Raw genomic sequence first — 115,343 nt, 5'->3', positions numbered from 1 at the left:
GCGTCGGTCGCGTGCGCGATGTGCAGGTAGCTGTTCGCGTCAAAGCGGTCTACGAACTTTTTGCCCTGGTAGCGCAGGTAGCTTTCGATGGGCAGGTTTAGGTCGAACGGCGTGGAATACGTGACGGCGTGGCTCTTGTTTTCTTGTGCCTGCGCACGCTTGAACTTCTGTTCCATGCCGATGGCGCTGAGGTAGGTGATGTGCGCGAGCTTGCGTGCGTTCGCGAGGCCCACGTCGGGTTTTGCGACACCTTCACCGTAGAAGTCGCCGTTGTTGTAGTTCGGGTCCTGCGTAATCACGTCGCGGGCCACGACTTCGAATCCGAGCGCCTGGCTCGAGAAGCGCGGGGAACTCGCGATAATCACGATGCGTTTCACCTGCTCGGGGTAGTAGATGGCCCACTTCATCGCCTGGAAGCCGCCCATCGAGCCGCCCATGACGCAGTAGAATTCCTTGATGCCAAGGCCGTCGGCGAGTTCTTTCTGGGCGTGCACCATGTCACCTATCGTAATGGTGGGGAAGGTGCTCCCGTAGGGCTTGCCCGTACGCGGGTTCACGCTTGCGGGGCCCGTAGTGCCCTTGCAGCCGCCCAGGATGTTGCTGCAGACCACGAAGAAGCGGTCCGTGTCGATTGCCTTGCCGGGGCCGATGAGTTCATCCCACCAGCCGGGCTTCTTGTCGCTTTCGGTGTACCAGCCGGCAGCGTGTGCGTCGGCGGTCAAGGGCGAGCAGACCCAAACCGCGTTGTCGGCGGCGGCGTTCAGCTTGCCGTATGTCTCGTAACGGATGTTGAGCGCGGGGAGCGTCTTTCCGTTTTCCAGCACAAAACCGGCCTCGCCATAGTCCTTGACGAAGTCCTTCGGCTCTACGGGGCCGATGCTGGATTTATGCAAATATTCACTCATATGCATAAATATAGCAATTTGTGGACGAACGGTGGCCGCCGCACTTCTAGAAGGCGTTTTTTGGCCGGCGAGGGTAAGTTTTATGGCTGGTGCGGGCGAATTTTGGGGCTGATTTGCCATCGGGGCGTATAAATTCCCCCTTTTTTGCTGGATCTATACGCCCTTTATTAGTTTGTGCGTGACAAAACGGATGCGGTTGTGCGCCTATGTGCGTGTGAGGGGCATATAAATTGCCCTCGTTGGCCTGCTTTATATGCCCCAGGGCAAAAATGGCGTGCTTTTTTTAAAGGCAAAAGAAACATTAAGGAGGAAAAATGCGCTTTATGAAAAACTTGTTCGTTCTGCTTGTGTTCGTGATGCTTGTCGCCTGCAGTGACGATGAAAGCGATTTGATTTCGCGCCCGGACACGAAGGAAATTTCATCCAGCGTTTTATCGTCGTCGATAGAGTCTAGCTGTTCTGCGAATTCTTCTTCCAGCGTTACGCCGAAGTCGAGTAGCAGTCAAGGAGATGGCGGCTCCCATTCATCAAGCTCGGGGCAGGCTCCGGCCGCCATGACAAGCAGCAGCGTGAAATCTAGTAGCAGTCTTTCCGAGGGATACATAGACCCATCGACTGTAATTGAGGGAACCTTGATCGATTCTCGCGATGGCCAGTCTTACAAGACGGTAAAGATTGGTAATCAGTGGTGGATGGCAGAGAACCTGAATTACGCATTCGTTGGCGTTCCTTATAGCGATGGGGACTACACCTCCGATTCCACGAGCTGGTGCTATAACGATTCTGCAGAATATTGCGACAAGTACGGTCGCCTTTATACGTGGGCGGCTGCGATGGACAGCGCTGGTTTGTGGAGCACGAATGGCATGGGCTGCGGCTATGGAAAAATATGCTTCCAGAAATACCCGGTGCGTGGTATTTGCCCTGAGGGTTGGCATCTGCCCGACACGACGGAATTTCGCACGCTATTCAATGATGTTGGAGGCTCATCTTCCGCAGGCGATATGCTCAAATCTGTAAGCGGTTGGAACGACGATGGAAATGGCTCGGATTCCTATTCGTTTGCAGCGTTGCCTGCTGGCGTGTATGGCGAGGGGAGTTTTAAAAGTGAGGGCATCTCCATGGCCTTCTGGAGTTCTAACAATCGTCTTACCGAGCAGACGTTCACTGCGTATTTGAATAATGCAAACACTAGTGTAGCGCTGCTCATTTTGAGGCCGAATTTCGGGTTCTCGGTCCGCTGTTTGAAGGACTGAGTGGTGCACCGATTCATGCTATGATCTAGAAATCTTTGCTGTAAATAAGGTTCAGCGAGGCCTTGGCTCCGAACGATTCCTTGAATTTGAACAGGGGAAGATTCAGGTATTCGCCGCAATCTTCGGTCGAGATTCCCCACGAAAATTTCTTGATCCCGTCTTTCGCGGCTTCGCGCATGACGCTTATGTAAATGGCGGTCGAGGGCTGGAAGTCACGGATTTCTACGTTCGGGGCGATATACTGCGCATGTCGGACGTTAGTTTGCTTGAAATCAAACATCATCATTCCCGCGACAAACGTCCCGCCTTTCCATAGCGCACGGAACTTGATTTCGTTTGCGATGCGGTTGTGCTTGAGGTCGAGAAGCTCGTCGAGCGTGTGGACGGGCTTCACGTTGAACTTCGCTTTCGAAATGCAGAGGTGCCTGTAGAATTCGGGCAGTTCCGCGTCTGTCACTTCTCGGTATTCGAGGTTGTGCGGAAGCGACTTGCGGAATACCGAGCGGCAGGAATCCTTGCAGCTTTCGAACGGGTCCTTGTCCGGGGCCAGCGTGCAGAAGGCGCTGAGTTCCGTCTGGCGCCTGTAGCCGCGGTGCTCCAGGGTGTATTCCAGGAGGGCTGTCGAATCCAGGGCGAAGAGGCTCGATGTCGGGCGCATCCGGACACTTTTGCAGATGCCTTTCAGATAATTTTCCGCAAATTCGACGATGCTTGCGATGCGTTCCGCGGTGTAGTAATGCTTCGAGATGATTGGGCCGCCGAAGGTGGAACCCTGGTGCGAAATCCATTCTCCCGCATCCGTCAGGTTGCCGGGGAAGGCTGCGACGATGATGCCGCTCGATTCCAGCATGAACGATGCGTCTTTGAATCGCCCTTGCGGATGGTAGTTCAGGAATCGCCTTGTCTGCAAAAAAGTGCCGTTTACCGATTCGTTCATCACGAACCGGTCCCAACGCGCCTCGAGGTGCGAATCGTACGGCAAAACACTGAACATGCCTTAAAGATACAAATCTACCGCCTGCAGAACATAAAAAATTGTATATTACTTTCATAATATGCCGAATTTTGAAGAAAAAGCGCAAATCATCCAGTTGCCCAAGTTCCTCGACGAACGCGGGAACTTGAGCTTTTTGGAATCGGGGAAGCATGTCCCGTTCGAAATCCGGCGCACCTACTGGATTTACGACGTGCCGGGCGGTTGCCTGCGCGGGAGCCATGCTTTCAGGACGGAGATGGAATTCCTCGTCGCGCTTTCGGGCAGCTTCGATGTGGTGGTGCACGACGGTGTAGAAGAAAAGCGCTATTCCCTTTCGCGCTCGTACTACGGGCTCTACCTGCCCCCGATGCACTGGCGCACCCTCGACAATTTCTCGACCAATTCGCTTGCGCTAGTCGTTTCTTCGGCGGATTTTTCCGAGGAGGATTACATCCGTGATTTTGACGAGTTTATCCGCGAGGTACGCAAATGAACGAGCAGGATTTGAAGAAAGCCCGCATCGACATGTGCTCGCTCATTGAACTCCCGAGGATAAGCGAGCGTTCGGGTAGCCTTACGCCTATCCAGAATTCGAAGGAGATACCCTTCGATATCAAGCGAGTTTTTTACCTGTACGATATTCCCGGCGGCGTGACGCGCGGTGGACACGCGCATAAGGAATGCCACCAGCTGCTGGTCGCGGCGAGCGGCGCTTTCGATATCAAGGTTTCCGACGGCGAGAACGAGAAGGTCTACCGCCTTGACCGTCCGTATTTCGGGCTGCACATTCCGCCCGGAGTGTGGGCCGAGGAACTCGGGTTCTCTTCGGGCTCCATTTGCCTGGTGCTCACTTCGCACGAGTTTGACGAGAGCGACTACTGGCGCGATTACGGCGAATACCTCAAGTTCAAGAAGGAGCGGTAATGAAGATTCCTTTCCTTGACCTGAAACAGGTGAATGCTCCCTACATGGACGCTTTGAAGGACGCTGCCTCGGCGGTCGTGGAATCGGGCTGGTATATCCGCGGATCCTATTGCGATCGCTTCGAGAAGGAATTTGCCGCCTACTCCGGCTTTGCGCACGGGGTGGGTGTCGGGAACGGGCTCGATGCCCTCACGCTCATGCTTCGGGCATCCGTCGAACTTGGCCGCCTGGCTCCGGGTAGCGAAATCCTTGTGCCCGCGGATACCTACATCGCGACGGTACTTGCGGTGAATGCGGCAGGGCTTGTGCCCGTGCTCGTGGAGCCCGATGAGAATACTTTCAACATCGACCCGCAACGGCTTGCGGATGCCTGCACGGAAAAGACGCGCGGGATTCTCGCGGTGCACCTGTATGGGCGCTTGGCCGACATGAAGGCAATTAGCGAATTTGCCAAGACGCGCAATCTCCTTGTTTTTGAGGACGCGGCGCAGTCGCATGGTGCACGGCTTGGTTCGGACGCTACGTCCGCCGGTTCAAAAAGCGCCGCGGTCGCTTACAGTTTCTACCCGACGAAAAATCTCGGGGCGCTCGGCGATGCGGGCTTGGTTTTGACCGACGATGCCGAACTCGCCCGCGTGGTGCGGATGCTCGGCAATTACGGTTCCGAACAGAAGTATGTGAACGAGTATCGCGGCGTCAATTCCCGCCTCGACGAAATTCAGGCTGCCTTCTTGCTCGCGAAACTCCCGCATCTTGATGCTTTGAACGCACGCCGCCGCGAAATTGCGGCCCGCTACGTGCGCGAAATCAGGAACCCGCTGGTGCGATTGCCCGAAATTCCGGCAGACCCGCGGGAGCATGTGTGGCATGTGTTTACGGTACGCACGCCTGACCGGGCGACCCGCGATGCCTTGCAGGGACATCTCGAGGCCCGCGGTATCGGGACGCTTATCTTTTACCCGATTCCTCCGCATTTGCAGCAGGCCTACGCGGCCGGGCCGGAGGGTGAAAACTTCTTGCTTCCCGCGAATCCGAAATTCCCGATTGCGGAGAAGATTGCCGAGACCGTGTTGAGCATCCCCGTGTCGCAGGTCCTTACGGACGGCGAAGTTTCCGAAATTATTGGAGCGATGAATGAATTTGTTCGTTAGAATCATCCGCAAGCTGTTGCGGACTTCGTGGGTGCTCTTTTTCAGGAGCATTTCGACAGCGAAGCCCGAAGGCGAGTTCCGCTCCATTGCTCCCGTACTTTGCGAAGGCAAGGGCCGTATCGTCGTGGGGGAGGGAACCTCGTTCGGGTTTATCGAGGATGCGGATTACTGGACATCTTACGAGTTCTTGAACGTGCGCAACAAGGATTCAAAAATCGTAATCGGCAGGAACTGCCAGATTTGCAACCACTTTACCGCCGTTTCCGAAGGCGAGGGAATCGAAATCGGCGACAATGTGCTCATTGGATCTTCGGTGACCTTGATGGATAGCGACTTTCACGAAATCGACCCGTCGAGACGCATCGGAGGGAATCCCAAGATGGGCAAGGTGACGCTCGCGGACAATGTGTGGATTGGCGACCGCGTGACCATTCTCAAGGGAACGTCGATTGGTGAAAATTCTGTTGTCGCGGCGGGTGCGGTCGTTTCGGGCGAGTTCCCGGCGAACGTCGTCATCGGTGGTGTCCCCGCGCGTGTCATTCGCGAAATAGACAGCGTGCAGTCTCCAAAAAAAGTAGGCGGCTGACGGTGGACCATTCCTCTAAAATATGGAAACTGTTCTTCGGCTCGGGTTCGGTGACGCTATTCAATACGCTCCGTGCCTTTGTCATCAACAAGCTTTTGGCCGTGTTCTTGCCGCCTGCCGCATTCGCGTGTGTCGGGCAGTTCATGAACTGGATGAGCATCGGGCAGGCGACATCGAGCCTTGCGATGCAGAACGGCTGGGTGAGCCTTACCGCACAGAACAAGGATAACCTCAGAAACCTGCACGGCATTTGGCGTGGCGGATTCCGGCTCACGACCTTTGCAACGATTTTTACATGCGTCGTCGCCGTCATCTTCTGCTTCGTGGCCCCGCTTGAATCGTTGCTGCCGGGGGTGCATCCGCGCCTTGCGCAGGCGGCCATCCTCTTTGCGCTTCCAGGAATGCTTGCTACCAACATGGTCGCGATATGCTCTGCGGTGATGAACGGCCTTGGGCTCGTGAAGCGCTGGGCGCTCATCCAGATAGTCGCGTCGCTTTTCCAGATGCTCTGGGTCGCGTTCTTCCTCTATTCCGGTCGCCTTTCTGTGCTTTCCATCATCGCGACGCAGTCGATTGTCGCAGGAATTTTTGCCGCCCGCGTGGCGGCACGTGCAGGATTCAACATCAAGACCTTCAGGGAATCGGTTCTGGATGTTCGCAAGCCCTGGTGGTCGTATGCCATGATGGGACTTGTGCCGATGATTGTCGCGCCGCTCGTCCTTATGGTTGTGCGTTCGCTCGTGGGTTCTGAACTCGGCTGGAATGCCGCTGGCATCTGGCAGGGCGTCTACAAGATATCGGACTTCTTTGCGTCCATCTTCTCGGCAATCCTCGGGGTGCTTGTCTTGCCGCGTATTAGCCGTAACATGACGCATGATGCATTCCGCAGGGAATTCTATCCGATTTTCCTGCGCATGATGGGCTTTACGCTCCTGTTCTGCATCGCGCTTTACTTTGGACGTAGCCTTGTCGTCGCGATTCTCCTTTCGGGAGCGTATGCGCCTGCGGCGGATTTTATGCCGATTCAGTTGCTGGGCGACCTGTTCCGTTCGGGAGGCTGGTGCTTTGGCATGGTGCTAGTAGCTCGCCGCGAAACGAAGGCTTTCCTCGTTATCGAGGTGGGGGCGAACCTTCTCTTTGCCGTGGGAACCTTCGTTGGAATCAGGTTGTTTGAACTGCAAGGCCCGATGCTTGCCTATGCGCTCGAAAACTTTGTGACGCTGGTCGTTCTCGCCATAACGGTCGGGAGGCTCAAATGGAATACTCCATAACGAACATGTTTGCCGAAAAGATAGACGAAAACGTTTACGTGAAGGCTTTTGTGCAGGGCGCCGAAACGGAACAACGCGAAATGCCGCCGCTCGTGTCGGTGCTGATGGCCTGCTACAACCACGAAAAGTACGTGGAGGCTTCGGTGCGCTCCGTGATGGCGCAGAAGGGCGTGCCGTTTGAACTCATTGTCATTGACGACGGCAGTTCTGACAGGTCTCCCGAAATTCTCGAACGCCTGCAGGCCGAACTCAAGTTTACCTACGTAAACCGTCCGAACAAGGGCCTTGTCCCGACCATGAACGAACTCTTGTCCATGGCGCGAGGCAAGTATTTTTGCAGCTTTGCTTCCGACGACATCATGCCTCCGGACCGTCTCAGGCTCCAGAGCGACTACCTGGAATCGCATCCCGGCAAGCCCATCTGCTTTGGCCAGGTCATCAATATGGATGCCGATGGCAAGCTCGAATCGGCTCCGGATCCGCGATACACTTCGGGAATTCCCGAGGTGACGTTCGCCGAGGTGTTTCTCGGGAAAAAGGAACTCCACGGCTGTTCGGAAATGATTGACTGCAGGGTGTTCCGCGACCTGGGCGGCTACAATGCGGAATTCGTCATCGAGGATTTCCAGATGATGCTGAAGTTCCTTTCGCTATACGAACCCGTCCCTGTTCTCGATACAATCTGTTGCTACTATCGAATCCATTCGACGAATATTTCGGGCAAGAAGAACTGGCTGTACGAAAATACGCTCAAGGTCATCGACAAGTATTCTTCGCATCCGCTGTACCGGCAGGCCGTGAACACCTGGAAGTCGCACTGGTTTTCGATGCTTGCCTATTGCGACAAGAAGGAGGCCCTTCGCAGGCTACCGCAGCTCTGGTCGTTCTCGCTCCCGTTCTTCAAGCGCTTCCCCAAGCTCTTCATTCCGCGCTTTTTGCTAAAGCGGTAATCTGAAAATCTTTTTGAGAGTCCCGCGCACCCCGAGGGTCGCGAGGTTCGTCCACAGCGAAAGCGGAAGGGAAAGCGCTTTTGCAATAGGGCGGGGAAAGGTGGCGAACAGCTTTTGCCTGCGCCGAATCCCCTTGCGGACCGATTCCGGTCGCCATGCGCTGTCGAAATGGTGGATGCAGTAGGTGTCGCCGGTCGTGCGGATTTTCCCGTCGATGTAGCTCTTGGGCGAAAACGCGCTTTCGGGCAGGATTTCGGTATTGGGGAATTTCTCAAATGCGTCCGCCAAAATTTTCGGGAGCACCATGTCGTCTACGCCCGATTCGCGGTATTCGAAGTGCGTGTGGTGGTAGAATTCGAGAGCAGCCTTTATCGGTTCGCATCCCGCCTCGCATCCCATGGCCGCCGCCTCGATGCGCCTGGAACCGTTTTCGTAGCCGAAAGCATTCGGGCGGTTCAGCAGCGGGTCGAGTGGACGCAAAACTTCCACGTCGGTATCGAGGTAGAAACCGCCTTCGTTGTAGAGGGCGTAGAGCCGAACGGCATCGGCCGCGAATGCCCATTTCTTTTGTCCGAGCGCCTCCAGCACCCAGGGGATGCCTGTGGCTTGCGCTTTTTCTGCATTCCACTTGATGAACTCGAAATCGGGCAGGAACTTCTGCCAGCTTTCAAGACAACGTTGTGCGCTTTCGGGGTAGGGGTCGCCGGAAAACCAGCAGAAATGAATCTTCTTCGGAATCATCCGTGCCTCCGTAGTGCCCTTACGAGCGTCGTCTTTCCGGCAAAAGAAATCAGCGCAGCGGCCTTGTTGCGGAGCCGGGTTCTCGGGTTGAACAATGTTCCCATCCGCAAATCCTTGATGTGATTCCATGCGCGTTCGCGGTAGTCGGCGAATTCGGGCGTGTCTTCCGTGCGCATCAGGATGCTGCAGCTTGCGCTGAAGAGGTTGCTCCTTGCTGCTCTTTCGAGCCTCGCTCCCTTGCCTTTGACCTGGCTGCATACCGCCTCCGCGATATCCAGGAGCTCCGCCTTTTTTCGGTTGTAAGAGGAGGCGAGGATGCTTGAGGAATGTCTGCGGTTGTGATAGAGGGGATCAGGCACGAATGCGACAAGTCTTGCATCCAGAAGGACCTGTGGGATTGTAGCCATGTCTTCGAAGAATTTTCCTGGCGGAAACCGTCGGCCTTTCCAGAGGCTGGCCGCATAAAGTTTGTTCCATGCGGAATAGTCGGGGCGGTCGTTCTGGTACAATGCATTTGCAAGCGCCCTCGTGGGGGAGAGCCGGATGCAGTTCCCGGAGTGGGGACTGAATCCGTAATGCGCCCGTAGCGTCGAAATTGAGCCCGCTTTCTGCGGGATATCCCCGAAATGGAGTTTGCCGCTGCAGGCGATGTCCGCACCGGTTTGCATGATTGCATCGAAGAGAGCCTGCAGAAAGTTCGGGGCGAGCATGTCGTCGCTGTCCACGAAGGTTATCCAGTCGCCCTGCGCGGCTTCGATTCCTGCGTTGCGCGCTTCCGAGAGCCCCTTGTTTTCCTGTGTGACGATGCGGAAGCGTAAGTCTTTTTCGGCGATAGCCTTGGCTATGGATGCGCTCCCGTCCGTGGAACCGTCGTCGACTACGATCGCTTCGAAATTCCGGAACGTCTGCCCGTATATGCTCGCTAGGCAGTTCGCGAGGAAGGGCTCCGTATTGAAAACCGGGATGATGACGCTTATCGCAGGCATGGGCGGGCCCGAATCCTATTTTGGGAGATTCTGCACGACTTCGCCCCAGCCCATCTGCACGATGGCTCCGGCCCGGACCAAGTCCCCCTGTTGCTTCTCGTAGGTCTTCAGGAGGGTGTTGTAGTCGCGCGTGTCACGGACCAGCTTTGCCTGCTTGCGAATTTTCTTGTAGAGCATGTCCTGCTTCCACTGTGCGATGTCGGCAAGCCCCTTGCAGCTTTCATCGAGACTTTTGAGATAGGCGGGTACGGCGTCAAGGAAGACTTTTTCGAAAGGCTTGGACTTTTCCTTGGCTTCGATGACGAGGTTCTGTTGCGCGATGATGTTCTTGCGGATTTCGCTCATCAGGCGTACGATGCGCTCGAAGTCCACCTGCGGCCAGATACGGTTGAACGGCCACATCTTTTTCCAGTGGAACTTGAAGATGGATTCGTGGGCGGCGTTCTTTGCCCGGAGGAGTTCCTTCAGGTTTTCAAAAATGATCTGCGACGGCAGTTTTTTTGTTTCGTTGCTTTCTGTCATTCTGGGAAAAATATACAAAAAAGTGCGTTCCTTGCCTTATTTCGCCTTTTGGGGTGCAAATTTTTCTATAAATTTGCTTGCTTTTTTCAAATTAAGTATTATTTTCTTATTAATCATATTAAATCAATTCTAATTCGAAGGATTATCTATGAATAAGCAAAAGTTCAAGATTCTGGCCATTGTCGATGGTGTGCTCATCGTGGCCCTCGTGGTCGTGATGTTCGTGTTCAAGGGTCAGCTCAACGAGCAGGCACAGACAACGGTCAAGGAACAGGTCGGTGCCTACAAGGCGGCCGTGAATACGACACTCCAGGAACAGTGGAAATCGATGGACCAGTACGGCATGGCTTGGAAGCTTGTCTACGCGACTATCGCGGGTGCGAATACCGAGACGGCATTCGATGCCAACGTGAAGAAAATTTTTGAGGATACGGGTGCCCGCGTGAAGCAGCTCTCGTACATGTACACGGCGGCAAGCATTCCGGATAAGGTCCAGAGCGACATCAGCGCGGTCGGCCTTGCCGAACAGTTCCTCCTGAAGGACGAAGGCGGCGTGAAGGAAGTTGCCTGTGGCAAGAACTGCGTCGTCAAGTTTACGTTTGTCAAGGGCAAGCTCAAGGAGAGCGACTACAAGGCCCTCGTCGAATACAATTTTGCTGAAAACTTCACGGTTGCGAAAGCGGCCCCCTACCATTTCGAATAAGGAGAGTATAGGATGAATAGTAAGAACATTGCCATTGTTTTGTCCATCCTGGTTGTCGCTGTCGCGGCGCTGGTCCTTATGCAGAAAGGCAACTATGTAGGCCAGGCGACCGAACACTATAATACGACAACGAAGGCGAACTACGACGCTGCCACTGAAATCTTGAGCCGCGTGAACAATTCTGCCGACGTGAACAAGCTTGTGTGGGCGTTGGCCAGCGAAGCGAAGCAGACGGTGAAGACTTCCCAGGATATGGCGAAGCTCGAAGCCAAGTACTTCCCGACCACGAAGGGTGCCAACAGCATCGCGAACAAGACTCGCCGTTTCGAGGCCACGAGCGCCTACTTCATCATCTCCAGTTTTGACAAGGTCGATGTCGACAAGAAGACTGAACTCAAGACCCTTTCGGGCCTCAATTCTATCGACGTGAGCGCGCTTTACGGTGAATTCGTTGCCGCTCAGGAAGAAGAAGTGGAAGGCGAGGAAGAAGAGGGCGACGAAGCTGTCGAAGAAGCCCCGGCTCCCGCAAAGCCTGCAAAGGCCGACAAGGGCAAGAAAGGCAAGAAGGGTAAAAAACGCTAATCGCTTGACACTTAATAAGATACGGAAAAATGAAACACGACTCTAAAAAGGGTCGTGTTATTTTTTATGGAAGATAATAAAGCGTTGGCCAAGGAAGGGGAGGGTGCAGGGAGGGGACCGTGCGGCCTTCGCAACTCCGAGCTGGGTCCCCTCCCGCATGTTTTTTCTAAATTTACGGCGTAAAATTTAAACCGAGGTTTATAATGCTCATTTTACGTGGTACGCCGGCTCTGTCGGATTTCCGTCTCCAGAAACTTTCTTCCGATTTCAAGGCTGCGGGGCTCTCTGTCGCTTCCGTTTACGCTGAATTCCTGCACGTGGTGGACCTGTCCGCCGAACTTTCCGATGCAGAAACTGAAACGCTCAAGAAGGTGCTGCACTACGGTCCGGCCCGCGAACCCAAGGCTCTCGAAGGCGAACTCTTTGTGGTGTGCCCGCGTCCGGGTACTATTAGCCCGTGGAGCTCGAAGGCTACCGATATCGCTCACATTTGCGGCCTCCCGGCCATCAAGCGCATCGAACGCGCTATTGCATACTATGTAAAGTTTGAAGGTGCAGCACCGGCTGGCGCCCGCGAAAAGATTTCCGCCAAGATTCACGACCGCATGACGCAGGCCGTGTTTGCCGACACCGCATCCCTCGAAGTCTTGTTCAGCAAGGAAGAACCGCGTCCGCTGAATGTGATTCCGGTGCTCGACCAGGGCCGCGACGCCCTCGTGAAGGCCGACAAGGAAATGGGCCTCGCGCTCTCTCCGGATGAAATCGATTACCTGGTGAAGAACTTCACCGAGCTCAAGCGCAACCCGACCGACGTGGAACTCTACATGTTCGCTCAGGCCAACTCGGAACACTGCCGCCACAAGGTGTTCGGTGCCGAATGGACCATCGACGGCGTCAAACAGGACAAGTCCCTGTTCCAGATGATCAAGAACACCTACCAGCTCCACAACTCTAACATCTTCAGCGCCTACAAGGACAACGCCGCCGTGATGAAGGGCGCTGTCGCTGGCCGCTTCTACGCTGACCCGCGCAACAACAAGTACGACTTCCACCACGAAGAAGTCGACATCTTGATGAAGGTCGAAACCCACAACCACCCGACGGCTATTTCTCCGTTCCCGGGTGCCGCTACCGGTAGTGGTGGCGAAATCCGTGACGAAGGTGCCACGGGTAAGGGTTCCAAGCCGAAGGCCGGTCTCACGGGCTTCAGCGTTTCGAACTTGAAACTGCCGGGTGCAGTCCAGCCTTGGGAAAAGGACTTCGGAAGCCCGTCCCGCATTGCGTCGGCCCTCGACATCATGATCGAAGGCCCGCTCGGTGGCGCTGCGTTCAACAACGAATACGGCCGTCCGAACATCCTCGGTTACTTCCGTACTTTCGAACAGGAAGTCGATGCCCAGAACGGCAAGGAAGTCCGCGGTTACCACAAGCCGATTATGTTGGCCGGTGGTCTCGGCAACATCAAGCACCAGCATATCGAGAAGGGCCACATCGACCCGGGTGACCACCTGATTGTGCTCGGCGGTCCGGCAATGCTTATCGGCCTCGGTGGCGGTGCTGCCAGCTCCGTGCAGAACGGTGCCGGTAACGAATCTCTCGACTTTGCCTCCGTGCAGCGCGAAAACCCCGAAATGGAACGCCGCTGCCAGGAAGTCATCGACCGCTGCTGGGCGATGGACGAAGAAAACCCGATTACGTTCATTCACGACGTGGGTGCAGGTGGACTTTCGAACGCCTTCCCGGAACTCGTGAACGATGGCGGCCTCGGCGGTAAGTTTGAACTCCGTAACGTGCCGAACGATGAACCGGGTATGAGCCCGTTCGAAATCTGGAGTAACGAATCCCAGGAACGCTATGTGATTGCAATCGCCGGCGACAAACTCGATGTGTTCGACGCGATTTGTAAGCGTGAACGTTGCCCGTATGCCGTGGTGGGCGAGGCCATCCCCGAAAAGCACTTGACGCTTACCGACAAACACTTCGGCACGACTCCGATTGACATGCCGCTGGGCGTGCTCCTCGGTAAGCCGCCCCGCATGATCCGTAACGAAAAGAGCCAGAAGCGTCCGCTGAACTCCACGGTGGTTCCGGCTGACGTTTCCATTAAGGATGTGGCACACCGCGTGCTTGCAAACCCGACCGTCGCCGACAAGACGTTCCTCATTTCTATCGGTGACCGTAGCGTGACGGGTATGATTTGCCGCGACCAGATGGTTGGTCCGTGGCAGGTGCCTGTCGCCGACTGCGCCGTGACAAGCGCAACGCTCGACTCGTACGAAGGTGAAGTGATGAGTATGGGCGAACGCGCTCCGGTTGCCTTGATTTCTCCGGCTGCCGCTGCCCGCATGACGGTGGCGGAATCCCTCACGAACATGGCTGCCGCTTGCGTACCTGATATGGGTCGCGTGAACTTGTCCGCAAACTGGATGGCCACGCCGAACTACGAAGGCGACGGCGCCGACCTCTACGAAGCCGTGAAGTCTATCGGTATGGAACTCTGTCCGGATCTCGGCATTACGATTCCGGTGGGTAAGGACTCCATGAGCATGAGCACCGTGTGGTCTGACGCTCAGGGTAGCCACCGCGTGACCGCTCCGATTTCGCTCGTTATCAGTGCGTTTGCTCCGTGTGCTGACGTGCGCAAGACGCTCACCCCGCAGCTCTTGCAAGATAAGGATTCTACGCTCGTTCTCGTGGACCTCGCTCGCGGTAAGAACCGCATGGGCGCTTCCATCGCAGCCCAGGTTTACTGCAACCTCGGCGATAAGGCTCCGGATGTCGATAGCGCTAAGGAACTCCGTGCCTTCTTCGAAACCATCCAGAAGCTCAATGCGGCAGGCAAGATTATGGCCTACCACGACAAGAGCGATGGTGGCCTCTACACGACGCTTGCCGAAATGGCGTTCGCCGGCCATGTGGGCGTGACGGTGAAGGCCGAAGCCCTCAAGGGAAACCTCATCGACGCCCTCTTCAACGAAGAACTGGGTGCCGTGCTCCAGGTGAAGAATGCCGACCTTGCGGCTGTGCGCGACGCATTTGCTGCCGCTGGTCTCGGCGATACGGTTTCTGAAATTGCAACGCTCAACGATTCTTACAACTTGGTCATCGGCGACTACGCCGAAGGCCTCTCGGATCTGCGCGCCATCTGGAGCGACACGACCCGCCGCATCGCGGCCCTCCGCGATAACCCGGATTGTGCCGAAAGCGAATACAAGCTCAAGCTGGAACAGGACAATCCGGGTATCACGCCGAAGGTCACCTTCGACGTGGCGGCGGGTGCGAAGGTCGTGAAGGACTACGCAAGCCGCCCGAAGATGGCTATCCTCCGTGAACAGGGCGTGAACGGCGAACTTGAAATGGCTGCCGCCTTCCAGAAGGCCGGCTTCGAATCCATCGACGTTCACATGACTGACATTCTCGAAGGCCGCGTAAGCCTCAAGGACTTCAACGGTCTCGTGGCTTGCGGTGGCTTCAGCTACGGTGACGTTCTCGGTGCTGGCGAAGGCTGGGCGAAGAGCATCCTCTTCAACCCGAAGGCCCGTGCCGAATTCGAAGCTTACTTCAACCGCAAGGACACCTTCACGCTCGGTGTTTGCAACGGCTGCCAGATGGTCTCTAACCTCAAGGACTTGATTCCGGGCGCTAAGCATTGGCCGCGCTTTGTGCAGAACCTCTCCGAACGCTTCGAGGCCCGCTTCTGCACGCTCAAGGTCGAAGACACTCCGGCTGTGCTCCTCAAGGGCATGGCAGGCTCCGTGCTCCCGATTGCGGTCGCACACGGCGAAGGCCGCGCGGAATTCGCTAGCCGCGAAGCCGCCGAAGCCTGCCTGAAGACCGGTCTCGTGGCGCTGCGTTACGTGGACGGCAAGCACGAATACACCGAACGCTACCCGCTGAACCCCAATGGCTCTCCGTTCGGCATCAACGGCCTCTGCTCCGAAGACGGTCGCGCCCTCGTGATGATGCCGCACCCCGAACGCGTGTTCCGTACCTGCCAGTACTCCTGGCACCCGGCGGACTGGGGCGAAGACGGCCCGTGGATGCAGTTGTTCCGCAACGGCCGTATCTTTGTTGGGTAATTCTTCGGGGAAGCATGTCCCGCTTGAAAGCTATAGCCTTTTTTGTCATGCTGTCGGCTTTTGGCGCTTCTGCGTCATTTGACAGCAATGACAATCCGTGGGAAAAATCCCCATTCCAAAAGGCTAGCGATGCGAAAGTTCCGAAAAAGGACAGCGTGGAGAGCGCCGCACCCAAAGCAAGCAAATGGGAACGTTATTTTACGGATAAGCGCGACGGCCGGAAATACGAGATTGCCGTTATCAACAAGAAGGCCTGGATGGCGGAGAACTTGAGGTACCGCAGTCCCGATAGCGAATGTTTCAACGGTGAAGAATTAAACTGCAAGGAAGAAGGCGGTCGCTTCTATACATGGGCGTCTGCGATGGGCGTTGAATCGAAATGCAACATTTCGGAATGCAAATTGTTGGCCAAGCCCTATATTCGTGGTGTCTGTCCCGAAGGCTGGCATATCCCAAGCGATGCCGAATGGAAGGAAATGCTCTATTATGTCAAAAGCAAGGCTGGCTCGCTTGCAACCCGGGCCTTAAAATCGACCTACGGATGGAAAAGGGAAAACGGGACGAACGAATCGCATTTTAATATATATCCGTCGGGTTTCAGGTTCATGAGCGGAAACTTCCTGGATCGCGGGGTGACTGCGAAATTCTGGAGCACCTCGCAGTTGAATGCCAGGTCTGCAAGGAGCTACGTCCTTAGGGAATACTATAGGGACACCTCGTATATGTACCCCGATGAAGAATACAAGGAAAACGAGCTCAATGTCCGCTGTGTCGCGGACGAATAACCGCTACGGAAAAAAACAAACCGCAGAAGGTATAGTCCTGCGGCTGGTGTAATTTGTTGCTGGAATTCTAGAAGCTGAATCCCGCGACGATGTTGTTGCTCAGGAACGGCAGGAATCCGAGCGCTACGACGGCGATGCTGAGTGCCACGATGACTGCGCGTTGACGACGCGTGAGGCGTAGCGGTGTAAGGTGTCCGTCGGGCTCGTCGACCCAGGCGCTCTTGATAAGCTGTATGTAGTAGAACAGAGCGAGAACGTTGTTCAAGACGGCGAAGGCGACCAGCATGTAGTGGCCGGTAGAGGCTCCGCTGTAGAACAGGTGAAATTTGCCGAAGAATCCCGCAAGCGGCGGAATGCCGGCGAGGCTGAACATCGAAATCGCAAGCGAGATGGCGAGGCTCGGGTTCTGCTTCGAAAGACCGCGCAACGAAGCGAAAGTCTCTTCGCGGTGGTGCCCGATGATGCCGAACACGAAGAATGCGAGGTAGTTCGAGACCGCGTAGACGAACAGGTAGTAGATGATGGCCGTTTTTGCCGTGGCGGCAGGGCCGAGGAGGGCGACCATGATGTAGCCCGCCTGTGCAATGGAACTGTAGGCCATGAACCTGCGGAGTCTGCTCTGCTTCAGGGCGCCAAGGTTACCCACGAAGAGCGTGGTGCCGGCTAGGAGCGCAATGAGTGGTGCTATCTGTTCCTGGATGGGGGCGAGGGGGCCGAAAACGAGCACCACGAGGAATGCGATGGCGGTTGCCTTCGAGGTGACGGAAAGGACTGCTGTGACGGGAGTCGGCGCGCCTTCGTAGACGTCCGGGGCCCAGGTGTAGAAGGGGAACAGCGTGAGCTTGAATCCGATTCCGCAGAAGAGGAAGAGTACGGCAACCCAAAGGAGCGGGCTTGTGCCAGATGCCACGGCGGTCTGGATTTCGCTAAAGTGGAGAGAGCCTGCGAAACCGTAGAGGTAGCTGAATCCGAACAGTTCGAAAGCGGTGGCGACGGAACCCATCAGGATATACTTGGTGGCCGCTTCGCTTCCGAGCTGGTCCTTCTTGTTCCAGGCGGTGAGCGCATACATCGGGATGGTCGCGATTTCGAGGCCGAGGAAGAAGGTGAGCATGTCGCATGCCGAAACGACGGTCACGCCGCCGAAGGTCGCGAATGCGATGGCTCCGATGAATTCTGCAATCTGGTGCATCTGCGGTTTGCCGTCGGCTCCGTGCTCGAAGTAGTCCTTTGCAAACCACATGCCGAGAATGGCGCTCACGAGGAGCACCTCGCGCATGAGTACGCCGAAGTCGTCGATACGCCAGTTGCTGATGAAGAACCGGCCTTCGCCGCTAGCAAGCGGGATGAAGTTCAGCAAGATGAAAATGGCGATGAAACCGAAATTTGCGATACGCCAGGGCATCTTGGATTGCGCGTTGCAGAAGAGGCGGCTCCCGATGACGATGAACGGGAAAATCAGCAACAGCAGGTCGGGAATAAGAAAGTGTGACGTTGAAAAATCGAACATGGTTTAACCTCCAATCCCGCCGATGACGGGCTGGGTGGCTGCAGAAATCTTTGCAAATATCGGGGCGATACTCCAGTCGAGCATGTCGGAAATCCAGCCGGGGCAAATGCCGATGAACAGGAGGCATGCGACAAGCACGACGATGACGAGCTTTTCGCGGAAGCATCCGTCGGTGAGACTCTCGTATTTTTGCGGGAGCGGGCCGTGGAGCATGCGGTTAGCCGTCTGCAGGATGTAGACAGCGGTCGTCGTAATGGAGAGGATAGCGAGAATCGTGACGATGCGCGTGAGGGTCGAATCCTGTTGGAAGGCGCCGATGAAGATAGTGCTTTCGGCGATAAACCCGCTGAATCCCGGCAGTCCGAGGCCCGCAAAGCCTGCGAGTACGAAACCGACGCCGAGGAAGGGCATCTTGCGCATGATGCCGCCCATCTGCGTGATGTCGCGGGTGTGCGTGCGTTCGTAGATCATGCCGATGGTCGCGAAGAAGAGGCCCGTGAGGAATCCGTGCGAAATCATCTGGAGGCTGGCGCCGCGCAGGCCGACCGGCGTAAGTGCCGCAAGGCCCAAGAAGATGAGGCCCAGGTGGCTGATGGAACTGTAGGCGGTGATGTACTTGAGATCCTTGTGGCGGAGCGCGATGAAGGGGCCGAGAACCACGTTGAAGATGAGGAGCGCCACCACGTAGGGGAGCCAAATCTTTGCCGCTTCGGGCATGAGGAACATGGCGACGCGGAGACATCCGTAGGCTCCCATCTTCATCATCACGCCGGCGGCGAGCATGGAGACGGCCGTCGGGGCGGCGGAGTGGCCGTCCGGACTCCAGAAGTGGAATGGGAACAGGGAACTCGATACGGCGAATCCCATGAACATGAGCGGGAAGGCCCACATCTGGAATTCCATCGGGAGTGTCACCTTGGAAAGCTCCATGATACTCCAGCTGTTTACGCCGCCTTCGAAGTAGAGTCCGAAGAGGGTCGCGAGAATCATGGAAGATCCGAATGCGAGCGTCAAGGTGAGCTTCTTGCCACCGTAGTCGCGCTTGCCGCTGCCGTAGCAGGCGATCATCAGGTACATGCAGAGCGCTTCCATCTCGTAGAATACGAAGAACAGCACGAGGTCGAAGCTCATGTATACGCCGTAGACACTCGTTGCAAGAATCTGGATGAGCGCGAAGAATACCTTCTGGTTGCCCTTGATCCTGTAGCTTACGAGGACTCCTGCCCATACGATGAACGCGGTGAGCGCGAGCAGCAGCATGTTGAGGCCGTCGGCCCCCACTATATAGTGGGCATTGAACATCGAAAGCCAGGGAATGTCAGTAAAGAACCGAAGCAGGAGCGGTGCCGCGACTTCGTTTGCGGAAACGCTTCCTATGGCGTAGACGCGGAAGGTGAGGTAGCAGACGATGCCGAGAACGAGGGTCGCGGAGGCGGTGTGGATTCCGCGGAGCAACCTTTCGCGAGCCGCCGGAATGGGAATGCAGGCGAGAACCGTGACGAGCGGGATGACCCAGATGAGGTTAAAAAGTATTGTATCCATATTGCACCTACAGGGGAAGCTGGCCGAAGAAACGCCAGAGGAGAACGCCCACAATCAGTGTGCCGAGGTAGAAGGGGAGATAGCCCGCCTGTGCCGTGCGCACAAGGTCGCCCAGCTTGTGGATGAACCAGACAGAAAATGCGAGCAGGCCTTCGATGACGTAATCGTTGAAGGCGCGTGCCACCCGTGCGATGCCGCCGAAAATGAACTGGCGCACGACGGTGTAGTACATCTCGTCGAAATAGAACTTGTGGTAGATGACCTTGTAGATGCCGCTTCGGTTCGTCTCGTCGAGCGCGCGTTCTATTTTCGCCTTCGGACTTGCATAGAGGAACCAGGCGATAAGGAGTGCGATAATGGCGACTGCTACGGCGACAAACGGTATCCACTCCGCATGGGCGAGCTTGAGCATCACGGGAACGTGCAGATTTCCCGGCGTGAAGTACTTTTCGAAGAGTCCCTTGCCGAGGAGACCGCTCAGGAGTGCGGGAACGGCCAATACGACAATGGGGAGCGTCATTGCAAAATCTTCGTGCACATGGCCTGCGCGAACGCCCTCATGGCGCGGTTCTCCGTGGAAGGCGAGGAAGAACAGGCGGAACATGTAGAACGTGGTGAGACCGCTCGTAAGGAGGGCGAGCGCAAATACCGCATAATGTTGGCCCTGGAAGGCGGCAAGGATGATTTCGTCCTTCGAGAAGAAACCGGAGAACGGCGGAATTCCCGAAATCGCGAGCACGGAAATGAGGGTGCAGATGTAGGTGACTGGCATCTTCTTGCGGAGTCCACCCATCGCATCGAGGTCGTTCGTATGCACCTGGTGGATGAGGCTGCCCGCGATAAGGAACAGGCTGCACTTGAAGAAGGCGTGCGTGAAGATGTGGAAGGTCGATGCCGTCCAGCCCGTGGTGAACACGGCCTGGCCGATCTTGCATGCTCCGAGAGCGAACATCATGTAGCCGAGCTGCGATAGCGTGGAGTAGGCGAGGATTCGCTTGATATCCTTTTGCGTGCAGGCTATGACGGCGGCAAACACCATCGTGAAGGCGCCTACCCACATGATGAGCGTGAGTGAATCCCCGCATGCAGCGAAGAACGGGAAGAGTCGGGCGACCAGGTATACGCCCGCGACTACCATCGTTGCGCTGTGGATGATGGAAGAGACGGGTGTCGGGCCTTCCATCGCGTTCGGGAGCCAGATGTGCATCGGGAACATGGCCGACTTGCCCCAGCCGCCGGTAAAGATGAGGATTGAACCGAGGACGAGCGCGCTTGCCTGCGACATCTCGATGAGCCCGAGGTTGATTGTTCCCGAGCGGAAGTCGGAGAGTGAAAGGGAGTTGATGGTCGAGAAATCGAAACTCCCGATTACGTAGCTTACGAGCACGATGCCGAGCAGGAAGAAGCTGTCGGCAAATCGCGTGAGGATGAACGCCTGCTTGGAGGCGCTTACCGCGGAGGGCTTGTGGTACCAGAAACCGATGAGCAGGTAGCTGGAAACGCCCACGAGCTCCCAGAAGATGAACATCTGGAAGAGGTTGGTCGCAACGACGAGCCCGAGCATGCTGAAGCTGAACAGCGAAAGCAGGGCGAAGAATCTGCCCATCGCGCGGTCCTCTCGCATGTAGCCCAGACTGTAGATGTTCACCATGAAGCTGATGAACGTGACGACCACGAGCATCATCACCGAGAGCGGATCCACAAGCATCCCGATTTTTGCGACGAGGTCGCCTGCGAACGGGAGGAAGTTGAACTCGAAGAGCGTTGCCTTCTGCGGGGCGTATGTCGAGGTGAAGTAGTGGATGGCGACCGTGATGGCCGATGCCGCGGCAATGCCGTTGCATGCGATGGCGAATGCGGCCGCGGCCTTCGCGTTTCGGTTGCCGAGGAAAAGCCCGTTTACGACAAATGTCAGAAGCGGGAGTAGGAAAATGAGGTAGGAGAGGGTGATGTCGTTAATCATGGAGGTCCCTCAACTGGTCGGCGTCAAGGCTCTTGTGGCGACGGTACATGGTGACGATGATAGCAAGCGCGATTGCCATTTCGCAGGCCGTCACGGCGATGACGAAAATGCTGAAGAGCGCACCAGCCGTTGCGTCGTGCGCGGTAAAGTAGGCAAAACTGATAAAGTTGATGTTTGCTGCGTTCAGCATGAGCTCGATGGAAATGAGCATGCCGATGAGGTGACGCCTGCGCATGAGGCCCCAGACTCCGATACCGAACAGCAGGAAGGCAAGAATCAGGCAGTTCATCAAGTTCATTGTTGCACCGCCTTTTCTTTTTCGACTTCGTCCTTGCTCTTGCGTGCGACAGTGATGGCGCAGATGAGCGTCATTAGAAGAAGGATGCTCACCACCTCGAACGGGATAATGAATCCGTCGGGTCCGTAACCGAGAAGCCTCATCGCGATGGGTTCAAGCCCGGAGTAGTTTTCCGGGGAACTGACGGCGCCGCTTGCAAGTTCGGGCGTCGGCAAGATGCACTTGACCATCACGAGTACAAAAGCGATGGAAAGCGCGAATGCGGCAAATACGCGCGGGATTTTTGTGGCGAAGGCGTCTTCGCCCAAGTGGCTTGTCAACAGGATGGTGAACACCACGAAGATGACGACACCACCCACGTAGACCATCACCTGCGCAAGTGCGATGAATTCCGCATGCAAGAGCAGGTAGAGGATGGCTGTCGCGACAAAGCTGAAAATCAGGAACACGGCGCTCTGCAGAATATTCTTCACGGCGACGGTGCAGATGGCGGTAAAGAGCATTACGGCTGCGACCACGTAGAACGCGATGTCCATGCCTCCCATGGGGAAGGCTAGCGGAAGGTCCGGCAACTGCAGGCCGGGCAAATTCAGGTTCGGGAACATTAGCCTTGTCCCTCCTTCTTGTTCAAGATCATTTCGAGAGTATTCGGGTCCGTCGTTGCGACCTCGAAATCCTGGTTCATTCGGATGGCGCCGAACGGACAGGCTTCGACGCAGAGCCCGCACTGGGTGCAGCTCGCGAAGTGGTACACGTAGCGGCCCAGCACCTTCTTGCCCGCGATATTCTTGGTCGAGAGCACGTTGATGGATGCGTTCGGGCAGGCGCGTTCGCACATGCCGCAGGCGGTACAATGGTTGTTCCCGTCTGCATCCTCGATCATTTCGAGGCGTCCGCGGTAGCGCGGATGCATCCGAAGAGTCTTCCTGTTCTCGGGGTACTGTTCGGTGACGATGCGCCTCGGGTCGAAGAAATACTTGAGCGAAACGGAAAGCCCGCACATGAGGCTCCACGGCCCCGTGATGCAACGCTTGAAGTAGCGCTTGAAATATTGTAGTAAGGTAATATTCTCTTGCATAGCAAACTCCCGCCTAACCACAGACCACGATGTATGCCGCGCCGGCAATGAGCAGCACGAGGTTCACGGGCAACAAAAACTTCCATTCGAAATCCATGAGCTGGTCGACGCGCGGACGCACGAACGTCCAGCGGACCATCATGTAGCACCAGATCATGAAGAAGACTTTCGCGAAGAACCACACGACGCCGGGGACCATGTTGAGATAGTTGTCCACGAACGCGACTCCGATGCAGGGCGGTAAAAATCCGCCGAGGAAGCACGTGGTGGCAAGAGCCGAGTTCGTGACGAGCGCGATGTATTCGGCGAGGTAGAACATGGCGAACGGCGTGCCGTTGTATTCCGTGTGGTATCCGCCTGTGAGTTCCTGCTCCGCTTCGGCGATATCAAAGGGCGCGCGGTTCATCTCGGCGGTCGAAGAAATGAAGAAGAGGATGAAGGCGATGATGCCGAGGACGGGAATCTTGAAGATCCACCAGTCGGAAATGGTGCCTTCTTGGCCGAGCGTGATGCTCATGAGGTTCGTGGAACCCGAAATCATTACGACGAACAGGAGGATCATCGTGAACGAGATTTCGTAGCTGATCATCTGGGCGCCGCTGCGGAGGGCGCCGAGCAGGGAGTACTTGTTGTTGCTGCTCCAGCCGCCGAGCAAGATACCCAACACGCCGAATCCGTTCACCGCGATGATGAGCGGGATTCCCATCGAGACGTCCGCAACGACGAGGTCGCGACCGAAGGGGATGAGCGCGCATACGATGAAGGGGGCGATAAGGACGATGAGCGGGGCGAGGTAGAACATCAATTTGTCTGCACCGCTCGGGGCATACACTTCCTTGAAGAGCATCTTGAGCACGTCGGCGATGGTCTGGATGGTTCCGTGCCAGCCGAGACGCATGGGGCCGAGGCGGCATTGCACGTGGGCGCACACCTTGCGTTCCATGTAGATGAGGATCGGGGCAGAACCGATGTTTACCGCGCAGACGGCGATGACGCAGATGAGCGCATTCACCAGGAAGGCGACGATGCTGTTGAGCGTATCGCTCTGGATGCTAGCGGGCAGGTATTCCGCGAGCCTGGGGACCATTTCGCGGACAAAGTCGCCGACGGGGTTTGTAATGGAGGGAACGAACATAAACTACCTGTCAATTTCGGGAATCACGGGGTCGAGGGTCGCCATGATGGTAACGAGGTCCGAAACCTTGTGGCCTTGCACCATCTTGTTGAGCGCGGCGATATGCGGGAAACTGGGCCCTCGCGTGTGGATGCGGTAGGGCTTCTCGCCGGTGGTGGCTGCGACCACGTAGGTCGCATAGAGTCCCTTTGCCGTCTCGATTTCGCTGTAGTAGCGGCCCACGGGGAGTCGCACCGGCTTTTCCTTGGATCTCCACGGACCGTCTTTCGGGAACTTGTCGATGCACTGCCTCAGGATCTTCATGGATTCGTGGATTTCGGCAATGCGGATTTTGTAGCGGTCGTAGCAGTCCCCGTTATGGAACACGGGAATGTCGAAGTCGAACTGGTCGTAGATGCTGTAGGGGTTTGCGCGGCGGACGTCGAATTCGACTCCGCTTGCACGCAGTACCGGCCCCGAGCATCCGTAGGCGATGGCGTCTTCCTTGGAGAGGACTCCGATGCCGATGCTTCTTTCGAGCACGATGATGTTTTTCGAGAGGAAGCGCTCGTAGTCGCGCATGGCGTCTTCGAGATGGTCGAGGAAGGCTTTTACGCGCGGAATGAACGTGTCGGGCACGTCGTAACGGCTTCCGCCCGGCCTGAAGAAGTTTGTAGTGAGGCGCGATCCTGTCACTTCTTCCAGGATGTCGTGAATCATCTCGCGTTCCTTGAACCCGAAGAGGAGGCATGTCTGTCCGCCGAGGTCGCCGCCGAAGCAGCCGTAGAACACGAGGTGAGATGCGATGCGGCCCAGTTCCTGTAGCATCACGCGGATGTATTCTCCCTTTTCGGGGACGCCCACGTTCATGCCCTTTTCGAGCGCGATGACGACACCCAGGTTGTTCTGGATGGCGGTGAGGTAGTCCTGGCGGTCGGAAAGCGCGATGTACTGTAGGTAGCTCATCGATTCCGCCTGCTTTTCCATGCCGCGGTGGATGTAACCGAAATGCGGTACAAGTTCAACGATGGTTTCGCCGTCCATGCGTAGCGCAAGGCGGAGTGCGCCGTGCGTACTCGGGTGCTGCGGCCCCATGTTGATAAAGAATTCTTCGGTATTGGTTTCGCGCTGGATGCGGAATCCGGGAGGCAAGTTCGAGAAACGTGGCTGGATCATACGGGCCTCCTGATCATTTCCGGGTGCGTAAAGTCCTTGCGCAGGGGGAACCCGACAAAATCCTTGTCAAGGAATATGCGGCGCTGGTCGGGGTGGCCTTCGAAGTTGATTCCGAACATGTCGTAGACTTCGCGTTCCTTGAATTCTGCGGCGGGATAGAGATGGCTTACTGTAGGCACGCTCGCCAGGAGCGATGTCGCGCGCTTTTCTTCCGGAATGCTGAAGTCCTTTTTCAGCTGCACGCAGAGGAATATCTTGTGTCCGATTTGTAGGCTCCGGAGCTGTGTCACCAGGTCGAAATGGTCGTCGTAGTCGATGGCTGTCACGTCAATCAGGAAGTCCATCTTGAATTCAGGATCGTTTTTCACGAATTCGGTCACGGCTACATAGTCCTCGGGTTCCACCATCACTTCGAGCGGCCTGTCGGCGGGCGCGTTTGCAAGCACCGTCTCGATGGGATCTTCGCTGTGGGTGTGGAAGGTGATGCCGGGGAACTTGTCGTGCAGTTTTTGGTAGAGCTCGAGCTGCGTGAGGCCCACCCTGCGGAACGGCTTGCGTTCCACTTCGGGAAAGTCTTCTTTCTTCACGCGGATGGGCTTGAAGCTCGACTTGTAATCGGGATTCTCTTCCTTGAACTTCGCACGGGCCTCGGCCATCTCCTCGTCCTTCATCTCTTCGAGGGCGGCCCATGTCTTCGCGGCCTCGCGGTAGCGGTCCATGGTGGAGACGTCTTTCGGCTGGCCTTCGTGCCAGGGGTTGCGGCAGGTCTCCTTCAAAATCTTTTCGCGTAGGGTGAGTAGCCCGTGGAAAAGCGCTTCGGGACGCGGCGGGCATCCGGGAACGAACACGTCGACCGGAATCAGGTTCTGCGCTCCGCGGACGACGGCGTAGTTGTCATAGATGAACGGTCCGCCGCTGATAGTGCATGCGCCCATCGCGATGGCGTACTTGGGGCCGGGAATCTGTTCCCAGAGCATCTGGATGGCGGGGGCCATGCGGCGGGTGATTGTACCTGCCAGAATGAAGAGGTCTGCCTGGCGCGGCGATGCGCGGAACACTTCGGAACCGAAACGCGCGATGTCGTAGCGGGCCATGGAACTCGACATCATCTCGATGGCGCAGCAGCTCGTGCCGTAGGTGAGGGGCCAAATAGAATTTGCCCGTGCCCAGTTGACAACGTAGTCGATAGCGTTCACGACATACTTGCCGCCGGGAATCGGGTCGAGTATCTTGGGTGCGAAATTGATTATTCCCATTTGAGGATTCCTTTTTTCCAGGCGTATGCGAGGCCCGAAACGAGGATAGCCATGAAAATGGCGAGGTCGGCGATGACAATCACCGGTGAAAGCGCTGTGTGGCCAGCCATGATTTCCCTGAAGTTCATCATCACGGGGAAGAGAAACAGGGCTTCGATGTCAAAGACCAGGAAGAGGAGCGCGAAGAGGTAGTAGCCCACCTTGAACTGGATGCGGGCGTTTCCGATGGTCTCCATGCCGCATTCGTAGGGGGCCATCTTGTTTTTCGTATTCTTCGTGCGGTAGCCTAGCAGGAGACCGACGACAGTCGCCGCGGCCGCGATAAACGCACCAAGAAAAAGGAAAATGGAGAGTATTATGTATTCAGACATGGGTTGTCCTTAATAGAAATTCTGCAGTTCCTGCACGGTCCCGAAAAGCTGGTTGCCGATCTGGAAACGGTCGATGATATGCTTGAAGAGGTCCTTGAACTCGTCGATGGTCGCCTCCGACATGGCGGTAAGCTTTTCCTGGATGGAACTCACGAATCCGGAGCTCATGGGCTTCGCCTTCATGTCCTGCATGGAACCGCTCCAGCGCTGCAACATGTGGTCGGTTTCGAGACGCGCGATGATATAGCGCGTGGTGGAAAGCAGTTCCTGCAAGAAGTGCACGAGGAAGATTTCTTCTTGCAGAATGCCCCAGCGCTTGTCCTTGGAGTAGAGTGTCGCGATGTCCGCCTTGCCGTAGAATACGGCTGCCTGCGAATATTCGAGACATGTCATGAGCACGTGGTCGAGTCTCTTGATTTCCTGAGCGAGGTTCTTGAACCATTCGGCGTTCATGGCCGACCCGTCGATGTTTCCCTTCGAGTCGAGCGGCATCACTGCTCGGAACGCATAGTAGACTTCCTCGTAGTAGCGGTTGCGCATGCGGCAGCTGAAGGCGCGGTTCTTGAGCGTGTAGTCGCTATGGTGCAGCGGGGTAATCATGTCTTGGACACCTCCCGGACTCCCGAAATCTGTTTAATCTTCGTGACGATGGCGTCGACCTGCTCCTTGCGGAACGCCTTGAATTCCATGCGGATGCGTCCGGAGGATTGCGCGCTTGCAACGCTCATGCGGTCGAGCGAGAGGTCGGAATATTTCAGTTCCTGCAAAATGTCTAGTGTGATGTTCTTGCGGTTGTCCGTGTCGATGGTGAGGTGCGTGGTGAACGGCTGCGTCACGTCGGCGCTCCATTCCACCGCGATCTGCTGGTCGCTCGGCAGGTCCTTGAGGCACGGGCAGGTGATGTTGTGGACTTCGATACCCATCTGCGGCCTGAGGACGCCCACGATCTTGTCGCCCGGGATAGGGGCGCAGCAGTCGGCGAAGTGGATGACGAGGCTTGTTTCCTGGCCAATCTGGAGCGGCATCTCGTCGCGGACGTCGTTTTTCTTGTCTTTCCCGAAGGTGGGGAAGAACCGGAGCGCCATTTCCTTGGGAAGCGACGAACCGCCCGTGATGAACCGGTGGATGTCCTGGAGTGGGAGTTCGCCCTGGCCGATGCGTTCGAAGAAGTCGTCGAGGTTGAAAGTGCCGAAGTACTTGCAGATGTCCATCTCGGAAGGTCGCTTGTCCTTCTCGATTTTTGCAAGGCGCAGTTCGCGTGTCCAAATTTCCTTGCCGAGGCTTCGAGCCTGCTTGGTGATGCTGGTCTTCATCCAGCGGCGCAGTTCCTGCTTCGCCTTTACGGTCTTTACGATGTCGAGCCATTCGGGGCTTGGTTCCTGGCTCGGGCTCTTGAGCACCTGGATGGTGGCCCCGTGCGTCACCACGTGGTCGAGGCTGACCACCTCTTCGTTGATGCGGGCGCCGATGCAATGGAGTCCGAGCTCCGTGTGGACGGCGAACGCGAAGTCGAGGACGATGGCGCCTTCGGGAAGCTCGATGGAGTTGCCCTTCGGGGTAAACACCGTCATGCCCTCGGGCTTAAGGTCGACCTTAAGGAAGTCGAGGTATTCCTTGGAGTCCGAAATTTCAGACTGCAACTTCACCATGTGGTTGAGCCAGGCGAGTTCTTCGCCCTCGTGTTGCGTTTCGAGCTTGTAGGCCCAGTGCGCGGCGAAACCTTTCTCGGCGGTCAAGTCCATGTCCTTCGTGCGTATCTGGACTTCAACCATCTTGTTCTCGGGTCCGATGACCGTGGTGTGGATGCTCTGGTAGAGGTTCGGCTTCGGGGTCGCGATGTAGTCCTTGAAGCGGCTCTGGAGCGGGGTCCACAGGTTATGGACGTAGCCGAGTGCGAGGTAGCATTCGGGGATGGTTTCCACGATGATGCGGATCGCGAAGATGTCGAAGATGTCCTCGAACTGGCAGTCGCGACTGATCATCTTGTTGTAGATGCTGTAGATATTCTTGGTGCGGCCCTGGATGGTGCAGTCGAAATCCTCGAGCGCCATCTTGATTTGCAGAGGCCCGATGACGGACTGCACGTACTTTTCTCGCTTGGCCTTGTTCTCGATAAGGGCGTCGACAATCTTCTGGTATTCGTCGGGATTTACGTACTTGAAGCTCAGGTCCTCGAGCTCGGTTTTCAGCTTGTAGAGACCGAACCTGTGGGTGAGGGGCACGTAGATGTCCAAGGTCTCTTGCGCGATGGCCCTGCGCTTCTCGGGCTTCATGTAGCGCATCGTCCGCATGTTGTGGATGCGGTCTGCGATCTTGATCATGATGACGCGCGGGTCTTTCGCCATCGCGGTGATAAGCTTGCGGTAGGTCTCCGCCTTCTGCGCGGTCTTGTTTTCTTCCTGTGCCGCGGTAATCTTGGTGACTGCGTCCACCATGAACGCCGTGTCGTCGCCGAATTCCGCCGCGATTTCTGCAAGCGTGTGCGGCGTGTCTTCCACCACGTCGTGCAACAGGCCTGCAAGGACCGTCGGCTGGTCCTGCTGCAGTTCGGCGAGGATCTTCGCGACCTCGAACGGGTGCTCGGTGTAGGGCATTCCGCTCTTGCGGTACTGCCCGTCGTGCGCGTCGGCGATGAAGGCAATAGCTTTACGCAGGATGCTCTCGTCGAGCTTCCCGTTCTTCTTGAGGAGCACCTGGATGATGTGTTCCTCGTTGGGAGTAAAGTTTGCCTTGTTCATCGCTTACAATTTATTATATAATGGGGCCCAAAAACGGAAATTAGCGGAAAATAAGCCAAAAATAACGTTGCATTTCCGAGAACGGGCGCAAGGCGATTGCTGTCGGCTCGCCTATATTCTCCATTGTAATATTTTTTTTAAGTGCGACCCCTTGCCAAAAAAACATGGTTGTGACTATGATCCGCGTCACGATTTTGTTGTAAATGCGAACAACGCTTTATGAAAAAAAACGGAACTTTTTTACCCGAGGGGAATTTATTTTATTAGAGCCCGGATAAAGTCGAATGGGCGACTTTAAACTTTGGGGATGGTTATGAAAAAGTGGAAATATATGTTCCCGTTTGCGCTCGTCGCATTCGGAATTTGGGCCTGCGGGGAAGACACTTCGCCCGTGGAATGTACAACTCCGGAATGTCTTGGGGATCAGGGAGGCCTCTCGTCTGCGGGGGATTCCCTTTTGGGGTCTTCTTCTTCGCGTTCAGTCCTTGAAATAAGCCACGAAACCTTCGAAGATGGGGATACCGTCGAGGTCTCGCCGCTTTCGAGCGCGGGGCTTTTGCCGCCGACCGAAAGTTCGTCGTCCGCGGCGCTTCCGCCGCCGTCTTCGGCTGTCGTGGTTTCTTCCAGCTCTTCGCATCATCATTTCTTTAGTTCTTCGGCAGAACTTGTGGTGTCGAGCAGCAGCTCGGCCGCACAGCCGGAATCGCCTTCCTTCGTGGAAGACCACCGCAGCGAATGCCAGATTGGCAACATCCCGACGAGTGTGAACAACGCGAAGCTGCCCGACCCGTTCATGGGTCTCGATGGCAAGCGCATTTCTACGAAGGACGAATGGAAGTGCCGCCGCGAAGAAATCGGCGCGATGCTTGAAAAGCTCATGTTCGGCCAAAAACCGCGCAATCCCGAAAAGGTCGAAGGCTCCTACTCCGGCGGAAAGCTCACCATCAAGGTGACCGACAAGGGCAAGTCCGGCAGCTTCTCTGTAAGCATTTCAAATGCGGGCACCAAGGACAAGCCGAAGCCGGCTCTCATCGGGTTTGGCGGCGGCATGATGGGTGGATGCGGAAGCCTCGGCAATGCAACGAACGGCCTCGATATCGCCATGATTACGTTCAATCCGGATAACGTCGCTCCTGAAAGCGGTGGCGGTATGTTCTTCAACATCTATGGCGGCAATACGGACAAGTACGGCACCATCATCGCATGGGCCTGGGGCGTAAGCCGAATCATCGACGCTCTCGAAAAGACTCCTGAAGCCGGTATCGACGTGCACCACCTCGCCATGACGGGTTGCTCCCGCTGGGGTAAGGGTACGCTTGCCGTGGGTGCTTTCGATGAACGTATCGCTCTTACCATCCCGCAGGAATCCGGTTCCGGTGGCGCTTCCCTCTGGCGTGTGGGCGCCCAGGTCAACAGGCAGAAGGGCAAGCAGTTCGTGCAGGGCCTGAACAGCGCTGGTTCCGAAGGCAAGTGGATGATTTCCTCCTTCAAGAACTACGACGGCAGGGAAAATACGCTCCCGTTCGACCAGCACATGCTCGTGAGCATGGTCGCCCCGCGTCCGCTCCTCATCCTCGATAACGCGGGCCAGGAATGGCTGGGCGAAGTGCCGTCGAACTACTGCGGCCAGGCTTCTCTCGAAACCTACAAGGCTCTCGGCGTGACGGAAAATTACACCTATAGCCAGGAAGGCGGCCACGCGCACTGTTCGCTCCCGAACGGACAGTTCGACGAAGTCAAGGACTTTATGAACAAGTTCCTGCTCGGCAAGGACGCCAAGACGGGTAAGATTGACTACAGCAAGAACACCCAGACCATCAACTTCAACAAGTCTGAATGGATTGACTGGGAAACTCCTGCTTTGAGGTAGTTCTTCTGTTCTTTTTATCAAAATACTCCTGATAAAATCGAGCGGGGCTGGGTGACTGGCTCCGCTTTTTTCTATATTTGGGCCGTACAAATCAAGGAGTAGCTAAATGCTCAAATCTACACTGCAACAGACCGATCCGGAAATCTACAACATCATCCAGGAAGAAGCCGAACGCCAGGAATATGGCATCGAACTCATCGCTTCCGAAAACTACACCTCCAAGGCCGTCATGGAAGCCATGGGTTCCGTGCTGACCAACAAGTACAGCGAAGGCTACGTGGGCAAGCGCTACTACGGTGGTAACGAAGTGATCGACAAGATGGAAGCGCTCGCCATCGAACGTTGCAAGAAGCTCTTTGGTTGCGACCACGTGAACATCCAGCCGCTGTCCGGTTCTCCGGCCAACGCCGCCGTGTACTTCGCCGTCCTCAAACCGGGCGACAAGGTCCTCGGCCTCAAGCTCGACCACGGTGGACACCTTTCTCACGGTCATCCGGTGAACTTCTCCGGCATGCTCTACAACTTCGTGCAGTACGAAGTCGACAAGGAAACGGGCCGCATCGACATGGACAAGGTTCGCGAAATCGCTCTCCGCGAAAAGCCGAAGATGATCCTCGCCGGTTTCTCTGCCTACAGCCGCAACCTCGACTGGAAGCGTTTCAAGGAAATTGCCGACGAAGTGGGCGCTCTCACTATGGCTGACATTTCTCACATTGCCGGTCTCATTGCCGGTAAGGCTATCGAATCTCCGGTGCCGTATTTCGACATCGTGACGACCACGACCCACAAGACTCTCCGTGGCCCGCGTTCCGCTATCATCATGTGCAAGGACCGCACCATCCAGAAGATGGTGAAGGGCGAACTCAAGGAAGTCTCCCTCGCCAAGGAAATCGACAAGGGCGTGTTCCCGGGCATGCAGGGTGGTCCGCACGACCACATCAACGCCGGTAAGGCCGTTGCATTCCTCGAAGCTCTGCAGCCGGAATTCCAGACCTACGCGAAGAACGTTATCAAGAACGCTCAGGCCATGGCCGACGAAATGATGAAGCTGGGCTACAAGGTCATCAGCGACGGTACCGACAACCACCTCATCGTGGTGGACATGACCTCCAAGGGCGTTTCCGGTAAGGAAGCCGAAGTCGCGATGGAAAAGGTCGGCATCTCCTGCAGCCGTTCTACAATCCCGTTCGATCCGCGCAAGCCGATGGATCCGTCCGGAGTGCGTCTCGGTACTGCTGCTATCACGACCCGTGGCTTTGACGAAGAAGATACCCGCGAAGTGACCCGCATCATCGACCGCTGCATCAAAGCCAAGGACGACGATGCCGCTCTCGCCAAGATCCGCGAAGAAATCGTGGCTCTCTGCAAGAAGCATCCGCTTTACAAGTAAAGTGTAGCGGGGCAAACGCTCCGCGTGTTGCGTCATCCTGAGCGTAGCGAAGGATCCAGACTCGCATTATGTCATCCCCGACTTGTTCGGGGATCTTTTTGTATATAGAAAAAGCACAAAATTGCCAAAGTGGCGGTGAACCAGCCAAAAAAATGTATAATTATAGAATTCATGAGGCTTTCTATGAATCGTACTTTTGCCATTCTTGCTTTGCTTGCGTTGTCATTTGCGATAAACGCTTGTGACTCCAATTCTGAGATTGGAACGATGACGGATTCCCGCGATGGTCAAACCTACAAGACAGTGAAAATCGGCAATCAGGTTTGGATGGCGGAGAACCTCTATTTCAAAACGGATAGCAGTTGGTGCTTTAAAGACGAAGAGTCAAACTGCCAGAAATACGGAAGGCTTTATTCGTGGAATGCGGCAAGAAGTGCATGCCCCACCGATTGGCACCTTCCCAGCAAGGCTGAGTTCGAGACCCTGTTTAGGGCCGTGGGCGGAACACAGGATAAGGAAAATGAAAAAAAATGGATGGGAGCAGGCACCAAGCTCAAGTCCACTAGCGGATGGAAAAGCAGTGCGAAAGGCTTGGCCTTTGGCTTGGCCTTAGCGATGCCTGCACACATCAAGTCCAAAGATGGATTGAAAAACTTGAGTGACTTGAGTATAAGCAGCAACGGAACGGATGATTATTCCTTTACTGCGTTGCCTGCGGGCATCAAGGAAGTGTATTACAACTACGAAGGCTTCTATGCGGAGTTCTGGAGCTCTACTGAGGTCAATAGCGAGTTCGCCAATAACGCTGAAGCGTACAAATTGCTCTTGGTCAGCCCCACTAAGACTGCGGTCCTGAACGGAACCTTCAAGGAATTCGGGTTGTCTGTCCGTTGTGTGAAAGATTGAGTGTCGCCTTTGACCTCAAACCTCACTGATCTTCCCTCAAAGCCCGCTACAGCGGGCGATCTCATACCTCACACCTCATAGCTATTATTATCTTTGTTTCGATAACACGAGGTTTTATGCAGTCTTGGACCGAAATAAAGAATATTGAGAACCCCACAGAAGAACAACAGCTTGAAGCTATTAAGCTGAACTGGTACGCTATTAGCTTAATTCAGAATCCGACTGAAACGGTGCAGAAGGCTGCATTCGAAAAGAACGTGCAGGCGATTCTCTACATCAAGAACGGCCTTTGCGAAGATTTGAAGGAGTCGCTCAACGCCCTTGACGAGCCCGCGCTCCTTGCCGCGGTAAACGGCGACCCGAATATTCTCAAGTTCGTGACGAACCCCGACCTGCTCAAGGCAGCGGTGCGTAGCGACTGGAAAATCGTGAAGAAGATTGACAACGCGGGCGAAGACCTGTGGGCCGAGGCGGTGCGCGCGAGTGCCGAAGCCGTAAAGGCTGTGCCCTTCATGGGCGAAAAGATCCAGGCGGCGCTCGTGGAACGCGACTGGCATGCCCTGCAAGATATCGTGCGCCCGTCGGCAGCCATCGTGATTGCCGCGGTGAAGCAGGACTACCATGCTTTTGAGTTCGTGAGCATCAAGGACCGTACAGAGCCGGTGCAGCTTGCCGCCGTGCGTACGGACTGGCGTTGCATCCAGTACCTGCAGCGTGCATCCGAGAAGGTGCAGATGGAGGCGGTGCGCCAGACGAAGGACGCTTTCGCGCTCATCAAGAACCCGGCCGAGGCGGTCAAGGAATTCTGCAAGTAGTTTTGCGGGGCGCGCGATGGAAAACCCGCTGGTAAAAGTCGAGAATGTCTCGTTCCGTTACCCGAAATCGGGCGTGGACGCGCTTTCGGGCGTGTCGCTCGAAATCCCGCGGGGGAGTTTCTTTGCGCTGCTGGGCCCGAATGGGGCGGGGAAGACTACATTACTCCGCCTGCTGTGCGGGCGTTTCGCGAAATTCTCGGGCACGATTGAACTTGCTGGCGACGTGCGCGGGTCTAATACGCATTCTGGCGCGAAGGGGGTTGCAGGTTCGGGTTCGCGAGGTTCGTTCCTCGACCCGCTCGCCTGCGGTATGCTGCTCGAGAATCCGGGCATCTACCCGAAACTTTCGATAAACGAGTACGTGGACTATTTCGTGGGGTTCTACGCGGCCCGTATCCCGACGTGGAATGAGACCGAGGCCCGCGAACGCATTGCCCGCATCGCGAAGAGCCTGGAACTCCCGTCGCTCGATACCCGCATGGGCAAGCTTTCACTCGGGAACCGCCAGAAGGTGCAGTTGCTGCGTGCGATGGCACCTGCGCCGCGCCTTTTGATTCTGGACGAGCCGGTGGCGAATCTCGACCCGATGTCGCGCGAGACGGTGTGGAAACTCATTGCGGACTGGCGCAGGCAGGAAGGCGGTACGGCCATCGTGTGCTCGCATATCTTAGCCGAGATGGAAGAGGAGGCGACCGACTTCGCGATTATTGACCGCGGGCACGTCTTGAAGAGCGGGCGGGTCGCCGACATCGCGAGCGAAACCGCGACGTTCAAGGTAGAGGTCCGCGGCAATACTCTGACACCTGAAAAAATTCGCGACATTCTTGCAGCCGCCGGAATCGAAGCCGAAGTTGCTCCCGCGCAGTCGAGTCTCTCTCGCCTCTACCGCGAAACCGTCTGATTGCATAAAATTCTAGAACGTCTGCGATAGGTCGAACGCGAACCTGCCCCAGGCGAAGTTTTCCATGTTCCAGTTGTCCAGGTTCTTCTTGAACGCGTAATCCAGGCGGAACGTGAGGAACTGCCAGCGATAACGGAGCCCGAGTCCGAGCGATTCGCTTGTCTTGGATGGAAACTGTTCGCTGTCCTGGTCCATGATGCGCGTCCAGTCGTAGAACTGTACGATTTGCCAGTGGCTCCAGCTTTTCCACGGGAACGACCAGCGGATTTCTTCGTTTATTCGAAGATACATCGGCGTAAGTCCCGTGTTGATGATTTCGTTCCCTTCGTCATCGGTGCTAGTGTAGCTGGTATAGATGCTGCGGAAGCGGTAACCACGCACCGAACGGCTGCCACCCTGGTAAAATACGCGCGCATCGTCTTCGAGCGCCTTCTCGAAGAACTTGCCCGCGCTTCCGCTCAATGCTCCGTAGAATGTCCAGAACAGCGGACGGTAGAGGTTGACAGTCGCTTCGCCATAGGTGTAGGGGTTCCCTATCACAGTCAGCTTTTCCAGGTTGGCGTTCAGGTTGGTGCCTGCACCGACCGTGGGCGCGATACGTATGCCCTTCGTGGGGTTGAAATAGTCATCGGTGTAGTCGAAGGTGAGTGCGATTTCTCCCTTCACCTTGTACATGTCCTCGCCATTCTTGCTCACGAATCGGGTATCGATGGTGCCACGGAAACGGATGTGGTCGGTAATGCCGAAGGTCAAGTCTCCGCGGTTGATGATTTCGTAACGTTCTTCAATGCTGTCGGGGTAGGCGGGGGGGGCAATCTTTTCGTGGTTGAAGCTCAAACGGTCTTCCAGTCGGATAGCTGTCGGGATGAACGTGAACGATGTCCCGAACAAGAGCGGGTTCGCGTAGCCGAGAGAAATTTCCTGCTTGTTCTGCGCTATCTGGAAGGAGGTCGAGAATTCGTTGAACGTTCCGAAGAAGTTCTTGTGCTTTGCATACGCGATGGCGCCGAACCCGTACATTTCTTCGAAGAATACTCCGTATCTCGCTTCTCCGGGAATGCGCTCGGTCACGTCGAGGTGCACATCCGAAAGTCCGTCGGCTCTCAGGGAGTCGTTCAGCTTGATTTGCGTGAATAGCTGTGTCGAAAGCAACTTGCTCTTGAACGAGTTGAACTTGTTACCATCGATGATTTCTCCCTGTGGCGTTTTCCACAAGGACGATAGCCACGCCGTGTCGGAAAGTCCGGCTTCCTTGCTGCGGTTCGTCTTGTCGGTGACCTTCTGGGTCGTACTGATCATGTTGCCCATGATGACCTTCGCTCCAGGGTTTACGCTCACTTCGACGATGATGCACTTCCTGACGGTGTCGATGAGTTCGGCCGGGCTCACGTAGGTGTGCAGGTAGCCCGCCTTGCGGTAGGTCTGCTGGATAAGCTGGATGTCTTCGGCGATGTCGTCATGGTTGAAAAGTCGTTCCTTGTTGTTGGTCCGCAGGGCGCTCTTGTCGATTTCGATTTTTGAACTGTCCGGGACAAGGATGGTTGTCCCGCCGAAATGGTAGCGTTCGCCTTCGCGCAACGAAATGATGTAGCCGCGCTGCACGCTGTCAGGGCGGATGAATTCGCGCTGGATTTCGAGTTTGAGGTCGAGGCTGAAGAACCCGCGTGAATAGTAGAGGGCCTTGATGTTCTCTATCGCAAGTCCCATCATGAAGTCTTGCTTGATGGTGTCGAGCTGTCCGAATTCTTCGGGAATCTCGAGCTGCTCCTGCAACTGGAAATTCGAGAAGGTCGAGTTGCCGTCGAGGGTCACGTACCAGGGATGCTTGTCGCCTTCTTCGGCGAAAAGGTATGTAGCACATAGCAAAAGGATGCCTAGAAAGAATCTCATTTCTTGTCCTCCTGCTTGCTCTCGAGCGGTTTGTTGCGTTCGCCCGGCGATACCGTCTCGCAATGGCCGATGCCGAGGAGGCACGGGTTCCAGAACTTGTAGCCGTAGTTGAGACCGATGTTCTTCTCAAGCCGGTTTTCGTTTCCGCCCGTACCTGTATTGGTAAGGTATTGCTTCGAGATGAGCTGGCCGTTCAGGTTGAGCGAAGGTGCGATATGGTTCTTGTGCGAGTAGGTAGAATCCTTGAATACGGGCAGTTTGTAGCTCACGCCGAATTGGAGCGCCTGGTCGTAGGTCGGGTTCTCGCTCTGGTCCTGCGTGTAGCCGAAGATGAGGCTCAGGTCCTTGACCCAGCGGTCGAGCGAGATGGGCAACTTGAAGTAGCTCGAGTCCTTGTCGCTTGTGGTGTTGTTGTTGAACAGCATCACCTTCATGTCGATGTCGCCGATGTATTCGCCGCCGAGGGTCTTGTTCGCCGTCGAAGACAGCACCTTGCCGATGGCCTTGCCTGCAATCTTGTTCCAGTCGGTCGATTCGTCGTTGTTGTCGGCGATGCATCCGAGAATGATGTTGTAGTAGGTGGCCGCCGCACTAGCCTCGGTTCCGCAGTTGGAACTGGGGGTCGGCTGCGGGTTGGTAATGGTTCCCGTAATGTCGAAATTGATGGGGCACGTCTCTCCTTCGCGGTTGCCGGTGTCGTCGCAGTAGGGGAGGTTCTGCGCACTCGATACGTCGACTTCGCCATGTTGCCACGGGACGTCCATCCATGAAATTCTGAAGGCGTTGAGTTCGAACTCGTAGAGTTCCTGGACGCCGATGAATCCGGTGTTCGCGTTGATGACATCGCCGCGCAATAGCGGACGGTTCGTGTTGCCGAGCACCCAGATGTCGAAGGTGAAGGGGAAGGTCGCGAACGGGGTCACGATTTCGACGGAGTCCCTCTGGGAGTCGTTCACGTGAATCATGAGGTTGATGGGACTTGCCGTCGAAAGCTTTGTTTCCTGGATTTCCGATTTACGCAACTTGGCGATGAAGTTGTTGAACATGTTGAGAATGCGGTCGAGCGAAGCCGGCGTAATCTGGAATTCGAGCGCCTTGTGGTAGACCATCTTGTCAACGACGAGCTTGCCTGCGATGGTGTTGTTCTGCAGCCTGTCTCCCTTGGAGTGGGGCATGATGAAGTCGAGGTTGCTCTGAGCTTGGATTTCGCCATCGCCGAACGTCTCGTCGTAGAAGTTGTACTGGATGTAGGGAAGGTTCACGGAGATGGTCATCTCGTTATCGAAGTCGTCGACGGTTCCGGACACGTCCCTCACGATGATGGAATGAGGGCCGGATCTCAGGCTGAACTGTTCGGACGATATGTTGAACCGCTCGATGGTCATGCTGTCGAGGTTGTAGGCTGCGGAAACGTTGATGGTTTCCTGTTCGTGGTTGTGCGTCGAAAGTTCGCTTATCTCGACAAGCCCGTTCTCGAGCGAGCCCCGCAACTTGATGGGGACGAGCCTTGTCATCTTGGGAGGCTGGAAGAATGTCGAGTCGCTGTAGATTTTTGCCGAGATTCCCTTTAGCCCTTCCTTGATGTTTGCCGTGATGTCAGCCTGCAGGTCTGTCTTCTTGATTTCGCTTGTGGTGCCGGGAATGAACCAGGAACCTGCGACGGCCGCCTTTCCCGTGAATACGAAGGCGGAGTCGATGTCGCCTTCGACGTTCAGGTCGCCGCCGGTGTCTGTGCTGTAGTCTACGGTCACGTGGCGTTTGTCCTGGAAAATGTTGTTGATGATAATCTGCGATTTGCCAGCCCATCCGCCCTTGCCGATGTTTACGTAGGAATTGACTTCGACCTTGTCGCCTTCGGCGAATATGTTCAACTTGTTGATGTCGATCAGGTCCTTCGATATCTTGCGCAGTTCGATGTTCGTGATGTCGATGTTCCCGAGCATGCCGTGGCTGTCTTCGTATGCGATGTCGCCGGTGATCATGCCGCTGGAGAGTGTGGAGTCGTTCATTGCTTCGAGCAGGATGGGAATGCTGAAGTTCTTTGCCGCCGCCCATGCGTGCTGCACCTGCACTGGCAGATAGCCGGTAGGCTTGAAGTCCGGGTTCGAATCGTTCGGAAGGACGAATGTCGCTTCGGCTTCCACCATGTTCTTGTCCTGGATGGCGTGGAAGTTGTCGATGAAGATGGTGTCGCCGTTCTGTCGCGCCTGGATTCGCCCTTGCAGGTCAAACGGTTCGTAACGGCCTTCGGCGAATACGTCCAGAAATCCGACATTGTCCGTCAGGTTGTGGTGCCAGCGTCCGGAAACTTCGCCGTAGATGTCTCCGTTGATGGAGAAATCGGCGAAGGGAATGGTCGTGATATCGACGGAGTCCGCATTTGCCTGGATGGTGATGGAATCGGTCCATGTGATGTAGGCGAAAGCGTGTCCTCCGTGGCGCTGCGTGACGTCCCACGACGTGTGCGGTTCTTCGTGCGTCCACATCACGTCGCCGAAGAAGTCGAATGTCTCTTTTTCCGTGTAGATGATGCCGTTAGTGAACTCGATGCCGTTCTTGTCGAGGTCGAGTTCCACTTCGAGCGAATCGGCTTTCATGTGGTAGGCGTAGGCGACATTTGGAATCTTTGCTTTCACGTGTAGCTTGCTGCCGTTGAATGACCCTACGAGGTTGAACCGGTTCTTGAGGGTGAGGTTCCCGAAGTTCCAGTCCAGCGCCCACGGTTCGTAGGGGGACATGTCTCCGGTGAAGCTGATGCTCGGGGGGCCGCTTAGGTCAATCGTCGCCTCGATGGCCGAACCCTGCCTTGTCTCGATGACCGCATCCACGATATCGCCCTGCTTGTGGAGCGAATGGATGACCATGTCGAGCGGCATCATCTGTGGCCCGAAGACGGAACTCATGTATTCGACGCGGCCCTGGAGTTCTCCGTTGAGGTTGTTGTCGAAGTCGCCTTCGAGCTTGATGTGGCCTCCTTCGTCGTTGTTGAGGTCTGCCTCCACGTGGTAGTCCCGGTCGTCGCCCTTGATGCGTGCCGTGACGTTGCAGGCCATGAGCGGCCAGAATGCCCCGACTCTCGTTCGGACGGTGGCGTCGTAACGGGGTTTTCCCGTTTTGGGGTCGAGGCTTGCCGTTGCCTTCACATGGGCCGCTCCGATGTCAGGGACCGCGGGCGGAAGTTTGACGGGAATCCATTGGGTCGGGTCAGCGACGTCGAGTTCCACGGATGTTTTTACGGCTGCCATGTTCGTTTTCGGGGTGCTCGCGTCGAGCTTGACTTCGTCCTTTCCGACCTTGACCTTGCCTTTCAGCTTTACGTTTTCGGACGAAAAGTCCGCCGCGACGTCCAAGCTTCCGGTCCCCTGCACGAAGTCCCCCTGGATGCCGTCGAGTTTGACCTTTACGGCCTGCGTTCCTGTGCTCCGGACGCTCAGGTCTTTTGCTTGCCAGTGCTTGGCCGTTTTTTCGCCCTTGTCAATGTCGATGTCGATTTCGCCGACGGACATTTCGGTGGGAAGGTAGAATTTTGCCTTTTCGGGGAACGATAGTTCGGGAGGTTCCGATTTTTCCGCTTTTTCGGGGGTGCCGCTGTGGATATCCGCCTTGAAGCTTCCGAGGTTCAGCTTTACCTTGCTGGAATCGCCGAATACGGTAATGTCAAGGTCGAAATCGCTGACGGAGAAGGTGTTCTCGCCGGTCTTGACGGAGATGGAATCCCAGGAATGGGTGAGGAGGCCGCCCAGCTTGTAGCCGTGGGGGGTGATTTCTACATCGCCGAAGGTGTGCGGGCTCGATAGGAAGGTTATGAGCGCAATACGCGCAAACCAGGCGCTCAGGGCAAGAACGCCTACAACCACCGTCACTATTGCGGCGGTTATCGGAAATGTCGAAGTCGGTTTCTTCAACGCGCATAATTATAGAAAATAAGGGAGATTTCCTTGATGAAAGTTTTCGATTGAACGCCTCTAAGTCGTTGATTGTCAACGAATTACGTAAAAACTGCTTTTTTGTTGTTTTTTTCTCGTGTGGCGCCTGGCCTTAGCAATGGGTGTTTTTGACTATATTTTGTCGAAAACAAGCAAATCTATGAGGATTTAATGAACAGGAAAGCTCTTTTCTTAAGCGCTCTTTTGGGACTGGCTCTCGCGGGATGCAACAATGTTGGCGGAAGCGAGGAGGTCATTGCACGGATCGGTGACGAGACTGTTTATGCCGAAGATCTGGACCTTGCTGTGAAGCTTGACCCAGAGGGGCGTCCGCAGGTAGACCGGATCGCATCCGAACTTTTTGCGAAGTCCGCTTTTGTCTCCAAGGCGGTCGCCGAGCATCCTGAACTTGAATCGCAGTGGAAGGCGTATTCGAAGAGCCTAGAAACACGTCTACTTACGGTCGTCTACCAGCGTTTCTTTGCGACTGAATGTCTACTGTTCCCCGAATCCGAACTCCGTTCCTATTTCGAACTGCACAAGGCCGATTTCGCGGATTCTACGGGCAGTGTCGAGTTCCTGGATGTCCGTGGGAAGGTGGCCGAGGCCTTGCTGCTTTCCCGTTCCGCCGAGGCTCTTGCTGCGGCCAACAACGACACACTCCTCTTCCTTGGCGAATTCAAACGCCGCATGATAGATTCGACATCCCAGGCTATCAGGGAAAAGTTTCCGGTGACCGTCGAAAAGATTGTCCCTCCCAATCCGGAAGGTTATTATGAAGCCCATAAGGAAGAATTCAAGACGGCGCATGCGTTCGAAGTCTATCACGTGCAGATGGAAGATTCCGCCGCTCTTGCTAAGTTGTTCAAAAAGCCCGTAACCAGTCTGGAAAAGTTTAAGGAAATCGCGACAAAGCATAGCGAGAACAAGGAGACTGCCGCGAACGGTGGCTATGTGGGAGTCGTGAAGGATGGCTTCTCGTTCCCGTATGGGATAGGCATGGTAAACGGTCTTGCCGCAGCGTTCGCGGGAAAGCCCGAAGGCTCGATTTCTCCGGTACTTGCGACGACAAGGACTCCTGGTCGACATGTCTTTTACCTTGTTCGTGAAATTCCTCCCGAAGTCAAGCCGTTCGACCGTGTGAAGGGCGAGGTGATCAACCAGATGAAGTCGTTCGGCTATCTGGATTTGGATTCTGATTACGTGCTTGTTTCCAGGAACGGGGCTCCGGTGGTGAAGGAAAGGGATATCCTCCAGATTCTAGACGAGGAACCCGGGATTCCCAAGGTTAACCGTACGAGAAGCCGCCTCGTTTCTAGCTTGGCCGAATGTTTCTCCTTTGCGGAAGAGGCTCGCGCCCTTAAGCTCGACCAGTCCTGGGAATACAGGGCGTTTGTCCATCAGACGCGCGTGAACTACATTACGGCCCATTATTCCGAAATGCTTGAACATGAGTCTATCCTTCCGGAAGATTCGCTCAAGGCCTACTTTGAAAAGAACGGCAATCCTATTCATCCCCAGGCGAACTTCGAGAAGTCCAAACAGGACATCAGCGATTACCTGCAGTTCCCGCAGAATGTCGTGAAGTACGAGTATTTCTCTAATTACGAAGCCAACAAGAACCGCTCGTGGGACGACTTGCGTAAGCAGGCGTTCAGCAACAATATCCGTCGGATCCGTAAGGACAAGATCGAACGCATGCGCGCGGAATCGTGGAATTCCGCGAAGGTCACCGTCATGAGAAAGACTCTCAACATCAAGTCCCCGACGACCGATGTCGCGAAAATGGAACAGGATGCGGATTCGCTCTCCAATGCCCACAATTATTCCGCAGCCATCGCTATGTGGAAGAAGGTGCGCGATTACAATCCGAATAACGATAGCCTGTTCGCGAAGGCGACTTTCCAGATTGCGCAGTTGGCGGCCGAAGCCGAGCAGTTTGCTCAGGCCGAGATGGAATACAAAGTGTTCCTGCACATGTGGCCCGAAAGTCCCGATGTCGAGAAGGCGCTTTTCAGCCGCGGGTTCATTTTGAACGAAAACCTGCATAGAGACACGCTTGCGCTGGAGGTTCTGGAAGATTTCCAGAAGCGTTTCCCCAACAGCGAACTGAAGGAATCCGTCGATTGGCTCGTCGACAACATCAAGTCGGGCGGAAAACTCGCCGAAGACCTGATGAAAAAGATCGAGGCAGAACCATAATTATCTATATTTCTCATACTTTCAAAAAAGGGTACCTACTATGGAAATGACATTTGCAATGATCAAGCCCAATGCCGTAAAGTCCGGCCTCATCGGGCGCATTATCGACCGTTACATCGCTGCAGGCCTCTCCGTCTGCGCCGTGAAGATGCACCAGATGACCTCTGCCGATGCTCGCGGTTTCTACGCCGAACACGTGGAAAAGCCGTTCTTCCCGGAACTCGAAGCCTACATGACCAAGGGCCCGTCCGTGATGCTCGCCCTCGGCGGCGAAAATGCCATTGCCAAGGTTCGCGCCATCAACGGTGCTACCAATCCGGCCAAGGCGGAACCCGGTACTCTCCGCTACGACTTTGCCCCTTCCATGACCGAAAACGTCGTGCACAGCTCCGACAGTCCTGAATCCGCCAAGCGCGAACTGGACTTCTGGTTCAAGGAAGACGAACGCTACGCTTACGAAATGCCGAGCCTCAAGGCCTGCTGCGTCCTCTAAGTTTAAAACAAAAACCCCTCAAGGAGACACAACTCAATGCAATGGATCATCAAGTATCTTACCTCCTCCATCGGTAAGAAGCAGATCATGGGATGCACGGGTGCGGCACTCGCCCTGTTCATCTTCGGCCACATGTGTGGTAACTTCCAACTCCTGAACTTTGACCAGGCTTCGGCCCAGGCGTCTTACAACGCCTATACCGAGTTCCTGACCGGGTTCAATCCGCTCCACTTCCCGATTAAGCTGATTTATCTCGTCGAACTCGGCCTGGTGGCTTGCTTCGCTCTCCATATCTTCCTCGCGGTTACGCTGAAGATCGAGAACAAGAAGGCACGCGGTGGCATCGACTACGAAGTCAACGCTCGCAAGGGCAAGAAGACTTTCGCGACCTTCACCATGATCTGGTCCGGCCTCTTCATTCTCGGCTTCCTCATCCAGCACCTCATGATGCTCAAGTTCGGCGAACACTACCTGTACCTGAACGACAAGGGCGAAATCGTCCGCGACATGTGGCTCTCCACTATCGACATGTTCGCCAACCCCTTCTGGGCTGTGTTCTACGTGATCAGCATGTTCGTTATCGGCATGCACCTGTTCCACGCCATTTCTTCTGCTTTCCAGACCATGGGCATTGCTCACCAGAAGTGGACCCCGATTATCGATGTCTGCGGCATCATCTACAGTGTTGTCGTTGCTGCCGGTTTCGGTATCACCGCTATCGCCGCCTTCTACCTCGCTAACCAGCCCGAAACGGAAGCCCTGCGCACCAAGTCTCATGAACTCCAGCAGCAGTATGAACAGCAGAAGGCCAAGGAAGCCGCCAAGACTTCTTTCGTGATTCCTTCTGTCGGCACCGTCGAAGTTTCTTTTAACGCTTAATTTTAAGGAGCCCACTAATGATTCTTGATTCTAAAATCCCCGGTGGTTCCATCGAAGAAAAGTGGACCAAGCACAAGTTCGAACTCAAGCTCGTGAACCCTGCCAACAAGCGTAAGTTCACGGTGATCGTGGTTGGTACTGGCCTTGCCGGTGCTTCTGCCGCTGCATCCCTCGCCGAACTTGGTTACAATGTCAAGTCTTTCTGCATCCAGGATAGCCCCCGTCGCGCACACTCCATTGCCGCCCAGGGTGGTATCAACGCTGCCAAGAACTACAAGAACGACGGCGACTCCGTTTACCGTCTGTTCTACGATACCGTGAAGGGCGGTGACTTCCGCGCTCGCGAAGCCAACGTGCACCGCTTGGCCGAAAACTCGAACCTCATCATCGACCAGTGCGTGGCCCAGGGTGTTCCGTTCGGTCGTGAATACGGTGGCCTCCTCGACAACCGCTCCTTCGGCGGTACGCAGGTGTCCCGTACGTTCTACGCCCGCGGTCAGACGGGTCAGCAGCTCTTGCTCGGTGCCTACCAGGCCCTCATGCGCCAGGTTGCCGCCGGTAAGGTGAAGATGTTCCCCCGCCGCGAAATGATGGACCTCGTCGTGATCGACGGCAAGGCCCGCGGTATCATCGTCCGTAACCTCATCACTGGCGAACTCGAAAGCCACGTGGGTGACGCTGTCTGCCTTTGCACCGGCGGTTACGGTAACGTCTACTACCTTTCTACAAACGCCCAGGGTTCTAACGTGACGGCCGCTTTCCGTGCCTACAAGCGCGGCGCCCTGTTCGCTAACCCCTGCTACACGCAGATTCACCCGACTTGCATTCCTCGCCACGGCGACCTGCAGTCCAAGCTTACCTTGATGAGTGAATCTCTCCGTAACGACGGCCGTATTTGGGTTCCGCGCAAGGCGGGCGACACTCGCAGCCCGGACCAGATCCCCGAAGAAGAACGTTACTACTACCTCGAAGAAAAGTACCCGAGCTTCGGTAACCTCGTGCCGCGTGACGTGGCATCCCGTAACGCCAAGCAGGTTTGCGACGCAGGTCTCGGCGTGGGTTCCACCAAGCAGGCCGTTTATCTCGACTTCGCCGACGCTATCCAGCGCATGGGCGTTGCTGGCGTCTCTGCCAAATACGGCAACCTCTTCCAGATGTACGAAAAGATTACCGACGAAGACCCGTACAAGGTCCCGATGCGTATCTTCCCGGCCATCCACTACACCATGGGCGGCCTCTGGGTGGACTACGATTTGATGTCCACGATTCCGGGCTGCTTCGTTCTCGGTGAAGCGAACTTCTCCGACCACGGTGCAAACCGCCTCGGCGCTTCTGCTCTTATGCAGGGCCTCTCCGACGGTTACTTCGTCATTCCGTTCACCATCGGCGGCTACTTCGCGGGCACCAAGCTCGAGAAGGTTTCCGAATCCGATGCCGCGTTCGAAGACTGCAAGAAGCAGACCGAAGAACGCATCCACAAGCTCCTCTCCATCAAGGGTCACCGCACTGTTAACGATATCCATCGTGAACTCGGTAACATCATGTGGGAATACGTGGGCATGGCCCGTAACGAGGCCGGCCTGAAGACCGCCCTCGAGAAGATTCCGGCCCTCCGTGCCGAATTCTGGGAAAACGTCAACGTGCTCGGCTCCGAAGGTTCCTTCAACCAGAACCTCGAACGCGCCGGCCGCGTGGCTGACTTCCTCGAGTTCGCCGAAGTCCTCACTCTCGACGCCCTGCACCGTAAGGAATCTTGCGGCGGCCACTTCCGCGAAGAAAGCCAGACTCCGGAAGGCGAAGCCAAGCGCGACGACGAGAACTTCTGCTACGTGGGTGCCTGGGAGTACAAGGGCGACGGTGTCGCACCGGAACTTTCCAAGGAACCTCTTACCTTTGATAACGTCCACCTCGCTACTAGGAGCTACAAATAATGAGCGGACTGAATTTGACTTTGAAGATTTGGCGTCAGAAGGATGCCAAGACCAAGGGACAGTTCGAAACTGTCAAGATCAACGATGTTTCTCCGGACATGTCCTTCCTGGAAATGCTCGACATCGTGAACGAAGAACAGATGAAGCAGGGCAAGGAAGGCTTCGCCTTCGACCACGACTGCCGCGAAGGTATTTGTGGCATGTGCTCCCTCGTCATCAACGGTATGCCGCACGGCCCCGACCATGCGACCACCACTTGCCAGCTTCACATGCGCAAGTTCAAGGATGGCGACACCATCGTGATCGAACCGTGGCGCGCCGCCGCATTCCCGGTTCTCCGTGACTGCGTTGTTGATCGTACCGCTTTCGACCGCATTATCCAGGCTGGCGGTTTCGTTTCCGTCAACACCGGTGCCGCTCCTGAAGCTTCCACGATTCCGGTTCCCAAGGCCGATGCCGACCGCGCCTTCGACGCTGCCGCCTGTATCGGTTGCGGTGCCTGCGTGGCCGCCTGTAAGAACGCATCCGCAATGTTGTTCGTATCTGCCAAGGTTTCTCACCTCAGCTTCTTGCCGCAGGGCAAGGTCGAGGCGAAGAAGCGTGTGCTCGCCATGGTCGCCCAGATGGACAAGGAAGGCTTTGGCAACTGCACGAACCTTTACGAATGCCAGGCCGCCTGCCCGAAGGGTATCACCGTGGATTACATCGCCAAGATGAATCGCGAATACCTCGGCGCCACCGTGACCTACGCCGAAAAGGTGTACGGAAAGGATTAATTAGGAATGGGCGCATCCCGCGCCCCTCTTATGTCATCCCCGCGAAGGCGGGGATCGCCTTTAGCAAAAAGGGACCGCAGCGATGCGGCCCTTTTTTGCGTACAAATAAAAGAATTACAAGTTGTCCAAAATACGCAGCATTTCTGCCGGAGTGACGACTTTGGAGTGCTTTGGAAAATGTTTCAGATTTCCCGTGACAAGAAACGCGTCATCGGTTTTATTCTTTTCCATTGTGACTTCAAAAAATACGACGTCTTTGGGGTCTGGAAAATTGCCAACAAGCGATTCTACGGTTGTCATGTTTTCACCGATTGTCTTTAAGCGTGAAAGCAAAAATTCGACAGTCTCTTTTGGAAAATGAAATTTTTCACGGGAGAGCACTTCTTCGTATTCTTGTAAGATAGAATCATTGAAAACGGGAATAATCTCGTGGGCGTAGGTTTGTTGCACGACCTGCCCTGGAATGGAATCCCATTTTAGCAATGCGGAGACCAGCACGTTCGTGTCAATGACTGCGTAGCATTTCATTTGCCGGCTCGGACCTGTGCGATTTCGTCGTTGATTTCATCAAGAGACATATCTGCAACTCCTGCATCGGCGGCAGACTGCGAAGCCTGTTTCATGGCATCGAGAACATCGGCGGGAGCGGCTGGACGGAGCTTCATACTGAAGGGTATGCCGTTTTCCAGAATGGTTCTGGCAAGGAACATGCGGACGGCTGTCGGCAAGTCGATGCCGAGCTTTTCGTATATGCTTCCTGCTGCAGAACGGGTCTTTTCGTCCACCCTGACTTGCAATAGCGTACTTGGCATGATGGCTCCTTTGCTTTGCAGAAATCTACAAGTGCGTTTGAAGTTGATTGTAATACTCCTGTATTAATATACAATATTTTTGTTGGGAATCCAAATAAATCAAAGCCGATAGATTGTTATTTTAGGGGAAAACATGAAAAATTGCAAAAAAAAAGCGTATGTCAAAAGTTTTTTTTGAAAACAATTAAGTTATTTTTAAAGAGTAAAAAAGAGTTTAACCCTGTTCTCAAAGCGAAATCTCGACAATTTCCAATGACTGAGGACAAGGCGAACACTCACGCAGGTATGCCGTTTTGCGGTATATCTCGGTTTGTCATGCCAGCATTTCAACTGGTCGTGGGCAACAGCCCGTTTGGGGCGTGGGTCGTTTGCATTTATCAGTCAGAGGCAGTCGAGAGCCCCGCTTTGGTAAATGCAGCGAACCCGCACCCCTTTTTTGTATCCATACAAGATTGGTGTCGCGCTTTCTAGGCCGAACAAGGCGAAACTCTATAGGATTTTAGCCGGTGGAGGCTGTCATGGCTTGGAACAAAATTGGCAATTTTGCAGCACTATCCATTGCTTTCACTCTCGCTGCGTGTGGCGACGACAGCGGCAGTGGAACGGACAGGAATTCTGATTCGGGGCAGACTGGCGAACTTGTCGAACCTACAGATACCGATATCGTTGCAGCCTCGTTTGATGACTTGCCTGTGTGTTCCGGCAAGCGTGAGGGGACAACCGCTTACGTGAAAGACGAAAAGTCCGCCTATGTCTGCGAAAATGGTGACTGGACTCTGGATGATGGAGCGAATAAGGACCCTGATCGGGCTAATGATTCGGCAGGCTCATCAGCCGGGTCGTCTTCTAGTGTTTCTCAAAGTGACGCGAAGTTCTCGTCCAGCGAAGATGGTTTGCCCGAGGGCTTTGTCAGGGAGAATATCTCTGTGACGGGTGTTGCGCAGAAGGGTCCGTTCAAGTTCGGCTCGCCGCTGAACCTGTATGAACTGAAAAAGGATTTGAAACCTTCGGGAGTCGTTTACGAAGATGAAATCTCCAGCAACAAGGGGGATTTTGTAATTCCCAAGGTGAGCCTTGCTTACCCTTGTGCGAAACTTGAAGTCCGAGGTCTTTACAGGAACGAGGTGACCGGTGAATGGTCCAAGGATTCCATGACGCTCCGAGCCTTGACCGACTTTTCGGAGAAACGGACCGAAGTGAATATAAATCTGCTTACCCATTTGGAATATGACCGTGTACTTTACTTGGTGCAAGAAAAGGGGTACAGTGTTTATGCCGCGAAGAAACAGGCTGCCCAGGAGATCATGACGGCCTTCGAGTTTGCGACCGCCGTGACCTATTCCGAAGATTTCGCCATTTTCCAGAACGAGGGCGTGAGCGCGACCACCAGCGCGGGCAATGCAACTCTTCTTGCAATTTCGGCGCTGGTCATGGGTGACCGTAGCGATGTCGAGATTCAAAATGCCATAGACAAGTTCATTGCAGATATCAAGACCGACGGCGAATGGAACGACCTGCAGACCAAGGCCGACATGGCAGACTGGGCGCATGACCTTGATTACGGCACCGTTCGGGCCTCGGTAAAGAGTTGGAACATCTTGGATATTCCAGATTATGAAACCTACTTGGACATCTATTGGAACAACGTGTATGGGCTGGGCGGGTGCTCCGTCAACCGTAAGGATATCGTTGCTCCGAACAGCAACAAGTTGAGCAAAAACTTTAATAAATACTTTATCTGTAATGGTAATCAGTGGGTGGCTGCAACCACCTGTCAAAAAGATACCTACGAATGGACTACAGGAAAGACGGGTGAGTACAAGAAAGGCAATGTGACAGATACAGTATATGTTTACGATGGCTCCAAATGGGCCGTATCAGAAAGGGAAACGGCCATTGGCATTTGCGGAACAAGTAACGCGGAAGTTGTAAGCGAATTTGAAAATGTTTATTACATCTGTAGGAATAATGCCTGGATGGAGGCTACTGCTTTGGAATACGATACCTACGAAAAAGTTTGCAACACAGATGGTTCAATAGTTGATGGAAAGATTATTTCAACAAACAAATACGTTTGTGACGCAGGTGTATTTAGAAATGCTTCAGATGAAGAAATATCTCTTGAGAAGGGTTGCGTCAGTTATACAGAGGGTAATGAAATTAGGAAACAACTTTCGGTGGCGCAAGATTCTGTTTATCTGTGTAGCGACGGATTGTGGAATGGATCCATAGAAAATGTCGAAGGCGATTTGTTTGATTCAAGGGATGGCAAGGCTTACAGGACGGTAACTATCGGAAGCCAAACTTGGATGGCGGAAAACCTGAATTATTCCGACAGTGTGGCATACGTAGGGATGAAGGGAAATTCTTGGTGTTATTACAACGAAGCTGACAGTTGCACAAAATACGGGCGTTTATATACATGGGCTGCCGCTATGGATAGTGTGGGCAAGTGGAGTATGAATGGCAAGAATTGCGGATATGGCAAATTTTGTACACCGACATACCCTGTGCGTGGAATTTGCCCTGAAGGCTGGCACATTCCGACACGCGAAGAATGGGTTACTCTTTATACCATTATGGGATCCCCTTACGCCATGCAGGCTATGGGGTACTGGAGCGACCCGAAGGACACCTACGGCTTTGCTGCGCTCCCTGCTGGCTACTACAGCACTGGTAGCTTCTACAGTGTCGGCACTCGAGCCAACTTCTGGAGTGCCACTGAGAACTATAGCGGTAGCGCCAACTACTGGTACTTGAGCGCGGTCGATGCGTACCGCGACTACATCGGCTACAATAAGTGCTACGGCTACTCGGTTCGTTGCCTCAAGGATTCTCCGTGATGAACTTCCTAGGCAAGCGTGCTTGCCAAGGAAGTCCACCACCGCGGGCCAGCGCAAGCAAGCCCGCCCCGCTCAAAAAAACAATTCACAATTAAATACAAAGGAGTTTTATATGCCGGTAAATAAATACTACACGGGTGATATGAATCCGCAATATCCCGTCCAAGAACAGTTTGCCAATGCTGTTTTTCAGCAGGCTGGCGTGCCGTGGACATCTAAGTGCGAGGATAATCTTTCTCCTAAGGGAGTGAATGCTGGTTGTGTTCCCAAAAATGAAGTTTACTATTCTGTTGACAATGGGTGCTGTAGAGTCAACCTTGTTCTTTCAACAAGTCTGCCGATTGACCATGTGTCCATAGAATTCCTTAAAATAGACCCGTCGAAAAAGGATTATCAGAAAAACAATTTAACAGACATGGAAATAAAGGTGGTTCGAAAGGTTTTTCCTAACGCAAAAATTAAAACCTTCACAAATGAAGGGTATCCACCGTCTGTTCGCGGTCTAGAGTTGTGGCCTTTAGGACCCGATGAAAAACAAGAAAATGAAATAACTGCTCCGGCGACACAATCAAAATTGGCAGATGCGTTGAAAAAAGCGGTTGATTTGACGGAATATCTTCTGAGAGCCGAGATGTGAATATGAGTGACGTCGCTGAATTCGCAAAAGCATTAAAGCTTGTAAATCACGAACATTTTCCGATTCTCTATGGTTTGAAAGAAAAACTTGATAACCTTGCTAAAGGCACTTTTTCGGAAATAGGAACATTTGCTCTTGAAAAGAAGGACAAACGTCGGCTATATTTAGCATACTATTTTACATATCCAAAGGACAAAACTGAAAACTTTAAATGTACAATAGAATATAAGTTTGTAATTAGTGTCAATAGGGAAGAGCCAAAGGGAATTCTCTTTTTCTTGGGATTTCGTCGAAAAGACAATAAGGAAATAGATGATGTAGATAAACAAAACTGCGCGGATATTCTTACCCAAATTAATAGTAAACTACATACGAATTACGGATTTAGTAATGGAGGTCACACGCTTTATTTGAATCCATTATTTGAAGAAAACTTGAATTTTTTTATTAAAGAGGCCTTCAATAATAGCATCTTAAACTTGGGAATAATGGGGCATTTTGCAGATGAAAGCAATGGAGAGTACATCACGTTGAGACAGGCTGAAGTAAATATCAAAACATTTAAATAGATGAATATTCATTTCTAATCAGAGTAACACTGGTAAAGCAATTTGCCGCATTTGCGTTAGGGATAGTGACCCCTGTGAGCCAAAAGCGACTCGTATTGACGAGTCGTGATGGCGACCTTTGGACACTTGGCAACTTGTTGCTTAGTGTACATGGCCACCTTTAGGTGGGAGTGAGCGCTAATTAGATTTTTTTTTGCGTCTAGCGCGAACGGTTGTCATAGGGTCGAGGCGAAGAAGCGTGTGCTCGCCATGGTCGCCCAGATGGACAAGGAGGATTGCGCAACTTGCACGAACCTTTACGAATGCCAGGCCGCCTGCCCGAAGGGTATCACCGTGGATTACATCGCCAAGATGAACCGCGAATACCTCGGCGCCACCGTGACCTACGCCGAAAAGGTGTACGGAAAGGATTAAGAGGTGTGAGGTATGAGGTCGGTCGCTTCGCTCCCTTTGAGGTGTGGGGCTTCAGGCCTTTGAGCATGTCATCCTGAGCGAAGAGGCGTAGCCTCGGAGTCGAAGGATCCTGACCAACATTATAAAAAGGACCGCAGCGATGCGGCCTTTTTTGCGTAGTATAACGATTCTGCTTATTGTAGCATTGCAGAAAATTCTTGCAGATTTTTCAAGATTAATTTCGGAAAGTCAATTTCTTTAAGGATGTCGAAATGAGCGTCATTCGAAACGACGTATGTAGCGTTTCCTGCGATAGCGCAATCAACGAACTTGTTATCATCAGGGTCTTTTTGAATCAACTCAAATCTGAAAAAAGCGTCGATTAATTCAACGGAAGGTGCATTTAAAAGGGCTTGAACGACATTTAGTGCAATGACGGGTGTGGTTTTTTGTGCGATAATCTCTTCGTATTCTTCAAGAATTTCGTTGGATACGCAAAGAGTGTATTTTCCTTCTAGCAAACCTTTCCAAACATTATAGTAAGCCCCTCTTTTGGAAAGAGAGGCTAGAAGGCAATTGGTGTCGAGAACAATTCTCATACTGCTTTATAGGGAGTTCGCAAGTGTTCGCATAAGACAGCTTCGTTCTTTTTATTGTCCCATTTGCCGGAATCCCAAAGATTGTCCATGTCTTTTTCAACCCTCTTGGCAAAGACATCCATCAGGGCAACACGAATTTCTTCCAAAGACTCAGAATCCTTGGCGAAAGAGAACATCTTTAGAAGATGTAGCTGTGTCGGGTTCAGAACTTCCATATAAACCTCCCCCATAATATACATTATTCAAAATTGATATGCCAACCCAATTCGCCTTGAAACTCCTGTTTTGGTGAAAAAAAATAAAAAGCGAATCATTCAGGCCTTAAATATGAGGGCTGCTCAATTATCCGTATTCACTAGAATGCGGCCCTTTTTCTATATTTCTCTTGTAAATCAAAAAGAGGACTTCAAGATGAAAAAGCTTTTAGCGATGTTTGCGGCGGTTGCGTGTGCCGCGGTTCTTTCTGCCTGTAACGACCAGAAGGCGGAATCCAAGACTCAGGCCGATGAATCCCTGAACAAGGTGAAGGCGGCGGGCGAGTTTGTGCTTGGTCTCGACGATTCCTTCCCGCCGATGGGTTTCCGCGACAAGGACAACAACATCGTGGGTTTCGATATCGACCTCGCCACCGAAGTTTGTGCGCGCCTGGGCGTGAAGCTCAAGACGCAGCCGATTTCGTGGGATGCGAAGGAACAGGAACTGAACACCGGCAAGATTGATTGCATCTGGAACGGCATGAGCGTGGACAGCGCCCGCGCGAAGGCCATGAACCTGAGCGACCCGTATCTCAAGAACCGCATGATTTTCACGGTGAAGGACAAGGCTCTTGCAAATCTCGCGGCCCTCGCCGGCAAGAAGATTGCCGTGCAGAACGGCTCTACCGCCCAGAAGCTCCTGGATGCCTCCGAAGCGGGCAAGGCCGCCAAGGAAATAGTCCCGTTTGACGACAACCAGACGGCGCTCATGGATTTGGACAAGGGCGGTGTCGACGCCGTGTTCCTGGACGAAATCGTGGCCAAGTACTGGATTGTGACGAACGCGAAGGACTACACGGTGCTCGAGGAAGGCCTCTCCGACGAAGTCTATGCCGTGGGTTTCCGCAAGAAGGACCAGGCCCTGCGTGATGCGGTGAATTCCACCCTGGCTGCCATGAAGGCCGACGGCAAATTCGACGAAATCTCTGCCAAGTGGTTCGGCAAGTAACGGCCGGCGCGCGGTTCCATGTCTGATTTGAGCAATTTACTCCCGATTCTCTGGGGCGGCTTCTGCACGACGCTCGCCATTTTCGGGCTTACGCTCCTGTTCTCGATTCCGCTGGGCCTGCTTATCGCGGTCCTCAAGATGAGCAAGTGGCGCGTGGTGCGTTACCCGGTATCGTTCTACATCTCGGTGATGCGTGGCACCCCTTTGCTGCTCCAGATTGTGGCGATTTACTTCGGCTCCTACTACCTGAGCGAATATGCGGGCGTGGATTTTTCATTTGACCGCTTCCCGGCGGTGATTGTGGCGTTTTCGATAAACTATGCGGCCTACTTTGCCGAAATTTTCCGCGGGGGCATTCAGTCTATACCCAAGGGGCAGTACGAGGCGGCCTACATGCTGGGCATGACCCGCACGCAGACGTTCTTCCGTATTATCCTCCCGCAGGTGGTCAAGCGCGTGGTACCCGCCAGCGCCAATGAAGTCATCACTCTGGTGAAGGACACCTCCCTTGCGCAGGTGATTGCGGTGACGGAACTTTTTGCGCTGGCCAAGAAGCAGCAGGCCGCCTACGCGAGCATTTACCCGCTGTTCGTGGCGGGTGTATTCTACTATGTGGCGAACCTTTTGCTGAGCGTGCTTTTCGCCTACGTGGAACGCAAGCTCAATTACTATAAGTGAGGCGTGGAATGGAAAACATGAATGAATCTGCGCCGATCCTCAAGGTAGAACACGTCAAGAAGTCCTTTGGCGACTTGCATGTGCTCAAGGATATCTCTTTTGACCTGAAGGCGGGCGAGGTGCTCTCGATTATCGGGCCCAGCGGTTCCGGCAAGAGTACGCTGTTGCGCTGCCTTACCCAGCTCGAAACGGTTGACGGCGGTTTTGTGCAGGTCGACGGCAAGGACATGGTGGTGCCGACCCTTCGGCAGGCTCAGGGACCTTTAGGCTCTGGCCCGGCGGTCAAGTACGCGCCGGCGAAAACGCTCCGCGAAATCCGACTTTCTACGGGGCTCGTGTTCCAGAACTTCAACTTGTTCCCGCACTTGACGGTACTTCAGAATATCTGCCTCGCTCCGGTACGAGTGCTTGGGGACGAGCGCAAGGACGCCCGCGCGATGGGGCGGTTCCTGCTCAAGCGCATGGGCCTCGAGGGCAAGGAAAACTCTTATCCCTGCGAACTCAGCGGTGGCCAGCAGCAACGCGTGTCCATTGCCCGCGCTCTCGCGATGAACCCGAAGATACTTTTCTTTGACGAACCGACCTCTGCGCTGGACCCGGAACTGACCGGCGAAGTGCTCAAGATTATCAAGAAACTTGCCGAAGACAAGATGACCATGGTCATCGTGACTCACGAGATGGCCTTTGCCCGCGACGTGGCAGACAAGGTCATCTTCATGGACGGCGGCGTCATCGTGGAACAGGGAACTCCCGACCACGTGTTCCGCGAATCGGGTAACGAACGCTTGGCGCAGTTCCTGTCAAGATTTTCAAAAGCTTGATGTGATAGCGTTACCGCAGCGGGAATTCCTTGTAGTCCTTGACTCCGAATTCCTGACGCAGGTAGTCCCAGCGCACCAGACGGTTTTTCCAGTAGTACTTGCGGTACAGGCGGCGTGCCACGCGGCTTGTTAGTTCGTACGGAATTGTGTGGTGGTCGTCCGCGACACTTTCCATCGAGATGCGGAAATCGAGTTCACCGTTCACGACGTCGACCGTTTCTCCGACCTGGACATCGGGAATGTGGCTCACGTCGACCATCGTCGCGTCCATGCATACGCGGCCGAGAATCGGGCAAAGCTGTCCGCGGATAAAGACGAATCCCTTGTTGTATTCGCCACGCAGGTAGCCGTCACCGTAGCCGATGGCGATGGTTGCGATGCGCGTGGGCTGTTGCGCCATCCAGTAGCCACCGTAGCTCACCGTCTCGCCGGGCTTTACGTCGTGGATGTGGCGGATGGTGGACTTGATTTTCATGACGGGCTTGATGGGCCACGGCGAGGGGGCCGCCCCCATGCAGTTATAGCCGTAGAGCGCAAGGCCCGGACGCACCATGTCGAAGTGGCTTTCGGGGCGTGTGAGCGTACCCGCAGAACTTGAACAGTGACAGATTTCTGGACGGAGGCCTTCCGCTTCAAGCACGTCCACGAGCCGCGTGAAGCGCTGGATCTGGATATCGGTTTTCGGGTTCCCCGGCATGTCGGCTGTGGCGAGGTGCGTGAACATGCCTTCGAACTTGAGACTCTTGAGGCTGAGCGCCGCGCGGATGTTGTTGAAGTCCTCGGCATCGAAACCGTAGCGGTTCATGCCGGTATCAATCGCCAAATGCGCCTTGCAGGTCGTGCCCGTTTCCTTGAGGAACTGGTCGAACGCCATGGCCGTGCGGATGTCCGTAATGGCGGCAGTGAGCTGGAATTCGACGAAGTAGGCGAAGTCTGCGGGCGTGCAGGGGCCGAGAACCAGGATGGGCAAGTCCATGCCGTATTGGCGAAGCAGCATCCCTTCGCTGATGTGGGCGACTCCGAGGTAGTCGGCTCCACCGAACTTGGCGGCAAACGAGCAGGCGAGACTCCCGTGTCCGTAGGAATCGGCCTTCACTGGCAGGAGAATCTTCGTGTTCGCGGGTATCTGGCTGCGGATAAATTGAATGTTATTGCAGAGGGCGTCCAGGTTGATTTCAATCCAGTTCGGGCGTGCGATCTTGTTTAAGTCGGGGGGAGTCTGTAGAAGTTTCATGATGGCGAAAATATAATATGTTTAGAGCGCCCTTAGCGGTATTGTGTACTCCAGCGTCGCTTGAAGCGGGGCTCGTCCAGCACCTTCGCCCAGATGAATCCCTTGCGCACGTCGGCGATATTTTTCGTCGAGACGAGGGCTGCATGGCGGCGAACCGGAGTTTCGTCGTCATCGGCTGATACAGCCGCGATGGCGGCCGCATTTTCGCGGGCGGCCTTGGCGCGGGCTTCGAGTTCGTTGAGTTCGCGTTGGCGTTCGAGTTCGGCTTTATGAACATCTTCATCCGCATCTTGCCGCACCTGTTCCGTGGCCTCGTTCTTTTTGCTACTGGAGGGCTGGCTGTCAGTACGGTTCAGCAGGTTTTCGAGTTCGTCGAGGTCGTGCACCAGCACGTCGCATTCGCCTTCGCCCATGTCTCGGCCCACGATCCGGTGGGCCTGCAAGTCCATGAGCATTTCGGCTGCGGTATTCTCGTCGACATCGAAGGTGTCCATCAGGAATTCAAGGTCGATGACGTCTTCTCCGATGACCTCTTCGGCGATATCCCGGAGCGTAAGCGGTTCGCTCGGATCACGATGCTGTTCCTCCACAGGGGGAGTCGGCGGTTCGATATTTCCTTGCTCTGCCTCGCGCTGCGCATTTTCGAACTGGCGGATCAAGTCCTGCAACGAGCGGGGCGGGGCTGCTTGCTGCGCCTCGTCCTGGGAATCTTCCGCATGTTCGTTATCGTAATCGCCGGGCACGGAGGGAGGCAGATGTTTCTGTTCCCTTGATTTCTTGACCTTGTTCTCGAAGATCGCGATGACGACTGCGATGGCTAGGAATATTAGGGTTTCCATATTGCCCTACAAACGTTTACTTGGCCTCGGGAGCGTTGCCGATTTCCTTCCTCATCTGGGTGTCGGCTTCGATATTCTTGAGGTTGTAGTAGTCCATCACGCCGAGCTTGCCGTCGCGGAGAGCAGATGCCATGGCCATCGGGATCTGGGCTTCGGCTTCCACGAGCTTCGCCTTCATTTCCATGACCTTCGCCTTCATTTCCTGTTCGGCGGCGTAAGCCATGGCGCGGCGTTCTTCGGCCTTGGCCTGAGCAATCTTCTTGTCGGCTTCGGCACGGTCGGTTTCGAGGATGGCGCCGATGTTCTGGCCCACGTCCACGTCTGCGATGTCGATGGAGAGAATTTCGAATGCGGTACCGGCGTCGAGGCCCGATGCGAGCACCTTCTTGGAAATCATGTTCGGGTTCTCGAGCACGTCCTTGTGAGTTTGTGCGGAACCGATGGACGAGACGATGCCTTCACCCACACGGGCGATTACGGTATCTTCGCCTGCGCCACCGACGAGTTTCTGGATGCTGGCACGCACGGTAATACGCGTAATGGCATGCAGCTGGATACCGTCGAGGGCCACTGCCGAAACCTTCGGGGTCGTGATGACCTTCGGGTTCACGGACATCTGCACGGCTTCGAGCACGTTACGGCCGGCGAGGTCGATAGCTGCGGCTTCCGTAAAGTTGAGCTTGATGTTCGCCTTGTTTGCTGCAATCAGGGCCTGAATCACGCGGAGCACGTTACCGCGGCTGAGGTAGTGGGCTTCGAGCAGGTTCGTGTCTACGGGAAGGCCCGCCTTGCAGCTGAGGATTCGTGCTTCCACGATGACCTGCGGGGGCACCTTACGCAGGCGCATACCGATGAGCTGGAAAATGCTCACGTTTGCCCTGGAGAACAAGGCCTGGAGCCAGAGGCTGAAGAACTTGCCGATAAAGGCGAGAAGGATGATGACGGCGATGGCCGCAATGATGATTCCAACGATAAGGAGTGTATCCATTGTTTGTCTCCGGTGTTATTTTTTCAAATTCTACTAAAATTTTTAGGCGTTCTCGTCCAGAACGACCCAGATATGGCCTTCCTGCACGGATTCGACCTTCACGCGAGTGTTTGCCTCGATGATTTCACCGTGGGTCTGAACGTCAAAGAGCTTGGTGCTGCCATCGGGCATGGTAAAGCTTGCCTGGCCTACGGGGCGTAAAAACGTCTTTGCAGTGCCGGTGTCGCCCACATGCACTTCCTGCACGGATTCCGTGGGGGAGGCCGCGGTTTCGAGGTCCGTCTTGAGCATGGGGGTCCAGCCTTCGGGCAGGAGCGGAATCAGGTACTTGCTCGCGGCAATCGGGAACACGAGCGCGACGCCCGCACAGCATAGCATGTAGAGCAAGCCGATTAGCCATGGGGTCGCATCGAACGTCGTCTCGACGGCGTCGGGGACGTATTCCGGGAGCTCTGCGGGCGAGAACGACATCGCAAGCGCAATTATCATGCAGATGATGCCGCCGATGCCGAACAGGAATGTTCCGGGCATCACGAATATTTCCACAAGGAAGAGGATGACGCCTGCGACGAGCAAGATGGCGGGAATGTAGCCGTCGAGCTGCGGTGCGAACTGCCCGAGGAATACGATGCCGATGAGGATGATGCCGATGATACCGAAGAGCCCGAAGCCCGGGGTCTTGAATTCGATATAGAGCGCGCCGAACCCGATGATGAGCAATATGCCGGAGATTGCTGCGATGGCGGCGGCGATGTCTTCGCCGAGCGTGGTCTCGACTTCACTGGCCTTCTCGATGGCAAGCGTCGTCTCGAATTCGTTACGGTCCTTGAACGTGCCCTTCGAAAATCCGAGTTCCTCGGCTTCCTTGTCGGTCATGGTCAGGAGTTCGCCCTTCTTTACGAGAATCTTCGGGGCGCCCCAGAACTTCTTGTCGGCGCTGTCGAGGACGGCGTACTTCTGGCCCTCGATGATGAGCGTCGTGTCGCGTTCCGTCTTCTTGCCCTTGTCGAGCTTGGCGGTGAGTTCGAGCACTTCGAGTTCCGGAGTTACGAATGCGGAACTGAGCAGTTCGGGGTAGCCGTTGCGCTGGGCGAGGTTCCTGAACTTGGCGCGGAGTGGGGACTGTATTTTTTCGCCGACGATTTGCGGGGTGCCGTCGCCGCCCTGCACAATGGGCGCGCAGTCACCGATGGTCGTGGCTTCGAGCATGTAGAGTTTTTTGCAGGCGAGGGCGATGAGGCTGCCTGCGCTGATGGCCTTCTTCTTCACGAGGGCGATGGTCTCGGGGCCCTTGACCGCCATGATGGTGTCGACCAGGTCGAATGCGGCATCGAGCCTGCCACCGAAGGTGTTAATCTCGAATACGATGTAGTCCGGATTTTCCTTGAGGGCGTCGGCGATGGCGCGTGCGCAGAAATCGTACATGGAGGGTTCCACGTCGCCTTCGAGCTTAATCCAGACGGCGCGCTTCTTATTGGCTGTCATTCTGGAGGGAGTAGAGCGACCGATAGAATCCACGGCGCTGGAAACGTCGGTTGCAGAGGTTTTGTTGGCGTCGACAGTCGCAACGGCGGAGTCGCCTGTGGCGGCAAGGTCGTTGAGCTTGTCGAAACGACTGACGGAGGAATCCTGCGTTATGTTGGCGAAGGAGAATGCCACAAACAGCAGGAGTGCGGATAAAATTCTAGATAACGTCTTCATGTCCATAATGTATAAAAAAGAATTGCCAAAAGAACAATTCTCGTTAGGAGAATCGTTCGTATAGTGCATCCCTTTCGACCGGGGTAAGGCCTTCGCCTGCAATAAGCGACTTCATGCGCTCGGGGCTCATGCCCACGGGTACGGTGGCGCCAGCCGCATGCGTAATCTTTTCCTCGATAATCGTGCCGTCCAGGTCGGAGGCTCCGGCGTGTAGCGCCTTCATCGCGGTCTCGATGCCCATCTGTATCCAGTAGGCCTTGATATGCGGGAAGTTGTCCAAAAAGAGGCGGGCGACTGCGACCGTGCGCAGTATATCTTCTTCGCTCGTGATGTTCGGGACAATCTTGTGCAGCGCGTTGTGCTCCGGGTGGTACACGAGCGGGATGAACGCGAAGAATCCGGGTGCTTCGTCTTGCAGATCGCGCAGCATGCGCATGTGGGCGATGCGGTCCTCGGGCTTCTCGATGTGCCCGAACAGCATGGTGGCATTTGTCGGGATGCCAATCTTGTGTGCGGCGCGGTGCACGTCGAGCCATTCCTCGCCGGTTTCCTTGCCGGGGCAAATCTGGTCGCGCACGCTCTGCACCAAGATTTCGGCGCCTCCGCCGGGGAGGGCGTCCAGGCCCGCTTCCTTGAGCGTGGTCATGATCTGCAGGGGTGTCTGGCCCGAGATTTTCGCGAAGTGGCAAATCTCTACCGCGGTAAAAGCCTTCAGGTTCACTTTTGGGAATTCTACGCGAAGTTTGCGCAACATCTCGATGTAGTAATCGAATGGATGGTCCGGGTGGAGCCCGCCTACGATGTGCAGTTCCCGTGCGCCTCCGGCAATCGCTTCTGCGGCCTTGTTCCGGATGGTGCCGTAGTCCCAGTCGTATGCGGTGGGGCTATCCTTCTTGATTTTCGAGAAGGCGCAGAACTTGCAGTGCAGTACGCACACGTTGGTGTAGTTGATCTGGCGGTTGTTCACCCAGTACACGGATTTCCCGTGCAGGCGTTCCTTCTCGGCGTTTGCGCGTGCGCAGAGTTCGTCGAGCGGTGCGTTTAAAAACAGGTCTAAAGCTTCGGATTCGCTAAGTCGCGGCATTTTATACAAACTCTTCGCACCACTTGGGTACGATTTCGGTCGCCTTGCCCTGCACAAATACGTCGGTATCCGGGTCGTGTGCGGGAATTTCGAGGTTGAGGCAGGTCACCTTCGCGCCAAAGCGCTTGGCAAAGTTCTTGAAACCGGCGGCGGGGTACACGACGCTGCTCGTGCCGATGTACACGAACTCGTCGCAGTCGCGCAGTGCGTTCTGTATCATGTCCATGTAGAGCGGAACTTCCTCAAAGAACACGATGTCGGGGCGGGTGCCTGCTCCGCAGAACGGACACTTGGTCTCGAGCGTTTCTTCACCCTTGAACATGAATTCGTGGTCGGGGTGGTTCATGCAGCGGAGCTTCATCAGGTCGCCGTGCATGTGCAAGATGCGCTTGCTGCCCGCACGTTCATGAAGGTCGTCAACGTTCTGGGTCACCAGCAGAAAACGGTCGCCTAGGCGCTTCTCGAGTTCGGCGAGTGCAATGTGGGCTGCGTTCGGCTTGTGTTCGGGGAGTCCCTTGCGCAAGAAGTTGTAAAAGTCCATCACGCGCTTCGGGTCGCGCCTGAGCGCGCCGGGCGTACATACGTCCTCGATATTCTCGTGTTCCCACATCCCGTCGTTTCCGCGGAAGGTGCGGAGTCCGGATTCTGCGCTAATTCCTGCGCCCGTCAATACAACCAGGTTCTTTTTCATAGGTTTCCAATATAGCAAATTCTAAAAAAACGGGGTCGCTTTATGCAAGCGAGATAAAGAATAGTGTTTCGGCGACGATTCCCGACTTGAAATCGGGGAGGTAGAGGCTTTCGTTTTCGCCGTGGGCCGCGCATTCGGGGTCCTCGAGGCCGGTGAGCAGTATGGGAATGTCGCCGAAGGTCTTGCGGAAGAGTTCTGCACCCGGGATGCTAGCCCCGCAGCCGATGAACTTGGTATCGTTCTTGTAGGCTTGCGCCATTGCTTCGCTCATCTTCTTGAAGAAGGGGTGCTGCGTGTCGGTGACGAACGGGTTTGCACCGTCCTCGATTTCGGCGGTAAATTCGAGCCCGTTCGGGACCTGAGCCTTCAAAAAGTCCACGAGCATTTGTGAACAGCGGTCCGCATTCATACCGGGCGCAAGCCTGATTCCGATGCGGGCGTAGGCGCAGTCCTGGAGCACGTTTCCCGCGCTCGATCGGTTGCCCGACTCCATCGCGGTCACCACGATGGATGGCCTGCGCCAGAGCGATTCGAGAATTTCCCCTTCGGGGACGGTGAGGCTTACTTTGTCCAAAACGCCGCTCTCGCTGCGGAACGTCTTTTCGCTGTAGCCGAGACTGCGGTACGATTCCAGTTCTTCGGGCGTAGGCGGTACGAGGCCATCCTCAAAATTCGGGATGGCGATGTTCCCGCGCTCGTCGGTCAGCGACGCTATCATGCGGCAGAGTGCCTGAGCGGGGTCGGGAATCGGGCCTGACCAGCTGCCGGAATGGAGCGGCGTCTTGGTGCTGCGGAGGGTGATGTTCACCGCGCTCATCCCGCGGAGAGTTGTCGTGATGGAGGGAGTCCCCTTCGCGAAGTTCCCGAGGTCGGCCACAATCACCGCGTCGCACTTCAGGAGTTTCGCGTGCTCGCGCAATATTTCTGCGAAGCCCGCGCTTCCGGATTCTTCTTCGCCCTCGATGATAAACTTGAGGTTTGGTCCCTTGTCGCCGAGCATTTCGCGTACCTGCTTGAATGCCGCAAGGTGCGTGATTATGCCCGCCTTGTCGTCGGCGGTGCCGCGCCCGTAGATGCGGTCGCCGCGGATTTCGGGCTCAAACGGGGCGCTGTTCCACAAAGCCTCGCGCATGGTGGGTTGCACATCGTGATGCGCGTAGAGTAAAATCGTGGGCTTGTCGGGGCTCGTGAGGCTTTCGGCATATACGGTTGCCCTCCCGCTCGGCGGCAGCAGGAACTGCACGTTCTTAAGACCGGCCTCCACGAACATTTTCTTGACGGCTTCCGCGCTCTGTTGCACGAATTTCTGGTCAAAATTGTCGAAACTGATAGACGGAATGCGCACAAGCCGCTTGAGGGCATCGATATAGCTGGGGAAACTCTCTTGGATTCTATTTTCTACGTTCGTAAGCACTTTTTAACCTCTTTTTTTTGTAATTTAAATAATATGGCGAACGATTGCATCAACCACGAATACTATTTGCGTTTTAGCGACAAGGTTCTTGCGCTTATTCGTAAGATTTTCCACAATTCCCCGGAGTTCAGGCACGACTCGTTCAAGTATGCCGCTCGTTTTGCTCCGTTTATCCCATTCATGGGCGGACGCCCGGATTTGAGCAAGCCTCTTAAGCGTGTCATCACTTTTTCGGACCACAGCAATTCGCTCTATCTCGGTTGCCCCATCATTTTGGCGGCCGGCGCGAACAAGACGGCTCTCCGTATCAAGGATTACGCAAATGTCGGCTTTGGTGGCATTACCGTGGGAACGGCGACTCGCCATTTCCGCGAAGGGAATACGCATCGTCCGCGCATCGGTTTCTTGGAAGAGGACCGTGCCATCCACAATAGTATGGGCCTCAATAACGAAGGTGTGGAGGTCATTGCGAAGCGTGTGGATGCGCAACTCGTGAAGGCGCACAAGGCGGGCCTCTGTGTGGGTATCTCGGTCGCGGAGACTCCGGGACTTACGGACCCCGAAGAAAAGCTGAAGGATATCCTCGAAAGTTTCTCGATTGCCTACCGTGCAGGTGACTATATCGAAATCAACGTGAGCTGCCCCAATACAGGCGAGTCACGCGTGGACCTCGACATGAGTTTTTCGGAACGTATCTTTACCGAAATAATGAATTTCAGGAACGGTCTCGGACTGCGCAAGGCGGTGTATGCGAAACTCAGCCCCGACCTTTCGGAACGGCACCTGATTTCCATTATGGAAATGCTTGTACGTACGGGCGTGAATGGGGTTGTCATCGGGAATACGTACCCGACCGCGAAACTGAGCGAACTGCCCGTGAACGTAAAACTTGAGGATCTCAAGCCTCTCCGTGCCGATGGCGACTGCGGTGGCATGTCTGGTCGTCCGCTGTTCGACAACATGGTGTGGAACGTGAAGTATATTCGCGAACATTATCCGCAGATGAGCGTTATTGCGTGCGGCGGCATTGACCACGGGTACAAGATTTACGACCTCATCAAGCTCGGTGTCGATGCGGTGCAGTGCTATTCCGTGGTGGCTTTCCGCTGGATGGCTGCCCACGCCATGCGAAACGAACTCATGGATGCGATGCTGAACGACGGCTATAAGTCGCTCGGCGAATATGACGACCGAAATCCGAAGAAATAAGTTTATTTGTGTTTTTGACAATGAACGTTGTCTTCAAGTCTTTTCTGATCCTGCTTTTGGCCGTAGCGTTTGGGTGGAGCCGTGATTTTATGGGCCTCCCGGTCGAGGACGAGGTTTCTGACAGCGACATGTCCATGCCGGGCTTTGTTGTTGGCGGGGGCGTCTCGCTGGCGTATTACCTTCGCGGGTTCGACGGAACTGTCGATGTCGATGCCGAATACCGGATCCATCGCCTTCATTCGCTTGGCCTCCATGGCGGAATTTCCATTGCGGGAGAATTCGTTGAGACCGGACTTGACTGGCGATGGTATTTCAAGGGAGCGCTGATTCAAACGGGACATGACGATTTTTTGCATTTTTCTGCGTCGGTATTCTGCATGGAACATTTTGATGAGTGGTTCTTTTCGCCAGCGGTTGAATTCGGTTACGGACGCGACATCCTGTTTTTCAAGAAGACCGAATTGCTAGGAAGAATCGAGGTCCAGGCAAGCTACCTTCTGGGCGAACCAGTCACCAAGATGAACGATCGACTCCTCGTGGACGAGAGCGGTCGCCTTATAGTGAACATCCGCTTTTCGCTGCTGTTTTTTTAAGGAAATGAAATGATGAATAATTTGAAGCGCACGTTGTTGTTTTCACTACTGTTTGCTGTTGCGCCTTCGTTTGCGGGACCGTGGCTCGGCCTCATCTTCAAGAAGGTCGAATTTGAAAACCACCTCGCGCTCGATGTGAAAGGCGTACATCCTGGTTCTGGCTGCGTGGCCGCAGGCATTGTCGCAGGCGACAAGGTCATCGGTTTTGCGGGCAAGCCGCTTACCGACATGTCGCAGATAACCTCCGTCATTTCGTCTTCGAAGGCGGGAGCAGTTGTCGCTGTCGAAATACTTCGCGATGGCAAGAAGAAAAATCTCAAGGTGAAGCTCACCGACCGTCCCGATGACATCAGCAGTCTCACGGGTTCTGCCATCGGGAGCAAGATGGCGGAATTCGGCAAGAACTTCTACCAGAACGGCGAAAAGCGCAAGGTAAAACCCAAGGCGACGCTTCTCGATTTTTGGGCGACCTGGTGCGGACCATGCCGCCAGACCCTCCCGATTCTCGAAAATCTTTACAACAAGCTCGGCAACCAGGGGCTTGAGGTCATTGGAATTGCCGACGAACCCCTTTCGACGCTCAACGCGTTCTATGAACGTCAGCATCGTTCTCCTTATCCGCTATATCGCGATGCGACCAAGGACTTTTGGCGCCGCTACGGAATCCGCGCCGTACCGACGCTCATGCTGCTCGACGGCGAAGGCTACATCAAGGGTGTCTGGAGCGGAGTGCCGAACGCGAAGGCGCTCGAACAGGTTGTCCGCGAAACAATGGAAGGAAAATAGGACTACTTCTTCAGGGATTCGAAAATCCTGTTGTATTCGTCCTTGGAAATCCTCTTGTATCCGGTTGTGACACCACCGAATTCGTAGAAGGCAGAATCGCCCTTGACCCTCATCAGGTATTCCATGTCGTAGGAATTCTTGCCGCGAATGGCTCCGTCCTTATAGGAGGCGTCGAGGTCGCCGTTGATGTTGCGGATGATGTAGTTGTTGCCTTCGTTCGGGATGACTTCGAAAATCATGTTGGCTTCGCCAAGCCAGCATCCGACGAACTGACCTTCATCCTTTTGGCATCCGCTAAAGGAGAGGGCGAGGAGGGAGAAAAGTGCGATGGAAATAATCTTTTTCATGTCTCTCAAAATAGTTATTTTTAAAGAGAACGATGAAATATGTGACCTTCGCAGCTCCTTTTTTGGCAATACTCCTACTTTTGGGAGTCTATCTGCTTATTAGGACAAATGATCGCCCTGTTCAGAAGTTCGAGCCCAAACCGGAAACGGAGGTTGTTTTTGATGCGGAAGAGTATCTACGGCAGTTGAAAATGTCGCATAAGCCCTTTTCGCAGGGAGGGGTCCATAGACTTTTGCTCAAGCGGACTCGACAAAAACAGGGGGTGTACCTCGAAAGCCTGGAGCCAGCGATGGATTCCGTGGGCCTTGAAATCGTGAACGCATTTCATGAGGTGATGGGTTTCGAATATGTGCCCGTCATAACAAGCGGAAACGATTATCCTTACCACGTCCGCAATTCCAAACATTATGAGAACAAGGCTCTCGACTTTCGCTTGAAGGGACTGCTTCTCGAAGAACGTAAGTCCGTTATCGAAATAGCGCAGAAGCGCCTTGCCGGTCGAGCCCGCGTTCTCTGGGAAAAAGGCGAAGCCGAACACCTGCACGTGGAATTGATCGATTAAATATTCCATCGCCCGAGAACTGCATTCATTAACGCACAAGTCAAAGACTTGTGCGGGGGGGCAAACTTGTTTGCCCGACTATATTTACCTCTATCTGCAGCAGCGGAATCCGACGCTCGGGTATTGGTTCTGCGGGTAGAAGCTGAACTTGCTGTCGGTGCACTTGCTTTCGTTGTTCGTGTTCCATGCGCCGCCCGCCACGAGGAACATGTTCGGATGGTCCTTGCTTGTGGTGGAAGTCCATTCCCAGAGGTTCCCGTTCATATCGTACATGCCGTACCAGCTGCGGCACTGTTCCTTGCGTCCGCTGCGCTTCACGGCCTTGGTGTTTGTATTGCACTTGTTCTGACGGTAGCTGTCGCCGTAGGAGTAGCGTCCTTTGTCCTTGCCGCGGCACGCCGCCTGCCATTCGTCGATGCTGCAGAGGTGCTTGCCGGCTTGCTTGCAGAGCTCTACCGCCTGTTCCTGGTTCACCATGTCACGCGGGACGGCATCAGGTTCGTTCGGGTATTCGTAGGCGTCCACGCAGACCGTCTTCCCGCCGACGGGGACGGGGTAGGCGTTCTTGCCGCACACGTTGTCCGATGCCATGTCGTATTTGGCCTCTTCCCACTTGCTGCGGTTGCCGACGGAATCCTCGGCGAGGTAGAAAACGCTTCCGGTCTTGTTGTATTCAACGGCCTTGCCTGCCTCGACCGGATTCATAGTGTCGCCAATCGAAAGGAATGTCTTGCACTTGATTTCGTCGCATTTTACCTTCAGCTTGATGGGGTCGTAGTAGCGGCCGGCAGGCGGCGTGATTTCGGCGGACGGGGGTGTCTTGTCCGAGGAACGGATGCTGTCCTGCACGCGCTTCTTTTCAAGTGAGTCGAGCCGGGCCTTTTCGGCCTTGGCTATGCTGTCGTTGCGCGCCTGTTCCACTTTCTGAAGCGAATCGTTCACGGCGCGGATGCTGTCGCGCACGTGCTTCACGCTGTCGCGCACATGGCGAAGGCTATCCTTGTTGATTTCCGGTTTCAGGTTCGCGAGCGAATCGGCAACGCGGATGGAATCTGCTACGCGTGCGCTATCTGCTGCTCGGAGGCTGTCGGCAATGCGGGCTTCTTCTGCGCTGGCTAGGCTGTCCATCTTGGCCTTTTCCATGCGACGCAGACTGTCGAGAATGTAGTTCTGCCTGGCTTCGAGCTCGGTTTGCTGTTGCTTCTGCAGGGCTTCCTGCTTGATCCTGTCGAGCTGACACTGCACAATAAAGAGGCAAAGCAGCAAAAGGAACATGATGACAAGAACGACAATGTTCTTCTTCTTGCGCTTCTTGGCCTTGGCATCGAGGGTTTCGTCTTTTTCTAGATCTTGCTGTTCGTTCGGCGTATTCTCTGTCATGGCGGTTCTTAAACTTGTTTGAGGTGGCTATTCTTCGATTTCCACTTTTTCGGGCACGGCAATTTCTTCGTGGAAGAGTTCGGCCCAGTGGCGCTTGATTTCGGCTTCAAGTTCCTTGATGGAAAGCTTGCGGCGCAGGCTGTTGCGGTAGGCAATAGAAATGCCGCCCGTCTCTTCGGAAACGACAATCACCATGGCGTCGCATTCTGCGGCGAGCGCCTTGGCTGCACGGTGGCGCATGCCGTAGCCCGCATCGCCTTCTACGTTTCCGGTTGGCATCGGCAAAATGCATCCTGCCGCGACGATGCTATGGCTGTTCAGGAGCACGGCACCGTCATGGAGGGCCGAATTCGGAAAGAACAGTGCTCGAAGCAGTCGCGAACTGATTCGTGCGTTCAAAATTTCTCCGGTCTCCTCGTAGTTGCGAAGGCCCACGCGCTTTTCGAGCACGATGAGCGCGCCCACATGGTTCTTCGCGAGGTCCTGCACGGCGTTGGTGATGGATTCCGTTACGTCGTCGAGGCCGCTGGAATGGAAGAAAAGCTGGCGTAAGTCGGCTCGGCTGATGGTCTGGCCGATTCGCGTAAGGGCACTTCGAATTTCTGGCTGGAAGAGGATGACGAGGGCGATAATGCCGATGCTCGTGAGGTTGCTGAGCATCCAGGAGATGCTTCGCAGTTCCCACCACTGGGCGATGAGCCATGCGCCAATGAGCAGGAGGCCGCCTACAATCATCTGTACGGCACGAGTGCCGCGGAACAGCAGGAACACGTAGTAAAGGATGATGGAAACGAGCAGAATGTCCAGGATGTCGGCCATTCTCACGTCGATGACGTCAAAAAGTTTAAACAGTACCATGGGTCTTCAGCGCCTCCAGGTAAAGTATAGATTCTTTTGTCTCCCGCACGTCGTGAACGCGGAGTACGGATGCTCCACCGAGGACGGCGATAATGCCTGCAGTGACGGTGGGAATGAGCCTGTCGCTCTTTTCGAGGCCCGCAATCTTCCCGATATAGGACTTTCGAGAAGTTCCCACGAGGATGGGGTAGCCTTCCGCAAGGAATTCTTCGGTGGATTTCATCAGGTCGATATTGTCCTGAGCGGTCTTCCCGAATCCGATGCCGGGGTCGATGCAAATTTTGGACTTCTCGACGCCTGCCTTGATGAGGGCTTCCGCGCGAGACAAGAGCTCCTCGCGCACCTCTGCGACCACGTTCGCATAGGGCTTGAAATCCTGCTGCATGGTGCCGAAGTTTCCGCGCATGTGGTTGAGGACCACGCTTGCGCCGGTGCTTGCGGCGACGCCCGCCATTTCGGGGTCCATCGCGCAGGCGCTGATGTCGTTTATGATGTGCGCTCCGAGTTTCATGCATTCGCGCGCGACACGCGACTTTACGGTATCGACCGAGATGTAGAATTCGCGGGAACCCGGATTGTCGAGGTCTCCCGAAATGTTTGCAAGCTGTGCGAGCGCTTCCACGACGGGGCACACGCGGTCCATTTCTTCCTGCTCGCTTACGGGTGCGCTTCCGGGCCTGCTGCTTTCGCCACCGATATCGAGAATGTCTGCGCCCTGCTGCAGGAGCGATACCGCATGCTCGTAGGCTGCCTCGGGCGAGTTGTGCTTGCCGCCGTCAAAGAAACTGTCCGGAGTCACGTTCACGATTCCCATCACGAGAGGTGTAGAACAGGGGATGACCTTGTTCCCGACTTTCCAGGGGAGGGCGCGACTTTGTTCCAGGACAGGCTTCAGCATCTACGAGTTTTCCTGTTCGTGCGGTTCGACTGTAGTTGAATGAGCTTCGCCGTCGCTTGCCGGAGTCGTACCGCCAGCGGGGGCGGGCTTGATTTCTGCAACGGGTGCATCGGCGACCGGGGCTACCGGCGGCTGCTTTCCCGGGTCGGGCGGGGGCGTCTCTTCGCGCTTCTTCTTTTCGGCCATCTCTTCGAGAGCCTGGTACTGGCGGCTCTTCTTGGTGCCGGTGAGCTTTTCGCCCGCCATGACCTTGTCGATTTCTTCGCGGTCGAGCACTTCAAACTCGAACAGTGCTTCGGCGAGGTCGATAAGCTTGTCCTTGTGCTCTTCGATGAGCTTGCGTGCGGCAGCATCCAGACGCTTGATGAGGCTGTTGACCGCGTTGTCGATCTTCTCGGCCATCATCTCGGACATTTCCTTCGGTTTGCTTATTTCGCGGCCCAGGAACACTTCGCCGTCGGTGCGGCTGTAGCATACCGGCCCGATTTCGTCGTCGAAGCCCCATTCCGTGACCATCTTGCGTGCAAGTTCGGTGGCGCGCTGGATGTCGTTGCTTGCACCCGTGCTCTGGTGGTTGAAGAATATGAGTTCTGCAAGGCGGCCCGACATCATGATCATGATGCGTTCTTCGGCGTACTCGCGGCTGTAACTCACCTGGTCGCGTTCCGGGAGGCTCATCGTGACGCCGAGAGCACGGCCGCGCGGGATAATCGTAATCTTGTGGAGCGGGTCGCTGTGCTTGCACAGGAGCGTCATGAGGGCGTGGCCCGCTTCGTGGTAGGCGGTGTGGCGCTTCTCTTCGTCGGTCATCAGGAGCGTGCGGCGCTCGGCACCCATGCTGAGTTTGTCGCGGGCTTCCTCGAAGTCGAGCATCGTCACCTTCTTGTTGTTGAACCGCGCGGCGAGCAGGGCGGCCTCGTTCACGAGGTTCTCGAGGTCTGCACCGGCAAGTCCCGGCGTTCCCTTCGCGATGGCCGATACATCCACGTCCTTGTCGAGAGGTACCTTGCGCTTCTTCAGGTGCACCTTCAGGATTTCTTCGCGGCCCTTGAGGTCGGGGAGGCCCACCACGATCTGGCGGTCAAAGCGTCCCGGACGGAGCAGCGCCTTGTCGAGCACGTCGGGGCGGTTGGTGGCTGCAATCAGGATGACGCCTTCGTTTGCAGCGAAGCCGTCCATTTCCACGAGCAACTGGTTCAATGTCTGTTCGCGTTCGTCGTGCCCGCCGCCGAGGCCTGCGCCACGCTGGCGACCTACGGCATCGATTTCGTCGATAAACAATATACACGGAGCGTTCTTCTTGCCGGTTTCAAAGAGGTCGCGCACGCGGCTAGCACCTACGCCCACGAACATTTCCACGAAGTCCGAACCCGACATGCTGAAGAACGGCACTCCCGCTTCGCCCGCGACTGCGCGTGCGAGGAGAGTCTTGCCGGTACCCGGAGGCCCGACGAGCAGAGCCCCCTTCGGGATTCGTCCGCCGAGTTCGTCGTATTTTTTCGGGTCCTTCAAGAACTCCACGAGTTCCTGCAAGTCCTGCTTTGCCTCGTCGCAACCCGCCACGTCGTTGAACGTGGTCTTCTTCTTCGGGTCGTTACCGATAATCTTTGCCTGGCTCTTGCCAAAGCTGAACGGGTTCTTGCCGCCACCGCCCATCTGGCGGCTCGTCATTATCCAGAAGAACGCGATGAGGATAATGACCGGGAGGAACGCCATGATGGTGTCGAGCCACGTGGTCGATTCGTGGATGACCTTCACCTTCACGCCCTTGAACATTTCCCAGGCGGTAATCTGATCGTTGGAAATTTCGAGCATGTGGCTCGTGAAGTGCTTGGTGTCACCCGCATTGTCGGAACGCGTGAAGCGTGCGATGGGACTCCTGTTCTTGTTCGCTTCGGCAATCTCTTCGGGAGTGAGCTTGTAGGCACCCTCGATGATGATGCCGTCGGGAGTCTTCTGCAGCGAAAGTTCGGTAATGACCTTGGTGGAATCTCCCATCATGGCCAAGAATTCAGTGCGTGTCAGGTTTTGTTCCTTGTCCTGCCCGGTAAGCGGGAACATCACGAACAGCATGACAAGTATAATAAGAACAATGATAAAGTTCCGATTCTTGAACGGGGAGGCGGGCTTCTTGGTTTGGCTCATTATAATCCTTTTTCTTTCATCTCGCAAGATACAAATTTCTGGGCTTCCTCGGGGGTGCGAAATTCGCAAATCTTGATGGTATGGCCGATTTTAACGATAGAACGCCTGCGGTAGGCCGCCCGGTGCGGAATTTTGACGTGAGCGGGCTCTTTCGGGCCGTAGAAGAACCCGATGGGGAAGCGGAAACCTTGTTCGGCGAGCCACAGGCGGAACATTTCCGAGAGGTCCGCGTCCGCGTGTTCACGCAGAATTTTATGGAACTTTTTCTTGTCCAGGGTAATGCACTGAACAATCCCGGCTTCCTTACTTGTCATCCCCGCGTAGGCGGGCGGACAGCACTTAACAACTTGTTGTTTAGTGCGCATGGCCACCAAGGTGGGGATCTCCTTTACAAGAGGCTCCTTGCAAAGAGCGATGGTGAAAAGAGTATAGCATTTCTTCATCACCTTCTTGTACGCCCGGTCTGCAAGCTCCGCAATCCGGCAGAGTTGTGCTGTCGCGCCGGGGCATTCCCGTTCCAGCAGGGGCAATAGTTCATGCCGCACCTTGTTGCGGGCGAATTTCACGTCGGCATTGCTCTCGTCTTCGCACCAGGTGAGATTGTTCTCGCGGGTGTAGGCGAGCAGTTCCTCGCGCGTCACGTTAAGGAAAGGACGGTAGATGAGGTGTGTAGTGTGAAATGTGCCGTGTCCAATAGAGTCTAACGCCCGCAGCGATTGGATTCCCCGCAATCCGGCGAGTGTCGTGCCGCGGCGGAGGCGCATGTACATCGTTTCCGCCTGGTCGCCCGCATGGTGCGCCGTGACGATGATGCCTTTATTGTCATTTCCGCGCAGGCGGGAATCTCCAATTTCATTTACAATCTCGACCAGCGCCTTATACCTTGCGTCCCGTGCGTTTTCTTCGAGCGAACTTTCGGCACTTTTTAACGCTTCGCCATCCAACTTTTTCAAGAAAAACGGAACGTTATACTTGCGCGCGAACGTCTCGACAAAAGCGGCGTCGCGGTCAGCTGTTCCTTCGCGCAGCCCGTGATGCACATGTGCAATTCCGAGCCATTCAATGCCGAGTACTTCGCGGTTAACAATGAAATAATGCGCCAGGCAAATGGAATCCAACCCGCCCGAAACTGCAAGCAGCAGGCGTTTGAAACCATGACGGCGGATATTTTGCGTTAAATCAAGACTCAATTTTTATTTCAAATTAAATTGCTTGATGCATTCATCGAATTCTTTCTCGTTGTCGCTGGATCCTTGAAGTTGTTTGATGAATGTTCGATGGATGTTGCTGTATTCGCTTTCGACGAAATCTTGGCTGTGGTCGCCGTTTTCGCAGTACTCTTGCGTTATTTCGACATTTCTTTGCCACCAGGCGCAGGTGATTCCTTGAAAGGTTATTTGATTAGTGAATGTTGAAATTTGCGTGGGGGCCATCTCTAATGTGTGGTTGAATGAAACCTCGAAGATTTGGTTGTTTACGGAAATGTCGGCCTTATTTAAATCCTTGGCGACAATCCACAAGTCTTTGCTTATAAAGACTGTGTCGGTAGGAAGTTCCTGGACTTTTTGAAGTTGATTATTGCAGGATTCCTCTTTTTGTTCGTCATTAAATAAATCATAGATGACGCCGCAATATTGTCGTGGTTCGGGTGTGTAGCTTGATCCTGTGATTTTGCTGCGGGTTGTTATGCTTCTCTGCTTAGGAGTCAGTGTAAGGGTGATTTTATAGTTGGAAGGAATCTCAGCATATATTCCATGATAGATTCTGCCGACACATTCCCATGTTGAAAAAATGGATTTGGAAGTACCGACGTATACGGTTGCGGTTTCTATGGTTTCGCAGGAGTCTCCGATGTAATCGCATTCGTATAGAGTGTCATTAGACATCTTGAATCCGAAGGAATGGTCTATCATATATCTAAGCGAGTCTCCGCCATATTCGGATTGGAACATAGTTGGCGACACGTCGTACCTGTCAAAAACGCCCGTGTAGTCTTCCGCTATCCATTTGAAAGAATTTGTGGCGGAATCGTAATCGCATTCCTCTTCGAGGAAATAGTACCTGAGATGTTCTTCATCAAAGAAAGAAAAATGGTCGATGCTTATTGTGGTAATCCAGCCGTCATCCGAAGGCAAAGATTCCCCCTTGTCGCTAGAAGAATTTGCTTCTTGAACGCTTGAAGAAGAATTCTGTTCTTCCTTTTTTTCAGAAGACGAACTAACGATTTTTTCGTCCGAAGATGATTCGATAGCAACTTCTTCTGAAGAAGACGAAAGTTCTTGGTCATCTGCAGACGATGAATTGTCGTCGCCGCAGGCGACCATCAGTAGGGCGGAAAACAGAACGCAATATGCTTTTTTCATATCAATCCTTTGCATGTCCTAAAAAATAATTTATATTTCCCCCTCAAGGAGGCCCCTATGGCTAAAAACAGAGCGAAAGCAGCGGGCAAGGTTGCTGATGCCGCAACGGAAAGCGCAAGAATGCGAACGCTACGCATAGACGGCTCCCAGAACGGAGCCACGTTACGGACAAGAATCGTCCGCGACAAGACCAAGTACAACAGAAACATTAAACATAAAAAGTCCCTCGCCGATGCGAGGGATTTTCCTTTATACAGGCAGTCGCAGGTTATTTGCCCGTTGCAATCTTGCCGTAAAATTCCTTGACGTCATCCCAGCGGTAATACGGGGTGGCGGGGCAGTTCTTTACTGTTGCTGTATCGCATGTCACGGGCAGTTTCTGCTCGATTTCGTTGAGCATCACTTTCACTAAAATCGGGGCGCCCTTCTTGCTGGACTTGTAGAATACGAGCTGTATGTTGGCGGCCATCGGGCTGATTTCATAGTCGCGCCAGACCTTGTGCAGGTTTTCCATGTCTGCGGTTTCGATGCCGGTGTTCTGCGTGCCGTTTTCTAGCTGTAAAAGCACTGCAAACGGGAAAATCACCGTATCGTGGCCGAAGCGGAGCGTCGCTGTGGTCTTTTTCGCGGGCTTCTTACCTGCGGTTTTGTCTGTTTTGGCTGTGTCGGCAGCAATCACCTTGTCGGCTTCATCCAGAACGTTTTTCAAGAGCGGGCGGGCGTTGTCGAGCCCCTGTTTTTGGGCGAATGGATTGTTGCCGAGAACGCTGTACCACCAGGCGTTCTGTGCATGCCAGCGAGCGGCAAGGTCTTCTTCGGTCCACAGGTCGTCAAAGTTGAATTCGATTTCGGGGCTACCTTGCAGGCTGTTGCCGATTTCATAAATCTTGCTGAAAAGGTCGCCTGCGTCTACATTCTTCTGGATGTAGTTGGAATCATTGAAAATCGTTCGCATCATGCGAGTCGGATTCACGTGGCTGTAGAGTTTTTCGTTTTCTTTTTGCCAGGTGGGGGTGTTCGATTCACCGATGATTTTCCCGAAGTCGAGCGGGCTGATGAAACTCATCAGGTACTTGCCCGATTCCTGGTGAATTTCGACCTTGGGCTTTAGCGCATGCAGTTCTTCGAGGAATGCTGCCATGCTCACGACGCAGCGTACGCTGGTGCTGGCGTAGGCTTCTACATAGGCGTTATTCTTGAAAACTTCAGGGAAGTTCTTGACCATGCGCTTTGCGATTCCCTGATGCTGGGCCACGCCGAGCTGGGTCAAGTCGCCTGCACGCGGGGAGGCATATTCGTCCAGGTACTTGGCTCGTTCAAGCAAACTCTTGCCGAGGTCCGTGAGCTTGCCTAAGGAATCCGCCTTGGCGAGTGTGTTATACAGGGTGTGGTAATGGTCGGCGGGCTGGTGAAAGCGACTGCCGTGTCTGCCGTAGTGGCTCAGGTAAAACGGCTTGTAGCCGGCGGGTGCCTTGGTATACTTGGCCGTAGGAGTGGGGTAGGCGTAATAGTTGCTGCCCATCTGGTGGCGGTCCTGCGCGAAGCAGACGATTGCGACAACAAACAAAAATGCGAATGTTTTTTTCATAAAGCGACCTTTTGCCTAAAAATAATAAAGTCGCAAAGCATGGAGATAAATGAAATCTTTTTTAAAAAAGGATTAGCATGTTCATCCCCGCCGCGGAGTTGGCTATGTTGAACGTTGGTGCGAGGGCGAGCTTTGTGCCGTTATGTTGTTCGTCGCGCCTGCGCTTGTAGATTTCGTGCGCTTTTTTGTATGATTCCAACTGATTGTAGAGTCCGTCCTTGTTGAAAAGCGCGTATAGGTTGTAACTGAGGCCCACAACTCCGACGGCTGTTAAACCTATAGAAACGATGAAAAGTTCCGTTCTTAGCGCCTCTTTGAGCGATTCCTGGCCATCGGAATCGAATCCGTCTTTGGCGTACATGGCGGTAAGGACCCCGCCGCCGCCAATTAGCATTCCGCCAAGAATGGCGAGATTTGTCTTGTGGCTGATATCCTTCTTCTCTTGCTCGATCAGGTTACGGTAGTGCTCGTTGAAATCTGTTCGGGTTTCTAGGGCCAATCTTTCCGCTTCCAGGGAATCGGATGTGAAAATGGATGGTGGAACTTCGACGCTTGCGCCTGCTTGGGCGTAGCAAAATGCTGCCGTGGCCAATAAAATAAATAAGGCTCTAAACATAATTCTCCTCGTCCGCAATATATATTATAAAAGGAGGATGTCGTAGTCCATGAAGGTCAAAATCTGCTGATAAGGTGCAAAAAATGACGTTTTGATGGATTTTGACGGGCTGGTTGTTCGTAAAAATGAGAGAATAACAACGAAATGTTGCCTTTTTTTTTTTCGTTGACGCGTTTTTGTAAATTTCTTTTTATCTTTTTTGAAAAGATATGTTAATAAAGGATGACCTATGAAAAACAATAAATTCGTTGCAGCTATCTGCCGTTTCTTTGGCAAGATTAACCAAAAATGGTTGAACCTGAAGCCCAAGAGCACGGACCGCCTGACCCAGATCGAGGAAAAGTACGATTTCCCGGCAACCCATATTGTGGGGCATGTCGGCACGGCGGTTGCCATAATCGTCTGCATTGTGGGCGTAATTATGGTTATTTGGGGCCTGACTCCGGTTATCAAGCGTAGCGTGTCTGCGCCCAAGATGGTTGAACAGCAGGAAGTGACAGCACAGCAGGTTCAGGAATGTGCTCAGAATATGAAACCTGCAAGGACCTCGGGTGCCAGAAAGCCGGCTGCTCGCCGTGTTGTTTCTCGCGAAGGCGATGAAGAGTCCGAGGCCCTGCCGCCGGATGTCTCTCTTGCAAAGCTCCAGGAGGCCATGCCTTCCGTGAAGCTCACCCGTCCCGGCAAGAAGCTGATATGCGAACATAGCGAAGGTCACTACGAATACGGTGATTTCGGTGATTGGATTTATCCTTCCCGCTGCTATGTCAGTGGCCAGATCGACACCAAGGCTGGTGCCGAGATTCATGCCAAGCTGCAGAGAATTTATCCGTTTGACAGTGTGAGCCAGCAGGTGACTGCGGACAATTTGGCAGACCGCCTGATGCGCTACCAGGTCGCGGTCCGCCCCGCTATCTTGAAAACCTCCTTGAATTGGCTCGAAGGCGTGGCTGAAGTCGAGGAACTCTGGACCCTTTGGGAAACTATCGATGGTATTATTGGAAACGCTGCGGATGCATCCATTACCATGGATGTGGATAAGCTCTTCGACCAGTTCGCCGATTTCATGCTCAAGAATGCCGAAACGGGTCGCCCGATATTTGACAAGTTGCTCAGGCTCGTGAAACTTGCTCCGGGGCAGGACCGTCTCAAGACGTTCAGGACGGCCCGCTCTGCATACAAGGATTTCTTGAACCTCTACTATGTGAGCGACGAAACCTATGCAAAGTTTGGCGCAGAACTGATCGCGGGTGATGCTGGCTATGAACAGTTTGCCATGATCTTCAAGGTCGGCATGCCTGAATACAAGGAATTCAAGAAGGAATTCAAGGCCAATCCTGCCTACAAGGTCAATGGCTATGCAAGGGACGAATGGCACAAGGCTACGGATAAGTTCCTTTCCATGACTCAGCTGCATGTAGGTTCGGACTTCTACTACAACATGACTTGTTTCTACGAAGCGTTCCTTGCAGAAACGAACGAGCGTGTGGCCGAAAACTACAGGCTTCTCCGCGACTACAATGCGGAGAGGGAAGAGGCTCTGCGTGAAGCCAACGAACGTGCCGAATCGCAGAAAGAACTTGTCCCGAAGGGCAAGGAATATGTCAAAGATGGATTCCTCGCGATTCTCATCATTATCATCGCCCTGGCCCTCTTCTCGCTCCAGCGTTCGTTGAAGCGTTTGGAAAAGGCGCTTGTTAAAGATTCTCAGGACAACGAAAAGCAAGGGGAATAAAAATGCGCTTTCGACATTTTGCCGTTGTGCTTGTCGCGGCCTTCGCCTCGCACGCTTTTGCTCAAGATTGTGCGGCTCAACGCGGTGAATGGCTCAAGCAGCACCATAAGTGCTTGAAATTGTTTAAGGAGGCGGTTGCGGAAGACAAGCAGCCCAAGAGTGGCTTGTTTGAACCCCAGCTGGACGCCTTCATCAGCTGTTTCGATGAGGAAAAGAATCGCTTTCCTCAGTTCATTGCAAAGGACGGTGAATGCAAGGACTTTGTGCCCGCGAAGCTCGAGAAGAACTTCGAGGAGTTTACGAAGGCCTGCTTCAATCGTTCTAACATGGACAAGTGCGGCGAAATGTTGAAAGACAAAAAAATCGACAACATCAGGAATGCCGAAGGAGCGACACTCCTGATGATGGCCGCGAAGGAATGTGACCTCAAGGCATTTAACTATTTGCTCTCGCAAGGTGCCGACGTCAAGAGGTGGGATCATCGCGGACGCGGCATTATGCACTATGCTTTGCAACATGAGTATTTGGATGCTGAAGAAGGCAGCGACGAGGCGGAACTGAACTCCGACCTTGCCCAAAATCAGGATGAAATCATCCGGCAGCTAATCGAGAAGGGTGCTTTGGTCAATGATATTGCGTTGGACGGTGCCATGCCTCTTGGATATGCATTTGGAGTTACGAATAGGCAGAATGTCGTGAAAACCTTGCTTGCGGCGGGAGCCAAGCCTGCGCTTGCCTTTTTTAAGCCACGAGGCAAGTCTCAGATATCTGTATTGTCGGATGTCATTATCTCTCAAGGATCCACGGACAAACTGAAGGACATCCTTGAGACGGGGGTCAATCCTAATGATGTGGCCTATGCGGCAGTCCCCCTCTGGGGCTTGGTGTGGTCCAATAAAGAGATCCCGGTTGGTGATACGATGGCCGTAATGCTTTTGCAGGCAGGCTTGGATCCGAACGGGTACATTAATATGGATAAGACTCAGTCCGTGTTTGCGGACGTCATTAGGGCAGAATCTCCGATTTTTGTGATACAGGCATTCCTCAAGGCCAAGGTGGATTTGAACAACTTAATTTGGAACGGCGAACATTTTGACCCGATGCGGGTTGCTATTGAAAAAGGGAACGTGGGCATTGTCCAGGCCCTTTTGCAAGCGGGGTATGATCCCAAGACTAATGTGGCAACGCTTAAGAATGGCGGGAAAATCAATGCTCTTGAATTCGCTATTGTTTATAAAAACAAGGAAATAGTTGATTTGCTTCTCAAGAAAAAGCCGGACGTGAACAGAAAAATCCGTCGTGACGATGGCACGATTACAAATCCGCTTTGCCTTGCGGCATATCAGGAAGGAAACGCCGCTGTCGTGAAGTCCCTTATAGCGGCAAAGGCGAACGTCAACCAGAATTGCGGCAGTGATGACTCAACCCCGTTGACCGCTGCTGTGGACAATTCCGACGAAGATATGGTTCGTGTCCTTGTTAATGCGAAAGCAAACGTGAATGTTGTTCGTGAGGGTGGGTTTACGCTTCTTGAGTTTGCTCAATACAAGGAAAACTCGAATATCATCAATATGTTGAAGAAGGCCGGTGCACGTGCTCCCTTCCGTGGGGATTTTGTTGGCTTCTGTGCAGACTCGAATCTGACCGAAAAGATGGTTCTCGATGCTATCAGGGACGGTGCTGATGTGAACGAGGTCAAGGGTGACGACGGTTGGACCCCGCTTCATGCGGTGGCGTTGTTTGGTAGGGACCTCAAGGCCATGCAGGTGCTCATCAAGAAGGGCGCTTTTGTGAATGCGCAAACCAAGAGCGGAATGACTCCCTTCCTGATGGCCGCCAAGTTTAATTCAAATCCGGCCTTCGCTAAAATGCTCATGGCAGCAGGGGCCGATATCGATGCCCGCGACTCCGAAAATAACGGTTGGGATGCCTTGCAGGACGCCGTGGCGAACAATGGCCCCGAAGTTGTCTCGCTGTTGCTGGGCGCAGGGATGGCGCAGGGCTACAATGAAGCGGAAAAGAATCTTCTCGTCAGGATTGCGGTCAGGAACAACGACAATCACCGTGTGCTGATTACGTTGCTCAAGAACGGATTCCACGCTGAACCGACGAATTCTTGGTGGGAGAAGCCCTTAAATGTCGCCTTGGAATTCGCAAAGCCCATCGATATCATCAAGGTGCTAATTAGCGGCGGTGCCATTGTCGATGATTCGGCGATGAGAAAGGCAAGGGATCTCCCGATGGAAACTAAGGAACAGCAGAAGTACCGTAACCAGGTTATCGATATCTTGACCAAGGCTAAAAAGAAAAAACGTTAAAAAAGTAAATCGGTATGAAAAGAATTCCCTTGGTTACGGTGATTGTTCTTGTGGCGGCTTTGAGCGGAATTGCTGAGTCGCTAACCGATTCCCGTGACGGCCAAATGTACAAGGTCGTCGAGATAGGGGGCACGAAGTGGTTGGCCGAAAACCTGAACTTCAAGACGAAGAACAGCTTCTGCTACGATGACGACGAGTCCAATTGCAAACTGTACGGTCGCCTCTACACGTTCGATGCGGCTCAGAACGCCTGCCCGGACGGATGGAGGATAGCCTCGGAAAGCGACTGGAATTCCCTGAGCGATGCGGACTACCAGAAGACGCTTCAGGTGCAGCCGGCCGGATTCCGTAACAGTAAGGGAAAATACGAACTCGAAGGCCTCCGCGCCGATTTCTGGACGGATGGCTCGGCGAGCAAGGACAAGGGAAACTATGCCTACTTTAGCTTCAAGGCGCAAAAGAGCGACAAGAACAATTACAGCAAGAAGGGAGCCATGTCCGTCCGCTGTGTCGAAGGTGGCTCTGCAGCAGATGAGTGCGAAGACTTTGGCGGTGAAGGCCAAGGCTACTACGAATCGGTTGTTGAGCGGAAAGATTTCTCAGTATGGCAGAATATTCAACATGGAATGTGCTCTCGTGGAGCGTCAGAAGAGTTCCTGATAGTTTTCAAGAAGGGTTTTATGCTTAAATGTGATTGCCAGCAGGATGACGACTTCGAATCGTATGTGACATATGGCGGCGGAATCCCGAAATTTTGCGGTAAGTCCGGCAGTAAATGCTCGTCTTGCCAGCTAGATTCGTTCAAAGATTTGAAACAGTGCCTGCCAATGCTAAATGCCACTCTTAAAAATGGATTCTTGACAGAGTAGGAGAAAGGCTATGAAAAAGTTTGCCATATTTTTGTTGATATCTGCTGCATTGGTATTTGCCGCATCGGGACATTCTACGACATCATATGGCGGAGGTCAGCCTGCTATTGTTGAGCCGGGGAATCGTGCTGTCGCGTTTGACTCAAACAAGAGATTGAAGGGAAGCGAAGTCACGGTTCAAAATATCTTGAAATTGTTGTCGGGTAAAAATCTTGGACGGATAGATGAGGATGGTGATCTGTTTGTCACGGATGGAAATTATAAGGGATACGTATATGTTTACCCAGACAAGAAAATGGTGAAAATTTCAGCCTTGTGGGGTGGCAACCTGAAGGTTGACGAATCAGTTGCGATTGTTGTCGCCAACGAATTCAATGCGGGTAAAGTCTTGGGGAAAGCTTACTATTATCAGGCGGAAGATGGGGAAGGTCGGATGCGCCTGGTTTATGACTTTGTTTATGATGATGGAGTCAGCGCTGTTTTCCTTAATGAAACCCTCAACTGGTTTTGGGCTTTGTGTTCCGGTTTTTCGTCAATGATAAACGAAAAAAATTTGTTTGAGTAACGGGTATTTTTATGGTACGCCTTCTCTGGATTGCATTTGTGTTGACGGCTCTTTGTTTTGGTGCTGGCTACTCCGATTTTGGGCACTGGTTCGAGGCTCTGTGGAATAGCTGCATATAGGAAAAGGTTTGTTTGTTCATGAAAAATCTAAAAAAGATATTGTTCGGTATATTTGTCGCATTCTGTGCGCAGCAGGTCCTTGCCTATGGTCATTACGATACGAGCTCGGATTATGATGATGAAATTTCTGTAGGGGACGAAGCTGGAGGGGGTTTTCAGAAAGCCTCGTCGAATCAGAATCAAAATGGCTTGGCCCTTCATGTTGCTGTGACAGACAATTACATTGTTATCGGGGCGCGAGGTGGTTTTCAGCCGAACGTGTATTATGAAGTCCTGGGGGGGCGCTATCCGGATCGTTATGTAGCAATACAGAAGGAATCTGAGGAAGATCCCGGCCGTGTTATTTGGACGGTCTATTCTTCAAGAAATGGAGAACCGGACAGTGCCTATGTAGATGAAAACAATAATTTTCTCGCTCTTCCCGGTGAGGGTCCTTCGGGTATGCAACCGCCGGAATATCTGACTAAGCCCCGCGCCGGGACTGTTCTTGCAACGATTTCGCCCAATTCAGCCCGTGTGCTTAGCCAATGGGAGGCTCAAAGGGCTGTCGTTGCTCCTTTGTCTGTGTTTGACGTGATTGCAAAGGATCTAGTCGCTATACATACGCAGTTCAGTGATATGGAGGATGTTAATTGTGCGGGCTTGATTATAAGTAGCACTTTTTTTGACGATAATAGGCTCCGTGAATTGCGTCCCTTGATGAGCGCGTTGAAGAATGCGGGGTTCCGGAATATTTGCCTGTTTTTTTTGGATAAAGTGGATGAATCGGTAAAAAAGATGGCTTACGACGAACTCTTTTCTCCGCTCGGTCTTAAGCCTTCGAACAAGTGTGCCCCCATAATGCTTCTCACAGCTAAAAGCAAGACCGCTAGTGCTGCGGCTTATGACCTAATGAAAAACCAGAAGTTCTCTAAGGATATTGACCGCGTTCTGAAAGATGTTGCTGGCCTCCAGACGTCGGGAAAAACTGACGGCGGCTCCAACGAAGGGAACGGAGGTATTGGCGACGGACTTGCGGGGCTTTTCTGTGGCGACAGTTGTAGCAATAAAGGCGGTATCGCAACCAAGGCCAAGGGAAACGTAAAAACTCCGACTGCCCGTGATATCGACATAAGTGATGACGGTTTCCGCTCCGAATCGGACATCATGAAGGTCGTGCGCCAGCGTACTCCGGGCCTGCGCCATCTTTATAACAAGTTCCTGAAGAAGAGGGAAGGTTTTGCTGGCCGCATCGTCTTGAAGTTAAGGATTGCTCCGGGTGGTGAGGTTACTTTTATCTCGATTGTTTCCTCTACGACCGGATATGGCGAATTTGATGCTAGTATCAAGAACGCGGTCTCCAACTGGATGTTCAATAAGGTTGACTTTGGCAGTACGACGGTGAAGATTCCATTTACTTTCAGTGAAAATTAAGTCGAGATGTAGTATGCGCTTCCTTGTTTACATTCTTCTTGCTATTGCCATGACGGTTTGTGCTCATGCGCAAGAGGAATCCTATGAGGAAGACTTCGCCGACGAACCGTTCGATGAACAGTTGGCGGGAACGTTAAACACCCCGTTGAATCTGAACGATCCGTTTGACCAGTTTAACGGGAGTCTGTTGCATGCCGAATTTGACCTGGATGTCGAGGATGAAATGGACTTTCTCACGCCTCAGGGAGGTTCGTCGGAACAGGTCGCTGCCGCACCGAAGACATCTCCGAAACCGGCCAAAAAGAAGAGGAAGTTCCGGGTAAACTGGGGCAACTTCATGATTTCATCGGCTGTGCTGGTTGCAGGGGGCGCTGCCGCGTACTACGGTGACCTCAGGGCCAAGCAGGAACGTGATGCGGGGGTCCCGGCATCTAGAGTTGAGTTGAATGATCGCATTGATGCAGCAAAGAACTGGCAGATTATAAGAGCTATCGGATATTGTGTGGCTGGAATCGGAGCCCTTGGTGTTGTCCTGACACTGGCTTTTTGAGGGGATTGCGTATGAAGGTGTTGCTGTTCTTGTTGTTCTTGGTTCTGGCTGGATGTACGCAGTCTAAATTGGTTATCGAAGGAGACGCTCTTTCGGACAAAAAGTCGTTCGAGGCGAAAACGGGATTCTTGTCCGTGGTCTCGGCCGAGTCTGCGTGCGACGCAAAGGAAGTTTGCCAAAAGAAGAACGGAACCTTGATTTTGTCGGGCGACAGCCTGAAGGCCGCTGTTCCTTTTCACCCCAACCAGGTCTTTGCGGCCCCGCTCCCGCCGGGCTATTATGAGGTTGATTCCATTGCGTATTTCTGCGAAGGGAGCGATGCCCACTCGAAATTCTCGTGGGGCTTTGACGGCATGCCCGACAAAAGGCTTTATTTGAAGATACCGCATGTAGGCTTCTGCAAGATGGACATCCTGGCCGCATCCGAGCTTTCGCTTGTTCCCGGAAAGCAGGAAATTGAAGCGAAGAGGCCTTACGGCAGTCTTGCCGTGAATCTGGAAAAGCTTCCCGATTGCCTGATATATTCGGATGATGTCCTGTACAAGGAGAAACTTGTCGTATCGGGCCAGAGCTCTTGTCTGAATAGCGATGACTTTGTCTGGAAAAATATCGGTGGTACGGCAAAACTGAATACGGAAAAAGCGGGGAAGGTATCGGTTTCGTATTCGGACGATGTTGTTGCCTCGAAGCCAAATGTCGTGGCGGAAATGAAACAGAAGAAGGACCTTTCGACATGCTCGGTCTTGTCTTACAGTTACCGGGGCTCGGGACATGTGTTTTTTGCGACGACGTCCCTTTTGGGAGGCTCGTTCGTTACGGTGCCGGTCCTGATAAAGGATTCGGAAGATTGGCGTCAGGTTACGCTTCCCTGGAATAATCCGAATGTTGCCGGAGAAGTTTCGATGGAAGAATTCAGGAAATCGCTTATAGGACTTACTTGGAGAATCGAAGGTTATTCCTCTGTGGGCAACTATTTGGAGATAAAGAACGTCCGTTGCGAATAGGTGCGGGTTGTTTTGCAAAAAGGAACTTGAAATGGCTAAAAGAATAATTCAAGGATTTATTTTTGCGTTAACGTTGGTTGCTTTAAGCAGCTGCGCAATAAATCAGACCTTCGACAAATGGGATTTGAGAAACGAAGCCGCTTTCGAAGGCGAATCGGGGGTAATCGGTGTTGTTCATGCCTCGCTCTCTGGTGCCTGTGACTCGGAAACGGGAGAAATCATCCTTTATGGACCTGACGGAAAAAAGGAACAGATTGACTTTGTGTCGAACAGGCTGTTCGCCTCTTACCTGATTCCGGGAACCCACAAAATTGAAGAGGTCCGCTACCGCTGTAATTATACTACCCGGGCAGGGACAACCATCAATTACTTGAAGTGGTATTTTGACTCGGATAATATGTTTGCGAAAAACAAGTTGTTTAGCAAGTCTGGCAATACCGTTACCCAGACATTTATAATTCACGGAAGCGCATTGGTAAATGTTCCTGAAGATGGTTTCTGTAAATTTGCTGTGAGCCCTGATAAAGAAGGGCGATGGAGCGGTGGCATTGATTTGAAAGATGATAGAATAGCGATTGATTTGAATAGTGTTCCATCTTGTCAATAATAAAGGTTTGTAAGACTATGAAACGGCTTCTCGCTTTACTTTTGCTTGCTCTTTGCCTGCCCGGCTGTACGGACTATGCCGCCCAGCTTGAGGATGAATACGGGGAGATGGTGGATGCCCAGGTGTCGAGTTGCTCGGAACAAAGTAATCCTGTTTATTTATCAAGCAGTTCTACGACGTACTATACTCCCACATCAAGCAGTTCCGTGACAAACTATACCAAACCCAAATCGAGCAGTTCTGTGGCTAGCGTTGCGGTATGTGGCAGCAATACTTATAATCCCAAGAAAGAATTCTGCAACGACAATGTCGTAGATACGTTTTGCAATACAAGTTGCTGGTCTGCAGATGAAAGTCAATGCTCTAGCTGCTTAAATGGCGTGTCTTGCAATGGTTTCCCTTATAACCCGAAGAAATTTGCTTGTGTTTCGGGAGTACTCCACCAACTGTGCGATGCTAGCTATTTTGGGCACTGGTTCGAGGCGCTGTGGAATAGCTGCATATAGGAAAAGGTTCGGTTGTTCATGAAAAATCTAAAAAAGATATTGTTCGGTATATTTGTCGCATTCTGTGCGCAGCAGGTCCTTGCCTATGGTCATTACGAAACAAGCTACGCTCCGGCATCTTTTGGACCTGGCAAAATATTGCGGGAAAGCGATGTTAATCCGGGAAATTTATTGAAACTCCTGGAAGGTGAAACTCAGGGCCGGATTGATGAGGATGGCGACCTCTTTATTACAAATGGAACCTACAAGGGCTATATCTTTGTATATCCCAACCAGAAACTTGTAAAGCTTTCTGCAACGTGGGGTGGAACCCAGGATGTGGATGAATCCTTGGCTATCGAGACGGCAAACCAGTTCAATATTGATAAAATTTTGACGCAGGCCTCATTTCTCAGACGTGACAATGGGGATGGCGTCATGCGATTGACATACCAATTTATCTATGATGGCGGCGTGAATCCCGTCTTCCTGAACAAGACGTTGGAATGGTTTTGGACTTTGTGCTCTGACTATTCGGATGTAATTAATGAAAAGGGATTGTTTAATTCTTCCTTGTCAGGTCACAACAAGACGGGTGACGGCTTCAATGAAGGCTTCGCAGAAGGTGGGGATGATGGTGTCGGCGACGGCCTTGCGGGCCTCTTCGGTGGAGGCGGTATTGCAACCAAGGCCAAGGGAAATATCAAGACTCCGTCTGGAGATGATGTCAAGATGGGTGCCGGTGGTGGATCTCGTTCCGCTGCTGACATCATGAAGGTCGTACGTCAACGTACTCCGGGCCTGCGCCACATCTATAACAAGTTCCTGAAGATAAAACCGGGATTCCAGGGTAAGGTTACCCTGAAGTTCACGATTGCTCCGGGTGGTGAAATTATCAGTATTTCCATTGCGTCCTCTACGACCGGGTATGGCGAATTTGACGGAGAGATTAAGAAAGCCGTGAGCCGCTGGACTTTCAGCAAGGTCAAGTCTGGTAACACGACTGTGACGATTCCGTTCACCTTCAGTGAAGATTAAGTCGCTGTTTGCATTTAAACATTTAAGCCAGCCGCAATCGGGCTGGCTTTTGTATAATCGTTGCCGGTTGTTGCCTAGACCAGGCTGATGCTTTCGTCGAGGCCGAGCGCGATATTCATGTTCTGAATGGCGGCACCGCTTGCGCCCTTGCCGAGGTTATCGATAATAGTCGTCACCTGCATCACGTTCTCGTTGCCGAAAACCTGGATGCGGGCGTTGTTTGTGTCGTTGCAGACGGTGGCGTCAAGGCGGCCGTTGAACAGCACGGGGGCTGCTTCATACGGCATGACCTTCACAAAACGGGAACCTTCGTAATGCTTCGCCAAGATTTCGGTGAGGCCTTCGGGGCCGACCTTCTTGGTGAGTTCATTCGCGAAGATGGCGACCGTCACCGCCATGCCCTTGTAATAGGGGCCGAGTACCGGGTTGAAGAACGGCGTGTTTTCGAGTTCGCAGTACTTCTTCATTTCGGGAAGGTGCTTGTGAGCGAGCGCGAGCGCGTACGGGGCGGGCGCCATGATGGCCTTCGATTCGCCGGCAGCATGCGAAAGGGCTGCTGCTTCCTCATATTCGGCGATGAGCTTCTTGCCGCCGCCGGAATAACCGGTAATGCTGTAGGCGGCGAGGTTTGCGCTCTTCGGGAGGATTCCTGCGGCAACCAGCGGGTGCACGCCGAGGATAAAGCCCGAGGCGTGGCAGCCGGGGTTCGCGATGCGCTTGGCTTTTGCAATCGCTTCGCGCTGGGCGGGGCTCAGTTCCGGCATCCCGTAGGTCCAGTCCGGATTCACGCGGTGCGCGGTAGAAGCGTCAATCACGCGGGTGTTCGGATTTTCGCAGAGGGCTGCACTTTCGACAGCGGCCGCGTCGGGCAGGCACAGGAACGTCACGTCGGACTCGTTGATGAGCCTCTTGCGTTCGTTAATGTCTTTGCGGAGTTCAGGAGAAATGCGCAACACTTCGATGTCGGTGCGCTTTGCGAGTCTCTCATAAATCTGCAGGCCAGTGGTCCCTGCTTCACCATCTACGAAAACTTTGAACATCTTTCTATCGGATTGAGGTTGAAGGTTGATTACTTGCCTGCGCCGCAGCACTTCTTGTACTTCTTGCCGGAACCGCACGGGCACGGGTCGTTGCGGCCGACAACCGGACCTTCGTGACGGACGGTTTCCTGCTTCACTGCACGGCCGTCGTAGAAGAACCATGCGCCGCCCACCTTGTGGAATTCGCCGAGTTCGTGGTGGTTGCGGGTGATGTTTCCCTGCTTGAAGCGTGCGACGAATTCGACCCAGCCGATGTTCTTCTCTTCTTCGGTCTTGGTCTGCTTGATCTCGATGCCGAGCCATTCGGAGTCGCGGCTCCAGGCTTCTACGCTCGGTTCGTCGAAGTCACTGCGCTGGCTAGCTTCGAGGGAGTCCTTGAGCCAGGCGATTTCGTGCTTGGCGTAGGCTGTATAGCGTGAGCGCATCAGCGCTTCGGGACTCTGGGCGAGGGCAGTTCCCTTGATGATGGGTTCACAGCATTCGCAGTATTCTTTTCCAGATCCGCAGGGGCATAAATCTTGAGCCATAGTTTAATCCTTGTGTTTTTGTTTGGCGGCCATGCCGCATTAAAAATTTTGAGGAAAAATTAGAAAAAAATAGGAATGGAGAAATTGGACGCACAAAAAAAGACGAGAGCTTTTCCAGTCTCTCGTCTTTTGTCGCAAGCTTTTTGTCTATAGGCTCGTTGAGCCGTTCTAGATTACAGGCATTTCTTCAAAAGCCAGATTTCTTCCTTACCTTCGCGGCCGGGGATGCTATTTACGGGCTTGATGCGTTCCACCACATCGAAAACGCCGCCGAGGCGCGCCATGAGTTCGCCTTCGCTCGTTGCATGGGGAGGGCCCTGCAGCGTCTTGCCGTTCATGAGCGGGTAGAGGAAAAGGATCAGGACGCCGTCGTCCTTGAGCATCTTGTAGCAGACTTCGAAGAACTCGTCGCGCCGCCCCGGATGGATGGCGGAGAAAGTGCAGTAATCGTACACGATGTCGAACTGCTGGCCACCGCGCTTGGGGTCCTTGGGGGTGAGCGTGAAGAGGTCAAGGTCGAGCGAACGCAAGTTCTTGTGCTTGCGGCTCAGGTGGTCGAGTTCGTCAACGGCCGTGGGCGCAAAGTCTACGGCGAGCACTTCGTGGCCGCGTTCGGCCCAAGCTTCTGCATCGTAGCCGAAACCTGCTCCGGGAATCAGCACGGAGCCGGTAGCCGGGCAAGAGGGGTGCTTGAAAAATTCGAGCAGGGCAGGGGTCGCCTTCTTGAAATTCCAGTAGTCCTTGCCATCGGCATAGAGGTTGTCCCAGAATTCCGGGAGGTTCTGCGTTAACATTCTTTACCTTCCTTTTTGTACGCGAGTTGCCCGCAGGCGGCGAGGATGTCGCGGCCGCGCGGGTTGCGGATCGTTATTTGAATTTCGGCGGCACGCACGGCGGCGAGGAAATCCTCGACCTCTTCGGGCGTGGGGGCGTGCAAGCTCGGGTCATCACCGTCATTAAGCACGATTGCGTTCACCTTCACTCGGCGGGGGGCGCAGATGCGGATCAATTCCTTTGCGGCCTTAGGGGTGCAGGTGATGTCCTTGATGAGCACGAACTCGAACGTCACATAATTATCGGTGCGGCGGATGTATTCGTCAACCGCTTCGAGGAGTTTCTCGATGGGCCAGGTCTTGTTCACCGGCATCACGGACGAACGGTATTCGTTGTTCGTGCTGTTGAGACTTACGGCGAGGCAGCAGGGCGTATTGCGGTCGACAAGTTCCTTGATTTTCGGGACAACGCCGCTTGTACTCACGGTCATGCGCTTTGCGCCCATGTTGAAGAGACTCTGGTTGTGCAGGGTGCAACAGACTCTGTGCACGTTTTCCAGGTTGTTGAGCGGTTCGCCCATGCCCATGAAGATGATGTTCGTGACCTGGGCAACGTTGCCTTCATCGTTCAAGAGACCGGCCTCTTTCAGGTACCAGTTCACATTGAGGATTTCTTCGAGGATTTCGCCCGCTTCGAGGTTCCGGGTGAAGCCCATCTTTGCGGTGCGGCAGAAAGCGCAGTTCATGGCGCAGCCCACCTGGGTCGACACGCATACGGAGAAGCGTCCGTTGGCTGGAATCATCACGGTTTCGATGTGGTGGTCGTCGCGCGTCCGGAAGAGCCACTTGACAGTGCCGTCGACCGATTCCATGCGCTGTTCCTCGATGAGGGATCGGATGGAAAACTGTTCGGCCAGTTTTTCGCGGAGCGAGGGCGGCACGTTCGCCATTTCGTCGTAGGATTTTACCTGTTGGCAGAAAAGCCATTTCTGGATTTGATCGGCGCGGTATTGCTTCTCGTTTACATCGCGAAGCCAAGCCTTGAGCTCGTCAGTCGTGAGAGATTTTATGTCGCGCGGCCATTCCATGGTGGCCGTAAAGATAGAAAAAAAACAGTTTTTTGTTAAGGGTAAAAAAGCTTTTCAATCCCTTTAAAAATAAGGGATTGAGGCTATCTTGCCGGTCATGCGCTAGAACATTTTGCGGGGCTTTTTCGGCCCTTGCGTGTTTTCTGCGGCACCCTTGTTGCTGAAGAGCGTTGCGTCGTCGGCGGACTTGGTTTTCACCTTGTAGTGGTCGCCATCGCAGACTTCGTCGGGATAGTTGTTGGTGGTGTAGAGGCAGTATGTCTTTTCGGTGCAGAATTCACCCGCGAGTTTACCCGTGACGTTGCAAACGCCGCGGCTGATGACTCCGCTCGGAACGGGGAACGATTTCTGCGGAAGACCCTTGTGAATCTTTGTCATGACGGCAATCCATGCGGGAAGCGCGTAGTTGCCGCCCGTATGGCCGACGCCCATGGAGACGGCCTGGTCGAAACCGACCCAGACGCCCATGGTGTAATGCTTCGTAAAGCCGATGTACCAGGCGTCGGTGTAGTCGTTCGTTGTTCCGGTCTTGCCGCCGCTCGGGTGGTTGAATCCGCTCTGTGCGACCTTGAATCCGGTTCCGCGGACGTTTACGTCTTTCAGGATGTCGACCATTAGGTAGGCTGCGGAGGGCTTCATCACGACACTTTCGACCTTGGAATTCTTTTCGATTACTTCGCCGTTCTTGTCTTCGATGGATTCGATCATGTAGGGCTCGATTCGGGTTCCTCCGTTCGGGAATACTGTGTAGGCCGAGGTCATTTCGAGGAGCGTCGCTCCGACAGACCCGAGGGCGAGGCTCGGAACCGCTACGAGCGGAGCCTTGCGGATGCCGAAGGCGCGGGCGTAGTTCACCACGTTGCTCAAACCGTATTTCGAGGCGGTGAGGATGGCGGGGATGTTTTTCGAACGGTAAAGCGCCCTGCGAAGCGACATCATGCCTTCGAAGTTCTTTTCGGAGTTGTGCGGTCGCCACATGCCGGTTGCCGCAGTCTCGTCGGTCATGGTGATGGGAGCGTCGTTCACCGAGTCGCAGGGGGAAGCGCCGTTGTCCATGGCGACGGAGTAGACGATCGGCTTGAAGGACGACCCAGGTTGACGCAGGGACTGGACGGCGCGGTTGAATCGCGATGTGTTAAAGTCGCTGCCGCCGACCATTGCGCGAATTGCGCCCGTCTCGTTCTCGATAACGACTGCCGCCATTTCTACGTCATGGTAGCGGATTTCGGGCGGGTAGCGCCATTTCTTGATATTTGCGGAAGTGTCCTTGCTCAGGTAGTCCTTCTTGAACAGGGTGTAGACGCTGTCGAAGTGGACGAGAACGCTGTCAAGTTCCATGTTGTACTTGTCGGCGAGCTTTAGGTTCTTGGCCGCCTTCTTCTGGAATTCCTTGCGGTATTTCTTGACTGTCGACTGGATGACGCTGTCTGCGAGTTCTTGGATGTCGGGGTCAATGGTGCTGTAGATGGAAACTCCGTCAGCGTAGAGCGAGTTCTGCCCGTACTTCTTTTCCATGTACTTGCGGATTTCTTCGTAGTAGTAGAGGCCGGAGCCCGTTTCAGGTTCCTTTTCGGCGAGCGCGATGGGGGTCGCTATGTATTTGTGGTAGTCTTCCTTGCTGATGTAGCCTGCGTCGTACATGGCGAAAAGGACCGTGTTGCGACGTTCGAGCGATGCCTTGGGGTGCTTGTCAGGGCGGTAGGATTCGGGCGCCTTGAGCATGCCCGCTAGCACGGCGTATTCCGGAATGGTGAGGCTGTCGAGCGGTCGGCCGAAGTAGTATTTGCCTGCGGCCTGGAACCCGTAGTTGCCGCCTCCCAGGTACACCTCGTTCATGTAGAACTCGAGAATTTCCTGCTTGGTATAGGTCTGCTCGATGCGGATGGCGGTCATCGCCTCTTTGATTTTACGGGCGATGGAACGTTCCGGCGTGAGGAACAGGAGCTTGGTCAATTGCTGGGTGAGGGTGGAGGCGCCGCGGAGCTGCTTGCCGCTGAGGGCGCTCTCGACGATTGCCGACGGGATGGCCCAGACGTTCATGCCCCAGTGGTTGTAGAAGGCGCGGTCTTCGGTCGCCATGACGGCGTGGATTGCGTCTTCGGGGATGGAATCGAACGAGGTCCATTCGCGGCGTTCCACGAAGTACTTGTGCACAATTTTCCCGTTCATGTCGTAAATGTTGGTGACGAGCTTCGGGTTTATTTGCTCTAGCTGGGCGAGGGAGGGGAGCTCCGGCAGGTAATGGTTATAGACGATGACGACTGCGACAAATCCGAGAATTATGGGAAAGCAGAGGATGGCGAGGCAAATGTCGAACTTTTTGTCGGAGAAAAGCTTCTTTGCGATGGTCAGGCAATAGGCTAGGATGGACTTGACTTTTTTCATCGTTAATTCTTGGATATAAAAAATTATTCAACAAATTTAGAAAAATCCCTTGACAATTCAACCGATAATTCTATATTTGGGCACGTCACGCGGATGTAGCCCAACTGGATAGAGCGTTTGGCTACGAACCAAAAGGCTCCAGGTTCGAGTCCTGGCACCCGCAGAAAAAACGACTTGCGTAAAGCAGGTCGTTTTTTTTTTGTTCTTTCGAGGCGAAATCCCCGCGAAAATGCCTCCCGATAGCCCTTCCCCGCAGAAAAAACGACTTGCGTAAAGCAGGTCCTGCAAAGCGGCCCCTATATAGTAATGATTTTTAAAAATAAAAGGGGAGTCTAAAATATATTTCTTTAACAAAAGGTCATGGGAATTTTTACATTTGGGAACATATGTATACTTTTGTATTTGCAAGTTTTTTATATCTTTATTGTATGAAATTAGATGACCATGAGGTGTTTTGTAGCGCGTTCCGAAAACTTGTGATCAGCATAAGGAGGGATTCGTTGGTCACGCAGCGTCAGCTGTCGAAGATTTCGGGGCTTACTCGGCAATTTATATCAATGTTGGAGTGCGGAAAGAGGATTCCCTCTTTTGAGACTTTTTGTGCGCTGGCGATGGGACTGGATATGACACCGGTCGAACTGCTGGAAAGGTTTTCAGCCATCTATGAGGCGGAATACATGGCGAAGAATCGTCGGCTTCGGGAGCGGAGCAAGGCTGCCGAATATATCAGGAATACATCGGGGCGAAATCTGTTGGAGTCGTAGCTGACAGCCGCGGAACGTTTCGTTTTAAAACACTCTTGCAAGAATGTCTCAAAATAAAACACGCGAGCGTGCGAAAAAATTGGCTGATATTTGACTTTTCCACCTGTTTGACGCAAAAATCTTGCCAAAAAGGTCTTTTTTGGAAAAAATCTGTTTGGCACAGATTTTGCTTTTGTTCAAGCGAACAAAATAGTCCAACTTGGACCAAGATTTAAACAAAAGGGTGTCGCGAAAGCGACTGCCCGCAAAAAAGGAAAAGTAAAATGATCAAGCCTTTAGCAGATCGAATCGTTGTCAAGCCGGCAGAAGCCGAACAGAAGACCTCCTCGGGTCTCTTCATTCCGGATAACGCCAAGGAAAAGCCCATGCAGGGCAAGGTCGTGGCCGTGGGCCCGGGCCGCAAGAACGACAAGGGCGAAATCGTCCCGATGGAAGTCAAGGTGGGCGACGTGGTGCTCTACGGCAAGTACAGCGGCACTGAAGTCACCGTTGATGGCGAAAACTACCTCATCGTGAAGGAACCGGACGTCATCGCGACGCTCTAATCAAAAAAAGTTTATAAAAAAGGAAAAACAAAATGGCAAAGCAACTCAAGTTTGATGTGGCGGCTCGCGAATCCCTCATGAAGGGCGTGGACAAGCTCGCCAACGCAGTCAAGGTAACTCTCGGCCCCAAGGGCCGCAACGTGATGATCGCCCGCTCCTTCGGTGCCCCGAACGTGACGAAGGACGGCGTGACTGTCGCTAAGGAAGTGGAACTGGAAGACGCCTACGAAAATCTCGGCGCCCAGATGGCCAAGGAAGTCGCGAACAAGACGAGCGACGCTGCCGGTGACGGTACCACCACCGCTACGGTGCTGGCCCAGGCCATCACCCGCGAAGGCCTCAAGAACGTGGCCGCCGGTGCAAACCCGATGGACATCAAGCGCGGCATGGACGCTGCGGTTGACGCCGTCATCAAGGAAATCGGCAAGATGGCCGTGAAGATCAACGGCAAGGAACACATTGCCCAGGTCGCTACCATCTCTGCGAACAACGACCCCGAAATCGGTGACTTGCTCGCCAACGCTATGGAAAAGGTCGGCAACGACGGTGTCATCACCATCGAAGAATCCAAGACCGCCGACACGGTGCTCGACGTGGTGGAAGGTATGCAGTTCGACCGCGGCTACCTCTCTCCTTACTTTGTCACCAACACCGACAGCATGGAAGTCTCCCTCGAGAATCCGTACATCCTGTTGTACGACAAGAAGATTTCTACCATGAAGGATTTGCTCCCGATGCTCGAACACGTGGCAAAGCAGGGCAAGTCTCTCCTCATCATCGCCGAAGACGTGGATGGCGAAGCTCTCGCGACGCTGGTCGTGAACAAGATGCGTGGCACCCTGAAGGTCGCCGCCGTCAAGGCCCCGGGCTTCGGTGACCGTCGCAAGGCCATGCTCGAAGACATCGCTATCCTCACTGGCGGTATGCTGGTTTCCGAAGACACGGGCGCGAAGCTCGAAGATGCTCCGGTCACCGTTCTTGGCCAGGCCAAGTCCATCACCATCACGAAGGACAACACCACGATCGTGGAAGGTGCCGGTGATGCAGCCTCCATCAAGGGCCGTATCGGTCAGATCAAGAAGCAGATTGAAACCACCACCAGCGACTACGACCGCGAAAAGCTCCAGGAACGCCTGGCCAAGCTTGCCGGCGGCGTTGCCGTGATCAAGGTCGGTGCCGCTACCGAAGTCGAAATGAAGGAAAAGAAAGACCGCGTCGACGACGCCATGCACGCAACCCGCGCTGCCGTCGAAGAAGGTATCGTTCCGGGTGGTGGCGTTGCCCTCATCCGTGCCGAAAAGGCCATCGACTCCCTCAAGTTCGATAACGATGACCAGAAGACCGGTGCTGCCATCATCCGCCGCGCCATCGAAGAACCGCTCCGCCAGATCGTGCAGAACGCTGGCCTCGAAGGCTCTGTGGTGGTGAACAAGGTCAAGGAAGGCAAGGACGCCTTCGGTTACAACGCGAAGACCGACACCTACGAAGACCTCATCAAGGCTGGCGTCATCGACCCGGCTAAGGTGACCCGCACGGCCCTCAAGAACGCCTCCTCCATCGCCTCGATGATCCTCACCACAGACTGCGTGATCACCGAGAAGAAGGAACCCAAGCCGGCTGCTCCGGCCATGGACCCGGGCATGGGTGGCATGGGCGGCATGATGTAATAAAGGTCGCTGAGCTTGTCGAAGCGCCGATAAAGATTCTCCTCCTAACAAAAAGCACTCGGTTCGAAAGAGCCGGGTGCTTTTGTTTGTTGCGCCGTGAGGGGCCGTCATACGAGCCCCTCCCTAGTCTCATTGCAGGTCGCGCTGGAGGATTTCGCACTGCTCTTTCTTCCACTCCTCGAAGGTGTCGTCGGCGATGTGCTGCTTGGCTTCGCGCATCAGGTGCAGGTAAAAATGCAGGTTGTGGATGCTTGCGAGCGTGAACCCCAGCGATTCTCCGGCATGGTGCAGGTGGCGCAGGTACGCGCGGCTAAAATTACGGCAGCAGTAGCAGTCGCAGTTCGGGTCCACCGGCTTGTCGAATTCCTCGGCATGGCGCGCCGCCTTGTAGCGCAATACGCCCTCGCTGGTGAACAGCATGCCGTTGCGCGCGTTGCGGGTAGGCATCACGCAGTCGCACATGTCCACGCCGCGCTCGATGAGCTCCAGCAGGTTCCACGGCGTTCCCACGCCCATCACGTAGCGGGCGTGGTCCTGCGGCAGAATGTCGGTACAAAAGTCCGCAATCTCGTACATCGTCTCGGTGGGTTCGCCTACAGAGAGGCCTCCCATCGCAAATCCGTCGGGCCCGAGTTCCGCAATGCGTTCAATCGCCTGCTTGCGCAAGTTCTTGTGCATGCCGCCCTGGATAATCCCGAAGAACTGCTGGTCGTATCCGTGGATAGGCGGGTGCTCCTTGAGCCATTGCATGGCTTCTGCGGTCCACTTGAGTGTAAACTTGAGGCTATGTTCGGCTTCCTTGGCGGTGCTCGGGAAGGGCGTGCACTCGTCGAGTGCCATGATGATGTCTGCGCCTATTTCGCGCTGGGCGTTCATGACGCTTGCGGGGCTAAAGAAGTGTTTTGAACCGTCAAGTATGCTCCTGAACTCGACGCCTTCCGGTGTAATCTTGCGCAAATCCTTCAGGCTCCATACCTGGAATCCGCCGCTGTCCGTGAGCACCGGGCCATCCCAAGCCATGAACTTGTGGATGCCGCCCGCCTTCGCGATGCGGGGCGTGGTGGGGCGCAGGTACAGGTGGTAGGTGTTCGCGAGGATGATTTCCGCCTTGATGTCCTTGAGCTGGGCGGGCGTGACCGCCTTGACGGTCGCCTCGGTGCCCACGGGCATAAAGATGGGGGTCGTCACGTCGCCGTGGTCGGTGTGGACCACGCCGAGGCGGGCTTTTGACTTCTTGGAGGTCTTTAGGAGCTCGAAACGGTTCATGAAATAAATATAAGTTGTTTATCTTGGTGCTAAAGATAGAAATTAAAAGCAAAAAGAAAACCCGGCTGAAAAGCCGGGTTTCTTCTGCGGTCGGACAGACTTGAACTGTCATGGGATCGCTCCCACTAGCACCTCAAGCTAGCGTGTCTACCAATTCCACCACGACCGCGTGGTCCTTAGCGGAACGGCAACAAATTTAGATTGATTTGTGCCGTTTGTAAAGGGGTAGGGGTGAAAATTTTTGAAAAAAATCAAAAATTAAACGCCCGCGACCAGCTTGTCGAATACCTGCCCGCGCACCTTGTAGTTCTTGAACAGGCCAAAGCTTGCGCAGGCGGGGCTCATGATGACGGTCCCGCCCTTGCCTATGGCTAGGCTGTCGGCGAAGGCTTCCTCGAGGGTGGGGAAGATTTTTGCCGTGATACCCGCGGAATCGAGCCCGGCCTGCTTCAGGGAATCAAGCATGCGTTCGGCGGTGGCGCCGATGAGGGCGATACGCTTGAGGTTCGGGCGCTCCTTCACGAGGATGTTCGAGAGCTCGGTAAAGTCGGCGTTCTTCTCGGAACCGCCGAGGATAAGCGCGAAGGGGCGCGTCATACTGGCAGTCGCGGCGATCGTCGCGTCTGGGCGGGTGGCGTAACTGTCGTTGAAAAATTCAATCCCGTTCTTTTCGCCCTTGAATTCCATGCGGAAGGGGAGAGTCTCGTAGCTCTTCAAGGCTTCGAAGGCATCGGGTACCTTGATTCCCAAAGCTTTGCAAGCGAGGGTCGCCGCCGCCATGTTTTCGAGCTGGTAAATGCCGCGGACCTTGCAGTCCGAAAGGTAAAGTTTCTCGCCGTCGATGGCGAGGGTGGCGCCGTCGATGACGGCGTCTCCGTCGCCGAAACCGTCTTCGTTAGCGTGGCATACGGCATACTTTGTTCCGGCGGGGCTTTCGCTTGCAATTTTCGCGGTCGGCTCGGCGTCCTTCAGGTACACGCATGTCCCGGAACGCTTCTGCCAACGCACCAGGTTGGCCTTCGCGTCCCGGTATTCCTCGACGCTCTTGTGCCAGTCCAGGTGCTCGGTCGAAACGCGCAGCACAACGCCCACGTCGGGCGAAAGCGAAAGCGTCATCAGCTGGAAACTGGAAAGTTCTAGAATGCTGATGCGGTCGGGCGTCTCTGTCTCGAGCAGGTCAAGTGCGGGCACGCCGAAGTTTCCGCCAATTTCGTTCTCTACGCCGCACTTGGTTAAGATGTGGCTAATCATGCTCACGGTAGAACCCTTGCCCAAGGTTCCCGTGACGCCTACGACCTTCTTGGGTTTAGTTTGTTCTAAAAACAGCTGAATCTGGCTCGTCATGATTCCGCCGTTCATCTGGAACTTGAACAGGTCCTGACTCATCGGGTACACGCCTGCCGAGCGTACGACGGTTACGCAGTCCTTGAGTCCGTCCAGGTAGCCTTCGCCACTGAAAACCTTCACGTTTACGTCTGCGGGTGTGTCCGGCAACTTCACCGGGTTCTTGTCCATCACGACGATTTCTTTAACGCCGTTACGTACAAGGTAATTGAAAGTGCTCTGGCCTTCGACGCCAAAACCGAGAACGCCGACTGGTGCTACAAGATTGCTGCTCATATCAAACCTTTTTGCGTGGTACCATTCTGCGACGTGCAGATTGGTCCGCCTTATCGATGCGGAAAATTTAGCAACCTGTTACCACAAGTAGCCACTGACCCCCAACATAAATCTGTTTTGGAATTGACTTTCTATGGAGTTTTTAGTCTCGGTCTCGTACCATCCTCCGATATATCTGAAGTTAAATGACCATACACCGAATAACCCATAAGACTCGTTACTGATGTAAAATCTATAGTCGATTTCTCCACCGAAACCAAGTCCTACGCTCATGTTTACGAGGGGAAAAACTTTTACGTGGCGAGAATCAAAAACGACAAATCCGGCAGTCGCGCTTGGTCCGGAGTAATCTTCAGAGAATTGAAAAGCGGGGATGAAGATGATTCGCCATATTTGAAGTGGAAGGCCAAATATTATTTCCGGCCTATTTGAAATGTTTAAGAACGCTTCTATACCGAAGCATCCTGTGTATCGCCTGCTTAGTACAGGGTCTTTTACCACTTGAAAAGTAACTGCGGATTCTTTAAAATATTTTATTAAATAATCGGAAAACTGGACAGTTCGGGGGCTTGGATATTTTGTGCTGAAATCCGATAGGACTTTTAGTGCGTTCGCCATGGCTGCTTCCCAATCCCAATTAACGTTGTCCTCGTAATTACCTGAATGAAATTTTGCGCCTACTCGAACGTAAAGCAGGGAATCATCGCATCTATCTATATCAGGGTAAAATCTATTGTAAAAGGTAAGAGCTTTCGATAATGTGGCCAGTAAAGAATGTAGGTCTTTCTTTTCTTGGGATTCTATTCTTGTCTTGATTTTTTCCGATTCTCTCTTGACGTTATTGCTGTCAGTCAAGTCCATAAGGGAAGTGAGGTATTTCTGTAATGTGTCAGTTCTTGCAAAGGAATAACGTTCTAGGTTCCCTGCATTGGCGTATTCGTCAAACCAAATATCAAGAGCCTTGTCGTAGCGCTCCAATAGCAAGTTGATTTGCAGGAGTTCGTAACGGTCTAGGGCGTAAGACTCTAATGCTTCTTTGGACAAAACCTCTATTAGTGAATCTACTGCCTGGATATTGTTTTGTATCAAGGCCTGCATCAAGTTGTTGCGTGCGTCTAGCATTTGTGGCTGCCTTCCGATACGGTCGAGCATGCCTTCGATGTCGCGGTTTTTCGGGGCTGCGATTGAAATGCCGATAATGAGAAGTATGAATGTTGCAATGGAACGAATCATTGTGAACAAAACTACAATTTTTCTCCTTCTAAAAAAATCGCCCTCGCTTTTCGCGAGAGCGGACTTCGTAATGCGGTCGGACAGACTTGAACTGTCATGGGATCGCTCCCACTAGCACCTCAAGCTAGCGTGTCTACCAATTCCACCACGACCGCAGGATAGCCGACGCGGCGGCCAAAACCGCCTGCGTCAACAAAATCCTTATTGCGCAGCAGGAGCTTCGGTAGCCGGAGCAGCGGGGGCTTCAGCTGCAGGAGCAACTTCAGCTGCCGGTGCTGCCGGAGCGGCGAAGTCTCCCGGGAGGGCCGGAGCCGGAGCCTGCTGCTGGGCGGCGTTTTCACGAGTCGCCTTCTGCATGGCAGATTCTTCCACCGTCTGGTCCTGCTTGGCCGTGATGAGGCCGAGGAGGAAGACGACGATAAAGAAGATCACGGCCACGACGCGGGTCAACTTCTGGATGAAGGTCGCGGCACCTGCGGTAGAGAATGCAGACTGGGAAGTCATGCCGCCGAGGCCTGCGAGACCGCCCATCTTGTCGTTCTGAACCAGAACGAGCAACATGAGGAAGAGGCACAGGAACACGTGCAGGACGATACCAATCCAAAAGAGTGTTGTCATAGTCGTTTTACCTTGAATTTAAAGTTTTAATTAGCGAGCTTCGGCAGCGTCGATGATTTCCTTGAAGGTGTTAGCCTTGAGGCCTGCACCACCGATAAGACCGCCGTCGATGTCCTTCTGGGCGAGGAGGCCGGCAGCGTTGGCACCCTTCATGGAGCCACCGTACTGGATGCGCATGCCTTCGGCAACGGCTTCGCCGTAGATTTCCTTAACAACGGAGCGGGCGTAGGCCTGAGTGTCCTGAGCCTGTTCGTCGGTAGCGGTAACGCCAGTACCGATTGCCCAAACCGGTTCGTAAGCGAGAACGCACTTGGCGGCGTCTTCGGCAGAAACGTCCTTGAAGGCGCCCTTAATCTGGAGACCGAGGACTTCCTTGAGGATGCCGCCGTTGCGCTGGTCGAGGGTTTCGCCAATGCAAATGATCGGCTTCAGGCCGGCTTCGAGGGTCTTCTTGACCTTGAGGTTCACGGTTTCTTCCGTTTCGTGGAAGTACTGGCGCTGTTCGGAGTGGCCGATGATGATGTATTCGGCGCCGATTTCCTTGACCATGTCAACGGAGACCTTACCGGTGAATGCGCCCTGGTCCTTCCAGTGGATGTCCTGGATGGCGAGCTTCACGTTGGTACCCTTGATGACGTCGGCGACCTTGGCGGCGGCGAGGTAAGTCGGGGCGATGACCACTTCGGTCTTCTTCACGTCCTTGACGGCTTCCACGATATCCTTAGCGAGCTGAATGGATTCGCTAACGGTCTTGTTCATCTTCCAGTTACCAGCAATGATATACTGACGCATAATTAACTCCTTGAGAGGTTTAAAATTTAACGGGCGTAAATTTAGTAAAAAAAGCCGCCCTTTGAAAGGCGACTTTTAAAACTTTGGCCGTAAAATGGGCTAGTTGTAGTTGCTGGAACGGCTGGAAGTCGGGGCCGGGGAGCCGCCATAGCGGTCGCCTTCGATCTTTTCGAGGATCCATTCGTTCTCGTAGCCCTTCAAACGTGCCTGGTCGGGGTGCTTCCAGATGAGGCGCGTGATGAGCTTGCCTTCAGGTGTGTAGTATTCCCACACGCTGCTGGTGTCCGTTTCCATTTCGTGGTCGGGAGGGCCCCAGAGCAGGTTCACCATGTCGTTGGTCATGCCTTCTTCGATGTAACCCTGCTTGAACACGTCCTTGAGGCGCTTGTCGATGCCCATGCTTTCCTTCGTGACGAAGTACTCGCGTTCGTATTCGTTTTGGCCTACACCACGTTCGATAAGAATAGGGGAGGAAGCTTTGTTTGCGCAACCCCAAAAGAGCAGTCCGCTCAGGGCAAGCACGCACAGATGAGAAATTTTCATAGGGTCTCCTATATGTTTTGTGCCTACAAAATAAGAATTTCTTGCGCAAATGGACGAATATTTTTTAGATTTTACAATGAAATGGGACTTTTTGGTCGTCAAATACGTATTTCGCTGCTTACGGTGGTCTTCGCGTTCGTCCTGTCCATGGGCGACGGTTTTGACCAGAGTGCCCAGTATGGCTTTCGCTATGGGCCGAACCTCTCCTGGAGTATCATGGGGAATACCCCTTTTGTATGGGGACAGTGGTTGCCGCAGCTGCTTGCGGATGTCCATTACACATGGCTGGAACCGGTCGGTGAACTCAATTATGGCGACAAAATGGGAAAGACGCCCACGTTCCTGAAGATGGAAGGCGCCCTGGAAATTTCGCCTTTCTATGCGGGATACCAGGCAGGGCTGGGGCTCCGGCCGTTCAAGACCAATCCGCAGGTCGAGGTCATGGCCACCTACTTGAGTTTTTTCTACCTGAGAAGCAATCTTGAAATGGTGACCTCCGATGTCATCGGTGAAGGTCGCATCGCCGAAACGTGGAATGCGGACTACATCGTCGATAACGTCTGGAGCGGGGAAGACGACGGCTTTAACTACGCCCAGCTTTTCGACATCGCTGTCAAAATCGAGTATTTTTTCCCGAAATCGGCGCTCATAGGCTTGAACATGCACTATATCCTGTCGGATATCAGCACGGATTTCAAGGGAAAAAGCTATGACTATAGGCTCAACATGCCGGTGTTCAGCCGAGACTTCGTTCTGGATTTCGAATTCTTCGGCCGCATCCCGGTAAGCGAACACGTGGCTGCCCTTGTCGAAACGTCCGTGTTTAGTACAGGTCTGTTGCGCAATGGCGATGTGGTGGAGAAGGAATCCCTTCGCTACATGATGGTGAAACTTGGCCCGCACCTTTCCTGGAAAGACGGATTGCATAGCGCCACCCTTGAACTGGGTTTCTGGAAAAGGCTGAAGGACTCGTTCTACGATGGCGACCTGAGCCAGCAGTTTATCGTACAGCTGCAGTACCAGGGTTACTTCTCGTTCCCGATCCACAAGAACGTGCGGTAGGCGCGGTCCGTATTCAATATGCTTTCGCGCAGGGGATCCTTTGCCAGGTCTTCGATGGGGTAGATGGAACGGATCCAGATGTTGCCCCTGTAGTTCGGGTGTTCCACGGTTGCAAGTGCAGGAAGATCAAGCCCGGAAAATTTTTTCCATGAATTGATCTGGATGACCCTCTTTTCTTTGCGGGCGCCGCGCATGGTGACCGAGTTCGGTTGCGGCAGCGTGTCGAGGGCGATGCTCCACCACATGTTCGAGAATGCGGTCGAGAGAATGTTCGGTTTCTGTTCGCTTGTATCCTTGCACAGGAAGTTCCCGTGGGCAAGGAGTTCCAGGTCGTCGTATTTGATGGGCGTGTTTGCGATTTCGTCGCGGAGGTGGTGCATCGCCATTTGGCGCTTCAGTTTCGGAAAATCCTGTTCGATATAGCGTAGGTCATTTGTCGTGATGTACTTGAAGGAGGGACGGTCGGGCAGGTGGATGAAGAACGTGTCGACCTGCTCTTGCTCGTGGTGTCTCCATTCGATGTCGATACGGGCGCGCGAGTGCTGCACGTTGATGAACCATCCTTCGAGATTGGCTATCATTGAGCGTTCGAAAAGCTTGTGGACGCAAAGGTCCTGGCCGTAGGATGCCGGAAGTAGGGCGAATGCCAGTGCGAACGCGATAAGGAATCTCATGATTCTAAAGATATAAAAAAGCGACGGCTTTTGCTTGCTGCCAAATTAAAACTTTAAAAAAACGAAAACTCCGGGCCCTCCCAATGGCTAAAGGAGGGAACGGAGTTTTTTGGTTTAGGAAGAATTCGGGGCTATCGACTAGCCTTCTTCGACTGCGCTGATTTCGGCGTCGTCGTCGGCTTCGAGCGCGTCGTTTTCGCCGAGCTTGAAGAGTTCCACGTCCTTCATGCTCTCGCGGATCTTCTGCTCGATTTCGGAGCAGAGTTCCGGATTGTCCTTGAGGAACAGGCGGGCGTTCTCGCGGCCCTGGCCGATGCGTTCGTTGTTGTAGCTGAACCAGGCTCCGCTCTTCTGGATGATGTCGAGCTCGCATGCAAGGTCAAGGATGGAGGCTTCGCGGGAGATTCCGCAACCGTAGAGGATGTCGAATTCGCACTGGGTAAACGGGGCCGCGACCTTGTTCTTGACGACCTTCACGCGAGTGCGGTTGCCGATGACCTCTTCGCCGTCCTTGATGGCTGCGATACGGCGGATGTCGATACGCTGGGTGGCGTAGAACTTGAGGGCGTTGCCGCCGGTGGTGGTCTCGGGGTTCCCGAACATCACGCCGATCTTCATGCGCAGCTGGTTGATGAAGAGCATGCAGGTGTTGGACTTCGAAAGGATGCCGGTGAGCTTGCGGAGCGCCTGGCTCATGAGGCGAGCCTGCAGACCCACGTGGTTGTCGCCCATTTCTCCGTTGATTTCGGCCTGTGGCACGAGGGCGGCCACGGAGTCGATTACGATGATGTCGATGGCGCCGGAGCGGACGAGCGTTTCGGCGATGTCAAGGGCCTGTTCGCCAGTGTCTGGCTGGGAAACGAGGAGGGATTCGATGTCGACACCGAGCTTGCGGGCGTAGACCGCGTCGAAGGCATGTTCCGCATCGATGAAGGCTGCGACTCCGCCGAGTTTCTGGGCTTCGGCGATGGCGTGCAGGGTAAGCGTCGTCTTGCCGGAAGATTCGGGACCGTAGATTTCGATGATGCGGCCGCGGGGGAAGCCTCCCACGCCGAGAGCCATGTCGAGCTGGATGCACCCGGTCGGGATGACGGGGATCTCTTCGACGGGCTGCTGTCCGAGAGCCATGATGGAACCTTTACCATAGTTCTTTTCGATCTGCGCAATGGCGGCTTCGACCGCCTTTGCCTTGTCGGCGGAAAGGTTGCTTGTGGGTGTCGTGTTTTTCTTTGCCATATTGGACTCCATTTTTTGTTTTTCTTGTCTAAATATATTATTTAGTGTTCACTTGTGCAAGTGCTTTTTTGGTTATTTAACAAAAAAAGTAGCTTGCCCAGCACTATAAAAACGGTTTTGAGCCTCACTTTGTGCCTGTCACCGTCGAAAATTTTACAAAAAGCCTCATTTTGCAAACAATTGTTGCCTGTTTTCCAGGAAATCGACATCCAGACGGTGCCCACGGGCTTGCCCGGGACGGCCCCGCCCGGCCCCGCGATGCCCGAGGTGGATACAGCCCACTGGCAGCCGAACCTTTCGAGTGCGCCTTTGGACATTTCCTGGACGGTCTGTTCGCTTACGGCACCGAACTGTTCGAGGGTCTCGTGGCGGACTCCGAGGAGCTTTTCCTTGATCTCGTTCTGGTAGGCGACGATTCCGCCTGCAAGGACTTCTGAAGAACCGGGCTCGTTCACGATGCTCGACGCTACAAGCCCGCCCGTGCACGATTCCGCTGTTGCCATCATCTCGCCGCGTTCGATGAGGGTCACCTTGATGGCGCGGACCAGTTCGGCAATTTTTGCTTCGAGTGCGCTGGCCTCGATTTCCATGCCTTCGATGTTTGCGTCCGTGACGGCTTGTTCGTTCTTCATTTCCATACTCCGTAATTTAGAATAATTGTGTGTCATAAAATGACATTGTAGATAAAACCTGAAATTTTCTTGAAAAATATATTTTTCGGAGTCGCCCTGCGCACCCGGTTTCTCGCATTTAACTATATTTCTTTACGATGTTTAAATACCTGTCTGCCATAATCCTGCTTGCGAGCCTCGTTTTTGCTGGCGTATCGGCTGCGCAGACGGTTCCGGCGGATTCCGTACAGCCAGATTCGTCCTCTTTTGTGGGTGACCCGCTGGTGAAGGGCAAGACGGGTATTGAATCCATAGACACGCTTCCCGTGAACGAGTGGGATATTCCCACGAAGCGCAATTCGCTTGGACTTACCATGCTCCTGAGTATTTTGCCGGGCGGAGGGCATTACTATACGGAACATTACGTTCGGGGCGGGTTCATCACGGGTATCGAGGCGCTGCTCTTTTACGAAGTGTATATCAACAAGGCTTGGCAGAAGGACCGCGTGCTCGAACAGGCGCAACCCTTCCGCGATTCCGTATCGATGTATACGAAGATTATACGCGAAATGGACAACCGCGACAGCCTGGCCTATTACCAGAACAAGCGGAACGAGTATGCAAACCGCGTGCGCGAGAAGAGCGACAAGAAGATGGAGCAGGAGGACCTGCGCTACGCCGAGAATGCCTGGCTGTTCGGCCTTCACTTGTATGGGATGATGGACGCTTTCGGCATCTGGTACAATAACAACTACAGGAGCGTGGAACTCCGCAGCATGACGACGGCGCTGTTGCTTGGGCTTATTCCGGGACTCGGACAAATGTACAATGGCGAGTTTGGCAAGGCGGGCTTACTTTATATGGGACTCATCGGGGCGGCGGCGAGTATCCGCACCTCGCAGAACATGGTGGAATACTACCTCGATCGCAAGCATTTCCTGGAAAGCGAGCAGTCCAGCAAGGAGGAACTGGAACGCGTGAAGGAACGCGTGACCTATTACCGCAAGAACAGGAACCAGTACATTTGGGGATTGGCGCTTATCTACCTGTATTCCCTCGGCGATGCGGTTGTCGATGCTTTGCTGAGCGACTTCGACAACCCGATGCACTTTGCACTGCTCCCGAATTTTACGGGTGGCGCGCAGGCGCTGGTCTCGTTTGACTTCTAGCGTTAGTCGCCCATCTTGAGCGGCGGCATCTTGATGCCTTCATGCACGGTCGTGAATTTCCCGCGGAAGTGCCCTTCGCTGTTGCGCGCGAATTCGAAACGCGAGACCATCGCGTAGCTGAACATTCCTTCGACGAAGACCTCGTCCGGCAGTCCGCAGGCAAAGTGCTGCAAGGCCGCGATTACGCCCGCATGGCTTATCCACAGGAATTCGCCGTTGTCGTCGAGCGTGTCGAGTAGCGTCTCGACGCGTTTGTCCACGTCGTGGAAGCTTTCGCCGTCCGGGAACCTGAACCCACGCCAGTCGCTTTTCCAGGTGTGCATCTCGGTGCGGGGGACCGCCGTGAGTTTCTGCCCTTCCCAGGTGCCGAAGTTAATCTCCATGAGCCGGTCGTCCCTCTCGATTGCAAGTCCCGTGGCTTGTGAAAATTTTTCTGCAAGACGCATACAGCGCAGGAGCGGGCTGCTGATCAGCCGCGTCGGGTGCGGGCCGGCCTTCAGGTAGTCATCGATGGCGCTTTTTGCCTCGTCTTTGAATGAGGGGGATACGTCAAAGTCGAGTCGTCCGTAGCAGACGTCATTCGGGTTGTAGGGCTTGGTATGGCGAACGGTCCAGAGAATCATTGCTGCTTCGTCATCCCCGCGCAGGCGGGGATCTTTAGTTAAAAAAAGTGCAACCCGAGGGTTGCAAAAAAAAGAAATCCTAGGCGACCTGAGCACATAAAAATTCACAAGTCCGTTGCTGCTTTCGCCCTGGCGAGTTGCCCGCAAATAGTCATTGCGCAGGGCCTAGGAACCTCAAATATAGAAAATTTTCTGCAAAGAACAAGAAATTTGAATGCCTTTTTTGAGCGAAATTCGCCATTTTGTTGAAAAATTGTTGAAAAAATGAGATTTTGTGCACAAAAAAAGAGACGAAATGTTCCATCCTGTAAATTTTTGTATATATTACTTTTGTGGGATGTAAAAATTCCGTTTCATTTCGTGCCTATATAGAACATTTTTTGAAAGTCCTGTTTTTCAGGAGGCGATCATGTTTGAAGGATTGAAAAAAACGGTTTGCTTGGCTGTGCTTTTGTCCAGCCTATTTGGTGTTGCTTTTGCTGCCAAGGTTGCTCCGCTTTACTTTGAAAGCCTCGGAACATCGGCTGGTGAGAATGCTGATGCCCAGCAGGAATATTGGGACGGCTTGATGAAATACAAGCTATGGGGCTCTGAAGGATTGACGTTCAATAAGCATACGGTGCATATTGCGGATAAAAATGGCTATAACGGCACTGCAACGGGCGATATTTCCTTTTTCAACGGAGCTCATCATGTGGGCGGGCCGCTTCTTTCGGGAAAGGGGTTGCATCTCTCGGATGATGGCACGACTCCCAATAATGATACCCTGAGTGGAGGCCCGGTAAGGGTTCTTGGTGATTTTGCAATTGCAGATTGGGCGGCAAATTCTGGTCCGGTTACTGGAGCCATCTATGAAGGACCTTATTGCGTGCAGGGCTCTATCAGAACACGTTCTTCGCAGGCTTACGATAATACACTGACCAATTGGGCTGCAATGGTCAAGGGCGGTGTCTATGGAACGTCGGGTGTGGTTGCTGCGGATGCTGCGACTGCCGATTCTACTTACACTTATAATGTTGAGAATCCTGAAACGGGTGACCTTGTCCCTGTTACGGAATACTACAAATACGTGGCCTATCCGTTTGCAGTGGGTACGTACCAGTCTTGCCCGGTGGAGGTCCCTCCGGTAGATACTCACTTGCGTGTGCCTCTTTGGCCTGAACCTGCAGAATGGGCTCCAGGTATCAATATGTCCAATGGTATTGACGAAGTTGCCTATATCCATGTTCCGCCGGAAAGCGCTTATATTAACGAATATGGCACGTATGACCTGTATATTGAAAATATCTATATGCACAACAGCGCACACAAGTACTTGTACGTTGTAATGCCGCATGGTGGTCGCCTTACAAGAATCTTTGTGCGCGATGGTTTCAATATTCAGCCGAGTGCAAACAGCGCGGTGATTCAGGTTGTCTATGTCGATAGGAACGCCGTTTACAATACGACCACCAAAGAGTGGGATGTGAGCGCTCTTGTCGATAGTAACTACATAAGTAATGCGAAATATGCTGGTAACCTGATGTTCTATACAAATAAGGATGTTCACTGGAAATCTATGGTCAAGCCGAGTTACCAGGGAACCTTCATGACGACAGGTAAGTTCACCATTGAAAACCACTTTACACTCGCTGGCCAACTTGTGGCAAATAATCTGTGGTTCGAATCCGATATCGTGGGCGATTTCCGCTATGTGCCGTTTGACCCACCCATACTGAAAATTGACCCGGAAGTGCTCCAGAACGGAGCCTTCCCCGAAAACAACGACGATGCGGAAATTCCGATATCTCTCGATACCGTAACGAACACGTCTGTCGATTTCAACTACTGCTTCGATTTGAATCTCTCGACGGCAACGCTGGAGGATTTCCAGAGGACGGCAAAGGCTCCGTTCCCGGTATGCGAATGGAGTGATACCACGTGGAACTACGTCCATGAAAATGACGATACCTCTATGCCTATAATAGATAGTGTGTATGTAAGCCATGTTGTCCATCATGACTCCGGCTATGTGGTTATCCCTGCACATCGCCTCACTCCCTACGATGAGAACAAGGCGTACCTGAACGTGTTTATCGATGGCATCGGAGAAAGTGAAGAATACCTGCACATGAAGATATTCAACCTTGCAGGTGCTGTGTTGGAAGGCAATGAACGTGAGGGTCACTTTACGTTGACCATTGTAGATGCGAATAACCCGCCGGTTGCTGGTGCTTCTAGCGTGACGGGTACCGAAGATGTGGCGTACACCTTCAAGACGAGCGACTTCTCGTACTCTTCGAGTAAGGGCTATGCGGAAACGGGCGTGGTTGTGGCCACGCTCCCGAACAAGGGTACTTTGACTTACAAGGGCGGCAACGTTACTGCGGGCCAGTTTATTCCGGTGGATTCCATCGGCGACCTCAAGTACACGGGCAAGAAGGATGATTTCGGGACTCCTGCCACCACCTTCCAGTTCAAGGTTCGTGACGAGATGAACTCCACCTCGGGTGCCGCTATCATGACGGTAAATCTTGCTGCAGTAAACGATAAGCCGAGTGCTACGGCGAGCGAATTTACCATTGTTGAAAATTCTGCAGTCGGTGCAAAAGCGACTGGGTCGCTCGTCGTGAAGGATGTGGATGACAATGCGTTTGTCTATACCCTGGTGGGCGGTGCTACCGATATTTTCCAGATAAACTCCTCTACGGGCGAGATTTCTGTCAAGAAGGCCGTTTTGGATCACGAGACTAAATCGACATACACGGTGACGGTGCATGTGCGTGACATGGCTTCGACGACGAAGCTTGCCGATACGCTTTCGTACAATGTCGCTGTGACGATTCGCGTGCTCGACAAGAACGAGGCTCCGTCTGTTGCGAATACAAACCTCGAAGTTCCTGAAATTTGCGATTCCGGTACGGTTGTCGGTCCGGTTGTCGCTACGGAACTCGATACGGCGGCGGCATTCACGAAGCTTGCCTATACGATTGTGGAAAGCGGCGTGCCGTTCGTGATGGATTCGAACATCGTCAAGGTAAAGGATCCGAGCAAGCTGAATTACGAGACGGATTCCGTGCTCACGTTCCATGTGGTTGTTTATGATGGCGAGTTCACCGATACGGCTCTCGTGACGGTGAAACTTACCGACGTGAACGAACCTCCTCACTTTGGGGACAACATCCCTGTGCTTACGGTGGACGAGAATGCACCTGCCGACACTCATGTTGGTGTAGTGACAGCAAGTGACGTGGATGGTACGGAAAACCTGACGTATTCCATTATCGATGAAACGGGTACGTTCAAGATTGTTCCTTCTACGGGCGAAATCAAGGTCATTGCCGATAGCACCATCGACTTTGAAACCAAGTCCTCGTACACGGTGAAGGTGGTGGTGACTGACAAGGATGGCCTTACCGATACGGCTACCGTGACCATCAAGGTGAATGACGTGAACGAGGCTCCCTCTATTGAGGATGCTGTGTTCGCGATTGACGAAAATCCCAGGAAGGGCGATTCCGCGGGGGCTGTCATCGCGTCTGATCTCGACACTGCGGCGCAGTTCCGCGTACTCACTTACGAGATTGTAGAGACAGAAGTGCCGTTTGAACTCGATTCCAACATCATTCGGGTTAAAGAACCCGGCAAACTCGATTACGAGACGGATTCCGTGTTTACGTTCCATGTGGTTGTTACCGACCAGGACGGTCTCTCCGATACCGCCGCAATTACGGTGAAACTCAACGATACGCCGGAACCGCCGAAGTTTGATGACAAGACTCCCACGTTGTCGGTCGACGAGAATGTGCCCGCGGGGACGAGCGTCGGTTTCGTAACTGCATCTGATGTGGATGAAGACGATGTGCTTACCTACAGCATCAAGGATCCGACCGACACCTTCGTTATTGATTCCGCGACCGGCGAGATTACGGTGAAGGCTGACAGTACCATCGATTACGAAACCAAGAACGAATACACGATGACCGTGGTCGTGACCGACAAGTTCGGCTATACCGATACGGCGACCGTGACCATCAAGGTGAACGACGTGAACGAAACTCCGGATGTGCCTGACCAGACCATCACGGTGAAGGAAGACGCCGCTGTCGGTAGCGACATTGGCAAGATTGTTGCGTCCGATCCCGATACGGCGAAGGCGTTCAGCACGCTGACCTACGAACTGGTGGAAGAGAGCAGCGTGTTCGATGTGAAGGAAGATGGCACGGTCGTGCTCAAGAAGGAACTTGATTACGAGAAGGATTCCATACTTACCATCAAGGTGCGCGTGACCGATGGGCTGCTTTCGGATACGGCGCTCGTGACTGTGAAGGTGACGAATGTCGTCGAGAAGTCCGAAGTTCAGATTACCCGTGCCGAGACGCGCGATACGGTCGTCTTGAATCCCGACACGCTTTACGTGAACACCACGGACCTTTGTATCGAATGGAAGGCCGACGGCAAGCTCATGGGCCCTGACTGCGACCTCGATATCCACGAAGGCGAGAACATCATCATCCGCACGTTCCAGGATCCGACTAAGGATGTCCCGGGAGCAGATACGCTGGTGGTTTACATGAGCACGGCTACTCCGGTCGTGACGGTGACGAAGGCTGTGGATGAGGCCGCATGGGCGAGCATATTCACGGTTATCGAGGAACCGGCGGCTAACGACCCGACCTTCTATGTAAACGACCCGAAAAATGACATCAGGGTGACCGTGACGGATACGGTGACCGGTTCGAAGGAATCCTTTACGGTGAAGGTGGAACTCGACACGATGAAGGTGCCTGAAAAAACGTTTAGCGGGACCCTATCGGGTATCGTAGATGCGGGGTTCACCTTGAACGAGAATCCTGCTTCCGGAGTGACCTACTCGCCGGTAAACGGGGATACGGTCGTCGTATCGTACATGGAAGTGGTGAACGGCAAGGAAGTTGTCGTAAGCTACAAGACCGACCTGAAGGGAAATATTCTCGAGAACGGGAACGGGGCTAAGGTCATGACTGTCACCTACACGACCGAAGTGAACGGCCAGGAGGTGCGCATTTCTTACGAAGCCGATGCGGTTACGGGCGAGGTCTTCCACTCTGCGGGAAGCTTTGCGAGCGCGGCCCTGGAAACTTCCGAAACGGGCAAGGACGGTCAGTCCGGAAAGTCCGGCAAGGATGGCAAGGGTACGAAGGATGAAAAGTCCTTGGATGCGGCTGTCTTTACGGTGACGTACGACTACGTGGACGCCAGCGGCAACGTCGTTGCGGTTTCTTACGGCGTGGATGAAAAGGGCGACATAGTCCGCAACGGCGATGGCAACATCGGCTACGAGGTGAGCTACACCTATACGAACAAGTACGGCAATTCGGCGACTCGTTCGCTCTTCATCGTGCTCGACGAGGTGGCTCCCGTTGTGGAAATCCTCTCGCCTGCCGATGGGGACCTCGTGTACTCGAATTTCGTGGAAGTGAAGTGGACCGTAGATATGGGCGACGGCCGTGGCGCTATCGTGCAAGATACACTCATTACGCAGGGCCTCGAGAAGGGTGCAAACGCCATCGTGCGCTTCTACCGCGACAAGGCGGGGAACGAGGCTTCCGACACGATTATCGTCATCATGAAGAATGCGAAGGACGTGGATATCGCGGTCGAGCAGCCTGTGACGGTCGTGACTCGTGAGAAGACGGATGAATACTATGCAAAGAACGTACCCGAAGAGGGTGAAACATTCGCCATCTCCATCTACAATACAAAGGCGGACAAGGAAGTGGAAACCCAGGTGGGCGGAAGCTTCAAGACGAAGGACGGGAGCGGGGATGTGCCGTATCCGGGACTTTCCGGTCACTTGGGACCGACTCTCGGAATCGATGCGAAGGTGCCTATAGCGACAGCGACGGGCGGACTTGCGACTCTTGACGATATCGTCTCGAAGGACGGCATGGTCCCGCTGCAGGGTGTCGATTCCAAGACCAGCGAGAAGATCTCCGTCGACGAGTATGTGGAGCAGTACTGCGATGCGGAGTTTGCCGAGAGCGCCGGCAAGGACTTCAGCAAGGCGAACCTCTTCAAGACCAAGATGTACGTGAATATCTGGATTTACACGAGCCTTGGCCAGTTTGTGGACTACTACTCGTTTACGCAGAACCTGAACGATCCGGAATACGTGAACGATGCGGGACTCCTCACGCTTTACTTCGAAATGAAGCCGGACCGCAACGGCGACGTCCGCTCGAAGTCGGGACGGCTCTACGCGACTGGCGCCTACGTCTTCAAGACGGAGGTCGAACTGAAGAGCACGCTGCGCTGTTCGCTGCCCCCGATGGTCGAGTCGAAGAAGGGAAGCGGCGTGTATAGCCCGGACAAGGATTCGAACGTGAAGGGCTCTGTCCGCTCCGTCAAGGAAGATCTGCTGAAGAGCTTCGGCTACAAGCGCCCGAAACAGGACTAGCGTTGCCAAGAAAAATGAAAAGCCTGGGTGTTTTCCCGGGCCTTTTCTTTTTTTTGTTTTTAAAACTTTACAAATCAGTGTGATTTGGCTCACGGGATGTTCCAGGTGGCCGAAAAACGGCCCGATTTGTTCCGATTTCCCCCTTGCCGGTCTTTGAATGTAAGATTTTTTTAGTATTTTTACTTGTGTGTGGGGATTTGGTCTAAACCCTATCCTGTGGTGGATAACATGAAGAAGAAAATTTTTGGCCTTGTAATATTCCTAATTGGAATAATGCCTTCAATTGCCCTTGCTAAGGCAAGCTTAGCCCCGTTGCAGTTTACGGGAGTTGCTGCAGATCAGCAACAGGATCAGTGGGATTCCCTGATGAAGTATAAGCTTTGGGGAACGGAATATATTAACACCCGAGAAAGAATCACTATAGAAGATACCATTGGCTACAATGGTACGAAGGGAGACTTCTTTACAGAAAATGACAATTTCCACCTTGGTGGCCCGATTCTTGTCGGTGGCGATATGACTTTCTATAATGCCGCTAAAGATACTATAGTTGGCTCGGTTCGTGTAGAGGGAAATTTGTTGGTTCCAAAGAGCGATGCTGCCAACGTTATGAGGGGTGGTTGGTGCGTCAAAGGTTCCATTACAGATCAATACAATGATGGAAGCCTTGCAGCTTGGAATAATACCTTGAATGG

102 protein-coding genes, 3 tRNA genes and 1 other RNA gene (2 of these 106 cut by a window edge) are annotated in these 115,343 nt (G+C 53.9%); 48 read left to right on the top strand and 58 right to left on the bottom strand.

Features of this window, described 5'->3' with window-relative positions; genetic code table 11:
• Positions 1-905, bottom strand: the 5' portion of a protein-coding gene (gene metX, locus B2952_RS03695; protein ID WP_290733735.1) for a homoserine O-acetyltransferase MetX. Its footprint begins 892 nt before the window's first position; the window shows 905 of its 1,797 coding nt (coding positions 1-905); its start codon is at positions 903-905; the stop codon falls past the left edge of the window.
• Positions 906-1,228: 323 nt separating this feature from the next.
• Between metX and B2952_RS03690 the strand changes: the two genes are divergently transcribed.
• Positions 1,229-2,161 (top strand): fibrobacter succinogenes major paralogous domain-containing protein, encoded by a 933-nt coding sequence (locus B2952_RS03690; protein WP_290730496.1) that lies wholly within the window; start codon positions 1,229-1,231, stop codon positions 2,159-2,161.
• Positions 2,162-2,186: 25 nt separating this feature from the next.
• Here B2952_RS03690 and B2952_RS03685 read toward each other — a convergent pair whose 3' ends face one another.
• Positions 2,187-3,155 carry a GNAT family N-acetyltransferase gene (locus tag B2952_RS03685; RefSeq protein ID WP_290730493.1) on the bottom strand — a complete coding sequence of 323 codons (969 nt, stop codon included), beginning with the start codon at positions 3,153-3,155 and terminating at the stop codon, positions 2,187-2,189.
• Between the two features lie 61 nt (positions 3,156-3,216).
• Here B2952_RS03685 and B2952_RS03680 point away from each other — a divergent pair, with 61 nt between their 5' ends.
• From B2952_RS03680 to B2952_RS03655, 6 genes are read left to right on the top strand one after another with little or no spacing between them, the layout of a single operon-like run.
• The gene (locus tag B2952_RS03680; protein WP_290730491.1) at positions 3,217-3,630 is read left to right on the top strand and encodes a sugar 3,4-ketoisomerase; all 414 of its coding nucleotides are present in this window, start codon (positions 3,217-3,219) and stop codon (positions 3,628-3,630) included.
• Complete coding sequence (locus tag B2952_RS03675) at positions 3,627-4,061, top strand: sugar 3,4-ketoisomerase (protein ID WP_173381894.1); 435 nt, start codon at positions 3,627-3,629, stop codon at positions 4,059-4,061. Before B2952_RS03680 ends, B2952_RS03675 begins: the two co-directional genes overlap by 4 nt.
• On the top strand, positions 4,061-5,212 hold the full coding sequence (locus tag B2952_RS03670; protein WP_290730488.1) for a DegT/DnrJ/EryC1/StrS family aminotransferase: 1,152 nt from the start codon (positions 4,061-4,063) through the stop codon (positions 5,210-5,212). Before B2952_RS03675 ends, B2952_RS03670 begins: the two co-directional genes overlap by 1 nt.
• Positions 5,196-5,798, top strand: a complete 603-nt coding sequence (locus B2952_RS03665) for an acyltransferase (RefSeq protein ID WP_290723983.1) — start codon at positions 5,196-5,198, stop codon at positions 5,796-5,798. The genes B2952_RS03670 and B2952_RS03665 overlap by 17 nt, the downstream gene beginning before the upstream one ends.
• A 2-nt stretch (positions 5,799-5,800) precedes the next feature.
• Complete coding sequence (locus B2952_RS03660) at positions 5,801-7,069, top strand: O-antigen translocase (RefSeq protein ID WP_290723981.1); 1,269 nt, start codon at positions 5,801-5,803, stop codon at positions 7,067-7,069.
• Entirely contained in the window at positions 7,054-8,019 is a 966-nt protein-coding gene (locus B2952_RS03655; protein WP_290730485.1) for a glycosyltransferase family 2 protein, read from the top strand. The genes B2952_RS03660 and B2952_RS03655 overlap by 16 nt, the downstream gene beginning before the upstream one ends.
• Here B2952_RS03655 and B2952_RS03650 read toward each other — a convergent pair.
• From B2952_RS03650 to B2952_RS03640, 3 genes are read right to left on the bottom strand one after another with little or no spacing between them, the layout of a single operon-like run.
• On the bottom strand, positions 8,008-8,760 hold the full coding sequence (locus tag B2952_RS03650) for a glycosyltransferase family 32 protein (RefSeq protein ID WP_290730482.1): 753 nt from the start codon (positions 8,758-8,760) through the stop codon (positions 8,008-8,010). The two genes, B2952_RS03655 and B2952_RS03650, sit on opposite strands and share 12 nt — an antisense overlap.
• Positions 8,757-9,746: a glycosyltransferase family 2 protein gene (locus tag B2952_RS03645; protein ID WP_290730480.1), complete on the bottom strand. Its 990-nt coding sequence runs from the start codon at positions 9,744-9,746 to the stop codon at positions 8,757-8,759. The genes B2952_RS03650 and B2952_RS03645 overlap by 4 nt, the downstream gene beginning before the upstream one ends.
• A gap of 15 nt (positions 9,747-9,761) precedes the next feature.
• Positions 9,762-10,268, bottom strand: a complete 507-nt coding sequence (locus B2952_RS03640; protein ID WP_173381889.1) for a hypothetical protein — start codon at positions 10,266-10,268, stop codon at positions 9,762-9,764.
• Positions 10,269-10,416: 148 nt separating this feature from the next.
• On the opposite strand from B2952_RS03640, the gene B2952_RS03635 reads away from it, so the two are divergent.
• The 4 genes from B2952_RS03635 to B2952_RS03620 all read left to right on the top strand — a co-directional run bounded on the left by B2952_RS03635 (position 10,417) and on the right by B2952_RS03620 (position 16,417).
• The gene (locus tag B2952_RS03635; protein ID WP_173381888.1) at positions 10,417-10,971 is read left to right on the top strand and encodes a hypothetical protein; all 555 of its coding nucleotides are present in this window, start codon (positions 10,417-10,419) and stop codon (positions 10,969-10,971) included.
• Between the two features lie 12 nt (positions 10,972-10,983).
• Positions 10,984-11,553, top strand: a complete 570-nt coding sequence (locus tag B2952_RS03630) for a hypothetical protein (protein ID WP_290730474.1) — start codon at positions 10,984-10,986, stop codon at positions 11,551-11,553.
• A gap of 203 nt (positions 11,554-11,756) precedes the next feature.
• A complete protein-coding gene (gene purL, locus B2952_RS03625) occupies positions 11,757-15,632 on the top strand; it encodes a phosphoribosylformylglycinamidine synthase (protein WP_290733737.1) in 3,876 nt (1,291 codons plus the stop codon).
• 47 nt (positions 15,633-15,679) lie between these two features.
• A complete protein-coding gene (locus tag B2952_RS03620; protein WP_290723964.1) occupies positions 15,680-16,417 on the top strand; it encodes an FISUMP domain-containing protein in 738 nt (245 codons plus the stop codon).
• A gap of 67 nt (positions 16,418-16,484) precedes the next feature.
• On the opposite strand, the gene B2952_RS03615 is transcribed toward B2952_RS03620, so the two are convergent.
• From B2952_RS03615 to B2952_RS03560, 12 genes are read right to left on the bottom strand one after another with little or no spacing between them, the layout of a single operon-like run.
• Positions 16,485-17,927 carry an NADH-quinone oxidoreductase subunit N gene (locus B2952_RS03615; protein ID WP_173382534.1) on the bottom strand — a complete coding sequence of 481 codons (1,443 nt, stop codon included), beginning with the start codon at positions 17,925-17,927 and terminating at the stop codon, positions 16,485-16,487.
• A gap of 3 nt (positions 17,928-17,930) precedes the next feature.
• Positions 17,931-19,469, bottom strand: a complete 1,539-nt coding sequence (locus B2952_RS03610) for a complex I subunit 4 family protein (RefSeq protein WP_290728705.1) — start codon at positions 19,467-19,469, stop codon at positions 17,931-17,933.
• A 7-nt stretch (positions 19,470-19,476) separates the two neighbouring features.
• The gene (gene nuoL, locus B2952_RS03605) at positions 19,477-21,432 is read right to left on the bottom strand and encodes an NADH-quinone oxidoreductase subunit L (RefSeq protein ID WP_290733742.1); all 1,956 of its coding nucleotides are present in this window, start codon (positions 21,430-21,432) and stop codon (positions 19,477-19,479) included.
• The gene (gene nuoK / locus B2952_RS03600) at positions 21,425-21,730 is read right to left on the bottom strand and encodes an NADH-quinone oxidoreductase subunit NuoK (RefSeq protein ID WP_173365877.1); all 306 of its coding nucleotides are present in this window, start codon (positions 21,728-21,730) and stop codon (positions 21,425-21,427) included. Before nuoK ends, nuoL begins: the two co-directional genes overlap by 8 nt.
• Positions 21,727-22,335, bottom strand: a complete 609-nt coding sequence (locus tag B2952_RS03595) for an NADH-quinone oxidoreductase subunit J (protein ID WP_290733743.1) — start codon at positions 22,333-22,335, stop codon at positions 21,727-21,729. Before B2952_RS03595 ends, nuoK begins: the two co-directional genes overlap by 4 nt.
• Positions 22,335-22,808, bottom strand: a complete 474-nt coding sequence (locus tag B2952_RS03590) for a 4Fe-4S binding protein (RefSeq protein ID WP_173365876.1) — start codon at positions 22,806-22,808, stop codon at positions 22,335-22,337. Before B2952_RS03590 ends, B2952_RS03595 begins: the two co-directional genes overlap by 1 nt.
• 13 nt (positions 22,809-22,821) lie before the next feature.
• Positions 22,822-23,943, bottom strand: coding sequence for a complex I subunit 1/NuoH family protein (locus B2952_RS03585; RefSeq protein WP_173382531.1), 1,122 nt, complete (start codon positions 23,941-23,943; stop codon positions 22,822-22,824).
• 3 nt (positions 23,944-23,946) lie between these two features.
• A complete protein-coding gene (locus B2952_RS03580) occupies positions 23,947-25,098 on the bottom strand; it encodes an NADH-quinone oxidoreductase subunit D (RefSeq protein ID WP_173382530.1) in 1,152 nt (383 codons plus the stop codon).
• The gene (gene nuoB, locus B2952_RS03575) at positions 25,095-26,354 is read right to left on the bottom strand and encodes an NADH-quinone oxidoreductase subunit NuoB (protein ID WP_290733744.1); all 1,260 of its coding nucleotides are present in this window, start codon (positions 26,352-26,354) and stop codon (positions 25,095-25,097) included. Before nuoB ends, B2952_RS03580 begins: the two co-directional genes overlap by 4 nt.
• Entirely contained in the window at positions 26,345-26,725 is a 381-nt protein-coding gene (locus B2952_RS03570; protein ID WP_173365872.1) for an NADH-quinone oxidoreductase subunit A, read from the bottom strand. Before B2952_RS03570 ends, nuoB begins: the two co-directional genes overlap by 10 nt.
• 9 nt (positions 26,726-26,734) lie before the next feature.
• Entirely contained in the window at positions 26,735-27,325 is a 591-nt protein-coding gene (locus B2952_RS03565) for a hypothetical protein (RefSeq protein WP_173382528.1), read from the bottom strand.
• On the bottom strand, positions 27,322-29,463 hold the full coding sequence (locus B2952_RS03560) for a RelA/SpoT family protein (protein ID WP_290728711.1): 2,142 nt from the start codon (positions 29,461-29,463) through the stop codon (positions 27,322-27,324). Before B2952_RS03560 ends, B2952_RS03565 begins: the two co-directional genes overlap by 4 nt.
• 313 nt (positions 29,464-29,776) lie before the next feature.
• Here B2952_RS03560 and B2952_RS03555 point away from each other — a divergent pair, with 313 nt between their 5' ends.
• The 5 genes from B2952_RS03555 (at position 29,777) to B2952_RS03535 (ending at position 35,345) form a co-directional block, all read left to right on the top strand.
• Positions 29,777-31,333, top strand: coding sequence for a hypothetical protein (locus tag B2952_RS03555; RefSeq protein ID WP_290733745.1), 1,557 nt, complete (start codon positions 29,777-29,779; stop codon positions 31,331-31,333).
• Positions 31,334-31,439: 106 nt separating this feature from the next.
• Positions 31,440-32,723, top strand: coding sequence for a serine hydroxymethyltransferase (glyA, locus tag B2952_RS03550; protein ID WP_290728715.1), 1,284 nt, complete (start codon positions 31,440-31,442; stop codon positions 32,721-32,723).
• Between the two features lie 267 nt (positions 32,724-32,990).
• Complete coding sequence (locus B2952_RS03545) at positions 32,991-33,629, top strand: fibrobacter succinogenes major paralogous domain-containing protein (RefSeq protein WP_290781498.1); 639 nt, start codon at positions 32,991-32,993, stop codon at positions 33,627-33,629.
• Between the two features lie 116 nt (positions 33,630-33,745).
• Entirely contained in the window at positions 33,746-34,444 is a 699-nt protein-coding gene (locus B2952_RS03540; protein WP_290728727.1) for a hypothetical protein, read from the top strand.
• A 16-nt stretch (positions 34,445-34,460) separates the two neighbouring features.
• Entirely contained in the window at positions 34,461-35,345 is an 885-nt protein-coding gene (locus B2952_RS03535) for an ABC transporter ATP-binding protein (RefSeq protein ID WP_290733748.1), read from the top strand.
• A 12-nt stretch (positions 35,346-35,357) separates the two neighbouring features.
• On the opposite strand, the gene B2952_RS03530 is transcribed toward B2952_RS03535, so the two are convergent.
• A complete protein-coding gene (locus B2952_RS03530; protein WP_290733750.1) occupies positions 35,358-37,235 on the bottom strand; it encodes a BamA/TamA family outer membrane protein in 1,878 nt (625 codons plus the stop codon).
• Complete coding sequence (locus B2952_RS03525; RefSeq protein WP_290733752.1) at positions 37,232-41,140, bottom strand: hypothetical protein; 3,909 nt, start codon at positions 41,138-41,140, stop codon at positions 37,232-37,234. The genes B2952_RS03530 and B2952_RS03525 overlap by 4 nt, the downstream gene beginning before the upstream one ends.
• A gap of 192 nt (positions 41,141-41,332) precedes the next feature.
• Between B2952_RS03525 and B2952_RS03520 the strand changes: the two genes are divergently transcribed.
• From B2952_RS03520 to B2952_RS03500, 5 genes are read left to right on the top strand one after another with little or no spacing between them, the layout of a single operon-like run.
• Complete coding sequence (locus B2952_RS03520) at positions 41,333-43,363, top strand: peptidyl-prolyl cis-trans isomerase (RefSeq protein ID WP_290733754.1); 2,031 nt, start codon at positions 41,333-41,335, stop codon at positions 43,361-43,363.
• A 40-nt stretch (positions 43,364-43,403) separates the two neighbouring features.
• Complete coding sequence (ndk, locus tag B2952_RS03515; RefSeq protein WP_072797367.1) at positions 43,404-43,856, top strand: nucleoside-diphosphate kinase; 453 nt, start codon at positions 43,404-43,406, stop codon at positions 43,854-43,856.
• 36 nt (positions 43,857-43,892) lie between these two features.
• Positions 43,893-44,735: a succinate dehydrogenase cytochrome b subunit gene (locus tag B2952_RS03510; protein ID WP_290733756.1), complete on the top strand. Its 843-nt coding sequence runs from the start codon at positions 43,893-43,895 to the stop codon at positions 44,733-44,735.
• Positions 44,736-44,752: 17 nt separating this feature from the next.
• Entirely contained in the window at positions 44,753-46,666 is a 1,914-nt protein-coding gene (locus B2952_RS03505; protein WP_163414398.1) for a fumarate reductase/succinate dehydrogenase flavoprotein subunit, read from the top strand.
• Positions 46,666-47,442, top strand: coding sequence for a succinate dehydrogenase/fumarate reductase iron-sulfur subunit (locus B2952_RS03500; protein ID WP_290733760.1), 777 nt, complete (start codon positions 46,666-46,668; stop codon positions 47,440-47,442). Before B2952_RS03505 ends, B2952_RS03500 begins: the two co-directional genes overlap by 1 nt.
• Before the next feature lie 114 nt (positions 47,443-47,556).
• On the opposite strand, the gene B2952_RS03495 is transcribed toward B2952_RS03500, so the two are convergent.
• Both B2952_RS03495 and B2952_RS03490 read right to left on the bottom strand, forming a co-directional pair.
• On the bottom strand, positions 47,557-47,970 hold the full coding sequence (locus tag B2952_RS03495; RefSeq protein WP_290733762.1) for a putative toxin-antitoxin system toxin component, PIN family: 414 nt from the start codon (positions 47,968-47,970) through the stop codon (positions 47,557-47,559).
• Positions 47,967-48,254 carry a type II toxin-antitoxin system RelB/DinJ family antitoxin gene (locus B2952_RS03490; protein ID WP_290733764.1) on the bottom strand — a complete coding sequence of 96 codons (288 nt, stop codon included), beginning with the start codon at positions 48,252-48,254 and terminating at the stop codon, positions 47,967-47,969. The genes B2952_RS03495 and B2952_RS03490 overlap by 4 nt, the downstream gene beginning before the upstream one ends.
• Before the next feature lie 518 nt (positions 48,255-48,772).
• On the opposite strand from B2952_RS03490, the gene B2952_RS03485 reads away from it, so the two are divergent.
• The 4 genes from B2952_RS03485 (at position 48,773) to B2952_RS03470 (ending at position 52,717) form a co-directional block, all read left to right on the top strand.
• Complete coding sequence (locus B2952_RS03485) at positions 48,773-51,097, top strand: fibrobacter succinogenes major paralogous domain-containing protein (RefSeq protein WP_290733766.1); 2,325 nt, start codon at positions 48,773-48,775, stop codon at positions 51,095-51,097.
• A gap of 112 nt (positions 51,098-51,209) precedes the next feature.
• A complete protein-coding gene (locus B2952_RS03480; RefSeq protein ID WP_290733768.1) occupies positions 51,210-51,734 on the top strand; it encodes a hypothetical protein in 525 nt (174 codons plus the stop codon).
• Positions 51,735-51,736: 2 nt separating this feature from the next.
• Positions 51,737-52,303 carry a hypothetical protein gene (locus tag B2952_RS03475; protein ID WP_290733770.1) on the top strand — a complete coding sequence of 189 codons (567 nt, stop codon included), beginning with the start codon at positions 51,737-51,739 and terminating at the stop codon, positions 52,301-52,303.
• Between the two features lie 240 nt (positions 52,304-52,543).
• Positions 52,544-52,717 carry a hypothetical protein gene (locus B2952_RS03470; protein WP_290733772.1) on the top strand — a complete coding sequence of 58 codons (174 nt, stop codon included), beginning with the start codon at positions 52,544-52,546 and terminating at the stop codon, positions 52,715-52,717.
• A 173-nt stretch (positions 52,718-52,890) separates the two neighbouring features.
• Here B2952_RS03470 and B2952_RS03465 read toward each other — a convergent pair whose 3' ends face one another.
• Together B2952_RS03465 and B2952_RS03460 are read right to left on the bottom strand one after the other, a co-directional pair.
• Entirely contained in the window at positions 52,891-53,295 is a 405-nt protein-coding gene (locus B2952_RS03465; protein ID WP_290723907.1) for a putative toxin-antitoxin system toxin component, PIN family, read from the bottom strand.
• On the bottom strand, positions 53,292-53,510 hold the full coding sequence (locus B2952_RS03460; protein ID WP_290733774.1) for a hypothetical protein: 219 nt from the start codon (positions 53,508-53,510) through the stop codon (positions 53,292-53,294). The genes B2952_RS03465 and B2952_RS03460 overlap by 4 nt, the downstream gene beginning before the upstream one ends.
• 196 nt (positions 53,511-53,706) lie before the next feature.
• On the opposite strand from B2952_RS03460, the gene B2952_RS03455 reads away from it, so the two are divergent.
• The 3 genes from B2952_RS03455 to B2952_RS03445 are packed head-to-tail and all read left to right on the top strand — an operon-like array spanning position 53,707 to position 55,997.
• Positions 53,707-54,498 (top strand): amino acid ABC transporter substrate-binding protein, encoded by a 792-nt coding sequence (locus B2952_RS03455; RefSeq protein ID WP_073114340.1) that lies wholly within the window; start codon positions 53,707-53,709, stop codon positions 54,496-54,498.
• 18 nt (positions 54,499-54,516) lie between these two features.
• A complete protein-coding gene (locus B2952_RS03450; protein WP_073114339.1) occupies positions 54,517-55,176 on the top strand; it encodes an amino acid ABC transporter permease in 660 nt (219 codons plus the stop codon).
• 17 nt (positions 55,177-55,193) lie between these two features.
• Positions 55,194-55,997, top strand: a complete 804-nt coding sequence (locus B2952_RS03445; protein WP_349679816.1) for an amino acid ABC transporter ATP-binding protein — start codon at positions 55,194-55,196, stop codon at positions 55,995-55,997.
• Positions 55,998-56,007: 10 nt separating this feature from the next.
• On the opposite strand, the gene alr is transcribed toward B2952_RS03445, so the two are convergent.
• Genes alr through B2952_RS03410 form a run of 7 tightly spaced genes read right to left on the bottom strand, consistent with a single transcriptional unit; the run spans position 56,008 to position 63,948 of the window.
• A complete protein-coding gene (gene alr / locus B2952_RS03440) occupies positions 56,008-57,231 on the bottom strand; it encodes an alanine racemase (protein ID WP_173365344.1) in 1,224 nt (407 codons plus the stop codon).
• A 32-nt stretch (positions 57,232-57,263) separates the two neighbouring features.
• The gene (locus tag B2952_RS03435) at positions 57,264-58,070 is read right to left on the bottom strand and encodes a hypothetical protein (RefSeq protein WP_290733779.1); all 807 of its coding nucleotides are present in this window, start codon (positions 58,068-58,070) and stop codon (positions 57,264-57,266) included.
• Positions 58,071-58,086: 16 nt separating this feature from the next.
• On the bottom strand, positions 58,087-59,058 hold the full coding sequence (floA, locus tag B2952_RS03430; protein ID WP_173382619.1) for a flotillin-like protein FloA: 972 nt from the start codon (positions 59,056-59,058) through the stop codon (positions 58,087-58,089).
• A gap of 42 nt (positions 59,059-59,100) precedes the next feature.
• Complete coding sequence (locus tag B2952_RS03425) at positions 59,101-60,759, bottom strand: NfeD family protein (protein WP_290733781.1); 1,659 nt, start codon at positions 60,757-60,759, stop codon at positions 59,101-59,103.
• Positions 60,760-60,802: 43 nt separating this feature from the next.
• Positions 60,803-61,843, bottom strand: coding sequence for an aminofutalosine synthase MqnE (gene mqnE, locus B2952_RS03420; RefSeq protein ID WP_290733783.1), 1,041 nt, complete (start codon positions 61,841-61,843; stop codon positions 60,803-60,805).
• Between the two features lies 1 nt (position 61,844).
• Positions 61,845-62,534, bottom strand: a complete 690-nt coding sequence (locus B2952_RS03415) for an SIR2 family NAD-dependent protein deacylase (protein ID WP_290733786.1) — start codon at positions 62,532-62,534, stop codon at positions 61,845-61,847.
• Between the two features lie 40 nt (positions 62,535-62,574).
• Positions 62,575-63,948: a M20/M25/M40 family metallo-hydrolase gene (locus tag B2952_RS03410; RefSeq protein ID WP_290733788.1), complete on the bottom strand. Its 1,374-nt coding sequence runs from the start codon at positions 63,946-63,948 to the stop codon at positions 62,575-62,577.
• A gap of 33 nt (positions 63,949-63,981) precedes the next feature.
• Between B2952_RS03410 and B2952_RS03405 the strand changes: the two genes are divergently transcribed.
• From B2952_RS03405 to B2952_RS03395, 3 genes are read left to right on the top strand one after another with little or no spacing between them, the layout of a single operon-like run.
• Positions 63,982-65,157 carry a dihydroorotate oxidase gene (locus B2952_RS03405; RefSeq protein WP_290723880.1) on the top strand — a complete coding sequence of 392 codons (1,176 nt, stop codon included), beginning with the start codon at positions 63,982-63,984 and terminating at the stop codon, positions 65,155-65,157.
• A gap of 20 nt (positions 65,158-65,177) precedes the next feature.
• Positions 65,178-65,750, top strand: a complete 573-nt coding sequence (locus B2952_RS03400) for a hypothetical protein (RefSeq protein WP_290733790.1) — start codon at positions 65,178-65,180, stop codon at positions 65,748-65,750.
• Between the two features lie 9 nt (positions 65,751-65,759).
• A complete protein-coding gene (locus B2952_RS03395; RefSeq protein ID WP_290723875.1) occupies positions 65,760-66,536 on the top strand; it encodes a redoxin domain-containing protein in 777 nt (258 codons plus the stop codon).
• 2 nt (positions 66,537-66,538) lie between these two features.
• On the opposite strand, the gene B2952_RS03390 is transcribed toward B2952_RS03395, so the two are convergent.
• Entirely contained in the window at positions 66,539-66,883 is a 345-nt protein-coding gene (locus tag B2952_RS03390) for a hypothetical protein (protein WP_173382612.1), read from the bottom strand.
• Positions 66,884-67,173: 290 nt separating this feature from the next.
• Between B2952_RS03390 and B2952_RS03385 the strand changes: the two genes are divergently transcribed.
• Positions 67,174-67,446, top strand: coding sequence for a hypothetical protein (locus B2952_RS03385; RefSeq protein ID WP_173382611.1), 273 nt, complete (start codon positions 67,174-67,176; stop codon positions 67,444-67,446).
• 90 nt (positions 67,447-67,536) lie between these two features.
• Here B2952_RS03385 and B2952_RS03380 read toward each other — a convergent pair whose 3' ends face one another.
• The 8 genes from B2952_RS03380 to B2952_RS03345 form a co-directional block, all read right to left on the bottom strand.
• On the bottom strand, positions 67,537-68,826 hold the full coding sequence (locus B2952_RS03380) for a formylglycine-generating enzyme family protein (RefSeq protein ID WP_290733792.1): 1,290 nt from the start codon (positions 68,824-68,826) through the stop codon (positions 67,537-67,539).
• A 27-nt stretch (positions 68,827-68,853) separates the two neighbouring features.
• Positions 68,854-69,684, bottom strand: a complete 831-nt coding sequence (gene cdaA, locus B2952_RS03375) for a diadenylate cyclase CdaA (RefSeq protein ID WP_173365355.1) — start codon at positions 69,682-69,684, stop codon at positions 68,854-68,856.
• Positions 69,671-70,582, bottom strand: a complete 912-nt coding sequence (gene folP, locus B2952_RS03370) for a dihydropteroate synthase (protein ID WP_290733794.1) — start codon at positions 70,580-70,582, stop codon at positions 69,671-69,673. Before folP ends, cdaA begins: the two co-directional genes overlap by 14 nt.
• The gene (gene ftsH / locus B2952_RS03365) at positions 70,583-72,727 is read right to left on the bottom strand and encodes an ATP-dependent zinc metalloprotease FtsH (protein ID WP_290731459.1); all 2,145 of its coding nucleotides are present in this window, start codon (positions 72,725-72,727) and stop codon (positions 70,583-70,585) included. It abuts the gene before it with no gap.
• The gene (gene tilS / locus B2952_RS03360) at positions 72,727-73,917 is read right to left on the bottom strand and encodes a tRNA lysidine(34) synthetase TilS (protein WP_290733796.1); all 1,191 of its coding nucleotides are present in this window, start codon (positions 73,915-73,917) and stop codon (positions 72,727-72,729) included. Before tilS ends, ftsH begins: the two co-directional genes overlap by 1 nt.
• A gap of 3 nt (positions 73,918-73,920) precedes the next feature.
• Positions 73,921-75,105 carry a hypothetical protein gene (locus B2952_RS03355; protein ID WP_290731466.1) on the bottom strand — a complete coding sequence of 395 codons (1,185 nt, stop codon included), beginning with the start codon at positions 75,103-75,105 and terminating at the stop codon, positions 73,921-73,923.
• A gap of 253 nt (positions 75,106-75,358) precedes the next feature.
• Positions 75,359-76,678, bottom strand: a complete 1,320-nt coding sequence (locus B2952_RS03350; protein ID WP_290733798.1) for a histidine-type phosphatase — start codon at positions 76,676-76,678, stop codon at positions 75,359-75,361.
• A gap of 61 nt (positions 76,679-76,739) precedes the next feature.
• A complete protein-coding gene (locus tag B2952_RS03345; RefSeq protein ID WP_290733800.1) occupies positions 76,740-77,294 on the bottom strand; it encodes a hypothetical protein in 555 nt (184 codons plus the stop codon).
• 229 nt (positions 77,295-77,523) lie between these two features.
• Here B2952_RS03345 and B2952_RS03340 point away from each other — a divergent pair, with 229 nt between their 5' ends.
• The 9 genes from B2952_RS03340 to B2952_RS03300 all read left to right on the top strand — a co-directional run bounded on the left by B2952_RS03340 (position 77,524) and on the right by B2952_RS03300 (position 87,994).
• Complete coding sequence (locus B2952_RS03340; RefSeq protein ID WP_290731475.1) at positions 77,524-79,026, top strand: hypothetical protein; 1,503 nt, start codon at positions 77,524-77,526, stop codon at positions 79,024-79,026.
• Between the two features lie 2 nt (positions 79,027-79,028).
• A complete protein-coding gene (locus tag B2952_RS03335) occupies positions 79,029-81,344 on the top strand; it encodes an ankyrin repeat domain-containing protein (RefSeq protein WP_290731478.1) in 2,316 nt (771 codons plus the stop codon).
• Positions 81,345-81,358: 14 nt separating this feature from the next.
• Positions 81,359-82,213 carry an FISUMP domain-containing protein gene (locus tag B2952_RS03330; protein WP_290731481.1) on the top strand — a complete coding sequence of 285 codons (855 nt, stop codon included), beginning with the start codon at positions 81,359-81,361 and terminating at the stop codon, positions 82,211-82,213.
• A 10-nt stretch (positions 82,214-82,223) separates the two neighbouring features.
• Positions 82,224-82,778 carry a YbjN domain-containing protein gene (locus tag B2952_RS03325; protein WP_290731484.1) on the top strand — a complete coding sequence of 185 codons (555 nt, stop codon included), beginning with the start codon at positions 82,224-82,226 and terminating at the stop codon, positions 82,776-82,778.
• A 137-nt stretch (positions 82,779-82,915) separates the two neighbouring features.
• Positions 82,916-84,310 (top strand): AgmX/PglI C-terminal domain-containing protein, encoded by a 1,395-nt coding sequence (locus B2952_RS03320; RefSeq protein WP_290731487.1) that lies wholly within the window; start codon positions 82,916-82,918, stop codon positions 84,308-84,310.
• Positions 84,311-84,323: 13 nt separating this feature from the next.
• A complete protein-coding gene (locus B2952_RS03315; RefSeq protein WP_290731490.1) occupies positions 84,324-84,860 on the top strand; it encodes a hypothetical protein in 537 nt (178 codons plus the stop codon).
• An 11-nt stretch (positions 84,861-84,871) separates the two neighbouring features.
• A complete protein-coding gene (locus B2952_RS03310; RefSeq protein ID WP_290731493.1) occupies positions 84,872-85,864 on the top strand; it encodes a hypothetical protein in 993 nt (330 codons plus the stop codon).
• Between the two features lie 31 nt (positions 85,865-85,895).
• Positions 85,896-86,471 (top strand): hypothetical protein, encoded by a 576-nt coding sequence (locus tag B2952_RS03305; RefSeq protein WP_290731496.1) that lies wholly within the window; start codon positions 85,896-85,898, stop codon positions 86,469-86,471.
• 524 nt (positions 86,472-86,995) lie between these two features.
• On the top strand, positions 86,996-87,994 hold the full coding sequence (locus B2952_RS03300) for a TonB family protein (RefSeq protein WP_290733802.1): 999 nt from the start codon (positions 86,996-86,998) through the stop codon (positions 87,992-87,994).
• A gap of 74 nt (positions 87,995-88,068) precedes the next feature.
• Here B2952_RS03300 and argC read toward each other — a convergent pair whose 3' ends face one another.
• From argC to B2952_RS03275, 5 genes are all read right to left on the bottom strand, one after another.
• Positions 88,069-89,034: an N-acetyl-gamma-glutamyl-phosphate reductase gene (argC, locus tag B2952_RS03295; protein ID WP_290731503.1), complete on the bottom strand. Its 966-nt coding sequence runs from the start codon at positions 89,032-89,034 to the stop codon at positions 88,069-88,071.
• A gap of 29 nt (positions 89,035-89,063) precedes the next feature.
• Positions 89,064-89,561: a YchJ family protein gene (locus B2952_RS03290; protein WP_173365366.1), complete on the bottom strand. Its 498-nt coding sequence runs from the start codon at positions 89,559-89,561 to the stop codon at positions 89,064-89,066.
• A gap of 173 nt (positions 89,562-89,734) precedes the next feature.
• Positions 89,735-90,355 carry a methyltransferase gene (locus B2952_RS03285; RefSeq protein WP_173365367.1) on the bottom strand — a complete coding sequence of 207 codons (621 nt, stop codon included), beginning with the start codon at positions 90,353-90,355 and terminating at the stop codon, positions 89,735-89,737.
• On the bottom strand, positions 90,349-91,422 hold the full coding sequence (rlmN, locus tag B2952_RS03280; RefSeq protein ID WP_173382602.1) for a 23S rRNA (adenine(2503)-C(2))-methyltransferase RlmN: 1,074 nt from the start codon (positions 91,420-91,422) through the stop codon (positions 90,349-90,351). Before rlmN ends, B2952_RS03285 begins: the two co-directional genes overlap by 7 nt.
• A gap of 102 nt (positions 91,423-91,524) precedes the next feature.
• On the bottom strand, positions 91,525-93,807 hold the full coding sequence (locus B2952_RS03275; RefSeq protein ID WP_173382601.1) for a penicillin-binding protein 1A: 2,283 nt from the start codon (positions 93,805-93,807) through the stop codon (positions 91,525-91,527).
• A gap of 89 nt (positions 93,808-93,896) precedes the next feature.
• Here B2952_RS03275 and B2952_RS03270 point away from each other — a divergent pair.
• The 4 genes from B2952_RS03270 (at position 93,897) to groL (ending at position 96,783) form a co-directional block, all read left to right on the top strand.
• Positions 93,897-93,970 (top strand) — tRNA-Arg (locus B2952_RS03270).
• A gap of 265 nt (positions 93,971-94,235) precedes the next feature.
• Entirely contained in the window at positions 94,236-94,571 is a 336-nt protein-coding gene (locus tag B2952_RS03265) for a helix-turn-helix domain-containing protein (RefSeq protein ID WP_173365370.1), read from the top strand.
• Between the two features lie 263 nt (positions 94,572-94,834).
• Positions 94,835-95,116 carry a co-chaperone GroES gene (groES, locus tag B2952_RS03260; protein ID WP_072809723.1) on the top strand — a complete coding sequence of 94 codons (282 nt, stop codon included), beginning with the start codon at positions 94,835-94,837 and terminating at the stop codon, positions 95,114-95,116.
• Between the two features lie 32 nt (positions 95,117-95,148).
• Positions 95,149-96,783, top strand: coding sequence for a chaperonin GroEL (groL, locus tag B2952_RS03255; RefSeq protein WP_072809725.1), 1,635 nt, complete (start codon positions 95,149-95,151; stop codon positions 96,781-96,783).
• A 129-nt stretch (positions 96,784-96,912) separates the two neighbouring features.
• Here the strand turns inward: groL and tgt are convergent, their stop codons facing one another.
• The 8 genes from tgt to B2952_RS03215 form a co-directional block, all read right to left on the bottom strand.
• Positions 96,913-98,049 carry a tRNA guanosine(34) transglycosylase Tgt gene (gene tgt / locus B2952_RS03250; protein ID WP_290733805.1) on the bottom strand — a complete coding sequence of 379 codons (1,137 nt, stop codon included), beginning with the start codon at positions 98,047-98,049 and terminating at the stop codon, positions 96,913-96,915.
• An 85-nt stretch (positions 98,050-98,134) separates the two neighbouring features.
• Positions 98,135-98,218, bottom strand: a tRNA-Leu gene (locus B2952_RS03245).
• 89 nt (positions 98,219-98,307) lie between these two features.
• Complete coding sequence (gene murD, locus B2952_RS03240) at positions 98,308-99,669, bottom strand: UDP-N-acetylmuramoyl-L-alanine--D-glutamate ligase (RefSeq protein ID WP_290733807.1); 1,362 nt, start codon at positions 99,667-99,669, stop codon at positions 98,308-98,310.
• Positions 99,670-99,747: 78 nt separating this feature from the next.
• Positions 99,748-100,902: a hypothetical protein gene (locus B2952_RS03235; RefSeq protein WP_173382954.1), complete on the bottom strand. Its 1,155-nt coding sequence runs from the start codon at positions 100,900-100,902 to the stop codon at positions 99,748-99,750.
• 71 nt (positions 100,903-100,973) lie between these two features.
• Positions 100,974-101,057 (bottom strand) — tRNA-Leu (locus B2952_RS03230).
• Positions 101,058-101,103: 46 nt separating this feature from the next.
• Positions 101,104-101,520: a preprotein translocase subunit SecG gene (secG, locus tag B2952_RS03225; RefSeq protein ID WP_173382953.1), complete on the bottom strand. Its 417-nt coding sequence runs from the start codon at positions 101,518-101,520 to the stop codon at positions 101,104-101,106.
• Between the two features lie 30 nt (positions 101,521-101,550).
• Entirely contained in the window at positions 101,551-102,312 is a 762-nt protein-coding gene (gene tpiA / locus B2952_RS03220) for a triose-phosphate isomerase (protein WP_088658315.1), read from the bottom strand.
• Between the two features lie 99 nt (positions 102,313-102,411).
• Positions 102,412-102,855 (bottom strand): hypothetical protein, encoded by a 444-nt coding sequence (locus B2952_RS03215; RefSeq protein ID WP_173382395.1) that lies wholly within the window; start codon positions 102,853-102,855, stop codon positions 102,412-102,414.
• Between the two features lie 81 nt (positions 102,856-102,936).
• On the opposite strand from B2952_RS03215, the gene B2952_RS03210 reads away from it, so the two are divergent.
• Positions 102,937-103,917 (top strand): hypothetical protein, encoded by a 981-nt coding sequence (locus B2952_RS03210; protein ID WP_173382396.1) that lies wholly within the window; start codon positions 102,937-102,939, stop codon positions 103,915-103,917.
• Here B2952_RS03210 and B2952_RS03205 read toward each other — a convergent pair.
• The 3 genes from B2952_RS03205 to B2952_RS03195 all read right to left on the bottom strand — a co-directional run bounded on the left by B2952_RS03205 (position 103,881) and on the right by B2952_RS03195 (position 106,459).
• A complete protein-coding gene (locus tag B2952_RS03205) occupies positions 103,881-104,591 on the bottom strand; it encodes a hypothetical protein (protein WP_173382397.1) in 711 nt (236 codons plus the stop codon). The two genes, B2952_RS03210 and B2952_RS03205, sit on opposite strands and share 37 nt — an antisense overlap.
• A gap of 138 nt (positions 104,592-104,729) precedes the next feature.
• On the bottom strand, positions 104,730-105,827 hold the full coding sequence (recA, locus tag B2952_RS03200; RefSeq protein ID WP_173365248.1) for a recombinase RecA: 1,098 nt from the start codon (positions 105,825-105,827) through the stop codon (positions 104,730-104,732).
• Positions 105,828-105,868: 41 nt separating this feature from the next.
• Positions 105,869-106,459: a CinA family protein gene (locus tag B2952_RS03195; protein ID WP_290723800.1), complete on the bottom strand. Its 591-nt coding sequence runs from the start codon at positions 106,457-106,459 to the stop codon at positions 105,869-105,871.
• A 137-nt stretch (positions 106,460-106,596) separates the two neighbouring features.
• Here B2952_RS03195 and B2952_RS03190 point away from each other — a divergent pair, with 137 nt between their 5' ends.
• Complete coding sequence (locus tag B2952_RS03190; RefSeq protein ID WP_173382400.1) at positions 106,597-107,607, top strand: DUF5683 domain-containing protein; 1,011 nt, start codon at positions 106,597-106,599, stop codon at positions 107,605-107,607.
• A 2-nt stretch (positions 107,608-107,609) separates the two neighbouring features.
• On the opposite strand, the gene B2952_RS03185 is transcribed toward B2952_RS03190, so the two are convergent.
• Both B2952_RS03185 and ffs read right to left on the bottom strand, forming a co-directional pair.
• Positions 107,610-108,230 carry a histidine phosphatase family protein gene (locus tag B2952_RS03185; protein WP_173382401.1) on the bottom strand — a complete coding sequence of 207 codons (621 nt, stop codon included), beginning with the start codon at positions 108,228-108,230 and terminating at the stop codon, positions 107,610-107,612.
• Between the two features lie 74 nt (positions 108,231-108,304).
• Positions 108,305-108,401, bottom strand: an RNA gene (gene ffs / locus B2952_RS03180) — signal recognition particle sRNA small type.
• A 238-nt stretch (positions 108,402-108,639) separates the two neighbouring features.
• On the opposite strand from ffs, the gene B2952_RS03175 reads away from it, so the two are divergent.
• Entirely contained in the window at positions 108,640-114,648 is a 6,009-nt protein-coding gene (locus B2952_RS03175) for a cadherin domain-containing protein (protein WP_290733814.1), read from the top strand.
• Positions 114,649-114,951: 303 nt separating this feature from the next.
• Here B2952_RS03175 and B2952_RS03170 read toward each other — a convergent pair whose 3' ends face one another.
• Positions 114,952-115,343, bottom strand: the 3' portion of a protein-coding gene (locus tag B2952_RS03170) for a hypothetical protein (RefSeq protein ID WP_173382403.1). Its footprint extends 184 nt past the window's final position; the window shows 392 of its 576 coding nt (coding positions 185-576); its start codon lies beyond the right edge, outside the window; it ends in the stop codon at positions 114,952-114,954.

This window comes from Fibrobacter sp. UBA7003, from assembly GCA_002449765.1.
Lineage (GTDB): Bacteria > Fibrobacterota > Fibrobacteria > Fibrobacterales > Fibrobacteraceae > Fibrobacter.
This window is presented reverse-complemented; position numbering and strand designations above follow the sequence as displayed.

Bases quoted from the DNA above. Each gene is read 5' to 3' on its own strand.
- B2952_RS03690 (WP_290730496.1), top strand. From the start codon at position 1,229: ATGAAAAACTTGTTCGTTCTGCTTGTGTTCGTGATGCTTGTCGCCTGC.
- B2952_RS03685 (WP_290730493.1), bottom strand. From the start codon at position 3,155: ATGTTCAGTGTTTTGCCGTACGATTCGCACCTCGAGGCGCGTTGGGAC.
- B2952_RS03680 (WP_290730491.1), top strand. From the start codon at position 3,217: ATGCCGAATTTTGAAGAAAAAGCGCAAATCATCCAGTTGCCCAAGTTC.
- B2952_RS03675 (WP_173381894.1), top strand. From the start codon at position 3,627: ATGAACGAGCAGGATTTGAAGAAAGCCCGCATCGACATGTGCTCGCTC.
- B2952_RS03670 (WP_290730488.1), top strand. From the start codon at position 4,061: ATGAAGATTCCTTTCCTTGACCTGAAACAGGTGAATGCTCCCTACATG.
- B2952_RS03665 (WP_290723983.1), top strand. From the start codon at position 5,196: ATGAATTTGTTCGTTAGAATCATCCGCAAGCTGTTGCGGACTTCGTGG.
- B2952_RS03655 (WP_290730485.1), top strand. From the start codon at position 7,054: ATGGAATACTCCATAACGAACATGTTTGCCGAAAAGATAGACGAAAAC.
- B2952_RS03650 (WP_290730482.1), bottom strand. From the start codon at position 8,760: ATGATTCCGAAGAAGATTCATTTCTGCTGGTTTTCCGGCGACCCCTAC.
- B2952_RS03645 (WP_290730480.1), bottom strand. From the start codon at position 9,746: ATGCCTGCGATAAGCGTCATCATCCCGGTTTTCAATACGGAGCCCTTC.
- B2952_RS03640 (WP_173381889.1), bottom strand. From the start codon at position 10,268: ATGACAGAAAGCAACGAAACAAAAAAACTGCCGTCGCAGATCATTTTT.
- B2952_RS03635 (WP_173381888.1), top strand. From the start codon at position 10,417: ATGAATAAGCAAAAGTTCAAGATTCTGGCCATTGTCGATGGTGTGCTC.
- B2952_RS03630 (WP_290730474.1), top strand. From the start codon at position 10,984: ATGAATAGTAAGAACATTGCCATTGTTTTGTCCATCCTGGTTGTCGCT.
- purL (WP_290733737.1), top strand. From the start codon at position 11,757: ATGCTCATTTTACGTGGTACGCCGGCTCTGTCGGATTTCCGTCTCCAG.
- B2952_RS03620 (WP_290723964.1), top strand. From the start codon at position 15,680: ATGCTGTCGGCTTTTGGCGCTTCTGCGTCATTTGACAGCAATGACAAT.
- B2952_RS03615 (WP_173382534.1), bottom strand. From the start codon at position 17,927: ATGTTCGATTTTTCAACGTCACACTTTCTTATTCCCGACCTGCTGTTG.
- B2952_RS03610 (WP_290728705.1), bottom strand. From the start codon at position 19,469: ATGGATACAATACTTTTTAACCTCATCTGGGTCATCCCGCTCGTCACG.
- nuoL (WP_290733742.1), bottom strand. From the start codon at position 21,432: ATGATTAACGACATCACCCTCTCCTACCTCATTTTCCTACTCCCGCTT.
- nuoK (WP_173365877.1), bottom strand. From the start codon at position 21,730: ATGAACTTGATGAACTGCCTGATTCTTGCCTTCCTGCTGTTCGGTATC.
- B2952_RS03595 (WP_290733743.1), bottom strand. From the start codon at position 22,335: ATGTTCCCGAACCTGAATTTGCCCGGCCTGCAGTTGCCGGACCTTCCG.
- B2952_RS03590 (WP_173365876.1), bottom strand. From the start codon at position 22,808: ATGCAAGAGAATATTACCTTACTACAATATTTCAAGCGCTACTTCAAG.
- B2952_RS03585 (WP_173382531.1), bottom strand. From the start codon at position 23,943: ATGTTCGTTCCCTCCATTACAAACCCCGTCGGCGACTTTGTCCGCGAA.
- B2952_RS03580 (WP_173382530.1), bottom strand. From the start codon at position 25,098: ATGATCCAGCCACGTTTCTCGAACTTGCCTCCCGGATTCCGCATCCAG.
- nuoB (WP_290733744.1), bottom strand. From the start codon at position 26,354: ATGGGAATAATCAATTTCGCACCCAAGATACTCGACCCGATTCCCGGC.
- B2952_RS03570 (WP_173365872.1), bottom strand. From the start codon at position 26,725: ATGTCTGAATACATAATACTCTCCATTTTCCTTTTTCTTGGTGCGTTT.
- B2952_RS03565 (WP_173382528.1), bottom strand. From the start codon at position 27,325: ATGATTACCCCGCTGCACCATAGCGACTACACGCTCAAGAACCGCGCC.
- B2952_RS03560 (WP_290728711.1), bottom strand. From the start codon at position 29,463: ATGAACAAGGCAAACTTTACTCCCAACGAGGAACACATCATCCAGGTG.
- B2952_RS03555 (WP_290733745.1), top strand. From the start codon at position 29,777: ATGAAAAAGTGGAAATATATGTTCCCGTTTGCGCTCGTCGCATTCGGA.
- glyA (WP_290728715.1), top strand. From the start codon at position 31,440: ATGCTCAAATCTACACTGCAACAGACCGATCCGGAAATCTACAACATC.
- B2952_RS03545 (WP_290781498.1), top strand. From the start codon at position 32,991: ATGACGGATTCCCGCGATGGTCAAACCTACAAGACAGTGAAAATCGGC.
- B2952_RS03540 (WP_290728727.1), top strand. From the start codon at position 33,746: ATGCAGTCTTGGACCGAAATAAAGAATATTGAGAACCCCACAGAAGAA.
- B2952_RS03535 (WP_290733748.1), top strand. From the start codon at position 34,461: ATGGAAAACCCGCTGGTAAAAGTCGAGAATGTCTCGTTCCGTTACCCG.
- B2952_RS03530 (WP_290733750.1), bottom strand. From the start codon at position 37,235: ATGAGATTCTTTCTAGGCATCCTTTTGCTATGTGCTACATACCTTTTC.
- B2952_RS03520 (WP_290733754.1), top strand. From the start codon at position 41,333: ATGAACAGGAAAGCTCTTTTCTTAAGCGCTCTTTTGGGACTGGCTCTC.
- ndk (WP_072797367.1), top strand. From the start codon at position 43,404: ATGGAAATGACATTTGCAATGATCAAGCCCAATGCCGTAAAGTCCGGC.
- B2952_RS03510 (WP_290733756.1), top strand. From the start codon at position 43,893: ATGCAATGGATCATCAAGTATCTTACCTCCTCCATCGGTAAGAAGCAG.
- B2952_RS03505 (WP_163414398.1), top strand. From the start codon at position 44,753: ATGATTCTTGATTCTAAAATCCCCGGTGGTTCCATCGAAGAAAAGTGG.
- B2952_RS03500 (WP_290733760.1), top strand. From the start codon at position 46,666: ATGAGCGGACTGAATTTGACTTTGAAGATTTGGCGTCAGAAGGATGCC.
- B2952_RS03495 (WP_290733762.1), bottom strand. From the start codon at position 47,970: ATGAAATGCTACGCAGTCATTGACACGAACGTGCTGGTCTCCGCATTG.
- B2952_RS03490 (WP_290733764.1), bottom strand. From the start codon at position 48,254: ATGCCAAGTACGCTATTGCAAGTCAGGGTGGACGAAAAGACCCGTTCT.
- B2952_RS03485 (WP_290733766.1), top strand. From the start codon at position 48,773: ATGGCTTGGAACAAAATTGGCAATTTTGCAGCACTATCCATTGCTTTC.
- B2952_RS03480 (WP_290733768.1), top strand. From the start codon at position 51,210: ATGCCGGTAAATAAATACTACACGGGTGATATGAATCCGCAATATCCC.
- B2952_RS03475 (WP_290733770.1), top strand. From the start codon at position 51,737: ATGAGTGACGTCGCTGAATTCGCAAAAGCATTAAAGCTTGTAAATCAC.
- B2952_RS03465 (WP_290723907.1), bottom strand. From the start codon at position 53,295: ATGAGAATTGTTCTCGACACCAATTGCCTTCTAGCCTCTCTTTCCAAA.
- B2952_RS03460 (WP_290733774.1), bottom strand. From the start codon at position 53,510: ATGGAAGTTCTGAACCCGACACAGCTACATCTTCTAAAGATGTTCTCT.
- B2952_RS03455 (WP_073114340.1), top strand. From the start codon at position 53,707: ATGAAAAAGCTTTTAGCGATGTTTGCGGCGGTTGCGTGTGCCGCGGTT.
- B2952_RS03450 (WP_073114339.1), top strand. From the start codon at position 54,517: ATGTCTGATTTGAGCAATTTACTCCCGATTCTCTGGGGCGGCTTCTGC.
- B2952_RS03445 (WP_349679816.1), top strand. From the start codon at position 55,194: ATGAATGAATCTGCGCCGATCCTCAAGGTAGAACACGTCAAGAAGTCC.
- alr (WP_173365344.1), bottom strand. From the start codon at position 57,231: ATGAAACTTCTACAGACTCCCCCCGACTTAAACAAGATCGCACGCCCG.
- B2952_RS03435 (WP_290733779.1), bottom strand. From the start codon at position 58,070: ATGGAAACCCTAATATTCCTAGCCATCGCAGTCGTCATCGCGATCTTC.
- floA (WP_173382619.1), bottom strand. From the start codon at position 59,058: ATGGATACACTCCTTATCGTTGGAATCATCATTGCGGCCATCGCCGTC.
- B2952_RS03425 (WP_290733781.1), bottom strand. From the start codon at position 60,759: ATGAAGACGTTATCTAGAATTTTATCCGCACTCCTGCTGTTTGTGGCA.
- mqnE (WP_290733783.1), bottom strand. From the start codon at position 61,843: ATGCCGCGACTTAGCGAATCCGAAGCTTTAGACCTGTTTTTAAACGCA.
- B2952_RS03415 (WP_290733786.1), bottom strand. From the start codon at position 62,534: ATGAAAAAGAACCTGGTTGTATTGACGGGCGCAGGAATTAGCGCAGAA.
- B2952_RS03405 (WP_290723880.1), top strand. From the start codon at position 63,982: ATGGCGAACGATTGCATCAACCACGAATACTATTTGCGTTTTAGCGAC.
- B2952_RS03400 (WP_290733790.1), top strand. From the start codon at position 65,178: ATGAACGTTGTCTTCAAGTCTTTTCTGATCCTGCTTTTGGCCGTAGCG.
- B2952_RS03395 (WP_290723875.1), top strand. From the start codon at position 65,760: ATGATGAATAATTTGAAGCGCACGTTGTTGTTTTCACTACTGTTTGCT.
- B2952_RS03390 (WP_173382612.1), bottom strand. From the start codon at position 66,883: ATGAAAAAGATTATTTCCATCGCACTTTTCTCCCTCCTCGCCCTCTCC.
- B2952_RS03385 (WP_173382611.1), top strand. From the start codon at position 67,174: ATGGATTCCGTGGGCCTTGAAATCGTGAACGCATTTCATGAGGTGATG.
- B2952_RS03380 (WP_290733792.1), bottom strand. From the start codon at position 68,826: ATGACAGAGAATACGCCGAACGAACAGCAAGATCTAGAAAAAGACGAA.
- cdaA (WP_173365355.1), bottom strand. From the start codon at position 69,684: ATGGTACTGTTTAAACTTTTTGACGTCATCGACGTGAGAATGGCCGAC.
- folP (WP_290733794.1), bottom strand. From the start codon at position 70,582: ATGCTGAAGCCTGTCCTGGAACAAAGTCGCGCCCTCCCCTGGAAAGTC.
- ftsH (WP_290731459.1), bottom strand. From the start codon at position 72,727: ATGAGCCAAACCAAGAAGCCCGCCTCCCCGTTCAAGAATCGGAACTTT.
- B2952_RS03355 (WP_290731466.1), bottom strand. From the start codon at position 75,105: ATGCAAAGGATTGATATGAAAAAAGCATATTGCGTTCTGTTTTCCGCC.
- B2952_RS03350 (WP_290733798.1), bottom strand. From the start codon at position 76,678: ATGAAAAAAACATTCGCATTTTTGTTTGTTGTCGCAATCGTCTGCTTC.
- B2952_RS03345 (WP_290733800.1), bottom strand. From the start codon at position 77,294: ATGTTTAGAGCCTTATTTATTTTATTGGCCACGGCAGCATTTTGCTAC.
- B2952_RS03340 (WP_290731475.1), top strand. From the start codon at position 77,524: ATGAAAAACAATAAATTCGTTGCAGCTATCTGCCGTTTCTTTGGCAAG.
- B2952_RS03335 (WP_290731478.1), top strand. From the start codon at position 79,029: ATGCGCTTTCGACATTTTGCCGTTGTGCTTGTCGCGGCCTTCGCCTCG.
- B2952_RS03330 (WP_290731481.1), top strand. From the start codon at position 81,359: ATGAAAAGAATTCCCTTGGTTACGGTGATTGTTCTTGTGGCGGCTTTG.
- B2952_RS03325 (WP_290731484.1), top strand. From the start codon at position 82,224: ATGAAAAAGTTTGCCATATTTTTGTTGATATCTGCTGCATTGGTATTT.
- B2952_RS03320 (WP_290731487.1), top strand. From the start codon at position 82,916: ATGAAAAATCTAAAAAAGATATTGTTCGGTATATTTGTCGCATTCTGT.
- B2952_RS03315 (WP_290731490.1), top strand. From the start codon at position 84,324: ATGCGCTTCCTTGTTTACATTCTTCTTGCTATTGCCATGACGGTTTGT.
- B2952_RS03310 (WP_290731493.1), top strand. From the start codon at position 84,872: ATGAAGGTGTTGCTGTTCTTGTTGTTCTTGGTTCTGGCTGGATGTACG.
- B2952_RS03305 (WP_290731496.1), top strand. From the start codon at position 85,896: ATGGCTAAAAGAATAATTCAAGGATTTATTTTTGCGTTAACGTTGGTT.
- B2952_RS03300 (WP_290733802.1), top strand. From the start codon at position 86,996: ATGAAAAATCTAAAAAAGATATTGTTCGGTATATTTGTCGCATTCTGT.
- argC (WP_290731503.1), bottom strand. From the start codon at position 89,034: ATGTTCAAAGTTTTCGTAGATGGTGAAGCAGGGACCACTGGCCTGCAG.
- B2952_RS03290 (WP_173365366.1), bottom strand. From the start codon at position 89,561: ATGGCTCAAGATTTATGCCCCTGCGGATCTGGAAAAGAATACTGCGAA.
- B2952_RS03285 (WP_173365367.1), bottom strand. From the start codon at position 90,355: ATGTTAACGCAGAACCTCCCGGAATTCTGGGACAACCTCTATGCCGAT.
- rlmN (WP_173382602.1), bottom strand. From the start codon at position 91,422: ATGGAATGGCCGCGCGACATAAAATCTCTCACGACTGACGAGCTCAAG.
- B2952_RS03275 (WP_173382601.1), bottom strand. From the start codon at position 93,807: ATGAAAAAAGTCAAGTCCATCCTAGCCTATTGCCTGACCATCGCAAAG.
- B2952_RS03265 (WP_173365370.1), top strand. From the start codon at position 94,236: ATGAAATTAGATGACCATGAGGTGTTTTGTAGCGCGTTCCGAAAACTT.
- groES (WP_072809723.1), top strand. From the start codon at position 94,835: ATGATCAAGCCTTTAGCAGATCGAATCGTTGTCAAGCCGGCAGAAGCC.
- groL (WP_072809725.1), top strand. From the start codon at position 95,149: ATGGCAAAGCAACTCAAGTTTGATGTGGCGGCTCGCGAATCCCTCATG.
- tgt (WP_290733805.1), bottom strand. From the start codon at position 98,049: ATGAACCGTTTCGAGCTCCTAAAGACCTCCAAGAAGTCAAAAGCCCGC.
- murD (WP_290733807.1), bottom strand. From the start codon at position 99,669: ATGAGCAGCAATCTTGTAGCACCAGTCGGCGTTCTCGGTTTTGGCGTC.
- B2952_RS03235 (WP_173382954.1), bottom strand. From the start codon at position 100,902: ATGATTCGTTCCATTGCAACATTCATACTTCTCATTATCGGCATTTCA.
- secG (WP_173382953.1), bottom strand. From the start codon at position 101,520: ATGACAACACTCTTTTGGATTGGTATCGTCCTGCACGTGTTCCTGTGC.
- tpiA (WP_088658315.1), bottom strand. From the start codon at position 102,312: ATGCGTCAGTATATCATTGCTGGTAACTGGAAGATGAACAAGACCGTT.
- B2952_RS03215 (WP_173382395.1), bottom strand. From the start codon at position 102,855: ATGAAAATTTCTCATCTGTGCGTGCTTGCCCTGAGCGGACTGCTCTTT.
- B2952_RS03210 (WP_173382396.1), top strand. From the start codon at position 102,937: ATGGGACTTTTTGGTCGTCAAATACGTATTTCGCTGCTTACGGTGGTC.
- B2952_RS03205 (WP_173382397.1), bottom strand. From the start codon at position 104,591: ATGAGATTCCTTATCGCGTTCGCACTGGCATTCGCCCTACTTCCGGCA.
- recA (WP_173365248.1), bottom strand. From the start codon at position 105,827: ATGGCAAAGAAAAACACGACACCCACAAGCAACCTTTCCGCCGACAAG.
- B2952_RS03195 (WP_290723800.1), bottom strand. From the start codon at position 106,459: ATGAAGAACGAACAAGCCGTCACGGACGCAAACATCGAAGGCATGGAA.
- B2952_RS03190 (WP_173382400.1), top strand. From the start codon at position 106,597: ATGTTTAAATACCTGTCTGCCATAATCCTGCTTGCGAGCCTCGTTTTT.
- B2952_RS03185 (WP_173382401.1), bottom strand. From the start codon at position 108,230: ATGATTCTCTGGACCGTTCGCCATACCAAGCCCTACAACCCGAATGAC.
- B2952_RS03175 (WP_290733814.1), top strand. From the start codon at position 108,640: ATGTTTGAAGGATTGAAAAAAACGGTTTGCTTGGCTGTGCTTTTGTCC.